This is a genomic window from Variovorax sp. HJSM1_2 (genome assembly GCF_049316285.1).
Taxonomy (GTDB): Bacteria; Pseudomonadota; Gammaproteobacteria; order Burkholderiales; family Burkholderiaceae_C; genus Rhodoferax_B.
In genome coordinates, this window is sequence record NZ_JBMOXA010000014.1 from 1 (window position 1) to 115175 (window position 115175).

98 protein-coding genes, 8 pseudogenes and 1 other annotated feature are annotated in these 115175 nt (G+C 58.3%); of the genes and pseudogenes, 56 read left to right on the forward strand and 50 right to left on the reverse strand.

Annotation, left to right across the window (positions count from 1 at the left end; all coding sequences use genetic code 11):
- The 3 genes from ACFQ95_RS16145 to ACFQ95_RS16155 all read left to right on the forward strand — a co-directional run.
- On the forward strand, positions 1–831 hold an 831-nt coding region (locus ACFQ95_RS16145), incomplete at its 5' end, for a vitamin B12 dependent-methionine synthase activation domain-containing protein (RefSeq protein WP_422832604.1).
- A gap of 322 nt (positions 832–1153) precedes the next feature.
- Positions 1154–1342, forward strand: a complete 189-nt coding sequence (locus ACFQ95_RS16150) for a hypothetical protein (protein WP_422832605.1) — start codon at positions 1154–1156, stop codon at positions 1340–1342.
- 175 nt (positions 1343–1517) lie between these two features.
- Entirely contained in the window at positions 1518–2450 is a 933-nt protein-coding gene (locus tag ACFQ95_RS16155) for a YihY/virulence factor BrkB family protein (RefSeq protein ID WP_422832606.1), read from the forward strand.
- Here the strand turns inward: ACFQ95_RS16155 and ACFQ95_RS16160 are convergent.
- Positions 2407–3663: an MFS transporter gene (locus tag ACFQ95_RS16160; protein WP_422832607.1), complete on the reverse strand. Its 1257-nt coding sequence runs from the start codon at positions 3661–3663 to the stop codon at positions 2407–2409. The genes ACFQ95_RS16155 and ACFQ95_RS16160 overlap by 44 nt on opposite strands.
- Positions 3664–4069: 406 nt before the next feature.
- Between ACFQ95_RS16160 and ACFQ95_RS16165 the strand changes: the two genes are divergently transcribed.
- Positions 4070–4891, forward strand: coding sequence for a PEP-CTERM/exosortase system-associated acyltransferase (locus ACFQ95_RS16165; RefSeq protein ID WP_422832608.1), 822 nt, complete (start codon positions 4070–4072; stop codon positions 4889–4891).
- A 43-nt stretch (positions 4892–4934) separates the two neighbouring features.
- Here ACFQ95_RS16165 and ACFQ95_RS16170 read toward each other — a convergent pair.
- Positions 4935–5585, reverse strand: a pseudogene (locus tag ACFQ95_RS16170) (ATP-binding protein); the annotation flags it as partial.
- Positions 5586–5736: 151 nt separating this feature from the next.
- Here ACFQ95_RS16170 and ACFQ95_RS16175 point away from each other — a divergent pair.
- From ACFQ95_RS16175 to qatD, 9 genes are all read left to right on the forward strand, one after another.
- Entirely contained in the window at positions 5737–6084 is a 348-nt protein-coding gene (locus ACFQ95_RS16175) for a hypothetical protein (protein WP_422832609.1), read from the forward strand.
- A gap of 145 nt (positions 6085–6229) precedes the next feature.
- A complete protein-coding gene (locus ACFQ95_RS16180; protein ID WP_422832611.1) occupies positions 6230–6601 on the forward strand; it encodes a hypothetical protein in 372 nt (123 codons plus the stop codon).
- 17 nt (positions 6602–6618) lie between these two features.
- Positions 6619–8994 (forward strand): type I restriction-modification system subunit M, encoded by a 2376-nt coding sequence (locus ACFQ95_RS16185; protein WP_422832612.1) that lies wholly within the window; start codon positions 6619–6621, stop codon positions 8992–8994.
- A complete protein-coding gene (locus ACFQ95_RS16190) occupies positions 8991–10343 on the forward strand; it encodes a hypothetical protein (RefSeq protein ID WP_422832613.1) in 1353 nt (450 codons plus the stop codon). The genes ACFQ95_RS16185 and ACFQ95_RS16190 overlap by 4 nt, the downstream gene beginning before the upstream one ends.
- 17 nt (positions 10344–10360) lie before the next feature.
- Positions 10361–13489: a type I restriction endonuclease subunit R gene (locus tag ACFQ95_RS16195; RefSeq protein WP_422832615.1), complete on the forward strand. Its 3129-nt coding sequence runs from the start codon at positions 10361–10363 to the stop codon at positions 13487–13489.
- Between the two features lie 195 nt (positions 13490–13684).
- Positions 13685–15634 carry a Qat anti-phage system ATPase QatA gene (gene qatA / locus ACFQ95_RS16200; protein ID WP_422832617.1) on the forward strand — a complete coding sequence of 650 codons (1950 nt, stop codon included), beginning with the start codon at positions 13685–13687 and terminating at the stop codon, positions 15632–15634.
- On the forward strand, positions 15635–16531 hold the full coding sequence (qatB, locus tag ACFQ95_RS16205) for a Qat anti-phage system associated protein QatB (protein WP_422832619.1): 897 nt from the start codon (positions 15635–15637) through the stop codon (positions 16529–16531).
- Complete coding sequence (gene qatC / locus ACFQ95_RS16210) at positions 16528–17904, forward strand: Qat anti-phage system QueC-like protein QatC (protein ID WP_422832621.1); 1377 nt, start codon at positions 16528–16530, stop codon at positions 17902–17904. The genes qatB and qatC overlap by 4 nt, the downstream gene beginning before the upstream one ends.
- Positions 17905–17916: 12 nt before the next feature.
- Positions 17917–18675, forward strand: coding sequence for a Qat anti-phage system TatD family nuclease QatD (gene qatD, locus ACFQ95_RS16215; RefSeq protein WP_422832622.1), 759 nt, complete (start codon positions 17917–17919; stop codon positions 18673–18675).
- Positions 18676–18811: 136 nt separating this feature from the next.
- Here qatD and ACFQ95_RS16220 read toward each other — a convergent pair whose 3' ends face one another.
- The 5 genes from ACFQ95_RS16220 to ACFQ95_RS16240 form a co-directional block, all read right to left on the reverse strand.
- Positions 18812–19942, reverse strand: coding sequence for a hypothetical protein (locus ACFQ95_RS16220; protein ID WP_422832623.1), 1131 nt, complete (start codon positions 19940–19942; stop codon positions 18812–18814).
- Between the two features lie 175 nt (positions 19943–20117).
- Complete coding sequence (locus tag ACFQ95_RS16225; protein WP_422832625.1) at positions 20118–21236, reverse strand: SAVED domain-containing protein; 1119 nt, start codon at positions 21234–21236, stop codon at positions 20118–20120.
- A complete protein-coding gene (locus ACFQ95_RS16230; protein ID WP_422832626.1) occupies positions 21229–21711 on the reverse strand; it encodes a Mov34/MPN/PAD-1 family protein in 483 nt (160 codons plus the stop codon). Before ACFQ95_RS16230 ends, ACFQ95_RS16225 begins: the two co-directional genes overlap by 8 nt.
- Positions 21708–23408 (reverse strand): ThiF family adenylyltransferase, encoded by a 1701-nt coding sequence (locus ACFQ95_RS16235; protein ID WP_422832628.1) that lies wholly within the window; start codon positions 23406–23408, stop codon positions 21708–21710. Before ACFQ95_RS16235 ends, ACFQ95_RS16230 begins: the two co-directional genes overlap by 4 nt.
- Entirely contained in the window at positions 23405–24475 is a 1071-nt protein-coding gene (locus ACFQ95_RS16240) for a nucleotidyltransferase domain-containing protein (RefSeq protein ID WP_422832629.1), read from the reverse strand. Before ACFQ95_RS16240 ends, ACFQ95_RS16235 begins: the two co-directional genes overlap by 4 nt.
- A 100-nt stretch (positions 24476–24575) precedes the next feature.
- Here ACFQ95_RS16240 and ACFQ95_RS16245 point away from each other — a divergent pair, with 100 nt between their 5' ends.
- Positions 24576–25517, forward strand: coding sequence for a WYL domain-containing protein (locus ACFQ95_RS16245; protein WP_422832630.1), 942 nt, complete (start codon positions 24576–24578; stop codon positions 25515–25517).
- A gap of 70 nt (positions 25518–25587) precedes the next feature.
- Here the strand turns inward: ACFQ95_RS16245 and ACFQ95_RS16250 are convergent, their stop codons facing one another.
- Entirely contained in the window at positions 25588–27201 is a 1614-nt protein-coding gene (locus ACFQ95_RS16250) for a hypothetical protein (protein ID WP_422832632.1), read from the reverse strand.
- Positions 27202–27596: 395 nt separating this feature from the next.
- Between ACFQ95_RS16250 and ACFQ95_RS16255 the strand changes: the two genes are divergently transcribed.
- The 10 genes and pseudogenes from ACFQ95_RS16255 (at position 27597) to ACFQ95_RS16300 (ending at position 41345) form a co-directional block, all read left to right on the forward strand.
- Positions 27597–28208, forward strand: coding sequence for a hypothetical protein (locus tag ACFQ95_RS16255; protein WP_422832634.1), 612 nt, complete (start codon positions 27597–27599; stop codon positions 28206–28208).
- Positions 28209–28258: 50 nt separating this feature from the next.
- Entirely contained in the window at positions 28259–30367 is a 2109-nt protein-coding gene (locus ACFQ95_RS16260; protein WP_422832636.1) for a hypothetical protein, read from the forward strand.
- A gap of 94 nt (positions 30368–30461) precedes the next feature.
- A complete protein-coding gene (locus ACFQ95_RS16265; protein WP_422832638.1) occupies positions 30462–31505 on the forward strand; it encodes a TniB family NTP-binding protein in 1044 nt (347 codons plus the stop codon).
- 62 nt (positions 31506–31567) lie between these two features.
- The gene (locus ACFQ95_RS16270; protein WP_422832639.1) at positions 31568–33031 is read left to right on the forward strand and encodes a TniQ family protein; all 1464 of its coding nucleotides are present in this window, start codon (positions 31568–31570) and stop codon (positions 33029–33031) included.
- A gap of 6 nt (positions 33032–33037) precedes the next feature.
- Positions 33038–33439, forward strand: a pseudogene (locus tag ACFQ95_RS16275) (TniQ family protein); the annotation flags it as partial.
- A 147-nt stretch (positions 33440–33586) separates the two neighbouring features.
- The gene (locus ACFQ95_RS16280) at positions 33587–34657 is read left to right on the forward strand and encodes a hypothetical protein (protein WP_422832748.1); all 1071 of its coding nucleotides are present in this window, start codon (positions 33587–33589) and stop codon (positions 34655–34657) included.
- Between the two features lie 41 nt (positions 34658–34698).
- Positions 34699–35109 carry a hypothetical protein gene (locus tag ACFQ95_RS16285; protein ID WP_422832641.1) on the forward strand — a complete coding sequence of 137 codons (411 nt, stop codon included), beginning with the start codon at positions 34699–34701 and terminating at the stop codon, positions 35107–35109.
- A 442-nt stretch (positions 35110–35551) separates the two neighbouring features.
- Entirely contained in the window at positions 35552–36697 is a 1146-nt protein-coding gene (locus ACFQ95_RS16290; RefSeq protein WP_422832642.1) for a dsDNA nuclease domain-containing protein, read from the forward strand.
- A complete protein-coding gene (locus ACFQ95_RS16295; RefSeq protein WP_422832644.1) occupies positions 36694–38418 on the forward strand; it encodes a hypothetical protein in 1725 nt (574 codons plus the stop codon). The genes ACFQ95_RS16290 and ACFQ95_RS16295 overlap by 4 nt, the downstream gene beginning before the upstream one ends.
- A 170-nt stretch (positions 38419–38588) precedes the next feature.
- The gene (locus tag ACFQ95_RS16300; RefSeq protein ID WP_422832646.1) at positions 38589–41345 is read left to right on the forward strand and encodes a UvrD-helicase domain-containing protein; all 2757 of its coding nucleotides are present in this window, start codon (positions 38589–38591) and stop codon (positions 41343–41345) included.
- A 64-nt stretch (positions 41346–41409) separates the two neighbouring features.
- Here ACFQ95_RS16300 and ACFQ95_RS16305 read toward each other — a convergent pair whose 3' ends face one another.
- The gene (locus ACFQ95_RS16305; protein ID WP_422832647.1) at positions 41410–42753 is read right to left on the reverse strand and encodes a hypothetical protein; all 1344 of its coding nucleotides are present in this window, start codon (positions 42751–42753) and stop codon (positions 41410–41412) included.
- Positions 42754–43334: 581 nt separating this feature from the next.
- On the opposite strand from ACFQ95_RS16305, the gene ACFQ95_RS16310 reads away from it, so the two are divergent.
- The gene (locus ACFQ95_RS16310) at positions 43335–43733 is read left to right on the forward strand and encodes a hypothetical protein (protein ID WP_422832648.1); all 399 of its coding nucleotides are present in this window, start codon (positions 43335–43337) and stop codon (positions 43731–43733) included.
- 327 nt (positions 43734–44060) lie between these two features.
- On the opposite strand, the gene ACFQ95_RS16315 is transcribed toward ACFQ95_RS16310, so the two are convergent.
- Together ACFQ95_RS16315 and ACFQ95_RS16320 are read right to left on the reverse strand one after the other, a co-directional pair.
- Positions 44061–44240: a hypothetical protein gene (locus ACFQ95_RS16315; protein ID WP_422832650.1), complete on the reverse strand. Its 180-nt coding sequence runs from the start codon at positions 44238–44240 to the stop codon at positions 44061–44063.
- Positions 44241–44489: 249 nt separating this feature from the next.
- Positions 44490–45269 (reverse strand): annotated as a pseudogene (locus ACFQ95_RS16320) (ATP-binding protein); the annotation flags it as partial.
- Positions 45270–45490: 221 nt separating this feature from the next.
- Here ACFQ95_RS16320 and ACFQ95_RS16325 point away from each other — a divergent pair.
- Both ACFQ95_RS16325 and ACFQ95_RS16330 read left to right on the forward strand, forming a co-directional pair.
- A complete protein-coding gene (locus ACFQ95_RS16325) occupies positions 45491–48415 on the forward strand; it encodes a bifunctional diguanylate cyclase/phosphodiesterase (protein ID WP_422832652.1) in 2925 nt (974 codons plus the stop codon).
- A gap of 217 nt (positions 48416–48632) precedes the next feature.
- Positions 48633–49202: a PA domain-containing protein gene (locus tag ACFQ95_RS16330; protein WP_422832654.1), complete on the forward strand. Its 570-nt coding sequence runs from the start codon at positions 48633–48635 to the stop codon at positions 49200–49202.
- 136 nt (positions 49203–49338) lie between these two features.
- Here the strand turns inward: ACFQ95_RS16330 and ACFQ95_RS16335 are convergent, their stop codons facing one another.
- Positions 49339–49614, reverse strand: a complete 276-nt coding sequence (locus ACFQ95_RS16335) for a hypothetical protein (RefSeq protein ID WP_422832655.1) — start codon at positions 49612–49614, stop codon at positions 49339–49341.
- A gap of 149 nt (positions 49615–49763) precedes the next feature.
- Here ACFQ95_RS16335 and ACFQ95_RS16340 point away from each other — a divergent pair, with 149 nt between their 5' ends.
- Both ACFQ95_RS16340 and ACFQ95_RS16345 read left to right on the forward strand, forming a co-directional pair.
- Positions 49764–50135: a response regulator gene (locus ACFQ95_RS16340; RefSeq protein WP_422832656.1), complete on the forward strand. Its 372-nt coding sequence runs from the start codon at positions 49764–49766 to the stop codon at positions 50133–50135.
- Positions 50136–50440: 305 nt separating this feature from the next.
- Positions 50441–50980, forward strand: coding sequence for a hypothetical protein (locus tag ACFQ95_RS16345; protein WP_422832658.1), 540 nt, complete (start codon positions 50441–50443; stop codon positions 50978–50980).
- Positions 50981–51333: 353 nt separating this feature from the next.
- On the opposite strand, the gene ACFQ95_RS16350 is transcribed toward ACFQ95_RS16345, so the two are convergent.
- Positions 51334–51639, reverse strand: coding sequence for a helix-turn-helix domain-containing protein (locus ACFQ95_RS16350; RefSeq protein ID WP_422832659.1), 306 nt, complete (start codon positions 51637–51639; stop codon positions 51334–51336).
- Positions 51640–51969: 330 nt separating this feature from the next.
- On the opposite strand from ACFQ95_RS16350, the gene ACFQ95_RS16355 reads away from it, so the two are divergent.
- Positions 51970–52896: an HAD family hydrolase gene (locus tag ACFQ95_RS16355; protein ID WP_422832661.1), complete on the forward strand. Its 927-nt coding sequence runs from the start codon at positions 51970–51972 to the stop codon at positions 52894–52896.
- Between the two features lie 328 nt (positions 52897–53224).
- On the opposite strand, the gene ACFQ95_RS16360 is transcribed toward ACFQ95_RS16355, so the two are convergent.
- On the reverse strand, positions 53225–54268 hold the full coding sequence (locus tag ACFQ95_RS16360) for a PEP-CTERM sorting domain-containing protein (protein WP_422832662.1): 1044 nt from the start codon (positions 54266–54268) through the stop codon (positions 53225–53227).
- Positions 54269–54641: 373 nt separating this feature from the next.
- Between ACFQ95_RS16360 and ACFQ95_RS16365 the strand changes: the two genes are divergently transcribed.
- A complete protein-coding gene (locus tag ACFQ95_RS16365) occupies positions 54642–55025 on the forward strand; it encodes a DUF2502 domain-containing protein (RefSeq protein WP_422832664.1) in 384 nt (127 codons plus the stop codon).
- A 272-nt stretch (positions 55026–55297) separates the two neighbouring features.
- Here the strand turns inward: ACFQ95_RS16365 and ACFQ95_RS16370 are convergent, their stop codons facing one another.
- From ACFQ95_RS16370 to ACFQ95_RS16395, 6 genes are all read right to left on the reverse strand, one after another.
- Entirely contained in the window at positions 55298–55591 is a 294-nt protein-coding gene (locus ACFQ95_RS16370; RefSeq protein WP_422832745.1) for a cyclic-phosphate processing receiver domain-containing protein, read from the reverse strand.
- Between the two features lie 285 nt (positions 55592–55876).
- A complete protein-coding gene (gene chrA / locus ACFQ95_RS16375; protein WP_422832665.1) occupies positions 55877–57250 on the reverse strand; it encodes a chromate efflux transporter in 1374 nt (457 codons plus the stop codon).
- A 558-nt stretch (positions 57251–57808) separates the two neighbouring features.
- Positions 57809–58477, reverse strand: a complete 669-nt coding sequence (locus ACFQ95_RS16380; RefSeq protein ID WP_422832667.1) for a hypothetical protein — start codon at positions 58475–58477, stop codon at positions 57809–57811.
- A gap of 283 nt (positions 58478–58760) precedes the next feature.
- Positions 58761–59141, reverse strand: coding sequence for a response regulator (locus tag ACFQ95_RS16385; RefSeq protein WP_422832669.1), 381 nt, complete (start codon positions 59139–59141; stop codon positions 58761–58763).
- Between the two features lie 42 nt (positions 59142–59183).
- Positions 59184–59777 carry a spore coat protein U domain-containing protein gene (locus ACFQ95_RS16390; protein ID WP_422832670.1) on the reverse strand — a complete coding sequence of 198 codons (594 nt, stop codon included), beginning with the start codon at positions 59775–59777 and terminating at the stop codon, positions 59184–59186.
- A gap of 413 nt (positions 59778–60190) precedes the next feature.
- Positions 60191–60487, reverse strand: coding sequence for a hypothetical protein (locus tag ACFQ95_RS16395; RefSeq protein WP_422832672.1), 297 nt, complete (start codon positions 60485–60487; stop codon positions 60191–60193).
- 265 nt (positions 60488–60752) lie between these two features.
- Between ACFQ95_RS16395 and ACFQ95_RS16400 the strand changes: the two genes are divergently transcribed.
- Together ACFQ95_RS16400 and ACFQ95_RS16405 are read left to right on the forward strand one after the other, a co-directional pair.
- The gene (locus ACFQ95_RS16400) at positions 60753–61166 is read left to right on the forward strand and encodes a response regulator (RefSeq protein ID WP_422832673.1); all 414 of its coding nucleotides are present in this window, start codon (positions 60753–60755) and stop codon (positions 61164–61166) included.
- A 352-nt stretch (positions 61167–61518) separates the two neighbouring features.
- A complete protein-coding gene (locus tag ACFQ95_RS16405) occupies positions 61519–62190 on the forward strand; it encodes a glycoside hydrolase family 16 protein (RefSeq protein ID WP_422832674.1) in 672 nt (223 codons plus the stop codon).
- Positions 62191–62579: 389 nt separating this feature from the next.
- Here the strand turns inward: ACFQ95_RS16405 and ACFQ95_RS16410 are convergent, their stop codons facing one another.
- The 5 genes from ACFQ95_RS16410 to ACFQ95_RS16430 all read right to left on the reverse strand — a co-directional run bounded on the left by ACFQ95_RS16410 (position 62580) and on the right by ACFQ95_RS16430 (position 71199).
- Entirely contained in the window at positions 62580–65171 is a 2592-nt protein-coding gene (locus ACFQ95_RS16410) for an AAA family ATPase (RefSeq protein WP_422832676.1), read from the reverse strand.
- Positions 65172–65450: 279 nt separating this feature from the next.
- Complete coding sequence (locus ACFQ95_RS16415; RefSeq protein ID WP_422832677.1) at positions 65451–66257, reverse strand: oxidoreductase; 807 nt, start codon at positions 66255–66257, stop codon at positions 65451–65453.
- Positions 66258–66270: 13 nt separating this feature from the next.
- On the reverse strand, positions 66271–69387 hold the full coding sequence (locus ACFQ95_RS16420; protein WP_422832678.1) for an efflux RND transporter permease subunit: 3117 nt from the start codon (positions 69385–69387) through the stop codon (positions 66271–66273).
- The gene (locus ACFQ95_RS16425) at positions 69384–70493 is read right to left on the reverse strand and encodes an efflux RND transporter periplasmic adaptor subunit (protein ID WP_422832680.1); all 1110 of its coding nucleotides are present in this window, start codon (positions 70491–70493) and stop codon (positions 69384–69386) included. Before ACFQ95_RS16425 ends, ACFQ95_RS16420 begins: the two co-directional genes overlap by 4 nt.
- A gap of 88 nt (positions 70494–70581) precedes the next feature.
- Entirely contained in the window at positions 70582–71199 is a 618-nt protein-coding gene (locus ACFQ95_RS16430) for a TetR/AcrR family transcriptional regulator (RefSeq protein WP_422832681.1), read from the reverse strand.
- Between the two features lie 91 nt (positions 71200–71290).
- On the opposite strand from ACFQ95_RS16430, the gene ACFQ95_RS16435 reads away from it, so the two are divergent.
- The gene (locus ACFQ95_RS16435; protein ID WP_422832682.1) at positions 71291–72751 is read left to right on the forward strand and encodes an efflux transporter outer membrane subunit; all 1461 of its coding nucleotides are present in this window, start codon (positions 71291–71293) and stop codon (positions 72749–72751) included.
- 393 nt (positions 72752–73144) lie between these two features.
- On the opposite strand, the gene ACFQ95_RS16440 is transcribed toward ACFQ95_RS16435, so the two are convergent.
- The 12 genes and pseudogenes from ACFQ95_RS16440 to ACFQ95_RS16495 all read right to left on the reverse strand — a co-directional run bounded on the left by ACFQ95_RS16440 (position 73145) and on the right by ACFQ95_RS16495 (position 81278).
- Positions 73145–73594 carry a helix-turn-helix domain-containing protein gene (locus tag ACFQ95_RS16440; protein ID WP_422832684.1) on the reverse strand — a complete coding sequence of 150 codons (450 nt, stop codon included), beginning with the start codon at positions 73592–73594 and terminating at the stop codon, positions 73145–73147.
- Positions 73595–73701: 107 nt separating this feature from the next.
- The gene (locus tag ACFQ95_RS16445) at positions 73702–74013 is read right to left on the reverse strand and encodes an HU family DNA-binding protein (RefSeq protein WP_422832686.1); all 312 of its coding nucleotides are present in this window, start codon (positions 74011–74013) and stop codon (positions 73702–73704) included.
- 278 nt (positions 74014–74291) lie between these two features.
- Complete coding sequence (locus ACFQ95_RS16450; RefSeq protein ID WP_422832749.1) at positions 74292–74651, reverse strand: hypothetical protein; 360 nt, start codon at positions 74649–74651, stop codon at positions 74292–74294.
- A 33-nt stretch (positions 74652–74684) separates the two neighbouring features.
- Positions 74685–74801: pseudogene (locus tag ACFQ95_RS16455) on the reverse strand (hypothetical protein); the annotation flags it as partial.
- 35 nt (positions 74802–74836) lie between these two features.
- Positions 74837–75124, reverse strand: a complete 288-nt coding sequence (locus ACFQ95_RS16460; RefSeq protein ID WP_422832687.1) for an XRE family transcriptional regulator — start codon at positions 75122–75124, stop codon at positions 74837–74839.
- A 353-nt stretch (positions 75125–75477) separates the two neighbouring features.
- Positions 75478–75681, reverse strand: a pseudogene (locus ACFQ95_RS16465) (transposase domain-containing protein); the annotation flags it as partial.
- A gap of 114 nt (positions 75682–75795) precedes the next feature.
- On the reverse strand, positions 75796–76800 hold the full coding sequence (locus ACFQ95_RS16470) for a tyrosine-type recombinase/integrase (RefSeq protein WP_422832689.1): 1005 nt from the start codon (positions 76798–76800) through the stop codon (positions 75796–75798).
- A complete protein-coding gene (locus ACFQ95_RS16475; protein ID WP_422832690.1) occupies positions 76797–77732 on the reverse strand; it encodes a tyrosine-type recombinase/integrase in 936 nt (311 codons plus the stop codon). Before ACFQ95_RS16475 ends, ACFQ95_RS16470 begins: the two co-directional genes overlap by 4 nt.
- 14 nt (positions 77733–77746) lie before the next feature.
- Positions 77747–78976, reverse strand: coding sequence for a tyrosine-type recombinase/integrase (locus ACFQ95_RS16480; RefSeq protein WP_422832692.1), 1230 nt, complete (start codon positions 78974–78976; stop codon positions 77747–77749).
- A 96-nt stretch (positions 78977–79072) separates the two neighbouring features.
- Positions 79073–80446 (reverse strand): annotated as a pseudogene (gene tnpC, locus ACFQ95_RS16485) (IS66 family transposase); the annotation flags it as partial.
- A gap of 77 nt (positions 80447–80523) precedes the next feature.
- On the reverse strand, positions 80524–80868 hold the full coding sequence (tnpB, locus tag ACFQ95_RS16490; protein ID WP_422832694.1) for an IS66 family insertion sequence element accessory protein TnpB: 345 nt from the start codon (positions 80866–80868) through the stop codon (positions 80524–80526).
- Positions 80865–81278 (reverse strand): transposase, encoded by a 414-nt coding sequence (locus tag ACFQ95_RS16495; RefSeq protein ID WP_422832695.1) that lies wholly within the window; start codon positions 81276–81278, stop codon positions 80865–80867. The genes tnpB and ACFQ95_RS16495 overlap by 4 nt, the downstream gene beginning before the upstream one ends.
- 172 nt (positions 81279–81450) lie before the next feature.
- On the opposite strand from ACFQ95_RS16495, the gene ACFQ95_RS16500 reads away from it, so the two are divergent.
- Positions 81451–81954 carry a hypothetical protein gene (locus ACFQ95_RS16500; protein WP_422832696.1) on the forward strand — a complete coding sequence of 168 codons (504 nt, stop codon included), beginning with the start codon at positions 81451–81453 and terminating at the stop codon, positions 81952–81954.
- 24 nt (positions 81955–81978) lie between these two features.
- On the opposite strand, the gene ACFQ95_RS16505 is transcribed toward ACFQ95_RS16500, so the two are convergent.
- Together ACFQ95_RS16505 and ACFQ95_RS16510 are read right to left on the reverse strand one after the other, a co-directional pair.
- On the reverse strand, positions 81979–82353 hold the full coding sequence (locus ACFQ95_RS16505) for a helix-turn-helix domain-containing protein (RefSeq protein WP_422832698.1): 375 nt from the start codon (positions 82351–82353) through the stop codon (positions 81979–81981).
- A gap of 116 nt (positions 82354–82469) precedes the next feature.
- A complete protein-coding gene (locus ACFQ95_RS16510; protein ID WP_422832746.1) occupies positions 82470–82979 on the reverse strand; it encodes a helix-turn-helix transcriptional regulator in 510 nt (169 codons plus the stop codon).
- A gap of 188 nt (positions 82980–83167) precedes the next feature.
- Between ACFQ95_RS16510 and ACFQ95_RS16515 the strand changes: the two genes are divergently transcribed.
- The 9 genes and pseudogenes from ACFQ95_RS16515 to ACFQ95_RS16555 all read left to right on the forward strand — a co-directional run bounded on the left by ACFQ95_RS16515 (position 83168) and on the right by ACFQ95_RS16555 (position 93974).
- Positions 83168–83509, forward strand: a complete 342-nt coding sequence (locus tag ACFQ95_RS16515) for a hypothetical protein (protein WP_422832700.1) — start codon at positions 83168–83170, stop codon at positions 83507–83509.
- A gap of 152 nt (positions 83510–83661) precedes the next feature.
- Positions 83662–83988, forward strand: a complete 327-nt coding sequence (locus tag ACFQ95_RS16520; RefSeq protein WP_422832702.1) for a helix-turn-helix domain-containing protein — start codon at positions 83662–83664, stop codon at positions 83986–83988.
- A 314-nt stretch (positions 83989–84302) separates the two neighbouring features.
- Positions 84303–84725 carry a helix-turn-helix transcriptional regulator gene (locus ACFQ95_RS16525; protein WP_422832703.1) on the forward strand — a complete coding sequence of 141 codons (423 nt, stop codon included), beginning with the start codon at positions 84303–84305 and terminating at the stop codon, positions 84723–84725.
- A gap of 448 nt (positions 84726–85173) precedes the next feature.
- Positions 85174–86565, forward strand: a complete 1392-nt coding sequence (locus ACFQ95_RS16530) for a TniQ family protein (protein WP_422832704.1) — start codon at positions 85174–85176, stop codon at positions 86563–86565.
- On the forward strand, positions 86562–87473 hold the full coding sequence (locus ACFQ95_RS16535) for a hypothetical protein (RefSeq protein WP_422832705.1): 912 nt from the start codon (positions 86562–86564) through the stop codon (positions 87471–87473). Before ACFQ95_RS16530 ends, ACFQ95_RS16535 begins: the two co-directional genes overlap by 4 nt.
- Positions 87473–89827, forward strand: a complete 2355-nt coding sequence (locus ACFQ95_RS16540) for a hypothetical protein (RefSeq protein ID WP_422832707.1) — start codon at positions 87473–87475, stop codon at positions 89825–89827. The genes ACFQ95_RS16535 and ACFQ95_RS16540 overlap by 1 nt, the downstream gene beginning before the upstream one ends.
- An 18-nt stretch (positions 89828–89845) precedes the next feature.
- Complete coding sequence (locus tag ACFQ95_RS16545; RefSeq protein ID WP_422832708.1) at positions 89846–91159, forward strand: ATP-binding protein; 1314 nt, start codon at positions 89846–89848, stop codon at positions 91157–91159.
- Positions 91156–92559, forward strand: coding sequence for a hypothetical protein (locus ACFQ95_RS16550; protein ID WP_422832710.1), 1404 nt, complete (start codon positions 91156–91158; stop codon positions 92557–92559). Before ACFQ95_RS16545 ends, ACFQ95_RS16550 begins: the two co-directional genes overlap by 4 nt.
- Positions 92560–92743: 184 nt before the next feature.
- Positions 92744–93974, forward strand: a pseudogene (locus ACFQ95_RS16555) (IS3 family transposase).
- Positions 93022–93138 (forward strand) — a sequence feature (AL1L pseudoknot). (Overlaps the previous pseudogene by 117 nt.)
- 93 nt (positions 93975–94067) lie before the next feature.
- On the opposite strand, the gene ACFQ95_RS16560 reads toward ACFQ95_RS16555, so the two are convergent.
- The 7 genes and pseudogenes from ACFQ95_RS16560 to ACFQ95_RS16590 form a co-directional block, all read right to left on the reverse strand.
- On the reverse strand, positions 94068–94604 hold the full coding sequence (locus tag ACFQ95_RS16560; protein WP_422832711.1) for an NYN domain-containing protein: 537 nt from the start codon (positions 94602–94604) through the stop codon (positions 94068–94070).
- A 568-nt stretch (positions 94605–95172) separates the two neighbouring features.
- Positions 95173–95670, reverse strand: coding sequence for a hypothetical protein (locus tag ACFQ95_RS16565; protein WP_422832712.1), 498 nt, complete (start codon positions 95668–95670; stop codon positions 95173–95175).
- 10 nt (positions 95671–95680) lie between these two features.
- Positions 95681–96586 carry a DUF5677 domain-containing protein gene (locus ACFQ95_RS16570; RefSeq protein WP_422832713.1) on the reverse strand — a complete coding sequence of 302 codons (906 nt, stop codon included), beginning with the start codon at positions 96584–96586 and terminating at the stop codon, positions 95681–95683.
- A 60-nt stretch (positions 96587–96646) separates the two neighbouring features.
- Positions 96647–96949, reverse strand: a complete 303-nt coding sequence (locus ACFQ95_RS16575; protein ID WP_422832714.1) for a hypothetical protein — start codon at positions 96947–96949, stop codon at positions 96647–96649.
- Between the two features lie 92 nt (positions 96950–97041).
- Complete coding sequence (locus ACFQ95_RS16580) at positions 97042–97911, reverse strand: DNA adenine methylase (RefSeq protein ID WP_422832716.1); 870 nt, start codon at positions 97909–97911, stop codon at positions 97042–97044.
- Positions 97912–97957: 46 nt separating this feature from the next.
- Complete coding sequence (locus tag ACFQ95_RS16585; RefSeq protein WP_422832717.1) at positions 97958–99712, reverse strand: AAA family ATPase; 1755 nt, start codon at positions 99710–99712, stop codon at positions 97958–97960.
- A gap of 173 nt (positions 99713–99885) precedes the next feature.
- A pseudogene (locus ACFQ95_RS16590) lies at positions 99886–100029 on the reverse strand (ATP-binding protein); the annotation flags it as partial.
- A gap of 207 nt (positions 100030–100236) precedes the next feature.
- Between ACFQ95_RS16590 and ACFQ95_RS16595 the strand changes: the two are divergent.
- The 12 genes from ACFQ95_RS16595 to ACFQ95_RS16650 all read left to right on the forward strand — a co-directional run bounded on the left by ACFQ95_RS16595 (position 100237) and on the right by ACFQ95_RS16650 (position 110949).
- The gene (locus tag ACFQ95_RS16595) at positions 100237–100986 is read left to right on the forward strand and encodes a TorF family putative porin (RefSeq protein WP_422832719.1); all 750 of its coding nucleotides are present in this window, start codon (positions 100237–100239) and stop codon (positions 100984–100986) included.
- Positions 100987–101006: 20 nt separating this feature from the next.
- Positions 101007–101345 carry a P-II family nitrogen regulator gene (glnK, locus tag ACFQ95_RS16600; RefSeq protein WP_422832721.1) on the forward strand — a complete coding sequence of 113 codons (339 nt, stop codon included), beginning with the start codon at positions 101007–101009 and terminating at the stop codon, positions 101343–101345.
- Between the two features lie 31 nt (positions 101346–101376).
- A complete protein-coding gene (gene amt, locus ACFQ95_RS16605; protein ID WP_422832722.1) occupies positions 101377–102804 on the forward strand; it encodes an ammonium transporter in 1428 nt (475 codons plus the stop codon).
- A 171-nt stretch (positions 102805–102975) separates the two neighbouring features.
- Positions 102976–103842 (forward strand): aldose 1-epimerase, encoded by an 867-nt coding sequence (locus ACFQ95_RS16610; RefSeq protein WP_422832723.1) that lies wholly within the window; start codon positions 102976–102978, stop codon positions 103840–103842.
- An 18-nt stretch (positions 103843–103860) separates the two neighbouring features.
- On the forward strand, positions 103861–104781 hold the full coding sequence (locus ACFQ95_RS16615) for an SMP-30/gluconolactonase/LRE family protein (protein WP_422832725.1): 921 nt from the start codon (positions 103861–103863) through the stop codon (positions 104779–104781).
- Between the two features lie 93 nt (positions 104782–104874).
- The gene (glcE, locus tag ACFQ95_RS16620) at positions 104875–105966 is read left to right on the forward strand and encodes a glycolate oxidase subunit GlcE (protein WP_422832727.1); all 1092 of its coding nucleotides are present in this window, start codon (positions 104875–104877) and stop codon (positions 105964–105966) included.
- Between the two features lie 22 nt (positions 105967–105988).
- Entirely contained in the window at positions 105989–106804 is an 816-nt protein-coding gene (locus tag ACFQ95_RS16625) for a YoaK family protein (RefSeq protein WP_422832729.1), read from the forward strand.
- 13 nt (positions 106805–106817) lie between these two features.
- Complete coding sequence (gene glcF, locus ACFQ95_RS16630) at positions 106818–108074, forward strand: glycolate oxidase subunit GlcF (RefSeq protein ID WP_422832731.1); 1257 nt, start codon at positions 106818–106820, stop codon at positions 108072–108074.
- 87 nt (positions 108075–108161) lie between these two features.
- Positions 108162–109076, forward strand: coding sequence for a ProQ/FINO family protein (locus ACFQ95_RS16635; protein WP_422832733.1), 915 nt, complete (start codon positions 108162–108164; stop codon positions 109074–109076).
- A 158-nt stretch (positions 109077–109234) separates the two neighbouring features.
- A complete protein-coding gene (locus ACFQ95_RS16640) occupies positions 109235–109618 on the forward strand; it encodes a VOC family protein (protein ID WP_422832735.1) in 384 nt (127 codons plus the stop codon).
- A gap of 11 nt (positions 109619–109629) precedes the next feature.
- The gene (locus ACFQ95_RS16645; protein ID WP_422832737.1) at positions 109630–110139 is read left to right on the forward strand and encodes an EVE domain-containing protein; all 510 of its coding nucleotides are present in this window, start codon (positions 109630–109632) and stop codon (positions 110137–110139) included.
- Between the two features lie 84 nt (positions 110140–110223).
- Positions 110224–110949, forward strand: a complete 726-nt coding sequence (locus tag ACFQ95_RS16650; RefSeq protein WP_422832738.1) for a helix-turn-helix transcriptional regulator — start codon at positions 110224–110226, stop codon at positions 110947–110949.
- On the opposite strand, the gene ACFQ95_RS16655 is transcribed toward ACFQ95_RS16650, so the two are convergent.
- The 4 genes from ACFQ95_RS16655 to ACFQ95_RS16670 all read right to left on the reverse strand — a co-directional run bounded on the left by ACFQ95_RS16655 (position 110927) and on the right by ACFQ95_RS16670 (position 114971).
- Entirely contained in the window at positions 110927–111247 is a 321-nt protein-coding gene (locus tag ACFQ95_RS16655) for a YnfA family protein (RefSeq protein WP_422832740.1), read from the reverse strand. The genes ACFQ95_RS16650 and ACFQ95_RS16655 overlap by 23 nt on opposite strands.
- A 44-nt stretch (positions 111248–111291) precedes the next feature.
- Positions 111292–112119 (reverse strand): DMT family transporter, encoded by an 828-nt coding sequence (locus tag ACFQ95_RS16660; protein ID WP_422832747.1) that lies wholly within the window; start codon positions 112117–112119, stop codon positions 111292–111294.
- A 115-nt stretch (positions 112120–112234) separates the two neighbouring features.
- Positions 112235–114535 carry a xanthine dehydrogenase family protein molybdopterin-binding subunit gene (locus tag ACFQ95_RS16665; RefSeq protein WP_422832741.1) on the reverse strand — a complete coding sequence of 767 codons (2301 nt, stop codon included), beginning with the start codon at positions 114533–114535 and terminating at the stop codon, positions 112235–112237.
- 142 nt (positions 114536–114677) lie between these two features.
- Entirely contained in the window at positions 114678–114971 is a 294-nt protein-coding gene (locus tag ACFQ95_RS16670; protein WP_422832743.1) for a hypothetical protein, read from the reverse strand.
- Positions 114972–115175 lie beyond the last annotated feature (204 nt).

Below are 115175 nucleotides of genomic sequence, written 5' to 3' on the forward strand. Positions count from 1 at the left end.
CAGACCTGGGATTTGGCCGGCCCGTTCCCGGCCATCTTGAAAGACGAGATCGTCGGCGCCGAGGCTGTGCGTGTGTTCAGCGACGGCCAGCGCATGCTCAAGCGTGCGATCGAAGGCCGCTGGCTCACGGCCAACGCGGTAGTGGCGCTTTATCCCGCCAACAGCGTGAACGACGACGACATTGCGTTCTACACCGACGAGAGCCGCAACGAAGTGGCCATGACCTGGCACGGCCTGCGTCAGCAGACCGAAAAGCAGGCGGTGGACGGTGTGATGCGCCCGAGCCGCTGCCTGGCCGACTTTGTCGCGCCTAAAGACAGCGGTATTGCCGACTATGCGGGCATGTTTGCGGTAACAGCGGGCATCGGCGCCGAGAAAAAAGAGAAGGCCTTCCAGGACGACCTGGACGACTACTCCTCCATCATGCTCAAGGCCATTGCCGACCGCCTGGCCGAGGCCTTTGCCGAGTGCCTGCACCACCGCGTGCGCACCGACCTGTGGGGCTACGCGCCACAGGAAGCACTGAGCAACGAAGAGATGATTGCCGAGAAGTACCGCGGCATCCGCCCGGCACCCGGCTATCCTGCCTGCCCGGACCACAGCGTGAAGCAGGACATGTTTGCGTTGTTACAGTGCAACGAAATTGGCATGTCGCTGACCGAAAGCCTGGCGATGTTGCCCGCCGCCAGTGTCAGCGGTTTTTACCTGGGCCACCCCGATAGCGCCTATTTCAACGTCGGCAAGATCGGTGAAGACCAGGTGCAGGATCTGGCGCAACGGCGTGGCGTGACCGCACAGGAACTGCAGCGTTTGCTGGCACCCAACCTGTAAACGCAAGGCTTTTTGGCGTGACGCATACGCTAGTGCCTTGATTCACAAGGCACTAGCGCTGGGTTCTGCACGGATATACAGGCCTACAGTCCCAGCTGTCCCCGCGGGTATTTTGGATTTTTGGGCAAAAAATGAGCGTTTAGATCGGCCATATCGCTCACTTTTCGGACAAATTCGTAACAGATTTTGAGCGCACTGGACGATTTGCCCCAGCGCTTCACAAAGTTGTTACAAAAATGGTGCATTGCTGGTGAATTTGTCATAACCTCGACGTTTGTATCGGGTAAACACCGACAAGCATGAAGAGCCGAAGAGCCAAACGATGATTCCCACGCCTAGCCATTCCACTCCCAAGCCGCCCAAAACATCACGCTGGGCGGTGATTGCCACCATCGCCGCCGCGGTGCTCACCACTGGTTGTTCATTTGCCTATATGTGGACGCAAGAGCGCCCGCCAGGCCTGTCGAACACCACCGCCAGCCACGCCGCAGCGGCCACACCATCACACTGAGCCGGGCGACCTGTCCAGTTGTGAGCATCCAGCGCCTCAGGGCGCTTTTTTTGCGCCCTTCGTCCGTGTGCTTTGCTGCTGGTCACTGGTTGGGGAGCTTGCGCATGCGGCACGGCTCAGGTCAAACGCGTCCGAGGCTGACACAACAGCCAGCCGTGCTGACTATGATGAAAGCATGAAAACGCTAGATCCGTTCCCCGACAACATCCGCTGGAAGTCCCTGTTTGGCACCGCCCAACGTGCGGTCAACATGTGGCTCGACGCCGACGGCCTGCGCATGAGTGCGGCCATGTCGTTCTACGGCATCCTGAGCCTGGCGCCGTTGCTGGTGGTCATTGTGGCGCTGGTGGGCTGGTGGGTTGACCGTGCCATCATAGAGAACAACCTGATCACGCAAATTCAGGATCTGATCGGTGCGCGCGGTGCCGAAGTGGTCCAGCAGGCCTTGGCCAGCGCCAAACAGCCGGTGCAGGGCCTGGTGGCTTCGGTGGTGGCCTTTGTATTGTTGTTGTCGGGCGCCACCGGCGTCTTTGCCGAACTGCAAAACTCCTTTGAGCGCATCTGGCGCCATGGCCGCACCGCCCCCGTTGCCGCTCCACCGGCTTGGTGGCGCACCGCCTCCTTGCGTCTGCGCGGCATTGCCTACATCCTGGCTTTTGGTTTTCTGTTGCTGGTCTCGATGGTGGTTTCGACCGCCCTGAGCATGGTGGGCAGCTGGGCCAGCCAGTATCTGCCGGTAGCGCCGCTGCTGCAGGGGCTCAATGAAATACTGTCATTTGGCTTTTGCGCCGCCTTGTTCGTCGCACTCATGCGCATCAGCACCGGCCCCAAGCCGCGCATGCGTTACCTGGTGGCGGGCGCGATGATAGGCGCGGTGTTGTTCAATGCAGGCAAACACGGTCTGGCCGCGTATTTGTCGGGCGCAGCGGCCGTATCGGCTTACGGGGCGGCAGGCTCGTTGGTGGTCATGCTGATGTGGATCTACTTTTCATCGGGCGTGCTGCTGTTTGCGGCGGCCTGTGCACGTTGCCTGTCGGACGCCGCAGCCGCCGCATTAAGCGCCGCTAGCGCAGAATCGCACGTCGCTGCGCCATCCACAAACCGATGACCGCCGCCACACTGGCCGCCAGCAAGGCCCACAAGCCGAGCGCATAACCCCAGGCCTCGCTCCACCAAAGGCCCAGCAACAACGGCGCCGCCGCGCGCGCCAGCGCCGAGGGCAGGCCCAGCGCTCCGTTCAAGGCCGCCACATGCGTGCGGCTCACGTACTGCGCCATGGCCGTGCCCTTGACGATGGTCATCATGCCGTTACCCATGCCGTATAGCAGCACAAACAGGCCGACAGAAATGCCTGCCACCAGCGCGTGGGCACCGGCATGCAGGCCGGCGATCAGGCCCAGCAGCCCTAGAGGGATCAGGCAGGGGATCACCCGGTTCGCCAGATGCACATCAAAACGACGCTCAAAAAAATACAGCAGCATCCGCCCCGCCACCTGCACCAAACCAATCGAGGCTGGAATGACCACCGCCCAGGCCGAGCCCAACCCGGCCTCGCGCAACAAGCTCACCATGTGGGCCGGGATGGCCGTGGTCACCCCCATCATGAGCACCACAAACAAGCCAATCCACAGAAACGCCGGATGACGCAGCAGCGGACCTAGCGGTTCCGGCAGGCTGGCCGGTGCCGCCGAAGCGGCCTCGGCCGCCGCCAAGCGCGACGCGGGCTGCCGCGGGGCGTGGCGCAAAACAGTCCAGTGGATAGGAGCGCAGACCAGGAGTTGCGCCAGGCCCAGCACCCCCACGGCCCAGCGCCAGCCATAAGCACGGACCAGCCAGTCGCACAGCGGAATGAAGATAGTGCTGGCCAGCCCGCCGAGGAACGTCAGCGTGATGATGGCGCGCCGGAAATCCTGCGGGAAGCGGCGAGTCACCACCGCAAACGCCGGGTTGTAGAGTGTTGCCGAGAGCGCGGCGCCGAGCAGCATCCATACCCCGTAGAACCCTGCCTGGCTTTGGACCAAGGCATGCAGGCCCATGCCCAGCGCCAGCAGGATGGAGCCACCCGTCATCACCACACGCTCGTGCCCGCGGTCTATCCAGCGGCCCACCGGATAGGCCAGCAAGCCCTCGGCCAGCAGTCCCAGGCTGAACGCCAGCGAGGTTTGCGCGCGTGTCAAACCCAGCTCCTGCTCCAGCGGCTGGAGCAACACAGAAAATGCGTAGAACACCCCGCCCCAGGTGATCAGCTGCGCCAGCGACAGCCAGGCGACCAGGACCTTGTCGTAAGTAGGTGCAGAAACAGCAGTGTTCACAGATGACACGGACAGGAAGTTGTAACGACGTTAAGAGATAAGAGCTTCTCGTGGCCCCGGAATCACAGCATATCCGGGCAGTAAAACCTTCCCTGATGCGAATTGCGATTCAGATTATTGACATTAAAACCAGCATTCAAGCTTTTCTTATAAGCGTTAATAGCTACTTAATCGATAGCAAATTGAATTTAAAATTGGCAATAATCTAAACCATATCGTGGAAATACATGGCACAGCTGATGCTGTAATTCGATAAACTGTCTAGCAAATGTCCTACGCCATGTCGCGTGAATTTGTCACGTTTACTGACAATTTGGTCACAGAAACTGGGAAATTTGCCGATAGCATTGGCTCAACTATGGCAATAGATTGAGGGGTTTGCCATGGATTTACACCATTTTGGGCCTGTCGTGGCATGTTAGAAGTCGAGAAAAAAATCACAGGGGGGGATCGTTTCAGCCGGTATTTCACGGTTGGTCCTGCCCTGAGCGACACACTGCGCCACGAAGTCTTTCGTATCCGCCACGAAGTCTATGCCCGCGAATTCGGCTTTGAACCACTTCGCGCCAATGGTGAAGAAACCGACCGCTACGATGCCCATTCGCTGCAATGCATAGTCCGCACCGCCGGCCGGATCAGCAAATCTGTAGGCTGCGCCCGCCTCATCCTGACGAATCCACAGAATCCGGGCGATCCGCTGCCATTCGAATTGGCTTGCCGCGATTCCCTGAACCGCGACCTGCTCGACCCGGCCAAATTACCCCGCGGGCGTATTGCCGAGGTATCCCGCCTGGCCATCATGGCGGATTTCCGCCGCCGCAAAGGTGAAACCGGCTCGGCCTTGACGCTGCAAGAGCAAGACTTTGGTGGCGCTCCGGTGGAGCGTGTGCCTAACATTCCTCTGAGCCTCTACATGGCCTCGGTGATCATGGCAGAGCGCCACGGCATAGACTATTTGTTTGTGCTGACCGAGCCCCGTCTGTCCAAACACTTTGCCAAGCTCGGCGTGCAAATCACCGCCATTGGCGAGCCCATAGACCACCGCGGCATTCGTGTGCCTTCGGTGATGCGCGTGGCGGATGTGTATGCGGGCCTGCGCAGTCTGATCAAGCCGGTCTGGAATGAGATCCTGGCGCAGGTAGAAGCCGCCTACAGCATGGCGGAGGTGTATGCCGCCGCAGAAGCCTCCGTTCGCAGCGGCGAACGCGATAGCGATTCCGACTTCGTCTACTTGTAGCCGTTTCTAGCCATTCTTTGGCGATGCGCTGCAGGCGCCTGCCTCAGCCGCTCACCCCACCCACCAACACACGTCGGTACTGCACGGCTTCGGCAACATGGCTGACCTCGGTATGGCTTGCGCCCGCCAGATCGGCGATGGTGCGCGCAATCTTCAAGGTACGGTGGATGCCACGCGCCGACCAACCCAGTTTGTGCGCCGCCGTCTGCACAAACTTGGCCGCTGCGGGCTCCAGCAGCACATGGCGGTCGATTTGCTGTCCCTGCAAAGCCTGGTTGGGCAAACCTTGGCGCTGCACCGCCAGGACACGCGCCGCCACACAGCGAGCCTGTATCGCAGCGGTGGATTCACCCGCTGGGGCCTGCAGAAGTTCTTCTGCAGGCATGGCCGGCACTTCCACATGCAAGTCGATGCGGTCGAGCAGCGGACCGCTGAGACGCCCTTGGTAACGGGCCACCTGGTCTGGCGTGCAGCGGCAACTGCGGTGTGTGGCGCCACGGTAGCCGCAAGGGCAGGGATTCATGGCCGCAATCAGCTGGAACGCCGCCGGAAACGTGGCACGCCGCGCCGCCCTGGAGATGGAGATCTGGCCAGTCTCCAAAGGTTCGCGCAAGGCCTCCAGCGCGGGCCTGGAAAACTCTGGCATTTCATCCAAAAACAGCACCCCATGGTGCGCCATGGAGATTTCACCGGGTGGGCAAACACATAGTTAGGACCAAATCCTAAACAGGTTGGGTGCAACTCTGATCAAAGTCGACAAGCGGTCGGACGCGGGCCAGTCCAAGGCGCGACCGGTGTCTAGGTGGGTTGGGTGCAAATGGGCCTAGATATGGACTGGCACCCTCGTGCGCACTATCGCCGCCACAGGGTTCATGCAGTTTTCGCATGGAGACCCGACGATGACCCGACCCTGCGCCTGTTGCGGCGAACCCTTTGAGCCTCGCCTGCAAGTTCCCGATCAAACCTTCTGCACCTCACCTGACTGCCAACGCGGCCGTAAACGCGAATGGCAACGGGCCAAACTCCAGTCCGACCCTGGCTACCGGATCAACCAGCACGCCGTGCAGCAGGCGTGGTCGCAGCGCAATCCAGATTACTGGCGCAGATATCGTGAAGCTCAACCCGACTACTCCGATCTGTCCCAACAGCCCATGACAACAACTGCGGGGGCCATCGCCTGGTTGATCTTGTGATGCAGCACGCACAGATATGCCGAAATAAACGCACTGCTTGCGGCATGTCATGGATGTTTTGGCAGTGCATTTCATATAAAGTGCTTTATGACCTGGCTGCCTATGGCATCAAAATGCTGTGAACGCACGTGAGGTGAATAGAACCATGGAAGCATCAGAGCCAAAACCCAACGACCACGCTGTAGCCCTCCTGCAAGAGGCGCCCCTGCGCGAGCTGATCGCAGCTCGTGTGATCTCGCACGTAGTCGCGTTAGGCCAGGCCGGAGGCTACGCCCTCGAGATTCACTTCGGTGAACGGAAGGCGGTGCTGGCAAGTTCCCGTGGTGGTCCTAGAACTTTTGCATCTCTATCGACAGTGGCAGTCTTGCTGCAGCGCCTCGGCTTCCCGAAATTTGAGGTCGACGCCAGTGGTTACCGGCCAGGACGGATACGCCCGGCACAACCAGAACGCTCTGCCGCCATGAAGGCAGGCAAGCTGCCCAAGGCTCCGGGGAAGTCCGCGAAGTCTTCGAAATGAACAAGGAACAGAACTGAATGGCACGCAAACTCTCAGCCCAAGACGCCTTCGACGAAGTCATGGACCTCGTCGGAACGCTCACTCAGCCTTCCACCGACGATCAAGAGACGGAAGCGGTCAAACGCCTCGAAGCGCTGTCGCAGGAGTTGGCTGCATTGGGCGCACCGGTCCGGGCGCAAGAGATCGTCGCAGAGATCGCCGCATTCCGAGGAATGCAGCCATCGTGGAAGACCAACGGCAAGCACAACTTTGCTGTGTACGTACGGGAGATGCTGCCGTCGTTGCGCGAGGCGCTTGCTCTTGCCAAGACGAACACGGCGGATGTGATCTGGCGCACTGCAGAAATCCTTCGCGGTGCATTTCGCGAGCCCGAGTACCGGCGCGTCATTCTTCCCTTCACGGTCCTGCGTCGACTGGACTGCCTGCTGCAGCCCACGAAAGCGGCGGTGCTCGCGAAGCACAAAGAGATCTCCGCCAAGGGCTACGACCTGCGTATGTTCCTGACGCCCATCACGGGCGTCCAGTTTTGGAATCACTCGAACTTCACCATCAAGGGGCTCCTGGAAGCGCCCGACGATCTGCGCGACAACATCGAGGACCTGATCAACGGCTTCTCGCCGAACGTCCGCCGCATCTTCGAGAAGTTCAGCTTCATGGCAACGGTCGACAAGCTGCGCGAGAAGGGGCGACTCTTCCATGTGGTGCAGGCATTCAGCCGCGTGCCCATGGACATGTACTCCGTCTCGTCCCACGACATGGGCAAGGCGTTCGAAGAACTGCTTCGCAAGTTCAACGATGCATCGCCAGCAGGTGAGCAGTACACGCCGCGGGACGCCATTCACCTCATGGTCGACATCCTCTTTGACGGCGACGACGACGCGCTGTCAGTGGCTGGCGCCATTCGCACGATGTACGACCAGACGGCGGGCACTGGCGGCATGCTGTCCGAGGCTGAAGAGAAGGTTCGACAACTCAACCCGAACGCCAAGCTGCGGCTCTTCGGACAGGAACTCGAAGACGAAACGTACGCGATCTGCATGGCTGACATGCTGATCCGCGGACAGGATCCCGCGGACATCGCATTGGGGGACACGCTCGAGAGCGACAAGCATCCGGATGAGCGCTTCGACTACCAGCTCTCGAACCCGCCCTACGGCGTGGAATGGAAGCCAGCCCAGGAGGCTGTCGAGCGTGAACATGCCAAGGGCGCAGCGGGCCGTTTTGGCCCTGGTTTGCCGCGCATCTCAGACGGTCAGATGCTGTTCCAGCTGAACGCCATCTCGAAGATGCGTCCGTTCATCAACGGCGAGGGTGGTGGGCGCGTCGGCCTGGTCCATAACGGGTCGCCTCTGTTCACCGGCGATGCCGGCAGCGGTGAGTCCGAGATCCGACGCTACATCCTCGAGCACGACTACCTGGATGCGATCGTGGCCCTGCCCACGGACATGTTCTACAACACGAACATCGCAACCTACCTGTGGTTCATGTCGAACCGCAAGCCTGCGGAGCGCAAGGACAAGGTCCTTCTCATCGACGCCACAAACATGGGTGTGTTGATGAAGAAGAACCTTGGCAAGAAGCGCTTCGAGCTGAGCGACGACTGTCAGAGGCGCATCGTGGAGGCTTACCACGAGTTCAGTGCGCTCGATTGGAAAGACCAGGCTCCCATCGGCGGCCGCGTGCGCCAGCTCAAGGCGAAGGTACTGCCGACTTCGCATTTCTTCTATCGCAAGGTCACTATCGAGCGTCCGCTGCGCCTGCGTTACGAGCTGACCGCGGAACGAAAGCAAGCGTGGGTCGCGAGCCTGACGAACAAGAAGGGCTCTACGCCGATCGAAGCTCAGAACCTCCTCGCCCTGGCGGACCGTTTGATCGAGCGTCTGGGGGAGAAGACCTACCTGAGCACCGAAGCCGTCCTGACCGACTTGAAGGCCATGGACGCCACCTTCGTGTCCGAAGAGAAGGCGGCTGGACGCTCTCTCAAAGCAACGGCCTTCAAGGGCAAGATCCTCGATGCCTTGCGCAAGGGCTTCGGTGTGCGCGACAAGAAGGCCGAGATCGTCAACGACGATAAGGGGAATCCGATGTCGGATTCGGACCTCCGCGACTCCGAGTACATCCCGTTCTCATTTGTCGCCAAGCACAGCAATGACGTGGCTGCTGGTGTCGACGCCTACTTCGGCGCTGAGGTGAAGCCGCACTGGCCCGATGCCTGGGTCAACACTGGTGCGGTTGACGAGTCGGACGGCCAGATCGGCATCGTGGGATGCGAGATCAACTTTAACCGCGAGTTCTACGTCTACGAGGCCCCGCGAAGCCGTGAGGCAATCAAGCACGAAATCGAGGCCATGGAGAAGCGATTCATGGAGATGCTGAAGGGGGTGGCGGGATGACTTATTCCGTCGAAGCGGACCTCATTGCCAGTTTGCCCCCTGGCTGGCATCACCGACGCTTGAAAGAAGTGTGTGATGTCATCCCCAGCAATGTTGACAAGCTCAGCGTTGATGGGCAAGCGGCAGTGCGTCTGTGCAACTACGTCGATACCTACAAGAACGAGAGGATCACGGCGTCGATTGACTTCATGTCTGCGACTGCCACACAGGCTCAGATCGAACGATTGAGCCTGAAGAAGGGCGACATCACCATCACAAAGGACTCGGAATCCCCGTGGGATATCGCTGTACCTGCCTTCATTTCAGAAGATGTTGAGGGGCTGGTTTGCGGCTACCACCTATCCAAAATCGCACCGGAGGCAGGTGTAATGGATGGTGGCTACCTTAGCTGGGCACTCCGCAGTAAGCCTGTCAATCTTCAATTCGCGCTTGCTGCACAGGGCATCACGCGCTACGGACTTAGCTCTTCGGCGCTGGCGGATGGGGTCGTTCCTTGCCCGCCGTATAACCAGCAACTTGCTATCGCTTCCTACCTCGATGCCGAGACGAAGCGCATTGACGGGTTGATCGAAGCGAAGTCTGAGCTGGCGAACTTGATCGAGGAGTCACGTTGGTCCGCGCTTGGGCATGTTCTTGGCGGACTGGATCACGCCAGTGATCTGCTTCCCACAGCATCGTTGTTTTGGGCGCAGCGCCCAGCGCACTGGAGCGAGATGAGGGTCAAGTTTCTGATTGATCGCATTGAGCAGGGGTGGAGCCCTCAGGCTGAGTCGGGATCTGCAGGCTCCGATGAATGGGGTGTTCTGAAGGCTGGCGCATGCAATGGAGGCGTATTCAGGGAAGTCGAGAACAAAGCACTTCCCCCTGATGTCATCCCAGATCCAACGTTGGAAATCCGACCGCACGACGTACTCATGTCTCGAGGTAGTGGGTCCGTCGACCTCGTCGGTTCAGTGGCACTAGTGCCTGACGATGTCCGATCCAAGCTGATGTTGTGTGATCTGATGTATCGAATCTCTGTTGACCAAGAAATTGCTCTGCCTGAGTGGTATGTACTCACCATGAACTCTGCGCCAATCCGAAGACAGATTCGGTTAGCTCTTCGTGGTGCAGAAGGGTTGACGCGAAAGATATCGATCGGAGAGATCAAGGATTTGGTTGTGCTCGTGCCACCTCTCGCCGAGCAGAGATCGCATATTGCGAAGTGTCGAACTATCAATCAGCGTGCCAATGAAGCGATCGAGTACATAAACTCTGAAATCGCTCTGCTGCATGAGCTTCGCTCTGCGACCATCACCGATGCAGTCCTTGGCCGCATTGACGTCCGTAAGTACATGAAAACTGAATAGGCCAGGGAGTCCACCGCATGTCCGCAGCTATCCATCAAGAAATCGTCTTTGAAGACGAAATTTGCAGCCACCTGAAGGCTAACGGCTGGTCGTTCGACGGACCGCTTCCATACGTGAAGAGCTTCGTTTATGACCAGGGTTATGACAAGCGGATGGCGATCTATCCTGCGGATGCGGTGGCATATGTGAAGGCGACGCAGGCGGAAGCGTGGAAGAGGTTCACTGCACATCACAAGGACGATGCGGAGGCCCAGCGCGAGTTCGCTCGGGCCCTGACCGTTGAGCTTGACCGTGAACGAAAGACGATCAAAAAAGACGACCCGCAGCTTTGGGGATCTCTGCATCTTCTGCGTCGCGGTTTCAAGCACATCAACGCGACGTTCAAGATGGCGCAATTCGCGCCGGCCAACAGTCTGAACCCCAAGCTCTGGGACGACTACAGCGCCAACATCCTGCGCGTCGTCCGCCAGGTGCATTACTCCATGCACGGAGGAAGCAGCATCGACCTGGTGCTGTTTATCAATGGCATTCCCGTTGTGACCATTGAGCTGAAGACGGAGACAACACAGCCCATCGAGGCTGCCGTCAAGCAGTACCGTCAGGATCGTCTGCCAATCGACGCTGCAACGAACACGCCTGAGCCTCTGCTGTCGTTCGGCAAGCGTGCGCTTGTTCACTTCGCGCTTTCCAGCGATGAGGTGCGGATGACCACCAAGCTTGACGGCGCGAAGACCCGATTCCTCCCGTTCAACCAAGGCATTGACGATGGAAAGGGCGGCGCTTCCGCGGGCAATGCTGCCGACATCAAGCGTGGGCACGCCACTGCGTACTTCTGGCATGAGGTGCTCAGCCGTCCGACGTTCTTGGACGTGATCGGCAAGTTCGTCTCCGTCGAGGTCAAGGAATCGGTCAACCTCAAGACGGGCAAGCGTGCGCTAACGCCGTCTCTGCTGTTCCCTCGGTATCACCAGCTGGACTGCGTCAATTCGCTGTTGTCCGCCACGCTCGAAGAAGGGGTCGGCCAGGCTTATCTTGTTCAGCACTCGGCAGGGTCCGGCAAGTCGAACACCATCGGCTGGACCGCGCACCGCCTGTCCAGCCTCTTCGACGACAAGAACCAGAAGGTCTTTACCAGCGTCATCGTGGTCACCGATCGCCGCGTGCTCGACCAGCAGCTGAAGGACACGCTGAAGCAGTTCGAGTCCACGCCTGGCGTTGTGGCGGCCATATCCGAAGGCTCAAAGCAACTGGCCGCAGCTCTCGACGGCGACGCCAAGATCATCGTCACGACTCTGCAGACCTTCCCATTCGTCCTCGACAGAATCGGCAAGGCAGGCAAGAAGACCTTCGCTATCATCATCGACGAGGCGCACTCGTCACAGTCCGGGCGTTCTGCCCTGAAGCTTCGCCAAGCTCTGGCTGACGAAGGTCTCAAGGCAGAGGCCGACGCGCTCAAGGAGGATGCCGAAGGCGACGAAGACAAGGAGATCTCGAGCGAGGACATCGTTGCGAAAGCTGTGGCTGCGCGTAAGCGGCCACCCAACCTGTCGTATTACGCCTTCACGGCGACGCCAAAGGCGAAGACGATGGAGATCTTCGGACGCAAGGGCGACGATGGCTTGCCGCATCCGTTCCACGTCTACTCCATGCGCCAGGCGATCGAGGAAGGCTTCATCCTCGACGTTCTCAAGGGCTACATCACCTACGACCTGGCCTTCAAGCTCGAACAGGCCGGTGCGGACATCGAAGTGAAGTCAGGCAAGGCGCGGAAGAAGATCTTCCAGTACGCGAACCTGCACCCGACCAGCATCGGTCAGAAGATCGCCATCATCGTCGAACACTTTCGCAAGCACGTGATGCACCTGCTCAATGGCCAAGCCAAGGCTATGGTGGTAACCGATAGCCGCAAGGCTGCCGTCCGCTATAAGAAGGAATTCGACAAGTACATGGCCAAGATGGGCTACCACGACTTCAAGGCGTTGGTGGCCTACTCGGGAACCATCACCGACAACGAGTACGCGGTGGTCGACGCCGACGAGGGCGACATCAACGGCGGTGCTCCGAAGATCAAGGACGACCTGATCAAGGAGACGTTCCGCACTGATGAGTACCGGCTGCTGTTGGTGGCCAACAAGTTCCAGGTGGGCTTCGATGAGCCACTGCTGAGCGCCATGTACGTGGACAAGCGGCTTGACGATGTGATGGCCGTGCAGACCCTGTCACGGCTGAACCGCATCTTTCCTGGGAAGATCTTCACCTTCGTCCTCGACTTCCGCAACAAGGCGGAAGACATCCTCAAGGCTTTCGAGCCCTACTACAGAACCGCACAACTCGTCGCCGTTGCCGACCGGAACATGCCGCATCAGCTCCGCGAGAAGCTGGATGGCGCCGGCGTGTACGAGTGGGCTGAAGTCGAAGCATTCTCCAAGCTGTATTTCAGCACGCGCAACGACCAGGCATTCCAGGCGCACCTGAAGCAGGCTCATGAGCGCTTCAAGGGCTTGAAGGCCGAAGAGCAAGAGCTCTTCCGCCGTGATGCCATCACGTTCGTGGCGGCCTACGACTTTCTCTCACAGGTGGTCGACTATGACGACGCTGAGCTGGAGAAGCTGCATGCCTTCCTGAAGATGCTCCTGCCGCGGCTGCGTGGTCAGGAAGACGACCCGGTCACGATCGACGGTACCGTGCGCCTGGCCAACTACAAGGTAGTCAACAAGCGTGAGCACATCCTCGATCTCGCCAAGGGCGAGGCCAGTGCGCTTCATCCGTTTGGCCCTGGCGGCGGTGACCCTCAAGAGGATCCACACGCCAAGCTCAGCGAGATCATCAAGAAGATCCACAGCTTGTTTGCTGGGAAGTTCAGCGACGCCGAAATTGCAGGCTGGTTCACTGCGGTGATCGGCAACACTGCAGCCGATGCGCGGATTCAGGTTCAGGCCAAGGCCAACCCTACTGCCCAGCAGTTTGCGAACGGAGATTTCAGGACAGTGTTGGCTGAGGCCGTCATCAAGGCGCTGGCCAGCCATCACTCGATGTCGGATCAGATGCTGCAGAACCCCAAGGTATTTGATGATGTTGCGGAAGCCCTTTTGCCGGAAATTTACGAACGGGCTCGTACGCAAACTTCTCCGGTCAATCTCGCCTGACGACTTGTAGTTAACTACGAACGCTATATCGTCGATATTAGAGCTACCGCTGCAACAGGTTATTACTAATCTTTCTCGAGACCACAATGGTGATGAGTTCGAGTTATTCCCGCTACTCGTGGATTCACTTTCCGAGTATGGCAAGGGGCTACGCAAGCCCAGGCTGTTAAGTTCATAAATTAGGAGGGAAAGGCAATGATTTTGCCGGACAACGAGACAAAAGTTGACCTACTTAACAATGAGGCCATCGCTAAAACGATCATTGCCCTACTGAGGGAGCGCCCCGAGAGTCCAGTGACGATTGGCGTGCACGGTGACTGGGGTGCAGGCAAGTCGAGCGTTCTGGAGATGGTCGAGGCGCAACTCGAGAAGGACGAGAAGGTCCTCTGTCTCAAGTTCAATGGCTGGCGGTTTCAAGGCTTCGAAGACGCCAAGATCGCCCTTATCGAAGGAATCGTTGATGGCCTGTTGGAGCGGCGGCCCGCACTAAGAAAGGCCACTGGGGCCCTCAAAGAAGTCGCAAAGAGTATCGACATTCTCAAGGTCGCCAAGAAGGCCGGCGGGCTGGCATGGACAGCATTCACAGGTATTCCGACACCAGACCAAGTCGCGGGCATAGTTTCGACTTTACAAAGCTGGCTTTCCGACCCCGCGGCCTTGGCGACCAAAGAGAACATCGACGGTGCGATCGAAGGCGTGAAGTCTGTGATGACGTCTCGAGAATCCAAGAGCGTTCCTCGCGAGGTCGAAGCGTTCCGTGCAGCATTTGACAAGCTGCTGGTCGAAGCAGAAGTCGACCAATTGATCGTCCTGATCGATGACTTAGACCGCTGTCTTCCTGACGTGGCGATTGAAACCCTCGAAGCAATACGACTGCTCGTTTTCACATCGCGCACCGCCTTCGTTGTGGCAGCGGATGAAGCGATGGTTGAATATGCCGTTCGCAAGCATTTCCCTGACCTTCCTGAAACGACAGGACCACGCGACTACGCGCGGAACTACCTTGAAAAGCTCATTCAGGTCCCATTCCGGATTCCCGCGCTGGGTGAGACGGAAACCCGCATCTATGTCGCACTGCTGCTGGCCGGCGCGGAGTTGGGTGAAGACGACGCCAGTTTTGGGCAACTGATCGAAGTCGCCAGAGAGCGCCTGAAGCGGCCGTGGGAAAGTACGGCCCTCGACTCTGACACAGTGAAAAAGGCCTTGGGTGACAAGGCGGAGAAGACGCACAACGCATTGATGCTCAGCGACCAGATTGGCCCCATCCTCGCAAGCGGTGCAAAGGGCAATCCCCGTCAGATCAAGCGGTTCCTGAACACGCTGCTGCTCAGAGAGAAGACCGCTGCGGCGCGCGGCTTTGGATCAGACATCAAGCTGCCGGTGCTGGCCAAGCTCATGCTCTTGGAGCGCTTCACCCCTCGACTTTTCGACCAGATCGCGTCGGTCGCTGCGGTCCATCCGAAGGGGTATTGCCAAGACCTTGCCAGCCTCGAAGCCTTCGCCAGCGCGGAGCAGGCGCCTCCCGCGCCTGCGACCGATGCAAAGACGAGCAAAACAGCAGATGCCGGAAAGGCGGTCAAGGAAGATTCGGTCGCACTCCAGGAGTGGAAGGCCACTGAGGCGATGTGCTCTTGGGCCCGGGTGCAGCCGGCGATCGGCAGTCTTGACCTGCGACCTTACCTTTTCGTGACCCGCGACAAGAAGGACTTCTTCGGACCCATCTCGACACTCGGACACCTCTCTGCCGTGGCCGACAAGTTGTTCGGCCCCAGGCTGGTTGTTCAGGGGTACCTCGAAGAACTCAAGCAGTTGAAGCCTCCAGAAGCAGACAAGGTGTTCGAAGCGTTACGTAGCAGAATCGTGGGTGCGGACACGTTCGACGTTGCGCCCGAAGGTATCGCCGGGCTCAAGGTGCTAGTCCAAGCGCAACCGCTGCTGCAGGCACGCCTCGTCGACTTCCTAGAGGGATTGCCGCGGTCACGCTGTGGCGTCTGGGTCGTCAGTGGATGGCAAGGCGTCATCACCGACGGTACGTGCATCGCGCGCTTTGAAGCACTTCTGGAGTCCTGGAGCAAAGCTCCGAGCAGCCAGGAGTTGAGAGCCGCTGCTCAAGCGGTTGCCAAACAGCCGAAAGGCAAAAACTAAATGGGAACCTCAACAGCTTACGGCGGCCCAGGCGGCGACACGCCTCTCGTACCTTCTTGGCTTGGCGATGACGGGGGCGGGAGTCCGCCTGGGCCTCCTTCTCCAACGCCAGGCCCCACTCCTCCGAACAACCCACCCCCGCAGAACCCGCCTGCCACGCCGCCAGGGGCGCCACCGAGGCAGCCGATCCCACCTGTGGCCGATCCGCATCGTTACACAACACCGCGCGGAAATTTCACCCGGTTCGCGCGATCAGGCGGCAGCGATCGGGCGAGTCTGGGCAGAGCCGTCTCTCAGTACGTCTCCTCTGCTTCGGGCGGCTCTCGCCAAGCAGCTCAGCGTATGGGCGCGTCGCGCGTCGCTGGCGCTCGGCTGGTCAGCTTCCTTGCCGACGCACAGGTGCGCGGTCCTCAAGCGGCACTGCGCACGCTGAACCTGGAGTCACTCGCTGGAAGGCCGTTGCCAGAGATTCTGGTTGGCTTGGCGGACCACGTTTGCCCGGGCGCGGGAACTGTCGATGAGGGCATCGCACGTGAGGCCTACGTGGAAACGATAGTCGAGCTGACCTCCGCAGGCATCACGGATCTCAACGCACTCACAGCCGACCAGATGTTGACGGTCTTCGAGATCTACGCGACGCACGCAATCGAAGCTCGCATCTGCAACGACATTGGCACCAAAGCCATCACGATGCCGGCCGACGCACAAGCAGCGATCCGCGTGGAGGCGCAGTTGCGCGATTTCATTCGCAATGGGGTCAGCGACGCTTTGGTAGATGCCCGCGGGCCCAGTGCTTCCCCTCTGAGCTCGAACCGCGTCCAGAGCTTTGTCGATCAGGTTTACGAAGATGCCTTCAGGTTCTTGCATGCCCGGGGCGAAGCGGAGAGCGATCAATGAAGAGACACGTAATTGCCGGCCGCTACGGCCCAGAGGACCGTACGCCCATCCAAGTCAACGGCGACGAACAACTGACCGACCTACAGCTGATCGTCGGCGATCGGACGCTTGATCACGGCATCGGCGCAGCTTTGACCAGCCTCAAGGCGCTAGGCGTGCACCCTTCAGAGATGGGGATCGACCTTGCGGTCGTTGCTGCCCACGTCCATGCAGCAGACACTCGCATCTCAAGGGCCCACGAATCTCAAGATTCATGGACTCGAGAGATTCGCTTGGTGATCCCGGTTCGCGACCCTGACACGTGGTCTGCAGCGACTGGGACGCTGACCACGCTACTGAACTTCTTAACCGGGGACCGCTGGGCGCTCCAATTCCGTGAGCGCTCCGAACGATTCGCCACGCTTGTTCCGGCGAACGTCGCCTCTCTGCTTCCGCCTCCATTCACGGCGCTCAGCTTGTTTTCTGGTGGTCTGGACAGCCTCATCGGCGCGATTGACCTGCTCGAGCGCCAAGCCGAACCTCTGCTGGTCAGCCATTTCGGCGAGAGCGCCACAAGCGACGCTCAGAACAAACTGTTCAATTTCCTGAAGAAGCGCTACCCAAACCGGCCGTTTGACCGCCTACGGGTCGACATGGTGTTTCCAGTTGGACTAGTGAAAGATGTCGAGTCCGAAAACAGCACGAGAGGACGCTCTTTCCTCTTCATTGCGCTCGGAGCTTTGGCCGGTACTGGGCTCGCCGAAGGCTTTACGCTCAGGGTTCCAGAGAACGGCCTCATCGCGCTGAACGTGCCCCTTGACCCGTTGCGTCTGGGATCCAACAGCACAAGGACGACCCACCCCTTCTACTTGGCACGGTGGAATGACCTCCTTGTCCAACTAGGTGTTGCAGGCCGCGTCGAGAACCCCTACTGGAGCATGACGAAAGGAGAGATGGTTCGCGAATGTGAGAGCGAAGCTGCCTTGCGCGAGATCGCGTCATCGTCTCTTTCTTGCGCGCACCCCGCCAGCGCGCGATGGCAGGGGCTGCAGGGTAGAGGCATTGAGCATTGTGGCTACTGCCTTCCTTGCCTGATCCGGCGCGCTGCGTTGGAGCATGCGTGGGGACGAGGCGGCGACAATACGAGCTATACCGAGGCTGACCTGCACGCACACGTTCTCGACACCAGTCAGTCGATCGGACAGCAAATTCGCTCGTTCCAATACGCAATCGCGCGGATTCAGGCTAACCCCGACATCGCTCGACTGCTGGTGCACAAGCCAGGATCGCTGGCTGATGTGATGGGAGATGAAGAGCGATGGGCAGCGGTGTATTGCCGGGGCCTCAGCGAAGTCGGTGATCTCATTGCCGGTGTTCGTACCGCTCCTACCTAGAAGGCGTCAGCCATGCTTCCGACCCAAGGTCTCATCGACTTTCACTGTCATCTCGATCTCTATCCCGACCATGTCGCCGCTGTTCAGGAAGCAGAGGCCGCTGGCGTGTTTACTCTCGCGGTGACGACCACCCCAAAAGCATGGCCACGCAATCACGAGCTGACACGAGGGACCAAGCACGTTCGGGCGGCCTTGGGATTGCACCCCCAGTTGGTGAGCAACCGGGCGGCTGAGATAGCTTTGTGGGAGTCGTTGTTGCCACAGACCCGGTACGTCGGAGAGGTCGGCCTCGACGCTGGCCCTCGGTTCTACAAGTCGTTGGATGCCCAAAAAGCTGTCTTCACTCAAGTGCTGAAAGCGTGTGCGGCAGCAGGAGGCAAGATCATCACCGTGCATAGCGTGCGCACCGCTACCGCGGTGCTCGATCACATCGAAGAACACCTGCCGCCAGGGTCCAATCGAGTCATCCTGCACTGGTTCACCGGCTCCAAGTCAGAGGCGGCCCGAGCTCTGGACATGGGGTGCTACTTCTCGGTCAACAGCACGATGCTGAAGAGCGAGAGGGCTGCAGCCCTTGTACAGACGCTGCCATCCAACCGGCTACTCACGGAAACTGATGGGCCTTTCACCGAAACTGCTGGTCGGCCATCAAAACCCACGGATGTTGAAGGCACAGTCCAGAGGCTCGCAGAACTTCGCATGACTACGACCTCCACCTTGATTACGGAGATGAAGCAAAACCTCCGGAAATTGCTTGAGCAGACCGAATAGACAGCATCGAGGCGTTCGGAGGCGATTTCATTGAGTCATTTGACACTCGGATGGATATGTTTTGCTTACCGTACGCCGCTTTGCGTTTATGGCTGCCGAATGAATCTTGGCACGTTTGACCGGTCGCTGGTGCGTCTCAGTTGGTGAAAGGTCCAGGGCCGGCTCGGGCGCCCGGCGAATCAAGCGCGAATGCGCAATCGAAGTATTTCTCCGCCTCGCTCCAGGGTGCGTTCTCCTTCCACAAAGTCAGGAAGGCACGGCTGGCGTCGACGACGCTGGGACTGATCTGCAGCGTCTGCAGGCCCAGCGCATTGAACGTGTCTTCATGGTCGTGCAAACTGCCCACTTGGCCTGCATAACTGTAGAACTGGCTGATCTTGCCCGGTTGCGCGAATCTCGGGATCGCCTCGCAGAAGGCTCCGCTTTCCGGATTGCGTCCTGCATGGGCTTGCGAGAAGCTGTCCTGGAGCATGTGCAGCAATGCCCCGATGGCGACTTTGTCCAGATCCTTGCGCACTTCGATGATGCCGGTTGCGAACAAGTTCGTAGCTGTCATGTCGCCCGGAAAATAGTGTGCCAGTTGGTCGTCGCCCACGGTGCGGATGAAGCGATCGGTCGGGGTGGTCCTGGTCGCCACGCCCCAAAGGAACTGCGCCCACATCCTCATCCGCTGCTGGGTCTCAGCGGCAGTTTCACCGTCGTACGCAGCCATGGAATGAAAGAACTGCAGGTCGCCAAAATGCGAGCGATAGAGCAGGTAGTCACCAGGTCCGAAGGCCGGCTGGCCAGGCTTGCTGGCCATGCGTTGCTTGGCAGTCTTGTCGGCGTCGGAGAACAGTCCCTTCCAGCATTTCGGCTGTGCCGTCGAACGCAGCGTGACCTTGGGGTCACAGTCTGCAATGCGCGGTGGCGATGCACGATTGAGTGCGAACGGTGGATCGTCGGGCCAACGCACACCATACAGAAGCACTTGGTTCTCGCGAACGGCAGCAGTTGTCAGGCACTGCGCCTCAGAGCCTGCCGGAACCACACAGTCGAGCGCGTTCAGGGTAATGGCCTCATGGACTGGACTCTTGATCATGGGAAGTGCGTTCCCGACAAACCATTGACCGATGCCATCAATGAACTGGTTGCCCCCAAGACCTGTGAGTTTGCGGTCCACGTCAGTGATCCGCGGAAGAACTTGAAATGCTGCCGCAACAGACGGCAGCAGCGCTGTCGTAATCAAGGCTGCAGCCAAGCAGCGTTTCAACCTGCCATTTTTCATGACCAGAATCCTTCACAACTCTCTGTTGGCACCTTTTTATGGGAAAGGTGATGTGAAACCAATCGTAAACAAAAGACGGTGACTATTGCGGGGTTGAGGATGTACTCAAGTCGGGAAAAACTTGACGTCGCGTTCTGCACGATTGCTCATGACCTCGAAAGCTGTCGCTGCTCGCTCACTTGAGCCGCAGTGCAGTTCTCCAGTTAGGAGCCTGCCATTCATGGACGTGAATCTCTTCAAAGATTTTCGGAAGCAACAATCGCCCGACTTCGACGCTCGCACTCAAGGGGGTTGCCGGGTGGATATGAAGGACTCGCGCACCTGCCCGAGCGAGAGCAATCAAGAATGCATTGAAGTCGCGGCGAAACGCGAGCAGATGTGATTCGGTGCGGATGATGCCGCGATTTGGAGATCGAGCTTGAAATTCGACGACTTCCATTCCCTGTGGGTGTACGGCCCGGTTGGAGATGCTGATGACCGCGCTCACTTCTCTAGGCAGGGCATCCGGAACTTGATAGATGAATTCCGGTGCTGGGCCACTGGAGGTGCGGTCCCATAGCCATCGCTCGGTTGGAAGGTCAAGCACGCTCGCCTCCGTTTTGTCACCGAGGAGCGCCCCAAGCTTCATCAGCATGGGGATGGGCGCGAACCCGGCCACGGTCAGGTGGCTTGGTCCATCTCGGGCTGTCAGCTCGGGATGAATGAGGCGGTCGTACAAGGACGTGAGGGCTCTCTCGGCCTGTGGCCAGAAGTCGGGTGAGCTGTCTTGCACATCAAAGGCGCTGCGATTGATGTTGATGGACCTACCGAGCGGGAATCGCGTGTAAGCGCTGTTCTCCAACATGGCGTGATGGACTTGGTCCAGGTCAATGACGGGCACCAGGGAGCCAATGGGAAACGTCATGAGGATGGGCAGGCTCTCTTTGACACCAGTTGCCGAGTAGATGAGTTGAATGCGGGCTTCATGCTCCCGCTTCATCGCACGCAACTGTTCAGCGGTGTAGGGGTTGTCTTGCCCCTTGCGGTCGATGCGACTGTGGCAGTCGTAGCAGAGCAGCATGAGGTTGCTCGGATCGGCGGCAAGACGCTCGGACTCCCCGGCAACACCGCGGGCACCTGCCGGACTGTCGGCGATGATGTGGGCGTACTCCGAGACGTTGCAACGTTGCTTCGTAAGAAAGTCCCGGTCAATCGGCTTGCAACAGCCGCGGAATTCGCACCGGCCACCGGCATCGACCCAGAGATCGCGACGGACGGTGGGACTGAGGTACGCCCGTTCTTGTGTTCTAGCCATTTTTGTTCTCTTCTCGTAGTTGCTTGAGGGTGCCGCGTCGGCTCAGAGTCCAAACGCGAATGCTGTCGGTTCCGACAATGGGGAAGAAGAGTCGGTCACCCTCAAACGCATCTCCGGCCACGGCTTTCTGCCAGTCCTTGTGGTCGACCGAACTGGGGGTGGGATCAGGCTCTGGATGCGTGTGCCACAAGCCGAGATACGCACTTGTCGCGGCTTGCTGCCGCCAGCGTTCCTGAGCCAGTGCTTCGTGCTGGCGGGAGCGGAAAAAGGCTAAGCGACTTCGACGGTCGGTTGATTGCGGGGTGGTCACCTCATCGACAACGATGTCGTGGCTGTCGAGCAGATGCCGTCCAAGCAGAACGCCTCCGGCCTCGGCTTGCCACCAGCGACGCTGGGCGAAAGACAGCAACTGGCTGGCCGCGTGCTCGGCAATGATGAGGCGCTGTCGAGGTGTGACCCGGTAAACAAGTTTCATGAGTCACCTCTGCAACGCTTGCAGGGACGCCCGAATGCCCGTTCGGTCGCGACGGCTGCACTGGTTGTCGGGGCACGCGACCACCAAGGAGTTGTTCGCAGCCCTTGGGCTCGCGCTTGTGTGCCGTCACCTGCCCAGTATCTATACGCGCGCTCAGGAGATGAACCGACCAAAGCGCCCAGCATCTGTTCGGCAGCCATGTGGCCTGTTTTACGTGCCTGCAGTGCGCCGTACGGCACAAACACGCCAGCGCATCCCGTGAGATTCCGGGTGACGTGTTGGTTGGGTTCAAGAAATGACGTACGCGGGTGCAAGCAGGAAGCGCCCTCGTCATCCCGGTATAGGCAGTCCAGACATCCCGGGCTGTGCGCCCACATCAAGACAGAATGCCCCCCGAGGTCGAGCGCTTCTAGCCAAGTGAAAACGAGCGGGAGTTCGTGTTCTTGTGAACGGAACGCGCGACCGAATGATCGCTCTACTGACGGTGCTCCAAAGGCCACCACCACGCCATCAATCCCGTTGAGAGGAGTGCTGGCGAGCCAACGCTGTGCGGAAACGTTGAAAGCCTCAACGGCCAAGCCGGGGTAGCGTTGCTCCAGCTGATGCTTCAGTGCGATGGTCTTTGGAATGCCAATATAGGTTGGCTGAAGCACATGCCGGAAAACGTTGTCTTCTGAATACTCTTCCGCATCGATCAAGGTCAGCTTGCCGACGCCCGCTGCAGCCAACGTGTCGGCCACAACCGAGCCGACAGCGCCGCAACCGAGTATGGCGACACGCTTGGCCATGAGTTCGAGAGAAGCGCCACCTCGCTCGCGCATGTGCGATGCCGTTCGGCGACGTGCGGTGAGCGGGAATACCGACACTCGTCGATCAATCTCCCGATTATGAGCCGCAAACGCGACGCCGATGAGCGACCGGCCTCCGGCCTGGCGCGGAACCGACAGCAACAGCGCGTTCGTCTTGCGCGCATTTTTCGACGGGCCAAGGAGTTCGTTCCATAGGCTCAGTTGAGTAGGCGATAACGCTGCGCGGACTTCATCCAGGAAGTCATGCGTGAGTTGGTCGGGGTGTGCAGGGATGCCTGGCAGTTGGTCAAGGTGGATATACAGCGCCCGCAGTGGCTGCAGTTTCGTCAGATCGAACTCTCGGGGTCGAACCCCTCGATCAGCGAAGTACCAGGCCGATTGCTTGCGTTTACTGTCTCCGTAAGCGCTGATGAGGCGGTCGTTGCCGTCGATCTCGAAGGCGGCTTGGCCTCGTACAGAACTAGGCAGTCCGTTCCAGTAGCCCTCAAGCTCGTTCATGAACTCAGCGCGGGCGGCATATTCGTCAGTGGACCACTTCTCCAGAAGGTCATAGGCAGCGAGCAAGGTGTGCGCCGCAATGTCCTCTCGGCGATCGGGATCAATGGAAAGACCTTGTCCATCGTTTACGCAGACGCTGCCGTGGTAGCTCACGTGCGGAAGAAAGCCACGTGGTGGCCTGAGACCTACGGCAGGAAGTGATAGGCATTCTTCCTGGCAGTCAACGAGCAATTCCCACTCTCGGGTCGAGCCCTTGAGCTTGGTTGCGAGGATCCCGGGTTTGCCAGAATCACACCGTGCGATATGGATGCCGCGTTCGCCGCACAGCAAGCGAGCAGCGTTGAAGACGATGTCGGTTCTGTCCGGAGGAGTCGGTGCCTTGCCCGTCAAGCCGAGTTCCCGGTGCTGATGTAGGGAGCGCGGGCCGCCTTCGCCGTCTCGGCCTTCTCGGGAACCTTGAAGTCGTCGCCGAACTGCTTGTTCAGCAACTTGCAGGCGTCTTCAGGTAGCTCTTCGTCGTAAGCGTCGCTCAGCGTATCGCGCAGTGATTCCAGGCGTTGCTTCAGGGTGGCCATCTGCGACTTCGTCATCCATGCCATAAGGTCGCTGCTCGGCGAGACAGGCAAGACGACTTTCAGCCGCTCGTGGAGGCCTTCGTCGGTGAGGTCCCACGCGAACTGCGAGAGCATGGCCTTGACCCAGGCCAGCATGGCGAGCAGATCGCCCGCTTTGCCCGAGGTTTCAAAGTGAGGCTTGAACCACCGGTAGGCAGCCACCGTCAAGGCGATGCTGAGGGGCGCGCCGCTGTAGAACTGGACGTTGCGCCATCGCTTCAGGTAGCGGATGCATCGGCGGTACTGCGCGAGTTCGTCGGCATCCGTGTATGCGCCGCAGATGAGGGTCGTGAGCGTCTTGGGGTCGGCGCCTTCCCAGACGCGCTTGTCGTCGGCCGAGTTCTCCTTTCCCTTGGCCAGGTCCAGGAGGTTGTCGTCGCGCTTCACGTAGATGGCCAAGTCAACGTGGTAGTCGATGCTGCCATCGCGCATGTAGTTGACGGTGACACACGGGCGGCGGATGGAGATGGAGCGGCCGTGGGTGTCGAGCGCATCACGCACCTTTTTCTTCAGTGCCACCGGATCGGGATACTTGTCCTTCTTGCAGTCAAAGATGACGCCGACGTCGATGTCGTAGTTGCGGTCCGGCGGCAGCACGCCGGTGAACATGGAATAACTACCCTGGTTGAAGGTCTCAAAGTTCGGCACGTCGTCGGGCAGGTTCGCTTTGAGCGCGCGGATGAGGGTGTCGCGCTTCTCGCGCAGCTTCGCGTTTTCGTCGTCGCCATCGAGCTTGATAGCGGCATGAAAGTCTTCAAACTGTTTCTGCACAGCGGGCATCTTGGAATCCTTGTCTTTGAAGAAGAGCCATGCCAGGGCGAAGCCCAATCCGAAGCTCAGCAAGGGTTGATGAATCATTGGGGATGACTTTACATCATCAAAATGATGATGTCAATGCATCTTCGTGATTCGAACTTCTGGGCGATGTTGGTATCATGGCCATATGGATCCAAAAAATGCAGATCGACGGCGTAAGGAGCTCGAGCAACTGCCCCGCGTACAGCGCGAGCGCCTGTCGCATATCGACTTCAAGCTCTACTTCCTCGGTGAACTGCGCCGAGCTGACGTCGTAGAGCGGTTTGAAGTGGGGCCGGCCGGAGCTACCCGCGACATCGCCCAGTACCGTGAGATCGCACCTGAAAACCTAGAGCTTGACCCGGCGACAAAGGCCTATCGGCCGACGTCGGAGTTCGTGCCTCTTTTCGAGCACCAGCCGCAGCGTGTGCTGACCGCTCTGTCGCAAGGCTTCGGCGGAGGTATCGGTGATGAGCTCCGCTCAATGGTTCGATGCGAGTTCCCACCCTCGCTCAGCTTGCCCGCGATGGAGGTGCTCGCGCCCATCACCCGCGCTATCAACCGAGGCAAGGCCGTCCGGCTCGGCTACACGTCTGTTGGCAGTGGCAAGACCGAGCGGGAGTTGGTGCCGCTCGCCTTGGTCGACACCGGCATCCGCTGGCATTTGCGAGCCTTTTGTCGAAAGCACCTGGAGTTCAGGGACTTCGTGTTCACTCGAATGGAGAGCCCGACAGTGCTTGAAGACAGCCCGGTTGTGCCGGAGGAGACGGTGGAGCACGATGTCCAATGGAGTCGCATCATCGAACTCGTACTGGTTCCGCACCCGGAGCACGCTCGGCCTGAAATTGTTCGAATGGACTTCGATATGCCGGACGGGGTGCGCATCGTGAAGGCTCGTGCGGCGAATGCTGGCTACATGCTGCGGCGCTGGAGCGTGGACTGCTCGCCAGACCACAGCCTTCGTGGACCGGAATACGCGCTGTGGCTTTCGGACCCACTTGCGCTGTACGGTGCCAGCAGCGCACCACTCGCTCCTGGTTATCAAGATCCTCGGCCTGACGGGGCTTACCGAATCATCAAGGCTTTGTAGCTGTGTCAGTGGCTGTTCGACTCTATATCGAAAGCAAAGGCCTTTGATGGAAATGAGAAGAATAAGAAGTTCAATGCGTAAAGTTCCTCAACACCATGCGTCGGAGTTCCTCGCGCCCTTTGTCCAGCACCCGAAACCTGCGTCGAGTAGAAGACCTTTTTGACATCGCTTGTTCGATTGCTTGCGGCGTTGTGTGATGGGCTTGTGCGAGTTCCTGGTACGTCGGACGCACCCCGTTTTCCTCTAGGGCCAGTTGAATATCGCGCCGAATCGCGTTGACATTCAGATAACTCAGGGCGTCGAACGCCATGTCGACGGAAATCCAGGTGCTCAGATGTAGCAGGTCCAAGGCAAGTTTTTGCACCGGAATCGTTTGCGTTGTCGACGTCAGCGGATGGTCGACATCGATGGGCTTGCCGGTACCGAAGCGGGTCGTTTCGGCGGGTGACATCGCTGAACCGAAGAAATCGGCGAAGAAGCGCTCCCAACCAAGGGCCCTTAAAGCACGTCCAGGTGGGGTCAACGGTATCGCCGAAGTGTCCGCAATGCGACCTTGGCGCGCCATGACCAGCCGATTGGCTTGCGCCACGCACGCGTCGAATTGCCGCTTCAGCAGGTCCTGCAAACTTGGTTCCAATACAGGGAGCAGCGTATGGATCAATGCTCCCAAAGCCGCCGCAGCGGTAGCTACCTCCGGTGCGAGGCCCTCGCCTTCCGCGGCATGCTGCATCTGGCGGCGCACCTGAGAGGTTGGGGTCACGTCATTCAAGAGCACATGGATACGTGGATGCTTCTTGGCTGCTTGCTTCCATGCGTCCTGGTAGATGCCGGAGACGTGCAGTTCTCGAGAAGGCACACGGACCTTGGCACTTCGGTGGTGCAGCCAACAGTTCTTTTTCATACCCTCGCCGACATGTCGGAAGCAGACACGACATCGCTTGTACTCCCCAGTGCTTCCGAGGCAGCGTAGCCAGGCGGACACCATCGAGAGGTTCTCCGCAGCCTCCTCGCAAACCTGCCAAAGCTCGAGCCACCTCCCGAGGACTTCTAGATCGGCTCCAGGATCGAGTGGGAAGGGCATGATGAGGCAGTCCGAGATCAAGTCGAGGCTCTCTGAGGCCTGAAGCAGTTGCTCTGGATCGAAGCGTGTTGAGCCCAGGATAGGAAGCGTCAGGTTCGACCAACCCAGCAGATTGAACGTGTCGCGATTGTTCGCCAGCCAAACCAGCCCTGCAGGCGAGATCGAAGCCAAAGTTCGGTTGAGTGAGGCTTGGGCCGATGCCAGCTTGAGCGACCGTTGCACCTGACCCGCGCGGGTTCCGTCTGCTTGTTCGAGCTGTAGGCGAACCTCGAGATGTCGAACCGCCTTTTCTTCTTCCAGCAGCTGAACCAGCTTGGCCTGCTGAGCTTGTGGCAGCTCTGCAAGCGATGTGATCAAAGGGAGTGCGGTGCGTGCGTTATCGAGATAGGGGATTTGGTCAAGAGACAAGTGGATCCAGTGCCGCTCACCGCCTGCGCTTTCCTGCTCGTACTCGAATCGACAGCCCATTTCCATGAGCTCTCGCAGAGCTTGCGACGCCGCACGCATTTGAACGAGGGAAATCGTCCGAAGTTCTGCGACGACTTTTCGAAGATCGGCTGGGTTGAGCCGGTACCTGTTACTCCGGCGCTCGCGAGTATCCATCGAGGCGAGGAGCCGAGTATGCGATTGCCGCGCAGAGGATTGGCCTCCTGGTATGGCTCGTTGACGCCAACTGATGGTTGCGGCCTGTAGGCGGGCACGTAGATCGTCGAGATCCACTGTTACTCCTGAAAAAAGAAGAAGGTCCAGATACCCGGGCTCCGCTCCCACGGAGTAAACGTCTATCAATTTATTGTCACTATACACATTCTCGAATTCTGACTTGGGAATCACGATTGCACCTAACTTTGACGAAAGGGGCGTGCATCGTGAACAGAAACCATCCACTGGGAAGTCGGAACTGGCTGGAGCAAGTATTTCAATCTGCTCCTGCCCGTGATCCGCAGGGGCGGAGCCGGCCGACGCAAAGGTATCTGGTGCAAGGCGGTGATAACTCCGTGACGGTCGCGGAAGGTGGGAACACCGCGACAGCCCGGTCCTTGCTGGTGACCATGAGGAACGCCGGTTACGTGAAGCGCTGGAAGCTCGAGCCTTTCTCGTTGAACAACGCCGACCATGGCATCGAGGCAACGCCCGACATCCTGTTCGAGACCCATGATGGTCGCGCCTTCGTGGTCGAGACCAAGGCGAGCAAGTTCCTCACTGAGGAAAAGCTGGAAAAGCAGCGCCGTGTCGAAAGTGTCATCACGCAAAGCGGCATGACGTTCCTGTTCTGGACCGATAGATGGCCTTTGTCCGCAGCCCTTTGGCGACAGCTCCGCGAGATGCGCCGACTCGGGAGCTGCGACATCCCCTATGACCGGATCTTTGCGGTCGCGCAATTGGTGGCTGAAGCCCCGAAGACGCTAGAGGAGCTTCGGAAGGCGGGGGTATACCGACACCACGTTCTTGCTGCCGTGTGGGTAGGGCAGGCCCACTTCAACCCGTTCGCGCCGTTGTGTGATCGGACGCTGATTACGTCGAATCCCAAAGACCGACGCTTTGAGACGGTGCTGTATGCACCCGTCGAATCCTATGGATGGTGGTCCTCCCTCGCGGAAATCGTCTAGGCCGCGATCAGCGTAGGACGCACCTCAACCAACACGTCACCAGGATCCCCATGAATGCCATTGCCGAAACCGCCGAAATCTCGATGCCCCCGCTCAAAACGCTGCTGCGCGTTGGAGGCGTTGTGTGTCGCGTCGATGCCATCACCGAAGGCGACAAGCTGTACCTCACGGACATCGCTTCGACGGAGAGTCGCACCTGCCGTTGGCCTGTTCTGCGTTCCGCAATGAGCAGGGGCATCGTATCGCTCGCTGAAGATTCGGCTGTCGATCAGGCCCTCATGGTTCCCGTTCATCTTCGCGCGGGAGAGCAGAGCCTGATCGAGGGAATCCCTGTGGCCTTCCGCACCGAGAAGGCGCTGGGCGTGATGCTGACGAAGCGACGCTGGATCCATGCGCTGCAACGTCATGGCGTTGTGAACTTCAATCCCTCCGATTTCCTGAGGGCCGCGATCAAGGACGTCGAACACGAGTTCCGAGAAATCTGTCCTTACGGCGTGGATGCCTTGTATGAAGCCGCGCGCACATTGCGCCGCAATCAGGGGGATCACCGCTCTTTGCTTCCTCAGTTCCATTTGCGTGGTGGTCCCGGAGGCCGGCGCCTCGATCCTGCGCTCGAGCGCATCATCGATCGAGCTCTGGAGCAGGCGGCAAATCCCGTCAGTGGGAAGCTGCGTGCCGTGAAAGTCCACAACGCAGTCAACGCGATGGTCCAACAGCACAACGGTGCGATCGCGACCATCCAGCGGACAGGCCTTGTCATCGAGATGCTCCAACATCCCAATGACGATACGCAAAAGCGCGCTCTGGACGTGCCTTCCCTTCCTACAGTCACGAGACGCTTCAATGACCGGTTTACGCCCTACGCGATCTGCGTCCGAAATGAAGGGAAAAAGCGGGCTGACCAGAGATTCCGTGAAGCGGGTGCGCGGATCCGGGTGGATCATGCCCTCGATATCGTCCACTACGACGACACCGACACGGCCGTCTTCCTCATCGACCCGCGTACGGATCTGCCATGGGGACGTTGCTGGCTGACGGCTGGCGTCGATGAGCACACATCGGCCGTGCTGGGCTACTCGCTGAGCGAACGTCCCCGCTCGTCCGAGAGCGCCTTCGAGGCGGTGGTGCATGGAATTTACCCGAAAGATCCCGGTTCGCCCGACTTCTCGCTGTGTCGCGGGAAGTGGGAGTGGTATGGACAACATGGGATCGTCAACCTTGACAACGCTTCGTACAACGCGACGCTGCAACTACAGGCGAGCGTGCTTGAGTTCGATGCTGAAATCGCGTTTTCACGCCCTCACCATCCCACGGACAAGCCCGATATCGAACACTTCAACCATCGAGTGAAGTTCGAGTTCATCCAGGACCTGCCTGGGTGGGTGGGGCCGAAGGAGGATCGCGAGCTGCTCAACGTTGGATTGGGCAGTGCCGTGATGTCAATTGACGAGTTCCGAAAGCGGCTGATGGCCTGGATCGTGGACGAGTATTCGAACAAACCCTGCGGCAAGGACGGAAAAACACCCCGAGAGGCCTGGAGGGAACAGTTCCTCGACACTGAGCCACTGCTTCCGCGACGTCGCCCTTCGCAGGAACTCATGGGAACGATCTACCAGAAGCTCACGTTCCGTGACTCGGGTGGGCTCTTGCGCATGAGGCTGCGGTACCAGTCGCCCCAGCTTGAGGAACTGCGCAAAAGACTCGGGGCCCGTGCCGAGGTCTGGGTGAGGTACCTGCCGTCGAATCTGTCCTACCTGTACGTGCTGGACCCGCTGTCGAAGAACTACCTCAAGGTGCCCTGCATCGAGGACATCCGGTATGTGCGGGGTCTGACCAACTACCAGCAGTCCTTGATTCTCAAGAAGGCGCGGTTGATGAAGCTCCGCTCACCTGGCCTGGTCCAAATGCACGAAGCACGTCAGGCGCTGGTCGCGGACACCAAGGATCTGATGAAGTCCAAGAAGCTCCGTCAGCGCAAGCTCGGCTACCAAGTGCACAAGTCCGGCCTCGACGTTCCGCCGGAAGACCTCTCCGAACTTGTTGACGCTCCGGTTCGGACGCCACTCGTCATCGAAACGATGGTGTCGGCCGTCGAGGACATGGTCGCCGACGTGGACGAAGTCGAGTTCGAACTGGACGAAGAAATGGAGCTGGAATGACCTTCATAGGCCGTTGCCATCGGCTTTGACCTCCGACCTCTGCGGTGTTGCACCGAAATGCCGCTCAACCCTTCGATTCCATTGAAAGTCTCCTATGAACGCAGACGCAGTTCTCATCCCCGCAAACGATCGTTCCCACTGGGCAAACGCTTCCTTATCCCAGCGACTTGAAAAATTCCAAGGGATCTTCGTCAAGCACAAGGCCATCAAGAAGGTCGCTGATTTCGTCGAAGCCGAACTGGTGTTGCGTAAGGTCGAGATGAAGGCCAACGGTGTCCTGGTGATCGCAGGTTCTGGCTCCGGTAAGACCAGCTTCGTGAACTTCCTGAAAAGGCAGTACCCAGATGTCGACACGCCCACGCGGAGCACCCGGCCTGTGGTGTGCTTCAAGGTGCCGGCCGTCCCCTCGCCATCCTCCATGGGCTCGGCGCTCCTGAAGGCGCTGGGGGACCCCTTGTACGACCGTGGTTCCTGGGAGGACAAGAAGGATCGCGCTGAGAACCTGCTTCTCAAGGCCGGCACCATCATCATCGCCATCGACGACTTCCAAGATGTCCCGTCCAGGCGAAAAGCACGAGGGGTCGAGCACATCGCGAACTGGATCCGCGATTTGTGCGACTTCAAGTTTCCTGGATTGGTCTTTGCCTTGGGCACCGAACAGGCTGCAGTTGTGCGGGATGCACACGACCAACTCCGGCGCCGCATGCAAGCTCGTTTCGAACTTCCAGTCTTTTCGATGGCGTCTGAAACGGACATCAAGAACTATCTCAGCCTGCTGGAGCTGGTGGATCGGGGATTGCCGCTGGCCGAGCATTCAGAATTGAAAAGCATGAGACTGGCGCGACCATTGCTCGCGGCGACCAATGGAATTCTGGACTACCTGATGAAGCTGATGGCCAGGGCCTTGGTGCGAGCGGTGCAGCGCGGATCCGAACGTATCGAGAAGGTCGATCTCGAGCTGGGATTCGAGGATCTGCACCAGGTCGCCGCTGTGGCCGGGAACCCATTTGCGGCAGACTGGAATGGCGAGGCCTTAACTGGCCCTGGGCAAATCTTCGAACTGCGCCAGGATGGGCCTGACGATGCCGACGTGAAGAAGGCATCTCGTCGAGGTCAACGGGCAACGAAGGCGGGGTGAGGGTGTTCCGAGAATCAGTTCCCGAGTTCGAACAGCCACACCTCATCGACCGGTGCGAGCCCTTGGCTGGTGAGTCTTGGTCCGACTACCTGATCCGTCTGGCCGAAGCGAACTACATCCCGGGCGGCGTGGGTGCCATGGCGCGACTTGCCGGAATGACTATGCAACAGCTTGTCGTCGCATCTCCCGCGGAGGTCCTGTGGCGGTTCGGTATCGTGTATCCCAGCGCTCCCTGTGAGCATCCCCTGGACGCAAAAGTTGATCGTGAGCGCGTCTTCTTCGCGACCTTCGGCCGCACGCTGAAGACCCGCATCTGTCCACGTTGCCTGGCATCGGACAAGATCCCGTTCGTCCGGGCCGAGTGGGGCATGCCTATGAGTGTGGCATGTAGTCACCATGGGACATTGCTGGTCGACACCTGTCAGTCATGCCACAAGCCTTTGGATGTCCTGCGTCCTCAGTTGCTCCAGTGTCGGTGCGGTGCGGACCTTCGGCAGCAAAAGTCCGATGTGGCAGAGCGCTGGACGGAGAAGTTGCGGGAAATTTTTTCCGAGGCGTACGCCGCTCAAACGTTCGGCACATTCGCGCGGGCTCATGAGCTGAGCCAAGAGGCGGCGAGAACCTGCAAATGGCTGGCGGCGCCGGTGGAGCCGAAGACGCGGCGCAGGTCCTATGTCGTGCTGGACCGCGATGGATTTCTGACGATCTCCGACGCGCTTTCGATCCGGCATCTGCTGATGGATGCACCCAGAAGCATCGTGGCTTCGGTGATTGCGGAGGCCGATCCGGGAAAGAAGGACGGGTTCATGCGCCTGAACTATCGCCTCGGGAGCAAATTCTTCAGTTGCATGCAGTCCGTCGCGGAAGAAGTAAAGCGCCGACACCAGCCGGAACTCAACCCCGATCGAATCCGTGCGCAGCGGCGCTCCTTGCCTCCAGCTAAGGAGACCTATGGCATCAAGGACCTGATGAAGGTGACGGGGAACAGCTACGGCACCTTGCTGCGGTGCATCGATGAGGGCGGCATCCCAGGGGCGAGCTACACCGTTGATCTCGCAAAAGGGAAAAAGACATTCAACATTCCGCCGGCGGTCTACCGTTCCATCGTGCAGGCCATGCAGCAGACCGACACCATCGAAGCGGGGGCTGCACAACTCGGGTGCAGCGTCGATGCCATGCGTGGGCTTGTCGCCTCAGGATGCGTCACTGCGCGCAAATTGGCGTTGACCCGTCATGGCCGGAACGGTGATCGCGTGTGCCCTGCGGAGCTTCGTTCGTTCGCCGAGTTCCTCTTCCGAGCGGCGAAAACGGAGGACGGCCCGCATCTGGAGCGCCTGTACTTCTCATGGTGGGTGCCGGGCGCCTACAACGCATACAGGTGCAAGTGGTGGCGAAAGATCCTGGGCGCTGTCAAAGAAAAGCGCATCGCCCTGTTCAAGGCGGCTCTTGCACCGATTGCGCTGAACGACCTGTACGTCCTGCGCAGTGATCTCCGGAACTTGCTCGGGGCACGGTGCGTGCCGTGAGATGCCATGTTTCTAGTCCGACCGCACCCATTGCCAGGTGAGTCGCTGACCAGCTGGCGTCAGAGATCCGGCCTCGAGAACGGCTTCAGACTGTTCCCTCGGGCGCCAGGGGAACTGCAGCGGACTGATTCAGACCTGAAGCCCGCTGCTACTACTGTCGGGTGGCTCGCGCAGGAAAACCTTCTCACGGAGGGCGAAGTCATGCAGATGACTCTCGCTGGGCTAGACGGCACGTTGCTTCGGTTCCGGGGTGGAGCGAGCGTCCCGCGATGGGTTTTGCCGCTGAGATACAGCAGGCGTGATCGTCCCTTCGGTATTCCTTTCTGTCCGCAATGCCTTCGAGAGGATGAAGTTCCGCATTTCCGGCTGCGATGGCGACTGTGCCTGCATTCGGTCTGCGAACGGCATGGGATTCGGCTCATCGACGGCTGCAACCGTTGTGGGCATCCGTCGTGGCCGGCGACCAGTGCTTTGGGAAATTTGTACGAAGGTGCCTGGATACCTGTGCACGAATGCCCCGTCTGTAGATACGATCTGAGATCCAGTCCTTCTGTGATGGATACGTCCGAATTGCTCCCCGTCTCGGGACAATTATTTGAACGAGATGTCTCGTTGTCGAACGGGGCGATCGTTCCGGCGGTCGAATTCGCTGCTGCGGCTTGGTGTGTCGCCCAACTATTTATTAGAAACCGATCCGCGCGAAAGATCCACGCCGAAGTCCCTGCCGCTAGGGAGGTAGTAGAGGTGGCTTCTCGAGCTGACCAGCGATCGATTGAATGGCTACCCCTTGAAATGCGACTGCAGCTGACTTCCCGGGTCGCAGGTCTTTTCCAAGGTTGGCCTGGAACCTTGCTCACTTTCAGCGAACGCTGCGGACTTTCTGCGGAGCACTTCAGTGTGGATCGGCAAGAGCTTCCGCACTGGTTCGAGGCGGCGATTCGGAGCCAGCTGCGCAAGCAAATTCGTGATGTCTCACATATCGAGGTTCAGACCGCCATGGACCAGTTGACCGCCTCAGGCATCGTGCTGACGAAGCAAGCGGTCTCCAAGCTGCTTGGATCGAGCGGGGGAAAGTCGCTTCAAGAAATCCTGGGCCGTAGGATGCGGGCGTCGAGTGCCGAACTGCAGCAAATGCTTACCGCGTTGGCAGATGCTGCGAGCACCGATCAGAAACGTAGAAGTTCGACGGAGGTCCTTGTGCGCGACGCGGTTGCCATCCTTTTGGCAGTCACGCTTGGAAAACAACTGGATGTGGTTGTCGAAATGTCACTCGATGAAGCACTGAGGGCAATATCCGCGGGCCGAGACTGCGTGGCGAATGAACATGATTTGGAAAGAGCGTACGCGCTGCTTGCCCGGCTTTCAGCGCAATACCTCCAACACCGAGCCGATCTTGGTCGAAAGAGGAAGCCCGCCGCCGATCTGTTCTTCGTGTGCTTTCGTGGCGGACGCGTTCAGAGCCGTGGGGCGAAGAGACTATTGCAGCAGTGCATGAAGAACATGGATGCCAGACTGGCAAGGTCAATCAGCGTTTTCTGGCAGGGGCAGCGAATCGATGAACGTGGCGGCAACGGCGCTACGAACGAGCGGCAGATGGCATCGACATATGTCCGGGAACGACGATGATGGCGAGTCGAAGCAACTGGGACACCTCGGTCGAGTGGGCCATGAGCCAACAAAGGCTTCCCGGAAATCTGCGCCTGTTCACTTCACCATGTGGCGTAAGGGTGGCCGTGAAAGGTTTGGGAGTGGAAACAGCGCTCCTGCTGATGCACTGGAACGGCATGACAGGGGCTCTGATGCATGTCTTGACAATTGGTGAAGGCCTCGATCACGCTGATCCGCGCTGCTTGGCGGACTTCTATGCCTGGTACGGTGTCATGGACCGTCTCGCCCAGCATCTGCAGGAGAGCCCAGAAGCCTGTCGCTACCTGAGCGACAGGTATCGTCCTGGTGACCAAGTGCTTGACGTCGACGTGGGGCGAACGGAGAGAGGCGATCGACTGGCGATTTGTGGGGATCTGGCCCGTTCTGCTTTGGCAGCACATGCGGCCCAACTCGCCCTCAAAGAGCTGTGATGCCTTCGGCCACGGGTTCGTCCTCCAGCGTGCTTCTCCGAACCACAGGAGTTGGCACTGGGTAAGTGCTTGACCGGAAAAGACTTTCCCCGTTGGCGCGCAAATTCGTGTGTCGATGGGGAAATTTGGTCATAAGCCACAGCTCTTCGCCAATGGAGATCCGACGCGTCTTCGGTGCTTGAGCAGGCACTTTGGACCTGATTCGGAACGAGCTGTATCGAAGGCGGCTCACCACGGCATTTGCTGGCAGCTCAAGGGTCAGAGGCGAACCATGTATCCTGTATCAAAATGTCATGGACGATCAGGCCGCTCAAAACGGACTGCACGCCGGAGATGGCTAAGACGTGACTGCTGAAGAAAGCAGGGAAAATTAAAGAACCGATTGATGTCACAAAGGACCTCAGCGAGGAGACCGGATGATGTTCAGGATAGCCTGGATCTCGTGCTCCGTGACCGCCCAATAGACGAGAAGAATGGCGTCAACGCCAGCTTGGGCTTCACCTTTCAACAATGGTGGGCCGCGTTGTCTATCGCCGAACTTCTGGGAAGCGGGAATGACTTCGCCGTCGGCGTTGAGGTCAAGGAGGACATCGCGATTCTCGATTCCGCGCAATCGCCAACGAAGGTGGAGTTCTGCCAGGTCAAGAAGCATGAGCGCGATGGCGTCTGGGTCTTGAAGGATCTCCATAAGAAGGGCAGCAAGCGCAAGGATGGCACGCATGAGAATTCCATCCTCGCCAAGCTGTATGCCCGTCGGCACGAGTTCGGTGCCTCGCGTGCCAACCTGAGATTCGTCTCCAACATCGGCGTGAAGCTGCCCGATGAAGCCGGCGTGGACTCGCTTGCAACGAACACAGATCTGTCCACGCTGACGACCGAGCAGCAGACGCTCGTGAAGGCGGCCGTCAGTGCCCAATTGGGCATCCCCGAAGGTGATATCGATCTGACTGGTGTGATGGTGCACAAGACCAATCTCCCATTGGGCGAGCCAGAGATCTTTGTCAGTGGGAAGCTCGAGCAGCTATCGTCAACGGGACAGCTGCCGTTTCAACTCAGTCATACGTCGGTAGCGGCACGGGTTTTGGCAAGCGAAGTACAAAGCCGGGCGTCGAGCACTACCTACGCGCGGAGCTTCGAAGATCTCAAGCTGCGCATCATTTCCAAGTCGCAGGCCCTGAACATTCTGGCCAGCGTTGCGCAGTCCCGGGCGCCATTGAGCCAAATCCTGGAAGAAGCTACTGCCGAGTTGGATCGAGAGGGGCACCCTTTCATCGAACGCAAGGACATCAAGGCTCAGAGGGTCCGGGTGTGTGCGGATGCGTCCGACCGGACCAATATGATTTTCAGTGGGGTAGCGAGCGCGCTTCAACGAGCCCGCATTCCCATTGAGGCTGCCATTGGTGCAAAAGCAACCCTGGGTGAGCTGATGAACGAGGTTGTTGAGGAGGCTCGGGCGTCAAGCCCTGCTGAATTCAATGGTCTTCCCCTGGCCTACATACGCGCTGTTGCGCTACTGGTGCTATCCGATGCAATCGACCTCACCGTATTCACTGCTCCGGCTCGTCCGGAATCTAAGGAAGAAGAATGAACCGGCGCGTGACATACAAGACGCTCTGGCTCGTGTCCGCGAGAGACGAGAGCGCCAGAAAGCAGCTGTTCAGTCAGAAGACGCTGCTTCTGGGACCGAACGGAACGGGTAAATCCCGCGTCATCAAGAATCTCTATTGGGTCTTCGGGTGCAAGACGCGCAAGCGTGACGCTGGAACCTGGGACCCTGATGCGGTTGCTGCCTTGGAGTTCACCTATCGGGACAGCGACTACATGGTTGTTCGCGACGGTAAGAGGCTGGGGATGTTTGGGGCCAATGACCAGTTGCTCTTTTCTGCAGAGAACATGGGTGCGTGGTCGAAGGCACTCGGCGCGTTCTTTGGATTCGAACTCAGGCTCAAGCGTCCTCAGACAGTAACTTTCTCGCAAGCCGGGCCTGATTACATGCTCATGCCGTTTTACATGGATCAGGACGGTAGCTGGGGAGCCGGTTGGGATACCTTTGAACAGCTGACGCAGTTCTCGGACTGGAAGGGCGCGACGTTCGAGTCCTTCATTGGCATGCGGCCAAACGCATACTTCCAGGCGAAGCATCTTTCGACAGAGATCGGTGAGCGAGTCACAGATAGGCGCAAGGAACTTGAAGCGCAGCGAGCGGCTTTCAAGCGGGTGCAAGATGTTCTGCCCAAGAATCTGCCGTCTCTCAACTTCGCTGCGTTTCGCAGTGAACTGGCGGAGCTTGGCCGCAAAGCGACCAAGCTCCAGCAGGAACAGGTTCGCATCCGTGGCCAACTTCTCGGGCTGGTCAACACGCGTGAGAAAGTCCAGTCGGAATTGAAGGTCGCACTTGCTGCCTACAACGAACTGAAAGGTGACTTTGCGTACCTGACGGACCGTGCTGGAGAGGCCATCGAGTGCCCCACGTGCGGCACGGTTCATGAGAACTCCTTCCATGCTCGAATTCTTCTTTCGAGCGACGCCGAGTCCTTGGGTGGACTCATCATGGAGCTTCGGACACAAGCAGATGACATCGGCAGCAAAGAGGCCAACATCCGTGCGAGCTTGCGAGGGGTGGAGCGCAACATCGCCGAACTCGACAAACTCCAGCAGGAACGGCGAGCCAAGCTGAAGCTTGAAGAAGTCCTGGCCTCGCAGAGCAAGAGAACCCTCGACTCAGCTTTTCAGCGGGTCAGCGGCGATCTGTCCACCGCTTTGAAGAAGCTGGAAATAGAAAAGGCTAAGGCAGATGAGGAGGTCAAAAAGTTCGAAGACCCTGATCGATTGGCTCAAGTTCGCAAGTATTTTTCGTCGCAGGTCTCGAGTTTGTCCAACTTGGTCGATGTTCCTATCGACGAGCAGATCGGCGATCCCAAACCGGGGGCGCGTGCTCAGTCTGGAGGAAGTTCCGCGCCTCGCTCCATGTTGGCTGTTCATCTGGCCATGCTTGCGACGAATGCTGAGTGGGGTGACTCCCCGCTGTTTCCCTTCGTCGTTGATACCCCTCAACAGTCGGGTCAGGACGATCCGAATCTGACAAAGATGGTCGAGGTTTTGGGAAGGGCAGCCGGGGTTCATCATCAAGTCATATTGGCTGCGGAACGCTTGCCCGAGAGTGCACAGCTGGGGGACTTCGACACTGTCCGACTTACACAGAAGAAGGCGAGCCTCTCGAACGAGTCCTTTGAGGAGGCGGTGGCACGCCTCCAAGGGCCCCTGGTCGCATTGCGAGAGAGCCTAAAGCCTGTAGTCGAAGCTGCGTGAAGAAGGGTGCTGGCACAGTTTGTCGGGCCATGTGCCCCTACCAAAAACGAGGCCTGCTACCACCTAATGCAGGTATGTTTGAAGCGCACTGAGCTTGCGGGTCTTCTGCTTGTCCGGCGGCCAGATGCTGCTGGTGCCCCCTGCGTGTTTCCCCGAGGGACGGCGATCTGATGCCCAGTTGGCAACCATCCAGGATTGGTGCGTCGCTGACAGGGTCTCCAGCTTGGTCGCTGGAGCTCGAATCTCGGCATTTCACCCTCCAGATCGGCGACAAGGCCAGGCGCTTCGACATCTCTGATGCCGATCACCTTACCGTTGAGCCCGGAATCATCTGGTCAGCGGTTCGGTTTCGGATTCCCGACGTCGTGAACGCGCGTCTGGATGGTCTTCCAAACAGCGAAGGCAAGGAACTACGCGCCTCACTTCAAAAGGCTCTTGAGGAGCATCGAGCGGAACTGCACGCACGAGCTCTTGTTGATCGGTTTGAGCGCGAGTCTCAGCCAGCCCTGCAGTGGGCCAAAGCCTTCACCATCGCTTGCGCAGAACAGTTTCAAAAAAAGGGATGGCTCACCTCCGAGTTCGTCCGGCATTGGCGTGACAAGCGTCCGGCGGATGGACTGGCGGACTTGGTCGGCCATAAGGCCGTAGCCCAACATATCCAGACGCTGGATCAGGATCGGCAACGACTGCTGGGCATATGGAGAAGTCAACCCAAGGATCTGGCCAAACAGCTCAATGAGCGTCACCTGACACGTGAGCTCCAACTTCATGAGGAGTTTTTGCGTACCGTCGAGAAGTCGCCGCTCACCCAAGATCAAGCCACCTCCGTGGTGTGCTTCGACAGTCGCATGCTGGTTGTCGCGGCCGCCGGCTCAGGGAAGACCTCGACCATGGTTGCGAAGGCTGGGTTTGCTCTCAGGCGCAATCTCATGGAGCCTGACCGCATCTTGCTGATGGCCTTCAACGCCGATGCGGCCAAGGAACTTCAGCAACGGGTCAAGGAGCGCCTCACGCCTCTGGGCCTACCTGCAGATCGCGTCAAAGCCAGAACTTTCCACGCTTTCGGCTTGGATGTCATCGGTGCAGCCACTGGCAAGAAGCCCTCCTTGGCGCCGTGGGTCGAGCAAGGTCGAGATCATCAGCAGTTGATGGCCATCGTCGATGAACTGAAGGATCGCGATCCCACGTTTCGTACCAACTGGGATCTGTTCCGCATCGTCCTGGGGCGTGACTTGCCGAAGTTTGGCAACGAACAGGAGGAGCCCGAAGACTGGGACCGTGAAACCCGCAGTCGGGGTTTTCGGACTCTGCAGGGGGAGGTCGTGAAGAGCCGCGGGGAGCGGCTCATCGCCGATTGGCTGTTCTACAACGGGGTGCCCTATCGATATGAAGGGCCATATGAAGTCGACACCGCGGACGAACGGTATCGCCAGTACCGGCCGGACTTCTACTATCCGTCCATCGATATTTACCACGAGCACTGGGCGGTGGACGGCAAGGGCAACCCGCCCGAGGAATTTGTCGGTTACCGCGAGGGGATGGCGTGGAAGCGGCAATGCCACCGAACCCATGGGACCACCTTGCTGGAGACGACCATGGCGGAGTTGTGGGGCGGTCAGATCTTCAGCAAGTTGGCTGCGGAGCTCCAGGCCCACGGCGTTGTTCTCGATCCAAACCCTGATCGACCTTCGCAGGGTGCTCCAGCCATCGAGAACGATGCGCTCATCAGGACGTTCCGAACTTTTCTGACGCATGCCAAAAGCAATAGGCTCGGCCGCGACGAACTTCAAGCGCGGTTGGATCGCGCAAACACCAGTCCTTTCCGATTCCGGCATGAAATCTTCCTTCGACTTTTCGATGCAATCCGGGACGCTTGGGAAGCGAAGCTCACAGAGGCCAAAGCGATTGATTTCGATGACATGCTGAACCTGGCATCAGACCATATCGAGAGCGGGCGATGGAAGAGTACCTACGAGCTGATCATGGTGGATGAGTTTCAAGATGCCAGCTACGCCAGAGCGCGTCTCATACGGGCTTTGGTATCCGTTCCTGGGTGCTGCCTCTTTGCGGTAGGGGATGACTGGCAGAGCATCAACCGATTCGCCGGCGCCGACCTTTCGGTCATGACTGGCTTCGACAAATGGTTTGGCGAGGCCACGACCTTGCGTCTAGAGCAGACCTTCCGATGCCCGCAACCCATCTGCGATGTGTCGAGCCGCTTTGTCCTGAAGAACACTGCTCAGATCAAAAAATCGGTGCTTTCCAAAGCGCCAGTGCCGGAGCGAACGTTTTCCGTCGTGGAGGTTGGAGAGCGCGCGCGGCTGCGGTTCGGTGTCCGAGCGATCTTGGAAGGGCTCGCTCAGGCGCCTGCCGGCGCAAGCAGGAAAATCACAGTCTTCGTGCTGGGGCGCTATCGGCGCGATGAGGAACTGCTGCCTTCGTGGTCTGACCTTCAAGGCTCTCTTGAAGTTCGGTTCATGACCGTGCACGGGTCCAAGGGCTTGGAGGCGGATCACGTGATCTTGCCCCGGATGGTGAGCGGCGCGTCGAGTTTCCCCAGTGGAGTCGTAGATGATCCGGTGCTGCAGTTGGCAATGCCGGAGCCGGAGGCGTATCCGATGGCGGAAGAGCGGCGGCTTTTCTATGTCGCATTGACTCGCGCTCGGCAGCAGGTGCACATGCTCACCGTTGCTCACAGCCGCTCCAGCTTCGTTCTGGAACTGGTCAAAGAGCATGGCTTGGAGATCAAGTCCCTCGATGGGGATGAGGTGGATGCCCGGATCTGTCCTCGGTGTCAGAAAGGGAGCTTGGTACCGCGGTCAGGCCCTTACGGCACGTTCAGCGCGTGCAATCGCTTCCCGGCATGTGACTACAAAGAAAGTTCTGGGCGCAGGTCGGGAAAGTGGCAGCCAGGTCGGCGTCGATGAACGTCCTTGGGTCGATTGTGCGTTTGCTGAAGCCCAGGTTCTGTTCTAGAGACGCTGTCATTCACTACATCTCCGGAGGTGCTTTCCAGTGAAGCAGGAGTTTCAGCGGATCCAAAGGACCAACCAGCTTTCGGGCATCCGATAGCCGTTCCAACAATTGACGTCGCTCCTCGTCGTTCAGGCTTGCCGCGGAACGTTCAACTTCCGCGAAATAGGCCTCAATTCTTTGCGCTTCGTCCCAGGCCGAGATGGCGGTAAGCAATTCCTGGCGTGACTGTTGTCGCTGCTTTGCGCGAAGCGCTTGGCTTTCGGCTTCGCGGCGGAGGCGCTGTTCTTCCTCCCGGCGCCTATGGTCCTCTTCGGCTTGAATTCTGGCCGTCTCAAGCTTCATCGCCAGTTCCGGTCCTGCTGATTCCAGCTCGGACACGATGGTCGATACGAGTGATGACAGCTGACCTGGCTTGACCTCGGTCCATCGTTTGACCCAGTTGACCCGCCATGACGTGCAATATGCCTGTAAGCAGAAACGGCCTGAAGCGAGGTCTTTCTTGGTTGTCCAATATCGGGGGTCAGAGATCTTGCGTTGTTGGTTCGGTGCAAGATCCCGAACAGGAATGTATTTGCTATCCCCGACGTAAAGCATCTCGATCTGTTCCGTCATCTCGAACAGTGTCAGACCGATAGGCACCTCGCTGATGTACACGACTGTGGGGCGCTCAGGATTCCAGGAGGCCTGCTGATAATGGTTCTTTCTGGGGACTTCGCGTAGATCGACGTCTGTGCGTCGCATTTGAACGCTTGTTGGCGCTATGGCCACACGGTGCCCTTGCTTCGTGAGCGCCCGGAATAGCCGATCGGCGAAGGCGATCGCGGTATCCAATGCTTCCTTGGAGGAAAGAATGTCTGGCATGAGCCGCTTGTATGGCCGGAGCACGCCTGAGTCACTGTTTCGTGTCTTCAGGAATAAGGGTTTGATGCCTACCAGCAGGGGGTGAATCTTCTCGATCTCAGGCGCGCTAGCACTTCGTGCTTTTCGTGTGACAGCGCCTTTTTCGTCCGGCTGCTCACGAGAAATCTCAGTCGCTCGGACTTGCTTCTGGGCCGAGCGCTCCGTTGTACCAATGAAGTCACCGGGACTCCACTCAGTGATGTCGCCCACGCGTGAGGCCGGCAAGGACGGTCGGGCAGGCGCCTTTCCAAACTCAAGTTGAGCCCAGTAGCCACGCGGAGGCCGCGGGATGCGGAGTTCGGTGCATACCCTGGCCATATAGCTGGAGGAAACACCCAGTTGTTCTGCGACACGCAGCATGGGCTCCTCCCAAACCAGATCGTAGATGTGTTCGCGCGAAAGCGGACCCTGTGGCGTCTCTGATTGGGATTTGATTTTTTGACTTTTGTCGTAGTCCATGTCTTGATTGAATCAAATCAACGACTCAGGTCAACTGTGTTTCGCATCCTGCTCTACTTTCAAAGCAGTCGCGGCTGAGCGCGGTGTCTGGTGATCTGCGCTCCATGCCTCGAGGAACGAGAGACCTTTAGACTCAGCAAGAACTCCCGCAAAGGGTGATGCCGAGCGCAACGCGTTTCCCCGTTCGGAAGGATCCAGTGCGGCGATCAGACTGCATCGATGCCGAGGTCTATCGCTTGAGATTTTCAGTACGACAAGACGATGCAGGGCGCAAGCTGCGCTCATCGCGTTCTGCCGCCGATCTCATGTCCTCGATGGTAGATGTGCTCTCTACGAGTGAGAAGTAGCCCCATGAATGAGCACGCGGCGAGCCGGGCACTTGGCGTGCGTCTCTGCGAGGTCAGGTGGAACGGCTCCCTGCAGACACTGAGCTACTCAATAGAATCAATGACTTGCGCGATCCGCAATTGCGGGAAACTACCGCAATTTACCGCAAAATGCTCCCTTGCAAGGGCCGCGAGGGCCGTAGCCGCGGGGAGAGGATGATCCGGGTTCTACTGACCATCTAGGCTCACACACCTATGTCAAAGCCAAGCCCCGCACTACTTCACAAGATCGCTAAGGCACGTGCTGCCGCACCTTCTGAACTGCCTCTTGTGCGGCAATGCGCGCAAGTGGTGCTCGCATGGGCGACAGAAAGTGGTGAACAGGAGGCGGCGATCGCTGGATTGAAGGCCGCGCACGGATCAAACTGGTCGCTGGTGACGGCTCTGCAGCTGCTTTCCGGTCGGCGCGGCCTGTTCGCGGCAGAGTGCGGTGCTCCTCATGAGCGAGCCACGCTCTTTCACGCGCATCTGCTGGCCAAGGTGTGCTGCAACCAGGGTGATCTGGGCGCGGTGGGTATGCCGACGTTGAAAGAGGTTGAGGAGCTTCGCAGACTCGCGGCCGAGCAAGCGCTGTCTGGCGACACGACGAACTGATGGATTTGAAAGGGAGAGGCGACAACGGGCTCAACCGTTGCTGACCTTCGAGATTCGAGACGGCGCTGCGTTAGGAGCCCGCCGCTCCGCGTTGTTCGCGAACCCGTTGAAGAGCCTTCATCGCGCTCTCGTAGGTGGAGGGGCGAGCGCTACCAGTCTTGGCGATGCGAGCGTGTAGCTCGGTGTTCAACTGAGTGGGCCGAAGATTTTCATCCGATGGGGTGCGCTCGCTCGGGATCGATCGCTCATCAGGAGGCGAAGGGAATTTGGAGGGGCTGGGCATGGTCAGCGAACGATCAAACCACAAGCTCAATGAAGGCGGCAGCATCAAAAGACAGCATCGTCTTCCTCAATGCTCTGAATTCTTGCCCTTCGATCCTGTTCCCTCTTGTCCACGTCCGAGGGCATTCCTCCGGTACGCGCCACAAATTCTTCCAGAGAGAGGGAGAACGTTGCCAGCTCGGAATCAGCTGGGTCGAAGAGTTCAGAGAGCCAGAAGCGCGGCATGGATTCATTCTGCGCCTTTTTCGCTCCTGAAGCTGGCAGCCAAACTCGTCCCAGAAGTGGCGACGATCATCCCGGTTTTTGGGATGACCGGTAGTCTGCTCTTTCGCCAGCAAGCCAGCCTGCTGTTGATGCTCCACGGGCTCTTCCAAACATTTTGGTCTTTAACTTCGATTGGTCTTTGGGCCCAACTGTGATTGGAGGAATCGCAAGTCATTGATTCATATAGCCGGTCCGTTGTACGCAACTTTGATGATGCCCACCGGGGCGCGGGGGCGAACCACCGCCCACCAAGGCCACGGCGCTGGCCGTGTGGTGCGGGCTGCAAGTCGGCCGCACGGCCCATTGCGCCAGGCCAAACCGGCCACTGATGCTGGCCACTGCAGCGCTTTGCAAGGCCTCGCGTGTACTCATGGGTGGCAGCAGCCCGGCAAAACGCTGCGCCAGCATTGACTTGCCCGAACCCGGCGGTCCCACCAGCAGAAGGCTGTGGCCACCCGCAGCCGCAATTTCCAAGGCACGTTTGCCAGCGGCATGGCCTTTGACATCGGACAGGCAGGCGTATCGCACGCCGGCCGCGACGGGCCGGGCAAGGGCTTGTCTCCAGCCCGGGTTGTCGGCGTCCTCTGCCCCATCGGACGCGCCCGCAGGACGGAACTGCCGTACCACGTCCAACAAATGCTCCGCGCGGAACACTTCGGCACCGGGCACCAGCGCAGCTTCCTCGGCGCTGTCCGGCGGCAACACCATCTTGGTGGCAATACCCTGGGTCTCCAGCGCCAGGGCCATGGCCAGCGCGCCCCGCACCGGCCGCAAGTGGCCGGACAATGACAACTCGCCCGCAAACTCGTAACCCGCCCATTGGGCGCCGTCCACCTGCCCGCTGGCAGCCAGGATGCCCAACGCAATCGGCAAGTCAAAACGGCCGGATTCTTTGGGCAGATCGGCCGGCGCCAAATTGACGGTGATGCGTTTGTTGCTGGGAAACTCCAGCCCGGCGTTCAGGATGGCCGATCGCACACGCTCACGCGCTGGTTCTTCTTAACTTATTGCTAAATTTTCAACATATTGCTGAATTTCGACTCGCTTCTATAACTTATTGCTCAAAGTAATAGGTTGCTACGCATCGATCCGTTCAATCTTCGGGAGGATGGTTCGTCACACCCGTTGACCGCGTCCCACTGTCAGCCTAGGATTTCGTTGTCTGACAAATTCGAAGTGTCTGATAAGCGCTCTTATGACGGAGGATGCCTTTGAAGCCAGAAGCGCGACACCGGCTTGAAGCCCCCATAGATCTAGCGAAGGCCCAGCACAGCGCGGTGGCGCTTGCCGTTCTTGCGATCATCGCTGCCTACCTCGTGTTGCACCTTCCAGACATGGAGCTAGCTAGACATGACGTGGTCGCCATGGCACATCTTTTGCTGGAGTTGGCCGCGGTGGCGCTCGCGATACATGTCATCTTCATGGCCTGGAGTGGGCTCAGCCACGGCACGTCTGTAGCGGCCAACGCGCTCATCTTCTGCTTTGGAGTGGTTGCCGGGGGCGACTTGCTTCACTCCTTGACGCATGAAGCCATTCAGGAACCCCTTCTGGAATCCAGCGGGGAGGCCGGGACTTGGTTCTGGCTTTCCGGGCGTGCTTTTCAACTGGTCGTCATGTTGCTTTTACTCTTACGGGTCAACCTACCCGGACCTCGCGCCGTTTGGCTAGAGGCGGCAATTTTGAGCATTTGCGCCGTCGCATTTTGGGGGCGAGATATTGCGGCGCTCATCAGCTCAGCAAGCGTCGCCGATGAGCTGACCATGCTCTTTACTTTCGCCAGTTGGTTGGTCGCAGTGGGTCTGTTTAGTCGGTTCAAACAGACACAAGAACTTTCTGAGCTTTGGCTGGCACTGGGTTGCTTTCTTTCCGGCTTATCCAGCTATGTCTACAGTCTTCATGGTGTTCCCTTGGTGCGCCAGGAACTGCTGAGCGACTTCATAAGGCTGGCCTCTTATGCCTGCGTGCACCGCGCGATCTTCCTCAACGGTTTTCAAGGGCCATTGCGTCGACTGGTTCACTCTGAGCGCGCCTTGCGCGAACGTGAGAGCGAGTTGAAAAACATTCTGGAGAACTTGCCGGTTGGTCTTTGTCGGCTCAACGAAAATTTGCAGATCCGCTATGTGAACGGGAACTTCCGCCACAACATGGGTATGGATGAACGCGACATTGCAGGCGAATTCTTCGATGCGGTCGTTCCCGCACCTCATGCTGCAGCGTTAGAGGCGCACTTGCAGCGCGCGTTGAGGGGCGAAAAAATCGACTTTGATTGGTGTTCGGAAGTCGATACGACCAAGCCAACGCTCCACCGTCATGTCGTGTTGGCGCCTGCCCGACAGGATGACGGCGCAATCCGAGGTGTGTTGGCGATTGTCAGCGACGTGTCGGATCGCGAGAACGCCTTACGCCAGGCGGCTGAATCCACCCAAGAAACCTTGGAGCTGAAAGCGGCTTTGGATGCACACGCCATCGTCGCCGTCACCAACGCAAAAGGCGTCATTACGCGGGTCAACGACAAGTTTTGCTCTATCTCTCAATATCCCCGTCACGAACTGATCGGTAAGACGCACAAAGTGATCAACTCCGGCTACCACCCCAAGGGCTTTTTCGCCGAAATGTGGAAAGTGATTTCGCGCGGCGACGTTTGGAACGGGGAGGTTTGCAACAAGGCCAAGGACGGCTCACTGTATTGGGTCCACACCACCATCGTTCCGCTTTTGGGCCCAGATGGCAAGCCAATGCAATACATCGCCATTCGTGCGGACATTACCCAGCGCAAAGAAGCTGAAGCCGAGGCCCAGCGCATGGCTTTACACGATTTTCTAACCGGCCTACCCAATCGCCGGCTCATGGGGGACCGCCTGACCCATGCGTTGGCTACGGCGCAGCGCGAGCGCCACTATGGAGCTCTCCTTGTGTTGGACATGGACAATTTCAAAGATGTCAATGACACGCTGGGACATGGGGCTGGAGACCAGTTGTTGCGGCAAATTGCCACACGCATTTCTGAATGCGTACGCAAAAACGACACGGTCGCTCGGCTGGGGGGCGATGAATTTGTAGTGATCCTAGAGAAGCTAGGTACTACACAGAGCGATGCAACGGTTAAGGCATTGGACATTGGCGGCAAGATCCGGGAGGAACTATGCAAGCCGTTCCAGTACACATCCCACGTCATCAACACCAGCCCGAGCATTGGTGTTGTGCTCTTTAGCGAGAATGATGACCACCCGGATGAATTGGTCAAACAAGCCGACATGGCTTTATACAAAGCGAAGGCAGAAGGTCGGAATAGGCTAGCCTTTTTCGATCCCCAACTGCAATCCGAAATCAACGCGAGGGCGGTGCTACTCCGAGAACTCCGCAACGCCATCCCGCGCGGTGAACTCCGCTTGTTTTACCAGCCAGTGGTTGACGCCAGCATGCAAATCATCGGGGTGGAAGCATTGATTCGCTGGCAGCAGGACCGGCTTGGTCTTGTTGCGCCAGGCGAATTCATTCCCTTGGCAGAACAAAGCAACCTCATCATTCCCATCGGTGAGTGGGTTTTGATGGAAGCCTGCAAACAGTTGAAGGCATGGGAAACAGATGAGGTGCGCAAGAATTGGACCGTTGCTGTCAACGTCAGTGCGAAACAGTTCCATGAAGAGGAGTTTGTCATTCGAGTGCAACGCATTTTGAGAGTCAGTGGTGCGCCTGCATCTAAGCTGCGGATCGAAATCACGGAGAGCATGATGCATGTCAATCTCGGCCAGACGATTGTGAAGATGCAAATGCTGAAGACCCTTGGCGTACTGTTCTCACTCGACGATTTTGGGACAGGCTACTCTTCACTGAGTTACCTCAAATCGCTTCCGCTTGACCAGTTGAAAATCGACCGTTCTTTTGTGGCCGATGTCCTGATCGACGAGAACGACGCGGCGATTGTGCGAACCGTGATCGCGTTGGCGGAACACCTGGGACTGAATGTAGTCGCAGAAGGTGTAGAGACCATTGAGCAAATGCAGTTGCTCGTCATCTACGGTTGCAAGGCGTTCCAGGGCTATCTCTTGGGTCGGCCTGTTCCGGAGCAGGACCTTGGTCAGCAAATCGATTGTGTCTCCGCTGCGGTTAAGGCACTGGAGAAAGCCCGAAACTAGTTTTTTGTGAAGGCTTGTCTGATGAGAACGATTTCGGGGCGCGCTCAAGTAGAAGAAAAAGAGCTAGACAAACCCGAAGAGGGTGGGCGCCAGTGACGGAATTCATTACAGATCTGACCGCACCTCCGAAAATATCGTTGATTTGTTTTAGTTTTATCCAGGGCATGCTTTCTACATGTAGCCCGTCGTTCAAATTCAAACTGCTTACGGAGGTTCCTTGAAAAAGTTTGTAGCCGCTGCCTTCTTGGCCCTGACCATTGTCGGAGTCAAGGCCACCCCCGTCTTGCAGAGCATTTCCCCTTTGGCCACCAACTACACCTACGGAGCCGGAAATGATTTTTATTCGCCAGTCGGCAGCGGCGACGCTGACGTCACCGCCCAACTCTGGACGACTGGCCCAGTTTCCGGGCTTAGCGGGTGTAATGCCAGTGATTTCACCGGATTTGTGAACGGGTCCATTGCACTGATCGAACGAGGGGCTTGTACGTTTGCCACCAAGGCGAGCTACGCGTTTGCTGCGGGTGCTATTGGGGTCCTCATCTACAACAATGTGTCAGGTGGTGTGATGACATCCCCTCTCCCTTCAGACATGTATTCAGGTCCCATCTTTTACCTTTCGAACAACTTGGGAGAGGACTTTAGAAACGGTGCATCGCTTGGACTTACAGGCTATACCGTTCGCATGGCGCTTACCGAGGAAGTTACGGTGATTCCTGAACCTGGATCCCTTGCGCTGGTTGGACTTGCCATCGTTGCCCTCGTAGCGTCCCGCCGGCGCCGCACCTGAGCTAACGTTGAGGGTGAGGCATTTGTCTATCGTGACTCGCCATTGGCCAACGACTATTCCGTAACGGCAGCGGCACTGCCACGACTAACCTTGGTGGGTAGGATGTCACGAGTTTCCTATCCGCATTAGCGTTAGCTTACTTGGCGGCCCTTTTTTCCAAGTCGACCTGCACCGATGTAAGCTCCTTGACGGACTTCCGCAGTCGCTTTTTCACCTGTTTTGTGGCCTCCACGGCTTGACGAACCTCAGGCTCCTTGGAATTCAGTGGCAAGTTTTTGTCCAACACTGCATGGGCAACCGTCAACTCTTCCTCTGCGGTCACGATCTCATCGGTGACTAGCTTTGTTTTCTCCGCAACCTGTTTAAGCGACAACTCCTCAGATGGATTTTGGTCTCGGGGCTTGCTAGACATTTCTCTTCTCCGAAAACTTTTGGTGAATTAAGCCGCTGTTTGAATAAGGGATCGTCCTACGCAAAAGAGGTAGCACACCAAGTCAAATACTTTACGCCTGAATTCGTCGAGCTAGCTTTCTGACTTGCCTTAGCGACGTAGCGTACACCATGCCTATTGCGACCATCCTCATTGAGGACAGCCCGAAGATTCGGGAAGCGCTTATTCCGAGCATGCTTGAACTTGCAAATTTGGAAGTAGTGGCTATCGCGGAAACTGCGGAAGAAGGCCTACGCGTATTGAAAGCAAATACTTGGCGACTTGCTGTAGTCGATCTGTTTTTAGCGGAAGGTTCGGGAATGGAGGTTCTTCGACGCCTTTCGCCAAAGTCACATGGCCAATTCGTCGTTGTACTCACCAACTATCCTACAGGTGAAATTCGGAACAGGTGCTTAGCGTTAGGTGCTACAGCCATCTTTGACAAATCTACAGAGCTGGACGAATTTTTTGTTTTTTGTGAAAAATTATTTTCGGATTATTAAGATTTTGACTCTTTGTGGGTAAAGACTCGCGCGTTTCCGTCCCGACAATATTGGGCTACTAGCTGCCGCATGTTAGTGCCAACCCAAAACTGACCATCCTATTGCCATAGTGATGATTCCGCGCTGGCCGACGTTTAGCCGCTTTGGAACAGCCGCTTTGGGCCATTTTTGGCCGACCACGCTTCAGGCAGAATTCCCCAAATCCGGCCCTTCTCTGACGCTTCTCAGTTCGGTCAGAAAAGACGTTCACGATGTGGGAACGGAATAATCGACGGCCAGGGCTATCACGACGACTGGAGAGTCTCATGGCAGATGCAATTAGTCGAATAAAAAGCTTTATCCGTCGCCCCACCGCCAAGGGGCACTATTTGGTGCCCCAACACCTGATTGACGAAGCTTTCAATCGAGACAAGGAGGCTGCGGAGCAGTGGTTCAAGGAGGCTGGACTGGATTTAAATGTCAGCCTTTCAAACAGTGCGTACCCAATATCCAATGTGGGTCGGACTGCTGTCGTAAGCCGTCTTCGCCCAAGCCCCTCTCCATCCCGTACAGCCGGGTTTAGCGAAACTGACGACCAGCCAGTGGTCGACGCGATGGCGCAAATCAGAATCCTCTTAGCCAGATGCGAGGCCAATCAAAGTGTGCTGGTTCCCCAAAAACTCGTTGACGATGCTTTTGAGAACGATGAACAGGCCGAAAAATGGCTAGGTGTTTTTGGCTACACGCTAATCATTGGGCGTTTGCGGGGAACGCCGAGCCAGGCCACGGTTTTTTATCGACCGCCTCCCAGCGACGTGCCTGCGATAAAGAAACCGGCACGGAACAGTAAGCGAAAAGATGTGTAGGCACGATAGTCCGTCGGCCACACGCCGGCCCTCCAGGTTAAGTTCAGGCAGAAACAGTCTTACGCCCGCTTGATAGCGTCACAACCGGAGCTTCGGTAAGCAAGCTGCCCCCTGCTGCAGTTGAAACTTTCAGCAAAGTTTTTCGGTACGGCACAGCGATATCACGCATTCCGTGACAGCCAGGGCCTAGGCGTCCTTTAAGGATTCTTCCCCACTGATTTCAGATGAATCCGCTGTCAGAAGCCTCGCAATCAAAGCCATCGATTGGCAACCATTTGACTAAACCGGATACTCCTTTTAAAGACCCAACCGCCAGCCTAACTTTGTAATCTCAAGAGAGCTCTTGAGTCTGATTAGGTATTGAAGTCTTTCAAGACCGTGATTTGCGAATGCACCTGACTCAATAGCTTCTCCGTAGCATCATCCAATCCAGTACCCGCATACGTCAAGACGAGTAAGGTGAGAGGATGAACCTGCATCGCCTCCGCCAGTTTTTCCACCATGTTCAAGGTGGGAGACTTCACGCCTTGCTCCAGGCTACCTATATATTGCTTACTGGCCGCCCCTGCCAAATCGTATCGCTGTAGTTGAAGAGTGGTTCGAGTGAATCTCAACGCTCGCCCAAAGGGGCTGGAGCGGCGGGTGTAGGCACGCGTCATGGGATGCAGCAGCGGTAGTTTGACAACAAAGCAGAATTGACTGGGAACACAGCATTATTTGCCACCAAACGACAGCACAGAGGGGAAACTTTCGGTCGGCTATAGGATTTTGCGGACAGACCACGACCGCGTCATGCTTTCTGTCGTACCAATAGTCTTTTCCCTCGAATACGCTCAAAAATAGGAAAAATCCGCAAAAGACTTTGACAATCCACCAAGATACAGCACCTCAACAGTTCAGCCCATTCTTTTGGAAATTTTCCACTTAGGAGTTTTGAGATGAAGAAGTATGTGATTGCATTGGCCACGACGTTGTGAGCGGTCACTGCCTTGGCCAGCGACCCCTTGCCCTCCTGGAACGACACCGGGCCGAAAAAGGCCATCGTCGAGTTTGTCGAGAAAGTCACCAAACAAGGCTCGGCCGACTTTGTGCCAGTGCCCGAGCGTATTGCTACCTTCGACAACGACGGCACGCTATGGGCCGAGCAGCCTATCTACTTTCAACTGGCTTTTGTGCTCGACCGCATCAAAGTAATTGCGCCCCAGCATCCCGAGTGGAAAACCAAAGAGCCTTTTGCGTCTGTGCTGAAGGGCAACCTGAAGGGCGTGATGGCGTCAGGGGAAAAAGGGGTTGTGGCACTGTTGGCGGCCACCCATGCCGGCATGACCACCGACGAATTCGAGCAAGCCGTCAACGACTGGGCCGTCAACGCCAAGCATCCCAAGACCGGAAAACCCTATACCGAGATGGTTTACCAACCCATGTTGGAACTACTAGCCTATCTGCGTGACAACGGTTTCAAGACTTTCATTGTTTCCGGTGGTGGCATTGAATTCATGCGGCCCTGGGTTGAACGTGTGTATGGCATTCCGCCCGAGCAAGTGGTGGGCTCATCGGGTGGTTTGAAGTTTGAGTTGCGTGGCAATGTGCCAGTGCTCGTCAAACTGCCAAGCCTGGTATTAAACGACGACAAGGAAGGCAAACCTGTGGGCATCCAACGTCACATCGGCCGCCGCCCCATCGCCGCCTTTGGCAATTCGGACGGTGACCTGCAGATGCTGCAGTGGACCACCGCAGGCAGTGGCGCACGTTTTGCACTTTACGTGCACCACACCGACGCCGGCCGTGAATGGGCCTACGATCGCAAGTCGCACATCGGCAAGCTCGACAAAGGCTTGGATGAAGCCACCGCCAAGGGCTGGACCGTAGTTGACATGAAAAACGACTGGAAGAAAGTCTTTCCTGTGGAACCTTGAATGAAGTGGGATGTCGTTGGCAAAGTGAGGCGGTGAGGCACAAAGAATCGGCTTCAAGCTTGCTGTCACCCTGACGCTCTTTTTCGTGACCAATGATTGCTATGGCGATAGGCGTAAGGCAGTATGGGCGGCAATTCATCTGTGCCGTAAGCAGATGCTAGGGAAGCACCACGCTATGAGCTGATATCTCCAATTTATATTTTTCAGCTCCAACCCGACATTGAAGGATGCGCACGCAAATACTGCTGTCAATCTAGCCTCCAGCTTCAGAGAAAGCGGAATAAAAAAGCCCGCAGTTTGCGGGCTTTTTTTGTCTGGCACTGACAGGTTAGATTTTGCGTTTCCGTGCCGCAGCCATACCCACCAAGCCAAGTGCAATCAACATCAGCGAATTGGGTTCAGGCACTTCTGTGACCTGAATGCCAACCGGGTCGCGAGCCCACACCGAGATGTGAGAGAAGTCCTGCGCCTTGCCGTTCTTGTTCAGGAAATCGTCGGTATTCCAAGTGCCCGTGAAGGAATAGGGTGTTGTGTAATTAAAGCCAGCAATGCTGCCGGCCAGCGTATTGAAGTCAAAGTCATAGACGGCAAATCGGTCACTGGCCTTGATGACAAACGCCAGATGGTCAAACGAGTTTCTACCCAGAACAGACTGAACTTGGTCGATGATGTCGAGGGAGGTTTCGAGCGACCAAGTCCCTTGCGTACAGTCGCCGACACAATTCATTTTGACATCCAGAATGCTAGCGAGGTCAAGGGGCTTGTCATAGGCATCCATGACAAATGAGCTACCACTGCCGTTCGTGGTTTTGCCCAAGTAAATCCAGCCTGGGTCGGTATAGGTACCGTTTTTGTCCAAGTCCAGCATCGGTGAAGGGTTCGCTGGGTTGTTGAACCACGTGGGGCTCAAAACACCGGCCTGCCCATTCAGCAAGCCATCGTTTAGCTGCCCAATGTTGGGATTCGGGTTGTTAAATGGGTTGCCGGAATCGTTGCCGGTGTACAGGCCAACGCAGCTGGTCGCATTTTGACTGCCGGAGAAAATCGTACCTGCACCATTCAGCGGGCTGATTTCAACCGAATTAATCGTAAATGAATTGACGCTACACGGGGCCTTCGGTAGCAGTGTCGGAAGTGTCGGTGCCGCCGAAGCGGTGGACGGAAGAAGGCACACCAGAGCAGCAGCGGGGACAGCGCAACGGAGTGCTTTGAGGACGTTCATCTTGGTAGCCTTTTTTGGAATGCTTGTAATGCACCAAGATGCAAAATTCGCACCAGCTTGGTGGTGACGATGTAACCAATTGATTTCAAATGTAATTTTTACTTTCAATTCGCACCAAAAAATGTCTATGTTAAAAATATCGACATGCAAAGAATTGTGCGTAACGCTAATTGCGAAGCGTTCTTATTGCTATTAATTTATGTTCAAGCATAAGAGTAAATGTTACGCACCAAGTTGAGGCGTAGCCGAGGCAGACATTGGTGCCATTGCATTGCCAAGTTGCTTGCTCGTACGAAAACCCGTTGTAGCCCTCCGTCCTTTTTGTCGGACGCACGCCAGTGTCTACAACCAAGGTGCCCGGTCAGTCACCCTTCATCAATGGATGGTGCCTTGCGCTGGTCTTGACCCGATGTCGGCCCATGCCGCGCCTTGCCGTGAGTGCTCAAACCTCCTATTCTTCCGCGTAGGGTGCCTAGTAAGGTGATCACGACCACCGCCCTTCTGGAAGTCCCGGAAAGCATGCATGACGATGGGCACTCGCCACTGTGTTTTCAAACTGGTCGTTTTGGCCGGGGTTTATGCAGCGCAGCCGGAAACGCACCCTAAAGGAGATTTCGTGATGAGACACTTGATTACCGCAGCCCTGCTCGCGGCTACGACGTTGGGCAGCTTGGCCGCTGACGTCGATGTCAATATCGGCTCCGGCCGAATCCAGGCCCCTGGCGTCTCCATAACCTTTGGCAGCCGTGACAACCGGGGCTACTACTGGGATGGCTACGAGTACCGGGACCCAACTTACTGGAAGCAACACAACGGCAATAAGGGCCAGAAGTACTACACCGGGCAGGGTAATGGCAAGGGCAACGGGGGTTGTCCACCGGGTCAGGCCAAAAAGGGTAATTGCTGAACGCCGCGCAAATCGGGGCGCCTCATGCGCCCGGCGTCCGCCTAGTCTTAATTGGCTGGACCCAGCCAAAGTGTGTGATGACCGTTAAGTTCCTGTTCAAGATCCGCATGCGAAGAACTCCAACTAGCCTGAAACGGCCACCATTGAGTGGTGGCTCGCCGCCAAATGCTGTGATTCAACGCATTCACGGTGACGAGAATCAATGTCAAGCAGGCATCTGTGTGCTGCGGTGGTGCTGCGCGGCCCTTCAGTAGATTGAGCAGACTCTGACTTCAGCGCCTGGCAAGGCGTTGGATGGTTTGTACGCCGGCTCGCATTTTGTCGGCAGCAGACGAGTTGGCTGAATGAACGCAGATATGAGGTGGTTTGAATCCGCGGACCACAACCGCCTCTTCTATCCACAGAATCACGTCGTAGCCAGTGCCATGTGTATCGTCCCCAAGGTCATGATCAAGACTGATTTCCTCGACGGCCCCGGTTTCAAGTAGCTGGATGGCTTCTTCAGGCCAATAGACTCTGTGCCACCCCTCTGGGGTGGGGCGCTCATCATCGAGGAATACCCTCATCTTTTGGGGTCGCTCATTCATCCAATCTCGTGAGTAACTTAACACGGCGTCATTGCTCCATCTTGGGGCACGGTGGGAAAAGTCCGGTTTTGGCAGATAGTACCTATTCATCAGTTACCTGCCAACAACTGCAACCAGCCGGAAGCAGTCGGCTTCGGGGACAGCTTTGCAGCGAAAGCCGCCACTTAGCCGTCGCCCTCGAGTGCGTACTTAGGGCCCTGAGCAGTCCCCCGACTATGCGCAAAGCGGCCTTTCCCAGCTCGCGTATTAGCGGGCCTCGAGCTCTTAAACCATCCGAACCAATAGACCTAACAGCCCTGCGGCTGCAATAACAGGGACGACCCCAATTTTGTAACGGATGAGCGCGACGGCTGCGGCCAGTCCCAGTAGCAACGAAGTCCAATCAAAACGTCCAGCGACACCGTTGGGCCACAACACGTGATAGGCGAAGAACACCGCGAGGTTAGCAATGACGCCGACCACCGCAGCTGTAATGGCGGTCAACGGTGCGGTGAACTTCAAATTTCCATGGGTCGATTCGATGAACGGCCCTCCCAGCAGAATGAAGAAGAAGGACGGCAGGAAGGTGAAGAAGGTCACCACAGTGGCAGCCACCGCGCCACCCAACGCCAGCGAGTCCTCGCCAAAGATGGCTTTTGTCCAGCCACCGACGTAGGCCACGAAGGACACCACCATGATGAGCGGGCCAGGCGTCGTTTCACCCAAGGCCAGTCCATCCATCGATTGAGGGGCGGTGAGCCATTGGAACTGGTCCACAGCGCCTTGGTAGACATAGGGCAACACGGCATAGGCGCCACCAAACGTCATGAGTGCGGCCTTGGTGAAGAACCAGCCCATCTGAACCAACACTGCGTCGAAGCCGTACACCGCTGCCAACAAACCTAATGCGACCGTCCAGATGGCGACAAACGTCACGCAGACCTTCACTAAATGGCCCCACGAAAACCTGGCGTGTGGCGGTGTGGGTGTGTTGTCGTCAATCACGGCCGACGAGGCCGGGGCCGAGGCATTCAATTTTCCGTGGGCACCGGCGCCGCTGAACGCCTCGGGCTTGAGTCGTCCACCCGCGTATCCGGCCATGGCCGCCACTGCCACGATGAGCGGGAACGGAACACTCAGCGCAAAGATGGCGACGAAGGCGGCGATGGCGATGCCCCACAGCCAGCCGTTGCGCAAGGTTCTGGAGCCAACCCGGTAGGCCGCCTGGACCACCAGCGCTGTGACCGCAGGCTTGATGCCGTAGAAGATGCCAGCGACCACCGGCACGTCACCGTGCGCCATGTACAACCACGACAAGCCCATGATGATGAACAGCGACGGCAGTACAAACAGGCCCCCGGCAAGGATGCCGCCCCACGTGCGGTGCATAAGCCAACCAATGTAGGTCGCCAACTGTTGCGCCTCCGGTCCGGGCAGCAGCATGCAGTAGTTCAGTGCATGGAGGAAGCGCCGCTCGGAAATCCAGCGGCGGCGCTCCACCAGTTCTTCGTGCATGAGCGCGATTTGGCCCGCTGGGCCACCAAAGCTGATGAAGCCCAGCTTTAGCCAGAAACGCAGGGCTTCAGAAAGAGATATAGAGGCAGGAGTCGTCGGCTCGGCGACAGGCAAAGAGGTGTCCACAGAAGCTCCATAGGGCATTTCCAGCACTTGGACGGGACACCGTCTACTCCTAGAACAGGTTCTAGAAGCCGGGAGGCTGCTTTCCCGATGGACAGATATTAGCGTAAGTCAGGAGCTGCAACGAGGGTGACGCACTCATGAGGCAAATCTGCCATTGTTAAAAGGCCGCTTTCGGTAGCGAAAGGTGAATGACCGGTCATGGCCGAGGTGAGGCATCGTACCCGCAGCTCCAGTTGGGCCCTAAACGGCACTTGGAATTCTCCCAAGTCGATATTGAATGAGGGCATAAAGTTGCTCCAGGACGTCGGTCGTGGGCAGAGCAACTTCGTCCTCCCCAAGTTACGTTCGGTGTCTTCGAAAAGGGCTTACTTAGCTCGTCAAGGATTTTCTCGAGTCTGACTATCGAAAGTGCGCCGTGCCTCTCGGAAGTCTTCGGCGTTTTCGACGACCCAAGTCCAAATGGGGACATGCGTGTCAACAACGCCATCCCTAGGGGAGTTAGCTCGTACTCCACACGGAGCGGCTTTTCATCGAACTCTCGCCGAAGCAGAAGGCTTAGCAGTGCCGGCGGCACTGTTAGCTAAACGTTTTGAGATTCTTTTGCAGAAAGAAGCTGAATGGCTTATCGGTCGCAACCTGAACCGCAGTTCGCAAAGCTTCAAGGTGACCTAACTCGCTGTGAATTAGGTAGGCCAGGGCAGCCATTTCCGACATGTTCTTTATAACCCGTGCGTCCTCCGCATCGAAACTCTTCTTCCCTTGTGAGGTGACCCACACGGTCCCCACGGGAAGGCTCTGCACGTGGAAAGGTGCTATTAAGATTTCCCGAATAGGTGGAGATATGCGCGCGGCTGATTTGTAAGCCTTACCAGGTGCCACCATCAACATTATCGAGTCAGCGCTGAGGACTGGACCGGAGGGACTTTCGTCGTATCGAACCGTGCTGCCCAGGTACTGGCTGCACGAGCCTGCCGCCGCTTCCCACAAGAGCACATGATGGCCCGCAAGGCGCCCCAGCAAACTCACACCGGCAGAGTCTGCCTCCGTCAGCTGAAGCATCGAAAATGCCAACACGTCAAGCGCTATTTCAGGGGTTTCCCTCAACGCTTTGACGACGGAGGTGGTCATTTCCATTTCTGTCGCAAGGTCGGGTTGCTTACGGGGTCGCTTATTCAGCCGGTCATTGGCGATGACATCTTGAAATGCCAAAGGAAATTCGGGAAAGTGAGTTACGAACTGCTGCATCTTCACCTTTCAAGAAGGGCACTCCACAGTTTCCACTTGCATCAGTGCCATGACGCACCGGAGGGCCAAGACGGCCAAGAGACTGACTAACATACCGCAGAGTTTGGCGAGTGGGTAAGAGGATATCTACCAAACAATTGGGCAGATGCCAGCTCCCTTACGGCTCCTCAGGCAAGTCCGTATGGCTAAACGTCAGCTCTCTTGCCTTGACCACACTGTGCCATCGCACGATGTCCTCAGAGTGGCTAGTAAACAAGTGCCCCACGTTCTCCAGCGCTTCGATTTATGAAATCGTTCGCTTAGATACGAGCAATTCTGAAAGCGCTGACACGTCCAACGGCTTATGTAGAAAGTGGTCGAATGCCCGTTCACGCCTCGCGTTGGCCAGCGCCATAATCTTTTCCGATACCGCGATGAGTACCGGGAACGAGCGCTGGGGAAACGCACGACGCACGGCCCGGGCAAACTCGTTTCCGCTCATGCCAGGCATCTCGAGGCTCACAATAATCACGTCAGGGGGTTGGCTTAATGCCGCCGACAACGCTTCCTGGCCACTATAAAAAGGCTGACACCTTGCTTGCGGGGCTCTTTGACTCAGCGTCATGGCCAATGCGTCAACGGCCCCACGGTCGTCGTCGAGCAGCAGAATGTTCAGTGATGTCATATCGGATTTTGGATTTCTGGTTTCCCCGGGACAGAAGCCCTATCACCACGTGAAGGTCACCTGTAGGACATCCACATAGCTGCCAGGGGACAGATTGCCCGGGTTCGTCTTGTTGATACGGCCATGCACCGGAAGTGCCATCGGCATTCCGTTGCTCGGCAACGTAAAACCGACTGGGGCAGCATTCGCGGGGTAGGCCGTTTTGAGAGCCGCATCGCTATAGACCTCGTAGGGAAGGAAGTTTTCGCCCTGCTTCACAGCACGCGACCCGGTCCCAATGGAGGTCCCTTGCCCCGCGTTGTTCCCCGGGCTCACGGAGACCGAAAGGGATGTGATTTCTGGAGAGCAGATGATTTCAGTATTGTCGCCGCTGCCCGCGGAACCTGCAGTGACGACGCCAGTGAAGCCACGTGGTTGAACGCCAAAGTCCAAGGTCTCTAGTCCTGGGGAACGTCCCGCCGGAGCCGCGGCGCTCTTGATAAAGCACCCACCGTAAAGCACCATCTTGGCGAGCAGCTGGCCGGAAGTATTGCCAGCGGGTTGTGCGTGAAGACTGACCAGGACCGCGCCCAGGGTCACAACGGCAACTGTTGCAGCCGCATAATTTCTACAATTCATATGAACACCGTCAATCACATGACGATGCGTCCCTCAGTGTCGCCAACCCACCTTGGATGTGGGGGCTTGGGCTATAGGCCGGCAGGGGAACCTTCATCCATCCGGAGTCGTCGGTCTTCTTCAACCCGATAGCCCAAATTATGTGGGCAAGGAGCTGACAACTGTGTCCCAATTGTTAAATCACAACCGACATACGGCGCAGCGCCTGACAAGTTCACATCAAATCCGGTTCGTCCCCTGAAGCCAACAAGCTGCTTGCGGAACTTCCGGTCTCGCACTGGGCGTCAAGCCAGCACCAGCCATCGACTAACACCGCATGATTAAGAGTCATTCGCGGTGTCCAAGTTGCAAGCCCGTAAGCTATCGTTTGAGCAGGTCCGCATCGGGTGAGCTCCGCAAGGTTTAGCTTTATGACAGCCTCGAAGCTTTTCTTAGCGTTTACCCACTTGCTCGCTCAACTCCTTCTGGGCACTCTCAAGCGCAGCATTTGCATCCTCTAACTGCTGACTTGATTCTTCCAACTTTTTTTCTAGCACCTCGGTACGCTCGATGGCAGCATTAACGTCGGCCGAACGAACAGAATCGGCCACCTGAGTGTCAAGAACGGCATGGACTACCTTCAACTCAAGGGCTGCGTCCTGGATGTCACCAGAAACCTTGCGGTTCGTCTTTAACACGCTGGCGACCACTGGCTGTGCCTTGGATGGGCGTACGATTCTTTTGGGCATAAGGCAATTTTACGCCGATGTAATTTGTAGATGCCGCGTCTGCTGCACTTGGACGAGTCACTTCGTCGGCTCAATATTAAGGAGGAAACCCGCGGTCCTTCGTAAAACCAGTCGTCTGTTGACGTCACTTGAGAGTAGTCGAAGGTGAGGAGCCGCTGCTTCAAGGATAGGATTTTTTCCTACAAAGAAGGTTTTGGAGCACCGTCAAAATCCAGCACCCGATGAGCCGCAGCCGCCAGCAAACATTAACCTTCCGGTTCAGCCCATGCATCTTAAAGCCATCATTGTGGAGGACAGCTCGACTATCCTCGAGACGCTCATCCCTGCCATGTCGGAATTGGCCAACCTCGAGGTGGTTGCGATAGCCGGAACGGCGGCCTCCGCCATCAATGCCCTCGCCCAGTACGCAAACGACTGGGACGTGGTGGTTGTAGACCTGTTTCTAAAGCAAGGTTCTGGTCTTGAAGTGCTGAGAGCATGCAAAGTGCGAAAGATGAACCAAAAAGCCATCGTCTTGACGAACTACGCCACGGCGGACATTCGACGAAGTTGCCTGGTACTGGGGGCAGACGCTGTTTTCGACAAGTCCACAGAGCTGGACAGATTTTTTGACTTTTGCAATTCGCTCGGGAGTTCCAGGCAAAAGAATGGTTCTGGCCTTGGAGATATAGCCTCGTAACCCAAATCCGTTTATAGACTCGGCCCTGTTGAATGGCGACGAGGAGGCTTCCGACTATTCGAGCGTTTTAGGGCATCCCTATTTCATGGGAGAGGCAAGCGAACGGCAGCAGGCGTAACCGCCGCATTTAGGCCTCACCGGTTTTGCTCTTGGGTCTGGCGGCCGAACGTTGAGTATTGTCAGAGGCCCGTCATCTAAAGTTGCTTGAGCTTTGCCTCTTGCCAATATTCGCTGAGTGCTCGACCCGCCACGCGAAACCGCTCGACCAAAATAACCTCATCGCTTGATAGCACGCGAAGCGGCGACGTTATCGGTTGGCCGGTAATCAGATAAGTGACATCGACGCCATGGGATGCCAGGGCTTCAAGATAGTCCGTATTCGGCTTTCGTGCGCCGGCTTCATAGTGACTCTGCGAGATTCTTCCCACGCCACCCATTGCTCCAAACTTGGCTTGGGTTAGACACCAATCTCTGCGAACCGCTGTTAAACGCTCTGGATCTTCCGCGCCAGGAGATCGATGTGGAAATCACCGGTAACCGTCCAGACCAGATGCTGACCAATGTCTTCTTCAACCCAGGCTGCGATGGCGCAAAGTTTGACTACGGTTATCGGGGGACGCCGTTTGCCGTCCAGCTCGGGTTCGACGCCTCTGAGGCGTTCCACACATACTCAATTGAGTGGTCACCTGACGAGATCAGATGGTTCGTCGACGATCTCCTTGTGCATCGGAGAGTGATCTGGGACCCTACGCCGATTCCAGATCTGCCCATGACTCTGCATTTCAATACCTGGCCGACACGTTCCGAGGAGCTTGCGGGACGACTTGTGCGCGAGTCTTTGCCGGCCGTCGCTGCTATTCGGCGAATCGCGGTGGATGCAAACAGCGCTGACGGTCAGGGCGATGCCACCTCGGTTAGGGAAGACTTGGGGCGGCTGGTCGATAACGCGCCAGAAGGTTTGCCGCCATCAAAGCGCGATGTACCTGCTCATTGGGATGCCCATGTGAGAGATGAAACCTATTGATCAAGCAAGGTCGGTGACGCAAACGCACTGATGATTTGCTCCATGTGAAGGCATCACGGACTGAGGGAGGCCCCTCGGCACTCTCTGACTTTCCAGGGACGCTTTCAGCGACGGGTGTTCGGTGAGGTCAGCGGTATGGTTCTTCACCCGAGCCTCACTGAGTCAAATTCAATTTCAGACCGCATATCGACTTTGCAGCGATTGCAGTCGATCACGGTCGAGACTCGGACGGCAGGTTTGGGGCCTAAAGCAGAGACTTCCTTTACCAAGAACAAGGACGGCAAGCGGGATACAGTTTGCATTCAGGGCGCAAATGGCGGCTGGCGCACCCACCTATGGTTGGGCATTCTTCATCTCCCTTATTTATGAATGGGGATGAAGGATGTCCGTTATCGCTTGTTCTTCGCTAGTACCACCTTGCGCCAAGTCTCAAGGTCGTTCAAATCGGAGGTCATGTCGGCCGGCTCGGGGATGGGAATGTTTGCCTCAGGCGCTCCGTCGTGCCCGGTGTAGTTCGAGCACTTCGTCATGCCCGCCGTCACGGGAGCCACGTCGTCGGGAGCCACTGAGACTTTACCCAGCCCCATGGTCGATACGCCTCGCTGGAAGCGCTGCACTACCTTGTTGAACAACACTTCCTCAACGCCTCGCTCCCAGGCCATGCGTAGGTCGCTGTAAAAGTCGCGAGCATGCAAGTTGTAGCTTGGGTCATTCGCCTTCCTTAGCCGCTCACAATTGACCTGTTTGTTCCGCAGCAGTCCGACGCGGTCTTTGGTGGCCGATCCAGCGAATGGAAGGCTTACATCAGCCACGCCGAAGCCCTCTGCTGTTTTCGTGAGCGTCAACGCCATCGGATCTCCCCCTGCGACCACGGTATCAGCCATCAGCGTGCTCAGGAAGAAGATGTCGTGTGTGAAGACGACTACCTGGCGCTCCTGAGCCTCTAAGGCAAGCCGCTTGGCGACTCGCTCGCGCCGCACGTGGTCCAGGGATGAGACCGGGTCGTCGAAAACGATGCCGCCAGAACCCTTTCCAAGTCGAACCTCTGCTAAGAAAGACGCCAGCGCAATAGCGCGCTGCTCGCCCTCGCTGAGCACGTCCGCCGGGGAGCCTCCTCCGTCGGTTTCGAGGACTAGCTTGAAGGTTGTCTTGGCCCTGGCAGAACTGGGTCGCATCGCGACCTTGATGTCTTGGACGCCCAGCGTCCGGAGCTCCGCCGTGAGGGCGTCAGCTACCTCCTGACTCGCCATCGTATTTGTCAGGTCGGTCGATTTGCGCGAGATCGCAGCGGTGGCTGTGGCGGCCGCGCACTGGCCCAGAGTCGCGGCCAGCTCGAATGCTTGGACCGCGTGGAGCGCCGTATCCTTGAGCGCGGCCAGTTCCTGGCGGGCACGCAACTCCCCGTACTCTTTTTCCATCTTCGCCCGCTCTTTCACGTCCACCGACTCGTCGAGCGCGACTGCTTGCTCCCGTAAATGTCCAGCAAGGGTTCTCAAGCCAGCCGTCGGGCTGTCGGAGAGCGCGGGAAGGGCATCCCACGGCTGACCCGTGTTTTGGGTCGCCGCCCTGATGATCGCGTCACGTCTTGCGACCACAGCGGGCTGCAGATTGCCACACGCCTGGATAAGGTTGGGAAGATCTCCCAGATCGTGTCGGAGGGCTTCGTCGAACAGTAGATCCGTGGGCGCGTCCCTGGCCGCCCGGAAGGCCTCCTCCGCCGCCGCGCGTGCGGCGGCGGCCAGGCTCGCGGCTTCTCCCTTAATGAAATCATCGAACGCGGCGAAGCGTGCGGAGCCGGCCACGCCTAGAGTGTTTTGGCAGAGCGGGCAGCGGTCCTCTGCGTCAAGATGGGGAAAATCGCATACGGGAAGCGAGGTAGTACAGAAATCGCGGGCCGCTTGGAACATCGCGCCCCATGGCTCGCCAAATGTTCCCTCCAAGGCGTCGAGGGCCTGGAACTTCTTCGCGGCCGCTTCTGCCATCCCCTTGGCAATGCTGGATTTCTCGATCAAGCCGCGTAGCGCGAAGGCTTTGTGATCGGATAGTGCATCTTCCATCTTGGCCGCGCGATTCGCGAGGCCCTCCACTCGCGACGCCCTCGCGCGCAACTCGGTCGCCCGCTTCTTCGGGTCAGCCTCGGCGAGCGTCTTTGCGAGGAGCTCCGAACGCTCCGCCTCGGCTTGCGACATATCGGCGAGACGATTGATATCCTGCTTGCTAGTCTTGGCCGAGAGCCCGGCGACAAGCCTCCCAGCCTCGGTAGGACTTTGAGCGAGACGCTGGAACGGTAGCAAGTTGGGTTGGTTGGCCTGTTGTTCTTTCGCTGCTCGTTCCTTGAGCGCGATGCAAATCTGTGCAAGGCTGGCTAGGATATCGAGGCCATAGGGCGCATAGGCGAAGTCGCCGTGGTTGTCTACGTAGGCCCGGGCGCAGGCCGAGTCGAATATGGCGATGCAGGATAGTTCGACCGGCGCTGCAACGCCTTCGGCCCAGGCGAACTCGGTGGCCGCTCCGCTCACGAGGGCATCGAACTTGGCCGAGGGCACCTCGCGCTTGGCCTTAGGGAGGTAGACGTTGCCGTGTATCTTCTCGGACTGGTCCCTAGCCCGGCACGCCTGCTTTAACACTCGCGAGTAGCCCGACTTGCCAGCGCCGTTGTCGCCGTAGATGACCGTGAGGCCTGCAGGGGCGATTGGGAGAGACTTACCTGCCGCGAGCGCGTTAACGCCGCGGAGATCTCTAATGGCGGTGAGCTGCACGGCGCCCGCTTCTACGTGCGGTGCGGCGACCTGCTCTGGAGTGAGGACCCGGGCCTGTGTGCTTTTGGGATCAGCGATTCCCTTGCTAGCCTTAAGCAGGGCGTAGATATCGTCTAAGTCGGCGGCGGTCGGAGTTGGCCGCTCGTATAGGACCGCGATGGCATGGCGCTGCCATGCCGGTAGGCTTTCGGACCACTTTTGAATCGCCGCTAGGATCGTCATCGAGAATCTCCTCCGCTCATTAGTTTGGATGAGATGCTACGACACACTGCGGGATTGAGGTGGAAGCAGCCTCATTCCAGTAAGCCGCCATGAGCGTAGGTCCGCCAATGGTCGCTATGGGCGCACTACAGTCGCCGGAGTTCTTCCGCTAACCGTCTGCAACCAGCCTGAAGCGGCCGAAGTGCCAGTCGGCTCTGCAGCGATAGCAGTCCGTCGTGGACGTGTCGCGACAGCAAAATGACAAGCCAACAGCAGTCTTTCGCGGAACGAGCAATTCAGTCACGCCAGGCCAAGCTGTTTTCTCAGACTGGCGTCTACAGGGCCAGCGGGGAGATAGCGGCGCAACTTGCTCAAGATGGACGCTTGCCCGCCTGGTGTACGGCGCATGCGCCAAGGGCCCAGTGCCGCCTCGACAATGGTGTTGGCCACTACGGAAGGCGCGGGCGCGTTGTTCACATTCGCAGAGAACACGCGTGCCACCAAATCACGTTCACCGTCATAGGCTGCAATCGTGGTGCTTGCGTGGGGCGAGTTGGCATCCAATTGGGTCTTGGTGTAGGACGGTTCCACCAGCGTCACGCGAATGCCAAACTGGCGCACCTCATGGTCCAGCGTTTCTGAGAGCCCTTCTACGGCATGTTTGGAGGCGGAATACACGCCCATGTAGGGCGCGGGCAGAAAGCCCAGCACCGAGCTGACGTTGACGATGCGGCCTTCACGTTGCCGCCGCATGTGCGGCAGCACCGCCTGGGTCATGCGCAAGATACCGAAGACATTGGTGTCAAAAACCGAAGCGGCTTCAAGGGGCGTGGTTTCCTCCACCGCCCCGATCAAGTTCGTCCCCGCATTGTTGACCAGCACGTCGATACGCTTGACCTGATCGAAGATCTTTTGAACCCCATGCCCGACGGACAACGGCTCCCGAACGTCCATCTCGATGAGCTCCACACCCGGCACTTGTTCCGCCCTGCGCAGGCAACGCACAGTACCAAACACCCGGCACCCCTTGGCGGCGAACTGCAGTGCGGCTTCCCGGCCAATACCCGAGGACACCCCCGTGATGAGAACAACTTTCGCATTTGTCATGCCGATTCCTTTTTCAGTGTGAAGGGGTGGACAAGGCGTGGTGCGGTGGCGCAACCGCAACCGCTGAAGTTCCGCTGCCGGGTTTGATGCGAAACCAGATGGCGTACATTGCCGGCAAGAAGACCAGCGTGAGCACCGTTCCGGCCAGGGTGCCGCCAATCAGGGTGTAAGCCAGCGTTCCCCAGAACACCGAATGGGTGAGCGGGATGAAGGCGAGGATCGCAGCCAAAGCGGTCAAGATCACCGGGCGGGCACGCTGCACCGTGGCTTCGACCACCGCATGGAACGTGTCCAACCCCTCTTGCTCGTTCTGGTGGATCTGCCCAATCAAGATCAAGGTGTTGCGCATCAGGATGCCGGAGAGCGCCACCAATCCGACGAGCGCATTGATGCCAAAGGGCTGCTGAAACAGGATCAAGGTGGGCACCACACCGATGAGCCCGAGTGGGCTGGTGAGAAACACCATCACCATGGCGGAGATCGACCGTACCTGGAAGATCAGAATGATCAGGGTGATGGCGAGCATGATGGGGAACAGCGGCAACATCGCGGCCGTGGCTTTTCCGGACTCTTCAATGGAGCCGGCCTCCTGGATACGGTAGCCGCTCGGCAGCTTGTCCATGATCGGTTGCAGCTGCTTCGTGATGGCGGCCGACACATCCGGCGGCTGCAAGCCATCGGCGATGTCGCCACGTACCGTGATCGTGGGCATCCGGTCGCGGCGGCGCATGATGGGCTCTTCCATGCGCACTTCAACCTTGCCCAATTGCGACAGCGGAATGCGCTGCCCGTTGGCGCCGGCCAAGGTGAAGTCGGCGATCTTGGCGGGGTCGAGCCTGTTTTGGCCCGCCGAACGCGCCACCACCTGCACCGTACGAATGTCTTCACGCACGGTGGTGACCGGGGCACCGCCCAACAGGAATTGCAGTTGCTGGGCCACGCTGCTGGAAGTCAGCCCAAAGGACTGCAACCGGTCCTGTTGCAAGCTGAGATGCAACATGGGGGTACGCGTGCCCCAGTCGGAGTTGACCGTGCGCATCATTGGGCTGGCGTTGAGCACCTGCTGGACTTCGGCCGCAATGCGGCGCAGTTGGTCTGGATCAGGTCCGCTCACCCGGTAGGCCACCGGGAAAGGCGAATACGGGCCGAACACCAGTTGTGTGACACGCACCTGCGCCTCAGGCGCTAGGCCAGCTGCAATGGCCTCGCGCAGCCGCATTTTCAAGGTCTCACGTTCGTCCTGGCTGTCGGTGCGGACGACGATTTTGGCAAACGAGGGGTCTGGCAGTTCCGGGCCCATGGCCAGGTAAAACCGGGGCGCACCTTGGCCGATATAGGCGGTCACGATCTTCGACTCGTTCTGCTGGGCCAGCCAAGCCTCAACCTTGGCGGTCGCCGCGCTGGTTTGGGCGATCGCCGTGCCATACGGCATCTGCACTTCGACCAACACCTCAGGCCGATCCGATACCGGAAAGAACTGCTTCTTGACCACGGCCATGCCCAGCACAGACAACACAAAAAGCGAGATCACCGAAACGGCCACCAGCCACTTGCGGGCAATCACGCGCGCGAGCACCCGACGGAAGCGGTTGTAGCGCGGCGTGTCATACATGGCACCGTGGCCGCCTTCGACCTTCTTCAGATCGGGCAAGAGTTTGACGCCCAGATAAGGTGTAAAAACCACCGCGACCACCCACGACGCGATCAGCGCAATGCCGACGATCCAGAACATGTTGCCGGTGTATTCCCCCGCAGTGGAGGCCGCAAAACCATTGGGCATGAAACCCACCGCTGTGACCAGCGTGCCGGACAACATGGGTGCAGCGGTATGGCTCCACGCATAAGCAGACGCATCGACGCGGCTGTAGCCCTCCTCCATTTTCACGACCATCATTTCGATGGCGATGATGGCGTCATCGACCAACAGGCCGAGGGCCAGGATCAGCGAACCCAAGGTGATGCGGTCGAAGTTCTTGCCGGTGGCCGCCATCACCACAAAGACAGCCGCCAGCGTGAGCGGAACGGCAGCGGCCACCACAATGCCCACGCGCCAGCCCATGCTGACGAAGCACACCACCATCACCACCAACAGCGCCGCGAAGAACTTGACCATGAACTCATCGACGGCGGAGCCGATGTTGACGGCCTGGTCGGTGACTTTCGACAAACTCATGCCCAAGGGTAGCTCGGCGTTGACGCGGCCAATCTCGCCATCCAACGCAGCCCCCAGTTCGCGCCCGTTCCAGCCTTCGCGCATCACGATGCCCAGCAACAACGCGGGCTCGCCCCCGTTGCGCACCATGAAGGATGATGGGTCTTCATAACCGCGCTCAACGCTGGCAATGTCCGAGAGCTTCAGCGTGCGCCCTTGCGCGACAACCGGTGTGTCGCGGATCTTCTTCAGCTCGTCAAATGCCCCGTCCAGGCGAACGAACACCTGAGGCCCCTTGGTCTCAATAGAGCCCGCCGGGGTCAACGCATTCTGGCTGTGCAATGCGGCAAACACATCCTGCGGGCTGAGCCCCAGTGTCGCCAAACGCTCGTGCGAAAACTCAATGAAGATGCGCTCCGGCTGCTCGCCGATGATGTTGACCTTCTTGACGCCGGGCACATGCAGCAGCCGTTGCCGCAAAGTCTCTGCCTCGCGTACCAGCAAGCGCTGCGGCTCACCCTTGGCTTTGAGAGCAAACAGACCAAAGGTGACGTCCGCAAATTCGTCGTTGACCATAGGCCCGATCACGCCAGGCGGCAGGTTGCCCACCTCGTCCCCTACCTTCTTGCGAGCCTGGTAGAACTGCTCCTGCACCTGGTCCGGCGGTGTGCTGTCGAGCAAAGTCAACGTGGTGAACGCCAAGCCGGGACGGGTGTAAGTCTCGGTGCGGTCGTACCAGCGCAACTCCTGCATGCGCTTCTCGATCTTCTCGGCGACTTGGTCTTGCATCTCTTGCGCCGTAGCCCCAGGCCAGGCGGTCACGATGGTCATCACCTTGACGGTAAAGGCCGGATCCTCGGCACGCCCCAGTTTGAAGAACGAAACCAAGCCCGCCAGCGAGATCATGCAAATCAAGAAGAGGGTCACGGCGCGCTCACGTACCGCGAGCGCCGACAGGTTGAAGCGCCCCTGGCTCACGGACGGCCTCCGGCAGCAGCGGTGCTTTGGTTGGCCACGCGCACCAGTTCGCCTTCACGCAGCAGATGTGCACCCAAGGCAACGATTCGGTCGCCTTGCTTTAAGGCGCCAGAGACGCGTGCGACATCGTCGCCCAGGTTCTGTACCGCAATGGGCCGCCAACTGACTTTCGTCGGCTCTCCCTCGATGACCCATACGCCAGGGCCCTTGCCGGCGTCGAACAATGCACCAATCGGCACCTGCAAACCATTTGGCGCGGAAGGTCGACCATCTGAAATCTGCACCATGACCGTCGTCCCCAAAGGTGCGTTGGCCAAATCTCCTTCCAGCACAAAACGCGCGTCGAACGTGCGGGTCAGCCGGTCGGCCGCATCCGAGAGTTGCCGCAGCTTGGTGGGCGCGGTCACGTCCTCTTTACCGAATAGCGTGGCCTGCCCAAGCGACCCCAGCGCGGGACGCAATGTTTCGGGCAACTGCACCACAGCCTCACGCCGCCCGGCGTGGGCTACACGCACCACCACTTGTCCGGTGGCGACCACTTGGCCCGGTTCGGCCAAGGTTTCGACGACAACCCCGTCGGCATCGGCCACCAGCTCCGCGTAACGGTTGGCATTGAACGCCACTTCGGCCTGGGCTTCAGCAGCACCAAGCTGGGCTTTGGCGCTGTCCGCAGCCGCCTTGACTTGATCGTAGGCAGAGGTGGAGATCGCCCCGGTTCCGCGCAGGTCACGGTAGCGGGCTTCTTCGGCTGCCGCTTGCAGGGCTCGCGCACGCGCGGCGGTGACGGCTTCGCGTTGCGCATCAGCCGCGAGCCTCAGATCGATGGGGTCTATGCGCATGAGCAGCTCGCCGCGCTTGACGGCTTGCCCGGTGTCCACAAGCCGCTCCAGCACCTTGCCGGCCACACGAAAGCCCAAGTCGCTTTGCACCCGCGCGGCAACCGTTCCTGTGAAAGTTCGCGATGCGGAGCTGGCGCCCTGGACAACGGCGCTACGCACCAAGGGTGCTTCGGTACGCGGGTCAGCGTGGGGTTTTTCGCTGCAGGCGCTCAGCGCGAACGGCAGCGTGCAGACGAGGGTAAGAGTAAAAAAAGGGCGCCGCAGCATGAAAGTCCCATCGACAAATGATCAGGACGTTCATTTTGGTACTTGTGACCAATTTAGTCAATGGTCACAGATTGATTTCTTTCTGCAGTTACGGCGACAGACTGCGCAGAATCAGCCCGGACAACTGCGCGGGGGCCTCCTCGGCGTGGTCGAAGTTATGGCGCAAAAGCAAAGGATTGAGATAGGGGCGCATCACCAGGTGGATGGCCCGGGTGGTCTCATCCAGCGGTGTTTTACGTTCAAAGTCGCCGTTCTGCCGGCCCTCCTGCAAGATGTCCTGAATCATCTTGTAGATCTGCTGTTCATAGGCCTGCGCCGACTGCCACTGCTCACTGGCCGCAGAACTGGCGATCTCATAGAGCTTTCGGTCTCGAAAGAACAGACGCATGCTCGCCTCGACGAGGGCTTTGAACATGCGCCGCAGCTTTTCTGGTGGGCGCTCCGCCTCGCTAACGGCCGCCCTGACTTCGGTCTCAATCTCACGTAGGCAGTTCGCGCAGATCATCTCGCCGATGGCTTGCTTGGACGTGAAGAATTTGTAGATGTAGGCCTTGGAAAAACCAATGGCCTTGGCGAGGTCTGAGACCGTGGTTTTTTCGTAGCCGTATTGGCTGAAATGTTCGGTGGCGGCGGTGACGATCTGGTCCCGCACATCATGGTCGAGCGGCCCGCGCGCCGAGACCGGATAACTGGTGGCTTGGTTCATGGCCCAAGCTTACCTCGCTGGTCAGGAATGCACAAATAGTGACCATATAGTATATTAGTCACAACAAATTTCACTCCTTCTGGAAACCACCATGCTGCCTCCACGTGCCCACTCCGTCCTCTTTGTTGCGAGCCTCACCGCCGGGTGCGCAGTCGGGCCCGACTACGTCAAACCCGACACGCCCATGCCGCAGCAATTCCTCGGGCAATCTGCGGTAGACCAGAGGCCCGCCTCGGCTACCGCCGATCTGGGGATTTGGTGGGCAGGCTTTGGCGATGCGCAACTCACGCGATTCGTCACGCTGGCTCTCGCACAAAACCTTGATCTGGCCCAAGCATCGGCCCGCGTGACGCAGGCCCGTGCTGGGCTCGGCGCAGCCAGTGCCGCGTTGCTACCGTCTGGTTCAGTCAGCGGCCAAGCCGCCAGGGCTTACCAGTCGATAGAAACACCTATCGGGCAGATCTTGAATGCATCGCCAAATTTCGACCGGCTGGGCAGCTCTTATGAGTCCAATCTAAGTGCGAGCTGGGAACTCGATATTTTCGGTGGCTTGCGTCGGGGCAGGGAAGCGACGCTTGCCGACTACCAGGCGTCAGAAGCTGGAGCGGCTGCCGCCCGACTGGCTGTCGCAGCGCAGACCGCCGACACTTACGTCACCATTCGCGGCTTGCAAACTCGCCTGCAGGTCGCCCACGAACAAGTGCAAACCCAAGAGAAACTGCTATCCACGGTGCAGCTCCTCTATGGCAAGGGACTGGCGCCTGAACTGCAAGTGCGACAGGTTGAAGGTGCGCTCTACCAAGTGCGGGCGAGCGTGCCAGCACTGGAAGCGGGGCTAGATGCCGCGTTGAACGCATTGGACGTGATGCTCGGCTCGCCGCCAGGAACGTATCGACGCGAACTGGCCAGCGCTGGGGCGATTCCGGTAGCGCCCAAAATCACAGCCAGCGGATCACCAGGGGATCTGCTTAGGCGTCGGCCAGACCTGATCGCAGCCGAGCGCCGCTTGGCCGCATCGCATGCGCGCATCGGTGTTGCGGTGTCTGAGTATTTCCCCAAGATCTCTCTCGGGGGAATGCTTGGCAGTGCGACATCCGTATCGGCGGGAAATTTGTTCAGTGGCGATGCCAGTCAGGCCGCTGGCGTGTTGGGCCTGCGTTGGCGGCTGTTCGACTTTGGCCGCATCAATGCGCAGATCGATCAGGCCAAAGGCCAGGAGGCCGAGCAACTCGCGGCCTATCGGCTCGCGGTGTTGAGGGCGACCGAGGATGTGGAGAACGCATTTTCTGCCCTGGTCAAACGCGAGGAGCAAACCGTTGCGCTGAGCTTGGGCGTGGATGCATTGGCACAGGCGCGAGGCGCTTCGTTTACGGCCTACCAAAAGGGCGTGAACTCGCTGATCGAGGTGCTGCTGGCTGATGACAACTTGCTCCGGGCGTCTGACGCGAAAGCACAGGCGCAAACGGAATCCGCGCGCGCGGCGGTCGCATCGTTTCGATCTCTTGGTGGTGGATGGCAACCTGAAAAATCGGCCATAACGGCGATGAAATAAAAATAGCTGAACGGGCGTGATCTCAGCCGTGCGTCGATGCGGTAGTGCCAGGCGGGAGACACCTCGTCGATCTACGCTCTCCACATTCTTTTTCGACGCAAGCCTTCACTCTTTCCAGCTCTGTTTTCGTAAATGCCTAGCCTGGCTTGCTTTTAGGAAATTTGAGTGCCTGCAATTGGCTTGATTGAACGTATTCGGGCGTTGCGTGCGAAAGGCTGCTCACAGCCTGAAGCCGCCGACTGCCACGCCAACGGAACTTCACTCCGACTGGTCGTGTACTGTGCCGTACGTCGTTGCTGACGCATGGTCACACTCCCCAGCTACCCCAAGGCTTACAACAGATCCATTGGGGGCCTGGAGATCCGATTGTCAAAAAATGAATTGAGTTAGACGTCATCCCTGGAGCTGGGCCAAGGCTTTGCGCTTGCCCAACTTCAACACGGCTTGGATGCGTTCGAGCTGCGCGGCCCGTGGCTGCACTTTGCCACCCTCCCATTTCCAAACCGAAAGGGCAGAGGCTTGCAGCAGAGTGGCCATGTCTTGCTGCGAGATGCCGAACTCCTGCCGCTTGGCGGCGAGCACGGCGGCATCGAACTTGAACTTACGCCCACCACGTCTTGGCGCCTCGACGTCCTGCGTCGGCTGTTCCGTCGGCGCACGCTGGCTGGTGGATTTGTGCAGGGCCTTCACTTGCGAAGTGAGTTGCTTGACGTCGCGTTTGAGGGCCGCGATATCCGAGCGCTGGCTACTGACCGTCTTGCGCAAAGATGCTAATTCCGTCTTGAGTTCTTTGCGTGCGACACGCAGGATTTCGTTGCGGAAGGCGGAGGAGAAGTTGGTCATGGATGAAACCTAGACGATGCAGAGAGACTACGCAGCTTAGCAGCCCGATAAACAAAGCCCTTCGAGGCAAAACCGTCGAAGGGCTGAGAACGTGCAAAGGTGGCGATTTACTTGCCGGCCTTTTCTGCTTTGCGCTTGGCGGCCTTGGGGTCGACCACGGCCTTGAACTTGGCACCGGCCACAAACTTAGGGACCGTGGCCGCAGGGATCTTTAACGCTGCGCCAGTCGCAGGGTTCTTGCCGGTGCGTGCAGCGCGCTTGGCCGACTTGAACGTACCAAAGCCCACCAGTTGCACCGCGTCGCCTTTCTTCACGGCCACTTGGATGGTCTCGATCAATGTTTCGAGCACTGCATTGGCAGCGGTCTTGGAGAGGTCGTTCTTGGAGGCGAGGATTTCAACGAGTTCAGCGCGATTCATGTCGAGATAGAAAGGTATGAGTGGAAGACGCAGTTTACCTGGGCGCGATCACCCAGTTTGATGCACTTGGATACGCGGTTCATCTCATGTAAAAAGCAGGGCATGAAGGCACTCGCTGGACTTGCCGGGTAGCGCAGCGTAAGCGGCTGGCTATCCCATCTTGACCGGACGACCGCGTTCCGGCATCTGGGCTCGACTTAAGTTGTGGGCCAGTAGCCGTTCGAGGCTCCAACCGAAGTGTCATAACGAGGCAGGTTTGTTGACGCGATATGGCGACATTACGCGTTGCGTGAGAGGGAGGGCCTGGATTCATCACGCCAGGCAACGCCATGACAGACCTTCATCGCTGCTTCGGCGCTTACATTCAGCGCGGTCGCAATGGCTTTGAAACTTTTACCAGAAAGCCGCATGGCATAGGCTTTCTCTGCAAGTGACGCGGTTAACCGCTTGGCGCGGGTTGGGGAGACCAACGCATCCAAGCGCCCACCTTCGGTTGCCAGCGCTATATTATCAGGATGCTCACACCACTCTAAATTAGAGGCTGCGTTGTTACTCCGGCAGAAATCCTTGTGTCTCACCATGGAAAGCTGCTCAGGGTTGGGAACAAAGCAAGACGCCACCAAGCGGCTGACAAGCATATCCTTCGTCTCACCGTCTCTGCGAAGACAGACCCGTAAGTGGCCGCGCCTGTTAGGGCGCCCTTTGAGAATCTTTCCCCACCGGTTTCGGATAAATCCGCTGTCGGAAGCCTCGTAATCAAAACCATCGATTGGCAACCATTCAACCAAATTACACGCTCCTTTTTAGGTAGAAAGGCGGCGCACTATGTCTCATTTTCAGGCACTCTGCTGTCACTGAAATCGGACTGATGATTGAAGTCTTTCAAGGCCAGGATTTGCGAATGAACCTGTACCAAAAGCTTTTCTGTGGCGTCGTCATCCGAAGACCCTCCATAGGTCAAGACAAGTAGCGTGAGGGGATGAACTTGCATGACGTATGCCAATTTCTCCACCATATTCAGGGTCGGTGACTTCAATCCTATTTGCAGGCTGCCTACATACTGGTCGTTTGCAACTGCCGCCAAATCAACTCGTTTAAGCCGGAGAGTCATTCGGATGAATCTAAGGGCTCCCCCAAAGGGACTTCAACGGCAGGTGTAGGCACCGTCGTTTGATAATGTGGCAAAGGTTTAAGCATGCGAACACCAGACGGATTTTTACCTATTATTCTCATGAAAGGCAATTGTGATGTGAGCTGTCCGTTCACGTTCAGATTTCGATATTGAGCAGACCATCAGTAGAAATCCTGTGGTGGTGCTGTTTGAACGGAATGACTGCACAGGAGATGCGTTAGATTCCGGTTTGGGCCACTTGCTGCGGGTCGCGATGGTCATAACGCGGTCATAACGCATCTGCACAAAAGAGACGTGGGGGGAGTTAGCGCTACCGCAGTGACTTGCTGCTGCTAGCCTGCTGGCTGCCAGCGATGCGGCAACAGTTCATGTACCAAGCTGGCCCGTTGGGTTGGCAGGCGCGTCAGCACATCCTTGAGGTATGCGTACGGGTCATGTCCATTGAGCCGAGCGCTTTGAATTAGGCTCATCACCGCGGCACCGCGTTGGCCCGCACGAAGCGAGCCGGCGAACAGCCAGTTATTGCGGTTATGCGCAGCTACGCATAACCGCAATAAGGCGAACTCAGGTTTTATGTGCATTCGATACTGCTCTGCGACGTCAGCGGCCAGGGCCAGACCGGCCCAAGGCACCGACACCGCTTCGCATAATCACAACCCTTGCAGGAACGTTAACAGTGCTTTCGGCGCCTGGTACCGAGCCTGCTTGACCTCAGGCTGCTTCAGACGCGCCAACGCGCGCTCCTTCATGGCCAGGTCAGCCTCGACGTACATGTGAGTTGTTGACGGACTCTCGTGCCCCAGCCAGAGCGCGATCTCGCAAGGGTCTACTCCCGATTGCAGCAGGCTCATCGCAGTGGAGTGCCGTACGACATGCGGCGACACGTTCATCGTCTTGAGCTGAGCGTGTTTGACTGATGCCGCTTCGACGGCCAGCTTCAGTCGCTGGGCGACGTTGGCCCTGGTCATCGCCCGTCCGTCTCGTGTGGGCAGCAGCGGCGAATCCTCATGCAACTGCGGATTCAAATGCAGCCACTCGCGCACGGCCCGCGCCGAACTCTTCCACAACGGCAGAGATCTTTGCTTGCGCCCCTTGCCATGCAATCGAATGCTGTTGCTTGGCCCCAGAATGACGTCGACCACGCGCACCCCGATGATCTCGGAGACCCTAGCTCCCGTGTTGAACATGAGAGTCAGCATCAGCCCGTCACGTTGCCCGATCCAGGTGTCGCTCATCACATTGATAACTGACAGCATCTGCTCATGTGGCACGAAGCCAACCATCTTGCGCTCGAAGCGCTTCATTGGGACAGCCAAAGCGTTCTCGATCACACCCAGATTGGCTGGGTCCCGCCGGGCGGCGAACTTCAAGAACGCACGCACCGCTGCCAATCGAACATTGCGACTTCGGACGCAGTTGTGTCGATGGATCTCTAGGTGATCCAGGAAGTCGGCCAAGAAGCGGGCATCCAGAGCTGGCATCGTCATCCCGTGCGCAGGCAGATGCCGCTCCTCTTCGGCAAAGCGCAGCAACAGCACGAAGGTGTCCCGGTATGAAGCCACTGTGCGCGAGCTCAAGCCGCGCTGCTGCACCATGTAGTCGGTAAAGAATTCCTGCACAAGACCGGCGAAGGTCGGTGTGTTCTGACTGTTCATTGTTCGCCCCCCTGCGCGAGGAAGCGCTCGAATCTCTCGCTGATGGTGTCCATCAGCTCTGGGATGCCGGTCAGGTACCAGTAGGTGTCGGATATCTTGGCGTGGCCCAGGTAGGTGCACAGCCAGAACAACGCATGATCGATGGACTGACCAGACTCACGCCAGCTCTGCAACCGCCGCACCGCCATCGTGTGCCTTAGATCATGGATCCTTGGGTAAAGATGATCGCCCCGTGCGCGCCAGCCGAGTCCTGGCTGCAGGCGCAGGAACACGTTCTCTACTGTACGTTTGGGAAGGTGCCCGCCGTCGTACGAGGCGAAGAACGGAGCGCTGTCGTCGGTGCTCTGGCATCGGTCACGCGCTTGTCGGTACTTCTCGAGTTCGCGCACTGTGCTCGGGTGAAGGGGCAGGCAGCGGGACTTGTGGAACTTGGTCTGGCGCACTGTGAGCGCTGCTACCTGCAAGTCAACGTCGCCCCTCGTGAGCATCAGCGCTTCGGACAGTCTGAGGCCGGCGGCTGCGATCAGCCCAAACAGGCTGCGGTAGGTCAGCGCTCGAAGCGACCATGTCAAAGTCAGTCCGCCGGCAGCGTCGAGGAGTTGGGTGATCTCCTGGTCCGTGTAGATGTGCGGAGCCAAGCGCCGATGACCTCGTCCAAGGATTCCGCGCGGGGGAAGCTCCGTATCCGGTTCGAACTGCCGGTAGTGCGCTGCGAATGGAAGCACGACTTCTAGCCGGCGTGCTGCAGTCACATCGCTGGTTCGATGCACATGCTCGCGGGCCCAACCCAGCAGCAACTCCTGCGTGAGCGGGCCACGGTGCGCCCGTGCATCAGCGTACCGGGCGAATCGCTTGAGCTCAGTGCCCGGCGCCGCCAGCACAAAGCCCAGGCGTCGACGATCCTCGAGATACAGCGCTACTGCGGCTTGCATTGTGGAGGCCGCTCTCATGGTCGGCTCCCCGGCCAGGGCATGGCCACCGCGCTCAGCCGAGCGAAGTCGACCTTGGCATAGATGAGGGAGGTGTCGAGTTCGCGATGACGAAGCACATCAGCGACTTCTTTGAGCGTACCGCCTGTGTTCAGGAGCCGGGCGGCCAACGTATGCCGAAGAATGTGCACCCGGGTGTATTGCAAGCCGGCGCGCCGATATGCCTGGCGCACGGCACGCCTGACGACGTCGGCAGCCACTGGTTCATCGACAGGCGCAACGTGGCGGACGAAGACTCGGCGACTTGTTGTCTGAGGTCGTTCCGATCGAATGTAGTCGGCAATGGCAGCTCCGGTGACTTGCGGGAGCGGTAGCACATCAGCGCGTCGCGACTTGCTTGCACCGATGCGAACGGTACCTGCCTCCCAGTCGATGTCGTCCAATTCGAGAGCGATGGCCTCGCTGCTACGCAGTCCGAGGTCAACGAGGCAGCGCACGAGGGCATAGCAGCGCAGGCGCGACGGTAGATCCACTGGGAAGGCGACCAATAGCCGCCTGACCTCGTCTGGAGCGAGCGTCTGCGGCAACGGTGCAAGACGCCAGTGCGCCGGCGCGGCAACCACAGGCAGTAGGTGCTTGACGTCATCGCCTTCGAAGGCGCGGAAGTGCAGATAGCTGCGCACTGCGGTCGCGGTGACGCCACCGCTGGCGGCGCTCATCCGCGAGAGCTCTTGGGCGAGGAATTGGCGCAACTCATCGGCAGACGGTGTCATCGAGTCCGATGTCGTGGACAGCAAACCGCGAATGATGCTCGTACGCCGAAGGCGCGTGCTTCCAGCAAGTCCCTTCGCGTGCAATAGGTGCTCATCAAAGCGCTGTAGTTGCTCGTCGATCTGGCTACCCTTCCTGGAGTCTTGCTGGATTCCCGATGCGCCAACGACAGCCATCAGGACCTGCAAAGCCGCGCGGACCTGGTTGCGGCTGCGCTGCACCGGAGTTGCGCAAGTGCAGCGCGGCAAGTGTTCTTCGACGAAGACAACGATATGTTGATCGAGAGTTCCAAGGGAGAAGTGCCGCCGTCTTGACCAATGGGCGAAGTGGGCAAGGCAGTTCATGTACTGGCGGGCCGTGCCCGGAGAGTAACGCTGCTCGTTCAGCCGATCCCAGTAGGGCTGAACAAAAGGAGACAGAGTGCTCTCCCGAAGTCGAGCGGCGGCAAGTTCCGTGAGGGTATCGAAGACATCCATCGCGATCTCCTTAAGGGGTTTGGCCCCTCAGGAGACGCCACTTCTTATGCGAAGTCCAGCAAGTGATCAGACCGGCAAGGCAAAGGCTGGGAGCGGCATCGACACCACAGCGCCGTAACGACTGCGCATAAAACCTGAGTTCGCCTTATTGCGGCCAATAGCTATCGGTCGAATTTGGTTTTCGATATGGTTGTTGTCGACGGGCAATTGCCCGTCATCCATAAAGCGGGTTAACGCCTGCCATCGCCGCAAGCTGTAGTCCAGCGCTTTGGCAGTGGCCGTGCCATCGGTGACCTTCTGCCGGGTCAACAGCAGCCACGCGTGCAACGCGTCGAGCAGTGGTTTTGAGCGTTCCTGACGTCCCCGTTGACGCTCGTCGGTGCTGCAGACTTTGAGCTCTCGTTCAATCTCATAGACCTGCGTGATGTGCTCCAACGCCTGTCGCGCTACCGGGCTCTTGGTCGCCGTGTGCAGGTCAAAGAATTTGCGCCGGGCATGGGCCAGGCAACCGACTTCGGTGACGCCCTGCACCATGAGTTGTTTGTAGCCACTGAAGTCGTCACATACAAGGCTCCCACGCCAAGTGCCCAAGAAGGCTTTGGCGTTCTCCCCGGCGCGTGATGCGCAGAAGTCATAGACGACCGCTTTGGTATCTTCGAACGCGCCGGCGGCGTAAGCCCATAGGTAGGCGCGATGGGTCTTGCCCTGTCCTGGTTGGAGCATCTGCACCGGTGTCTCATCGGCGTGTACCACCCGGTGCGTCAGGATGTCTGCTTTCAAGGCGTCCACCAGCGGCTGAAGCTGTACCCCGCAACTGCCCACCCAGGCGCCCAGGGTGGAGCGCGGGATGGCCAACCCGGCACGGCCAAAGATGGCCTCCTGGCGGTACAGCGGCAAGTGGTCGGCGAACTTGGCCACCAGCACCTGCGCCAATAGCCCGGTGGTCGGGATGCCTTTGTCGATGACGTGCGCCGCCACGGGCGCCTGCACCAAGGTCTCGCACTGGACGCAAGCCCATTTGCCACGCACGTGGCGCTCGACACTGAAGACACCCGGCTGGTAGTCCAGCTTCTCGGCCACGTCCTCCCCAATGCGTTGCATCTGGCAGCCGCAACGGCAGGTGGTGGCGTCTGGCTCGTGGCGGATGTCGATGCGCGGCAAGTTTGCCGGCAAAGGTTGGCGCTTCGGTTGGTCTTTGACGCGCGCCGGGATAGGTTCGGCGTTGAGTTCAGCCATCTCGTCATGAACGGCCTGCGTGTCCTCATCCAGCGTTTCTTCCAGCAGGCTGCGTTGCTCGGCGCTGAAGCGCTCGGACTGCGCCGCGAACTTCAGTCGCTTGAGCAGCGCGTTCTCATGCGTGAGCTTGTCGATGGTGGCTTGTTTGAAGGAGACCGTTTGGCGCAGCGACTGCACCATCTCACGCAGTTCTTCTGCGTTCAGATGGGAGAGCGTGTCGGTGGCAACGTCCATGAGGCAGAGTCTGCCCAACCAAGCCCTGCCCAGCTATCGGCACATCTCCCGATTGATGGCCACCGGCGCGTCACGTGTCAGATGAGGGTGATGACCCCGGCCTCACCGAGACGCTGCCACGGCAGGCCCAGCACGAGCGCGTCGAGCTGCTCACGCTGCAGGCGTTGCTGCGCAGTGCCGCCTGGTAAGCCTGATGAAGGCCAATGGAAGCGGCCTTGGTGCAAGCGGCGTGCGGCCAGCCAGATGCCCATGCCGTCGTGCACCAACACCTTCAAACGCGTGCCGCGCTTGTTGGCAAACAGGTAGGCCGTGTGCGGGTGTGCCGCACCGAACACCGCCACCACCCGCGCCAAAGCCGTCTCAGTGCCCGCACGCATGTCCATGGGCGTGATGGCCAGCCACACGGCATCGATGCGAATCACTTGAGCACCGCCGCCGCCCATTGCGCAAAGTGCGCAAAATCGGCCGCTGCGTGCATGGGCCACGTGATGCTCATCGACAGCGGCCCCTTGCGCAGCTCGACCTTGAGCTCGGCCGCAACGCTTTCGGCTGTGGCGTTGGGCAGACGCAGAGGGATGAACTCTGGCATAGAAGGTGATGGTGCTGGTGTGCTGGGCGGCTGCGGCGCGATGGGCTGGTGGCGGCCTGTGCGTGCATGCTCTTTGAGCCAGCGGTGCAGCACGTTGGCGTTCATGCCATGGCTGCTGGCCAAGGCCGCGATAGAAGTTCCTGGTTGTTGGCAGGCCGCAACCAGTTCTGCCTTGAAGGCTGGCGTGTAGGTCCGGTGGGTGCGTCGAGCCGTGTATCTCGCAATGTCTGAGTCTTTGAGCATGGTGTGCACGATGGGTTGCGTGCACGCGATGTTGCGAGACGGAGAGAGTTACTTCAAGATGGGTTCACCGGCCGCTTACAGCGCAGCCAACGTTCTGATGTCTTGATGGGCGGCCTAGAAGCAAGTCAGTGTGGATGCCGTTGAAATCCGCGCGAGAAGATGGAGCCTCAATATGGATACGAATACGCCAACCCCACCGACTGGCTTTCAATCTTGGCTTGACTACGCCATCGCAACGATGGATGTCAGAGGAGCATTCTTGGATCGAGTATTCAGCGAGGGTGAAATTCCGTTCACGGACACCATCCGCGTTGCCGCCCAAGAGGAGCTTGATCACCTCAAGCAAAGAATAGCCTTGCCCGGGCTCAGAATGCTGGAGGACTGGCAGGCTGCACTTGCAACACGGCTGGGCCGTCCCGCCGCAAGCATTGTCGAAGACAGCCTGTTGGCCGCCGATTTTGCCAATTCCGGTGTTCACGTTCAATTCGAGGATGGATCTGATCTAAAGTTCAGTCAAGCATTCCATGTAGGCGAAACACCGGCCGATGGGAAAATTCATCGAGTCGCCGTGTTCTCCGACCATTGTGGATACCACGAGTTCTGGATCGGACCCGGTGATCAGATTTCGACAATACCGATGTCTGCGGATGGAAATTGGGGCTCTGGCGAAGATTAGACCTAAGTGCAAATATGAGCTCCTCTAACCTTGGGTAGCGCCCGCGTTGCCAATCAGCACTTCCGCTGAGATGCCAAGAGTACTCAAACGTCGAATCATTGCCAATGAAAGCGGGCGAGTCCCATTGAGAACTTCGTACACGTGGTTTGGCGGACCAATGTACGGCCTCATATCCGCAACGGTCATGCCTCCTTGCTCCATCCGGCACTTGATGGCCTGGATGGGAGATGGGGCGGCGATAGCGTAACGTTTGACTTCATAGGCCTCGACCAGTAGGCCCAAGACCTCCAAGCACTCACCCTCAGGTGAATTCGGATCAGGATCCATGTCGATCAATCGAGAAACCGTCGCCAGCATGGCCTTGTAGTCTTTTTCGGTGCGGATGGGACGAACGTCCATAACGGTTCCTTTCATTTGCCCGGGTCCACAATCGTCGCATCCATTGCGCCGCACAGAGGACACGTGCCGATGAGTTTGACATAGGACCACAACACACAGGCCATTTGATATCCCATTTACGCCTGCCAGAAGTATCTGGTGGTCATGAGCTGCCTGGCTAGGCGCCGCAGGTTACTCCAGCATGTAGTTCTAGGCACGGCCGACTCTGCGTAGACCTGTTCAACAACTCTGGCCAACAAGGGCAATGACACCTCGTCTAAAAGTGTCGCAATGTGAGAGACATACTTCGGCGGCGCTTCGCCTGTGCGTACGGCCATGGCAAGAACGTCCGCCGGCAAACAGCGTGCATAACTGGTGCTCGCGGTGCGCGCCGCCAATTCCAGAGCAGAAGATGGCCCCTCATGTTTCCGCACTCGCGGGTGCGCGGGAGAAATCGTCAGCGACAGGCCCAGGGAAGTCAAAAGTGTGTTGATTCGCGAGATGCTGAGGTCCTTTATGGTTCCTCGTTCCACCTGGTTGATCGTCGTCCTCGACAGCCCCGACATCCTGGCCAACGTTGCCTGAGACCAACCGACGTCTAGCCGCCGGGTCCTCACTGCTTGACTCAGTTCATGAACAGAAAACATAACTGCAGAATCGCACCTAAGGGAGGTGATGTCAAATATATTGAACACGAGGTTTGTGTCTGGTCGTCGCACCTCCACACACGTGGACACTTACGACACGACGCTGACTGGACTTGAAAGTTGGGCGCGACTTCCGTTAGGCTCTCCACAAGTCGCGTATGGATGGGCCTCAGTACAGGGTGGCAAAGATGATTTATTTTCAGAACGAACGAGACGCACCGCCCGTGGAGCAGCAGCCCCGCGTCGGTCTGACAAGCTGGCGGATCTTTGAGCTGGCTGACGATACGAAACGCATCCTGACGTGCCTACCCACGGGGGTTGCACGCTTCACGACGAGAATCGTGGGTATCAATCCCAAAGCCCGCATTGCGGTCACATCCTCTGGTCGCGTGTATGAGTTCTTAGCGGCGCCTGAGGTGGATCCCACAAACTACTCGGTGCTCGTTCTGAATGCACTTCGGATCGGAGCTGCTCCTGCAATTGATATCAGCGACGACGTCTGGGCGCTATTTCAATCGCACGAGCATTAGCGCGGCATGCCCTGATCACACCGCGTTTTACGGTTTAGTCACGACGTACATATCCGAGACCAAGCGCCCTCATCGAATGCGGTTGACTAAAGAGCCCTGTCAACCAACCCTTGCACTCTCGGTGAGAGTCACGATTCTTTTGGAGAAACGATATGGCCACCCGACTTAAAGTCAAAAGTCCAGCCTTCGATTCGATCTATCACGCGGCCGCCGATTTGCATAGCGTCCAAGCGATCGATGATGCTTCGATGAAGCGTTTCGAGGCATCCTGCCTGGTATCCGCTTCAGGCCTCCCCCCCGCGCAGATCAAAGATCTGCGCACCAGGTTCAAACTTAGCCAATCCATGTTCGCGGCATTTCTGAACACCGATCACTCGACGATCCGAAGATGGGAGTCCGGGCAACAGCGGCCCAGTGCTATGGCTCAGAAGCTACTGAGCGTCGTCGACAAACATGGGTTAAAAGTATTGATGGCGTGAGAGCTTTAAGTGAGACGCTCGTGGCATTCACACGATTAGTCGGCACGGCTTCACCTTTACGCCCAACCCAGCGTCTAAGTACGAGCCGACTGACAGGTGATAACGGAGTACTCAGTGCAGCGGGTATTCGACTCTTCGCTTGCCGCCTTGACGTGCACTACTTTTGCGGCAAAACCTACCGTGCGTTCCACTTGAGGTGATGCTCAATTGGTTATTGTGCATTATTTAATGTATACAATATATGCACACAAAACACTGTGGTTGGCATAAAATCCATCCCTGCAACTACAAATAGCATCTTTCTGCTTTCCCCCGTGTCCACGCCTGTCTCGATCTTTCTGCGTGACCTCCGTCTCCAACTTGGATTGACGCAGGTCGAACTCGCCAACTTGATTGGGTATGAACAGGCCTACGTTTCGTCTATCGAGCTAGGGACCAGAGGGCCAAGCAAGGAGTTCTTGCAAAAACTTACCCACGCAGCGGAGTTGGGGATCGAAGAGCAGCGCAGACTGGAGCAAGCGCTGCATTCATCCAACAGGCGCTTTGCGCTCTCGCCCGAAGCTTCGACAAAAACCTATCTTTTCTGCAACGACCTGTGGGATCGGCTGGAAACACTTCACCCAGCACTGCTCGATGCTTTACACGCACTGCTGATCATCCAAGACCAAGTAGCGGTTGAGCCGCGTATTCAGCGCACGCGCCTAAAACGTCGAAGCGCATCGGAGACTCCAATGTAAAACGGGACAAACCCAAAGGGCCTGTCCCGTCTACATGACCGCAAAGCGATCTAACACCAGAGATGTTCAGTATCGTGCAACGCGATCACTCGGTCAAGGAACGCCCTCTCCATTTTCTGCTGCTGCTCACCCGAAACATCACGGGTGATGGGTGTACCTACGCCCTAAATCTGCATTTATCGAAGACTTCAACCGAATGGGGCGAACCCAGGTCGCTGCGCGCCCTGCACCTCCCCAAAACGTGGCAACTCACATGAGAGATCAAAACGTTTCGGCCTTAAACGGCCGACTTTCTTCTGGCCGTTTCGCTTGTCCGCCGCCCACAACTCAACGACATCGCCGGTCGTGCAGGCATCGACGCGCCGAATCAACTTGCCTCTATAGGCAAGGCATTTCTTGGACGAGTCATGGCCACAGAAAAGTTCTATTGGTTGAGGAGCAACCTGACATGCCAGTCGCTTTTTTCCCGCACCTCTACTCCTGTGAAACCGTGTATAGCGTATGCAGCCGGTTCCACTTCGTAACTCAGTGCGGGTCACCGCGAGAAACAGCGCTACTGCTGTTTGGTGATGCCAACGCACGCCTATACACCGATGTTCCGTCATGCCTGCAGCACCTGCAAATTGCATCTGCTGGAGCGATCCAAGCCACAGAACAATTCCTTCGACAACACTCGGGACTAGCAGCCTATCTAGCGCTGATGCTCCCCGCCAGCAGGATCGCTCTGGTCCAAGCATGTCAAAAGGGGCCCCCTTCCATCGCCAGAGCACGGTCAGGCCTTAACCGCTACGTGGGCCCGCAGAGTGTGCTGAAACTTTGCTTGGTGTGTGCACACCACCAACTGGATGCCGACGGCGTCACGTTCTGGGCTGCCCACCATCAAGTGCCAGGGGTTTGGATGTGTGACGAGCACGACGTTGCCCTTTCTTTTGCTGAAGTCCCGCAGCTCGAAAGCAAGCGTTGGATACTTCCTCAGCACGTCTTGGTGTCAGCAGTACAGCCACAGTTTTCCGACTTAGAGCGGAGCAAGATGCGACGGCTGAAAGCCGTCGTGCAGTGGATGTCTCTCAACCATCATCTCGATACGGCAATTCTCCAGGTCTTGCTCAAAGATCGCTTGAGAGAGGCCGGGCAATGCGACAGTGAGTTGAAGTGGCGTACTGGAGAGAAAAAGCATCTGGTGAAACAGTTGCATCAGTACGCATGTGATTTACATACCCCTGACGTGCAGCGCTTGCACTCAGCAACGTGGCCAGAGAAATTGCTGTCCAGTGATAGCCGTCACTATGACCCGCTCACTTGGTCCATTGCGCTCTCCTGGTTCGGCGATGTCACGCAAGACGGGTTAGCCAATGCGTACTTCAATGCTCGTGCACGCAAACCAGCAAGAGATATGTTCGACGCGCTCCCGCACCGCGAACGCCGGGTGTCGGCCCCCGCTCGCATTTACCGAGCGTTGGAGCAATGCGATCTCAAAAAAAGCGCGCTCGGAAACGGTCATATCACCGCGTATGAGATCGATCGATGGCTGCGGCACGACCCCGACCTAAAAAAAGCATGGCAGCGCGCCATGCGTCAACGCACGAAAGCCAATCGTGTCCTTGAAATCAAAACCTTCTTGGCCTCGCATCCGGAAGCTTTGCGAGTCGACATCCTAAAAGCTTGTCATTGTGCCTACCGGTGGCTTGAGACCAACGATCCGGATCAATTGCAACGACTGCTCCCGTGGATCACGCCTCGGCACAGTCGCCAGTTGCGTCTACCTTTGGACCATGAAACCCCTGGCACACCAGAGACACGTGAATTGAGTGCGCTTTCGGACATGAAGGACGCATCGTGAGCAAGGTCATGACGCTCGACAAACTCGCTGCCCAGATGGCGCTTGGCTACGGGACAGGACGACATGACTTGTACAAGCCTTGGATTCGAATCCGTCGAAAACTGTCGTCGCCTGTTTCAAACATCAAAGTCTTGCGAGTCCCGCGATATACACGCGGACTTCATTTGTTATCTGGTTTGGAAACTGCCACGGCGAATGTTCTGGCCTGGCTTGGATGTGGTGAGATCCGCGAACAGTTTCCACTGTGGCCATATCCGCATTTCCACCCCTTGAATGGGACCAACCGCGAGATCGATCGGCAACGTCGTCTCGGGCGAGGAATGCTGTCCATCTGCCGCGAAGCTGACATCGATCATGGTGTGTACCCGGGCAGCAAGATTCCTTTTGTAGCCACCATCGATTTTGCCGTCACCCTGGGTGAATGGCACTCGGAACGGCTCGTCCTTTTGAGCTGTAAGCCCTATGAATTGCTTCAAAGTGCACCCAATCGGCATCGCATGCAAGAACGCATTCAGATGGAGCGCCTCTATGCCCAAGCGGTCGAGGCAGTCCATGTGCTGGTCGACGGTCGCTTGTTCTCAGAGGTCCTCATCAGTCAGTTGGATTGGATACGACCATTGAAAGAAGAGTTCGACAGCCAAATTCAAAACAGCGTGCTTCAGAAGTATGCCGAAGCATTGATGCGCGTTGCCTCTGACCTCTCGCTGTCAGATGCCAAAACATATGCAGCAAACCAGGTCGCGATTCGGGACCATGAATTTCAAGAGGCGTACTTTCGTGCCAGCGCTTGGCTGGGACTGATCGATATCGATCTCAGTAGGGAAATACGTTTTGGGCGCCCGTTAGAGCGCGACCAAACCCACTTCAAGAAACGAATGCAGCAACAACTTCTAGGAGGAAACCTGTAATGACCGAACTGATTGGAAAAGTGATTCGCTGTCACACGGATGATGGTTACACCGACGTGGGCCGAGTGGTGCATATCGACGGCAATCGAGAAATCGCATATTTCATTCCCTGTCCTGCGTCCAGACGCTCATCCAAAAGCCATAGGTCATGGCATGTGCCATCTGCAAGACGAATGCGGATCACGGACCTGACGAGTACCGACCACAATCGTGAACTCAACGGCGCCTTGACCCTGGTCGACTTTGTTCCTCCACCGCAGTGGCGGCTGACCGACGCTCAGTTAGAGGACGGAGTTTGTCTCAACGGCTTGGTCGGTAAGCGTTCCCAGATGAAGAAATGGCTAGTTGATAAACAGGAGATGCTGCGCTGGATCACCCCCATCATCGACAACTACAGTGTCGCTGACCTCCTTGAGTTTGACGCTTTCTTAGCCGCCGTGAATCAACGCGCCAAAGAACTCGAACACAAAGATGCAAGCCGAGTCCGCAGGGCTCTCCTTCTTTGGCTATTCGGCTGTGGAGACCCGAACGCATTGCTTCCATGCAAATTCCGCCGAGGCGGTACCGGAGTGCTCAGAGAGTTCAAGAGTAAACCTGGCAGGCCTCCGAAGGACTACTTAGCTGGAAGAAAGGACACCAAAGGTTACATCACCACTCAGGCTGACCGCGCCAATTTGGCAAAAGGATGGCGGCGATATATGAAGAAGGGTGGCTCGGTTTATCAAGCCTATCTATTCACATGTGCCGAGTACTGGCCTGGGCCAGAAGCTGTCACAGGGGAGAATGGAGAGCAACTCTGGCTTGCCCATCCCGATAACCGCCCCACGGAAAACGAGTTCCGCAACGCGGCCGAGAAACGTGGCGCGACCCGAGCTAGACGCTTAAACATTGACGACCAACTGCACGATCTAACCGAACGGGCGCTTCGGGGTAGTTCAAAAAACGGTGTGAGAGCAATAGGGCAATTGGGCTTGATCGACAGTACATCGGAAGACCAAACTCCGGTGTCGAGCGTTTCGCCATTGCTTGTCCTTCCGTCGAGCTTTCGAACTGTCGTCATGGATGTCCGCTCCGAATACATCCTCGGAATCTACTCAGGCTTCGAGAACCCGAGCACATTGACCTCTTTGCTTGCGATCCTGAATGCAGCGTCTTCAAAGGTCGAGTTCTGCGCCAAGTACGGAATCACGATCACGGAAGAAGAATGGTTTGCGCGCATGCCGAAAAGCATTCGCGGTGATAACGGTGAGCTCAAGAGCGAACTCGGCATAGAGACCCTCACCGTCATCGGCACATCCATGGAATTCACGGCCTCATATGCCGCAGTTCTAAAGAACCTTATCGAGGCCTCCCATCGCAGTATCCACGCACAAGCGGATCACCAATCTGCAGCCTCCACGAAAGGTCGTCGGCGCGTTCGGGGTGAGCCTGACAGAAAAAAGGAGGCCTGCCGCACTTTTGAGCAAAACATGTACTTTGTTATCAAAGCCATCCTGCGTCACAACAACATTGTTCCCGTTCCTCACCTTATCACTCCTGCAATGCAACGAGATGGCGTCAAACCCACGAGAGCGGCCATCTACGAGTGGTACGTCAAGAATGGATTTGTGGCTAGCGCGCCGTCCGATTTAGACAGCCTCCGCACTCGTTGTCTGCCGTCACTGAATGGCGTCATTCACCGAGAAGGGATCCGGCTATACAACCCTGCTAACCCAACCGAGCTCATCGACGGCCTAATCTTCAACAGCACCTGGCTGCGGCAATCAGGCCTATGCAACAAGTCTAGTAAACGCGCTGAAGAGCGTCGGGTAGAAATCAAAATCTCCCCCGACGAACTTGGCCACTGCTACTTCGAGTGGGGAGGTGAACTTCGACGCCTTGAGAACCAGTCTTTGGACGCAGACACTCGAGGGCTCAACTTACTGGAATATCTTCAATTCGCAGACGAGCGCAAAAGCGCGGGCCGCGCCCTTCGTTCGAGCGTCGAAGAATTCGACTACGTCCGGTTCAAGGAGAACGATGAACTGAACAAATCTGCAAAGCGGGCGAAGGCCAAAGAAGCTCGCAAGGTGATAGATCAAGGTGGCGAGATCGTTCCTCCACGAGCGCAGAGCTTGCGTACCAACGTGGCTCAGGAAAAGCAGATACACCACTTGCAACGGTTGGGCCTGAGCAAGGCTCCACAAGCTCCCTCCATACCAGATGTTGAAGCGGCGGCAATTGACTCCGCCGCCGGTAGTTCTTGCGAGACGCTGAAGCCCGTCTCTGTAGAGGTTGAACACATATTTGAGGTCGAGGATGCAACAGCAAAGTTGATGGCGCGATGCCGCAGCAATCGTGTCTTGATCGACTAAAAGTTGGAGAAGGCAGACATGAACATTAGGGACTACAAAAATCTCTCCGAACTCGACGAGGGTAATCCACTTTTGAAGAAGATTCCCCCCGAGATGTCCTTCGAAGAATGGGACAAAAAGCTGTTCGATGACCCTCGTAAAAAATGGGCAAAACCATATTCAATGCCCCCGTTGGAAAGTAACGTCGACGCAATTTTCGACCTATTCATCCCAACGCAGACTTCGATTTCCGTTGTATTAGCGCTGCACAACATGATTCGCGTATCGCTGCGACGACGTGATCCCCGATTACATGAAAATCGACGACGGATCTACCAACGCTCAGAACATCTTGACCGCCAAACCATCGAGATGGATCTGGGACAGCTGGCGAACTTCTCAATCAAAGCAATGGGCATGATGCTGCTTGGCCCCACGGGTGTCAGCAAAACACACACCATTGATAACTATTTAGCCCATCTACCGCAATTCGTCCCCCACGGGAAAAACGAAGAATGTGGATGGGACTACTTGATGCAACTCGTCTACCTGCGAGTGCAGTTGCCTAATGACGCCCGTGAATCGAGTCTCTACCACAACATTGCCGACGCAATCGACAAGGTGCTTGGCACTTCTTATGGCGTCGAAATTCGGCGACCAAGAACGAAAGTGCCCGACAAGCTAAACAAAATTCTCGCTTGGCTCAATCTGCACAGATGCGGCGTTTTGATTCTCGAAGAACTGCAAGAAAAGCAGACCAGCTCAGAGGTCCTAGGCAAGGAATTCGCAGGGGCATTCTTGCAGTTTACGAACGAGGGCATTCCATTGGTCGTTATTGGCAATCCTCTGGCGTTCGAGCATATCCTGGACTTCACGCAAGACGTTGGACGACTGTCGTCCTCAGGGAAATTTGAAATGGCTCCAGCTTATGACCACACTGACGACACTTGGTGCCACGAACTCGTCCCAGGCATCTGGGGCTGGAAATGTTTTAACGAGAAAGATGAACCGATTGCTGACCTCGAACAGATCTTGTACGAACGAACAGGAGGCATCCCAAAATTTCTGTCAATCTACCGAAGCGCCACATTAAAGGAAGCGATTCGCGCCGGAGCCACACGTGTCAGGCGCGAGCACGTGGACAACGCGTACTTCTCTGCCGAAATGATTGGCCTCCACCACATCATCGAAGCCTACGTTAGCAAAGACCCACACTTGTTTGCGAAGATGCGCGATCAGCCACTCGTGTTTTTGCAAAGGGTCTGGGCACGCGAGAAGACCAAAAGAGACTGGCTTTCTCGGCAGAAGAATGTAGCTCGGCGGAATGCTGGCGCAGGCAAGGAAGGCAATTGATTCCACTGTATCCAGAGGGAACCACATTAGCCTCGATCATTCGGATCACCATGCAGGTTCAAAAGCGCGAACTCAACCTCCGCATATCGAAGCGAATATTTCATGGCTGGGGTGTGAGGGAAATCGCAGAGCAATGCCTGTCTCCACTACAGGATCCAGGTAACGCAATCAAGCAACACAGTGCCGCCCCCATTTTGCTTGCGTTGCGGTATGACACCTATGCGACGGGACTAGAAGATGCATTGCTACAAGGCATGCGTCCAAAAATCTCTGCCCATGAATTGCTTCCCGTCTCGTCCGCAGTACGTCGATGTCCTTTGTGTGTCGCGAACGATATCAAGCAGGTTGGCGCCGCCTGTGCACGGGTTCTGCATCAGGTCATCGGTGTTGCGCATTGCCCGATACACAAAGTTCCTCTGCAGCAAGCTTGTGGCGCATGTGGAAAAGAGTTTGAAGAACTGCTCGTCACAGAGCGCAACAAAATCGCTAGGACCATAGGGGATCTCTTACATTGCGGTGCGTGCGGTTGCTCCACGGGCCTTGATCTGCCCCAGCCTCGCGGGAATGCTTATCTGTACTACGTCGCTCTTCTCACAGAGGCACTTGCCGGTCGTGCATGGATGCTCAAGCCGACGAAGCGCAAGCATCTAGTGGATTCGGTCGCGAAACTTGCCGTCGAAGAAAACATCGATATAGCATTGGCGTTCACCAAGGAATGGGGAGTGGCCTCATTTGAAGAGGTTGCTGCCTCCTACGGCACTCGCACAGCTCACCTGGAATCCGCGCTATCAGGAAAGAACTTCGGCCATTACACCGTGGCATCCTTGATGGCAGTTGCGTTTGCCCTCAGCTTTCTTGCCTCTAGGAAGATTGACTACGCAGGGCAGTTTTGCGAGCTGGAAGACGCAACTAAGGGCATCGGAACGGAGAATGAAACGTTCGACGAGCGTTTCATGCGCGTGGGCAAAAAGAATGCCATCCCAACCGCCATTCTTGAGATGCTTGCGCGTGGATCGTGTTGGGACCGCTACTCCAAGACATTTAACGTCATCGCAGCTTTGCGACACTCGCTGTCCGACGAAGATAACCAACAATTAGAACAACGTGAAGCCGCCTACCAGGCAACTAAGAGTGCTAGGCTTTCATCTTTCGGTCGACAAAGAACTCTAAATAGGTACGAAGTTCGACGTTTAGTTCGGAGTGTTCTACATGGGAAAGATCCAAGTAAAACTCGTCCACATGTTCTCGATTCCCGACGTGATTTGTGCAGATGGATGCGACTCCATGATTACGATTGGTTAAATGAAACGACACCAGGGATCTACGAACTTTTCTTGGATGAAAGCCACAGTGTTAACACCACACGCGAAAACTTACTAAGTCGGTCCAGGGACTTGTAGAACACGGCGTTCGTAATGAGAAGGTCGGGTGTTCGATTCATCTCTCCGGCGCCAAATGAAAAGCCCCTCGCAATCATGGATGGTGAGGGGTATTTTTCATGTAGCTGATATGTAGATCGTCAGCGATTATGGGCTGAATCGCCCCGGTTTTTGAGGAGGCTCAAATCTCTGAGAGGATTGAGCCATGAAGAAGTCGAACAAGTTCTCACCCGAGGTGCGCGAGCGTGCCGTACGCATGGTGCAAGAGCACCGAGGCGAGTACCCATCGCTGTGGGCCGCCATCGAGTCCATCGCCCCCAAGATTGGCTGCGTGCCGCAAACGCTGAACGAATGGGTCAGGCGCGCTGAGGTGAATGCAGGCGTACGCGAGGGCGTCACGACCAGCGAAGCGCAGCGAATGAAGGAGCTGGAGCGCGAGGTCAAGGAACTGCGCCGGGCCAACGAGATACTGAAACTGGCCAGCGCGTTTTTCGCCCAGGCGGAGCTCGACCGCCGCCTGAAGTCTTGAGGCGATTCATCAACCAGCATCGCAATGCCTATGGGGTCGAGCCGCTCTGCAAAGTTTTGCAAGTTGCCCCGTCGGCTTATCGAAGACATGTCGCGCTGCAGCGAGAGCCTCATAAGCGCTGCGCACGGGCTTTGCGGGATGCTGTCCTGCGCCCGGAGATTGAGCGTGTCTGGCAGGCCAACCTGCAGGTCTACGGTGCCGACAAAGTGTGGCGGCAACTGGCCCGTGAAGGCGTGACTGTGGCCCGCTGCACGGTCGAGCGGCTGATGCGCAAGCTGGGACTGCGCGGTGTGATGCGGGGCAAGGTCTGCGAACCACCGTCAGTGATGCCAAAGCCCCCTGTCCGATGGACCGGGTCAACCGGCAGTTCCGGGCCGAGCGGCCGAACCAGCTGTGGGTCAGCGACTTCACGTACGTCTCGACCTGGCAGGGCTGGCTGTATGTGGCCTTCGTCATCGACGTGTACGCGCGGCGTATCGTGGGCTGGCGGGTGAGCAGTTCGATGCGCACCGACTTCGTGCTCGATGCGCTGGAGCAGGCGCTGTATGCCCGACAACCCGAGCGTGATGGCAGCCTGGTGTGTCACTCCGACAGGGGCTCGCAATACGTCAGCATCCGCTACACCGAGCGGTTGACGGAGGCGGGCATCGAGCCATCGGTGGGCAGCAAGGGCGACAGCTATGACAACGCCCTGGCCGAGACCATCAACGGACTCTACAAGGCTGAACTTATCCACCGCCGGGCGCCCTGGAAGACCAGGGAGGCGGTGGAGTTTGCAACGCTCGAATGGGTGTCATGGTTCAACCACCATCGCCTGCTCGAACCCATCGGGTACATCCCGCCTGCGGAAGCTGAGGCAAACTACTATCGGCAACTCGCCAATCAGACCACCGCGGTGGTGGCCTGACTTAAACCAAACAGCCTCCGCGAAACCCGGGGCGATTCAGGCTGGTTTTCAACGCCAAACAACAGGCTGGCGGATTCAAACAGCCACCGAAACTCATCGCGACAAGTGATTTAAGTACGGATCTAGACTGATGAATCTCGTCGCTACGTCCCTCAGCTCTTTTGATGCATGCCCCCAAAAAACGACATGTACAGGAATTCCTCGTTTTTTGAGCTTCTCAATCGCAGGCACGTAATCAGCGTCCCCTGAAACTAGCGTTACTTCATCCTCGCCAATTTTTAAGAGTTCGTATGAATCACTGATCATGGTTGCAACTATGTCGGTATCGATTTTTTTCTCATGATTAGCGACATTTCGATCGTACACAATCACTTCAAAGCCTTGTCTTTCCGCAGCGATCCACACGGAGTCATTTTTTGGCGGTCGTGAACCAAACAATGCTGCGCGCTTCACATCACCTTTACCGCCAGCGAATTCGAATAATTTCCCGAAATCCAGCTTCCAATCGTAGTCACAGATTTTGTTCTTGGCTGCTGCCCAAACATCTGGCGCATGACCCTTGCTCGCCGCAGAAACGTGCATCCCTTCAATCCAAACATTTGAGTTATCAACGTACAGAAGATTTGCCATAAATGGTCCAAGAAGTACGCACTGACCAAGCCCCAAAAAACTAAGGCCTGAAGCCAAAACGTAAATTATTTTAGACAGCAAGATACACATCCAGGCGACTTGCTGCAGTTTGCAATCCGTCTGGTGCCACACGCGCGTATCGCTCAACCATTGATTGAGTGTTCCAACCGCCAAGCTCCATCACGCAACTTGCCGACCTTCGGTGTTCGATCGATCCACTCTCATTCTTTGCACGCGCGACGAAGAATTGCACGCACCTAAGCCATGTATCGATTACATGTTCCCGGCGTCACATCCTTGGCGCGTATCGCTCTAAATTGGTCAAGCAAAGCGCGGTTAATGTCGACCAGAGCTTTCCCCCCTAGATGGAGGTGGAATCATCTCAGCATAGAGATATTCCATGCGTGCGCTTATCAGGCTTTGATCCATGTCGTTCACGCGCTGAGCGCACTCCAGTGGTTCCTATGCCGTCTAACGGCGCTTCCAAATTTGGATTTGGGCTGCTCGAATATGCGCAGCCATAAAGGCTTCCTTTGATATATCGCGGTCGCGGCGGTAGCCCCAACCCCTAACCAACCGCACTGTCGTCAAGCGGCTTGTCGCTGAAAAGCATGTGCCCTTCGTCCAGCCTCCTGATCAGTTTTCGTAGCCCCTTCTTGTCGAGTCGCACAGATCGAAAAACAGTTCGACCATCACGCCCCATCACCCTGTCCAGACCGTTGATGAACGAACCATGCTTGACGTCCTTTGGCTCAATCTTTTCCCGCAATTTCGATGGTGCGCAGACTCCAGTCCACTCTATCTCACCGGAGGTCAGTGCATGGGCGCAGTAAATTAATTTCTCCTGCTCCGTTCGTTTCTCTTGCGTGCCATCAGCAGCTACAGCCCAGTAAGAATCCTTGTACCGTGCGACTTGATAGAACTGCTGGGCGGCGTCTTCAAGTGAGATTGTTCTGGACAACCGCTTTGTGATTGCAGTTAGTCCACCCGACTTGTGGATTTCTCGAACCAACACAATGGTTGACAACACCGCCGCATACCAAGCGGCCCACGCCGATGCATCCATTCAATCTCCCTTACCCTAACCCGTCAGGGTGATTTTTACCCCAACGTTCTCTTAAGAAACGGTTCGCGGTCTTATTTCTGAGCTGTAGGATCATTTCGACCCGATCATTAGACTTCACATCGCTTGCGATCATAAAGTATCGCCTAAGGTCCTCAATTAACATCGCCGAAACCATCGTCGCAATCTCCATCACCGTGTGCGAAATTCGCCTCTGAAGGTTTACATCTGGTAGTGCCACCTGAATTTGCTTTACGGCCTCATAAGAGGAATGGGCAAAACCAGAAAGATACTGGTAGATGTCGCGAAAGTACTTTTCGTCCATCCCTGCACTTTTCGCCAAAGCGAGAAACGAAGTCTCTTCTTTTTTTACGTCCCAATTTCCCTGAAGTAGCTGAGCCTGCTGCTTGGCTGAGTATTTTTGAAATTCGGGATGCGTCTTGATCACCGCACGCACTGCATCCAACTCAGGCTTTTCCCGCTCGACTTGTTCGCGAGTCTTTTTTGTGTTTGCCGCGTAACTTTGCCTAGTCATCAATCCACAGCAACCCCAACACGCATGACGAAATCTGTTTACCTCTTCGTCGGCACTACCGAAGAGGTAATGGAACATAAGGTAAGTCTCAAGCGCCCCCCTCACGAGTACCGCCACAGAACTGCAATCAACAATCGCAGTTTCACTCCCATCGTCAAAGAGATACCTAGCCCCCTCTGATAGCAAGCGGATGGAGTGAAGGTGATTGCAGAGCTTGATCGCAATCAGTTGGGCATCATTCTTGTAGCGTTGGTTCCGTGGAACACTTGAGCGCCCCCTCGCTTTGACTAGTTCAAAGAGGTAGTCCAGCAAAACGGCGTAGTCGGGGTCGAGTTCGGAAACCTCGCCACGGTCAACACTATCCTCATATTCTTCCGCCTTCATTCCGGAACTCGTCCCATCATACGCATCCGACGAATCAGTAGGGTGGGACAAAGCTGAACGTCAACCCGTTCTGGACAACGTACGCTGCATCAATTTGGCGATCAGAATCATCGCCCTTCCAAGGCTCTGCGCCAATCCGGCAAACAGTCTTTCACCAGCGGTGTAGTTGACGACAGCGACAACGTTGTAACCTTTTCGAAAAGCCTTGAACAACGTGCCGCATTTCCAGACGCCAGCTTCGTCACGCTCGGGCTGATTGCCGTCAACGACTATGAAGTCCTTGTCGGAAATCTCGTGCTCTTCTTCGCTGCCGTCCTTGTATGTGACGAGCACGCTGATAAATCCAAACGTGACGATGGCCATGCGATGCTTGTACTGGTTTTGAATGGCGCGATTCTGGGCGTACCGATCAGTCTTTTCTCAGCTTAATCTTCTAACACTCACCCTGCGCTGAATCAGGCGACTTTGGGTTCCTGAGTTTGACAAGGAGGCGTGAGGCGCTTGCTGAAAAACATTACTTCCGAGCCCACGTAGCGCTGTTGGGCGGTGTAGTTCAGCCCATACGTAAACGAACGTGCGTAACCATACATCTCTTGGATTTCCTCAGTGTTGTCATAAGACACAACCCAAGGCCGCCGAAATCTGACGCTACCAAGAAGTCGAGCAATCTGAACATGGTCGTCATGCTTGTAGGAGTTGCGATATAACCCCGCCCCCTTCACGTAGTACGGCGGATCTAAATAGATCATCGAATTGGTCGGCAGGAATTGATGGCACCGGAGGAGCAACCTGTAAGCATCTTCCTCATAGACGCTGATCGCATTGGCATACCTACCGATTCGCTCCAGGCGAACACATAATTCGTCGCGCATGAATCGAGCGTCGAGCTGGTAAGTGCCACTTTGGGCTTTGCCGCCGATGACGCCAGCCTTGAGGATTCCCGAACGATTCGTGCGATTCATAAAAAGCGTTGCGAATCCGCGCTCAAGCTGAGTGCCTTCAACCTCCCCCAGCATCATTGCTCGCCAGTGATGCCATGCATCCATCGTCACTGGTTCACTGACAATCATGTCTATCAATTCACTTGTTTGTTGGACAGCAGCGCGCCAGAAGACCGCAACAGCCGCATCAACATCATTGATGTGGATGTGTTGGACAATCCCATCCATCAAAAGCGCAAGAGCCACGCCTGCGCCTCCAGCAAATGGTTCCAGATAATGACCGCCTGTCAACTCATTCTTGGAGATGACCTCCGCAATAAGCGGAGCGAAGCGTGCCTTTCCACCAGGGTAGCGGAGTGGGGTGTAAAGCTTTTTCGAATACATGAGTTACCGCACTTTAGCGGAGTGCTTCGACCTTGGCCAGGGTCGATCAGACGATTCGCCGAGCAGTCTTAGTAACGGCATCTTCAAACGAATTTATGAACGCTGCAGCTTCAGCCTGATGGCAGATTGCCCATTCTCGAATCACACCCCAACGCTGCATTTTGTCCCAATGGGAAACCCACCAGCTTTTGCTGGATTCGCGCTGAGCACTTGTGCTTGAATCATCGGCGAAGAACGTATTTGACACTTTGTCCGTGGTCGGGTTGGTGACACTGAACCGGAGAAGCGCAGCATGCATCGGGCCGCTTGGTGCGGCAATTACATTCCTTAAAAAGTTCTTCATTACGTTCTCTGGCGATCTGGCTGTGCCCTGTGCGCCGTTTTGACAAGGTAACTTGATGGTATTTCCTCGGGCCGCCGCCTTCTTCGGGATTGAGGTGTCGGCGTCTACGATAAGGACGCGATCCCTAAATAACGGATCTTTGTCTGGAAGAGCGATCAGGTTGGATCCTCCAACCCCGAGCGGAATTAGTTTGATCTGTACGCCCAGTTTCCGCGCTAACGCGGCTCGTTTTGGGGCAGGGAGCAACGCCTCGCAAAACTGAGCACCTTCTGGATCTTCAAAGTAAACGCCTAGTACCGGCTTCTTGGCCTTCGTCAGGACGGTATCGTCTTGACGGAGGGCCATGTCGTCAAGAATTGCTGCCAGAGACTGGTCATCTGCAAGACGTGGATGTTTTGTGTCAAGAAGATAGACCACCTTATCAGGGGCTCTATGGTTACCCCCTCCTTCCGGATGGACCGCTTCGATGAGACGGGGTGAATGCGTCGTGGCGATGATCTGAAGACTTAATCGATTAGCATGGGTTTTCAATGCTTTGACTAATCGGTCTATGGCGTGAGGGTGAAACCCAACATCCAATTCATCGATCACTAGAAGACCACCACAGTACTCGTCCCCTTGTTCGCGCAGCAGGCGATTAAACGATGCTAATGCCGTGGCGATACTTGCCAAGCTATCTTGCCCCATCGAGATCGCAAACGCATCATGGGTCGTATACCCGGGCTGCACTGTCTTCTTTTTAGATCCCTTAATGCTCTGATGGGTGACCTCGGTAGTCACTTCAGTACCAACGATCACGGCGCCAATGAAGTCGGCCATAAGTTGCCGATCCTCCTGGTGCATCGCGATTTTTCTGCTTGCAACTTCCGCCTCGTCGGCCTCACCTATTGACGCAAGGCGCTTAATACCCAGAAAAATGGTCGGCAAAGGCACCTTAGCATCTTGCCCGACGGGATCGTCATCAGCTCTGTCGACGGTTCTTGGAACTACACGAGCCCGCTTCCATTCGGTTCTTTGGGTCATCGCACAGCGCTTGCGAACCGAAATGCCACCGACATCCGCAACAACTGTTGGTGCGGCGGAGGGGTCTTGCTGCGCAGTCACGACTTCTTCCAGAGCAAGATAGACGATTCGCTCAATGTTGGCGTAGAAGGGCTCCCCAAAGTAACTCTTTGGTCCACCTTTAGATACGCCAAAGGTGTTGGCTACTAAGCCCTGGATGGTGGACTTTCCGATGCCGTTGTGGCCTGCAATCAGGGTCAGACGGTCGGCGAATTCAATTTTTAGGTTGCCTAACTTACGAAATGGAGGGGTCCCAAACTCCAGCGAGCAAACCTTTGTCCTATTTCTAGTCGTTGCCATGCTTTTCTTGGCGCGTTTTTGATAGGCGCGTTTCTTTTGAAACCAGCAGTATGCAGCATGGAAAAAGTCCTCTCGCCATATGTATGCGTACACCATCACGGCTGTTCAATACACGACTCAACAGCAATTTCGCTATATGAAAATCCAAGCAATAAGTTAGTACCTTGCAATCCGCCACTGGCAATTAAGCAATATGTATCAAAGCATCAAAAACCTTCGGCTCGGAAAGGCGCGTCAGCGTTGCAGCCAGTCTGAGCAATAAGTTACGGACGACCACGCGCCTCTTTGACCTCGAGGTCGGCCAGGCCCACCAGCGTAAAGCTGGGCAAGCCGTTGACCAAATGCACCTCAACGGTGACCGCTGGCGCCTCCAGCCCCAATAACGAACGACTTTGCACCAAAGAAAGGCTCATTTGATCCTGCTCGCTCAAATCGGTGCATCCCGCGGAGTGAGATACAAACCGTTTTACTTGCGCACTCAAGTGGTGCACAGTCACTTGTTCTTATTTCAGAACACCGTACGGGCGGTTGGTGCGCATGGCGTCTCACAAGTGGTAACCGATGGCACGCTACATGCTTAGGCACTGCGTCACCACTCTTTTACCCATCCGGAGCCAAACATGAAATTGTCAGCCGCCAAAACCCTGGTCCTCGCAACGCTCGCAGTATCGAGTGGCGCTTTTGCGCAGACCGCGGCGCCCGAGCCAGATTACACACTGGCTTTCAACGTTGGAGTTGTCTCAGACTACCGTTTCCGTGGCATTTCGCAATCGCGCCTGAAACCAGCATTGCAAGGTGGCATCGATTTCTCGCACAAAAGCGGCATTTACCTGGGTACCTGGGCTTCGACCATCAAGATTCTGAAAGACATTCCCGGCGGTGACGGCCCGGTTGAACTGGATTTCTACGGCGGCTACAAGGGCACGATCAACGAGTTGTTCTCCTATGACCTGGGCATCTTGCGTTACCAGTACCCAAGCGAAAACTTCGCCACCACGCCAAACACCACCGAGCTCTACGCCGCGTTGACGGTGGGCCCGGCCACCGTGAAGTACTCGCAATCGGTGACCAACGAAACCTTCGGCATCGCCGACAGCAAGGGCTCCAGCTACATCGAGGCGGCTGCCACCTTTGACCTGGGCAGCGGCTGGGGCATCACCCCACACGTGGGCTACCAACGTATCGACGGCACGGCTGCAGCGTCTTACACCGACTACTCGCTCAGCCTGAGCAAAGACTTCGCCAACGGCTTCGTCGTCACCCTGACGGCCGTGGGCACCAACGCCGACAAGACCTTTTACGCCAGCCCTGCCAACGGCAAGTTCCTCGGCAAAGACAGCGCGCTGATCGGCGTCAAGTACAGCTTCTGATAGCACAAGAGGATAAACATATGAAACTCGTAACGGCCATCATCAAACCGTTCAAGCTCGACGAGGTGCGTGAAGCCCTGTCCGGCATTGGCGTCCAAGGCATCACCGTCACCGAAGTCAAAGGCTTCGGCCGCCAGAAGGGCCACACCGAGCTCTACCGTGGCGCGGAATACGTGGTCGACTTTTTGCCCAAAGTGAAGATCGAAGCCGCTGTGGCCGACGAACTCGTCGACCGCGTGATCGAAGCCGTCGAAGGTGCCGCCCGCACCGGCAAGATCGGCGACGGCAAGATCTTCGTGTTCAACCTCGAACAAGTCGTACGCATCCGTACGGGTGAGACCGGTAAAGAAGCGCTGTAAGTCGCTCTGCCTTTCTGAAAGAACTTATCTCATGAAAAAACTTCTCGCTTCTCTGGCCCTGGGCCTGAGCTTGTTGGCCGCAGGTCCAAGCTTGATGGCGCAGACCCCTGCCGCTGATGCCTCCGCTCCTGCTGCAGCCGTCGCGGCACCAGCCTCCGATGCAGCGCCTGCCGCCGCGGCAGCGCCCGCAGCAGCCGATGCATCGGCTCCCGCCGCAGCCGCAGCCCCCGCACCCAAGATCGACTCCGGCGACACCGCCTGGATGCTGACCTCCACCCTGTTGGTGATCCTGATGACGATCCCCGGCCTGGCTTTGTTCTACGGCGGTTTGGGTCGCTCGAAGAACATGTTGTCGGTGCTGATGCAAGTCTTTGTGATCTTCTCGTTGATCAGCATCCTGTGGGCCATTTACGGCTACAGCCTGGCGTTCTCGGGTGAAGGCAAGTTCTTCGGCGGCCTGGACAAAATCTTCTTGAAGGGTGTGAATCTGGAGACCTTCGGGGCTCTGACCACCATTCCTGAATATGTGTTCTTCGCCTTCCAGGGCACGTTCGCTGCCATCACCGTGGCGCTGATCGTCGGTGCCTTCGCTGAACGCGCACGTTTCTCCGCTGTGCTGCTGTTCTCGGTGCTGTGGTTCACCTTCAGCTACGTGCCCATGGCCCACATCGTCTGGGGCGGCGGTTTCCTGGGCGCCGATGGCGCACTCGACTTCGCCGGCGGCACCGTGGTGCACATCAACGCCGGTGTGGCTGGCTTGGTCGGTGCCTACCTGGTGGGCAAGCGCATCGGCTTCGGCAAGGAAGCCTTCACGCCTCACTCGCTGACGCTGACCATGGTCGGTGCCTCGCTGCTGTGGGTCGGCTGGTTCGGTTTCAACGCCGGCTCGGCTGGTGCGGCCAACGCCGCTGCTGGCCTGGCTTTTGTCAACACCGTGTTGGCTACCGCTGCTGCCACCCTGTCCTGGATTGCCGGTGAAAGCCTGCACAAGGGCAAGGCCTCGATGCTGGGTGCCGCTTCTGGTGCCGTCGCCGGCCTGGTGGCCGTGACGCCTGCTGCCGGCTTTGTCGGCCCCATGGGTTCCATCGTGCTGGGCCTGCTGGCCGGTATCGTCTGCCTGTGGGGTGTGAGCGGCCTCAAGCGCATGTTGAACGCCGATGACGCGTTTGACGTGTTTGGTGTGCACGGCGTCGGCGGCATCCTGGGTGCCATCCTGACCGGTGTGTTCGCCTCGCAAAGCCTGGGCGGCACCGGTGGTCTGACCCCTGACACCTTCACCATGGGTGGCCAGGTCTGGATCCAAGTGAAGAGCGTGCTGTTCACCATCGTCTGGTCGGGCGTGGTTGCCTTCATCGCCTTCAAGATTGCAGACGTGGCCATCGGCCTGCGCGTCAGCGAAGAAGAAGAGCGCGAAGGCCTGGACATCACCTCCCACGGCGAAACCGCTTACAACCGTTAAACGCATCCTTCAGGGGACTCACCTGGCGGCGCCACTGCTGCCAGGTGGCCAAGATTCATCTCCTCAGGAAGTTTGGCCCGCACGAACCGCAAGGTTCCGGCGGGCCATTTTTTTGCCTGGCCCCGGCCTATCATTGGACAAAACATTCCCCAATGCATAGGAGACCCGGCCATGACATCCCCCCTGGTTTTACACAACGGCGCGCTGCGCTGCGAGTTGCGGCCCGAACTCGGCGGCTGCATCACCGGCCTGTGGCTGGGCGAGGATGCGGTACTGCGCTCGGCCCCTGCAGCCAGCGTGACCTCGTCGCGGGTCAGCGGCAGTTATGCGCTGGTGCCGTTTTCCAACCGCATAGGCCACGCCACCCTGCAATGGCAAGGCACCAGCCACCCGCTGGTGCAAAACAACATGCCCGAGCCACACGCCATCCACGGCCACGGCTGGCAGCGCCCCTGGGAAGTGCTTGAAGCGGATGGTCAATCGGCCCTGTTGGCCTTTGAACACCAGCCCGACGCCTCCTGGCCGTTTGCGTTTGACACCTCGCAAAGCCTGCGCCTCGGCGCCGACAGCCTGGAGATGACACTCAGCGCCACCAACCAATCATCCATACCCGCGCCCATAGGACTGGGCTGGCACCCGTTCTTCGTGAAGCGCCCGGGCAGCCGCATCAGCTTTGCCGCCACCGGCCGCTGGGAAAACGGCCCCGACATGCTGCCCGTGGCGCACAGCGCCAGCAGCGGCCTGGACGTGGATTGCGCCAGCCTCACGGTAGACAACTGCTTCGATGGCTGGAGCGGCCAGGTCGACCTGGTCGACCCGGTGCTGCACACCCGCATCACGTCCAAGCTGCGCCATTTGGTGGTGTTCACCAACACACAGAAAGATTTTGTGGCCATTGAACCCGTGAGCCACGTCAACAATGCCTTGAACCAGGCCGCAGCAAACGGCGCCAGCCCCGATGCCCTGGGCGTATGTGTATTGCAGCCTGGCGAAACCCTGTCCGTTCACATGACCATTGCGGTCCAACGCAACACCTAGATACCTAGACCTCGCCACATGATGCCTTCCTGGAACCCCGTCACCAGCCAAGCCAACGCGCTAGGCGAATCGCCCTTTTGGCATCCACACGAGCAATGCCTTTATTGGGTCGACCTGCCCGCCAAACGCATCCACCGCACACAGCCCGGCAGCGCTGTGGTCGATTCCTGGGACGTGCCCCAGGAACCTGGCTGCATGGCCCCGGCTGCGCGCGGTGGCCTGGTGATCGCCATGCGCGACGGCATTTACCGCGCGCGCGAATGGGGCGGCACGCTGGAGCTGCTGGTGCCGGCGGCACACGACCCGGCTACCACCCGCTTCAACGACGGCAAGTGCGACGTGCTGGGCCGCTTCTGGGCCGGCACCATCTACGAGCCACGCACGGCCCACGCGGCCAAGCTGTATTCGCTCGATTGCCGCCAGGGCCGCACGCCCGAACTGCGCGCACAAGCCGACGACGCCATCACCGCCAATGGCCTGGCCTGGTCGCCCGACAACCACACGCTTTATTGGGCCAACACACCGGACCACGTGGTGCGCGCCTGGGATTGGCAGGCCGAAACCAACACGCTCAGCGGCCAGCGCGTTTTCCAGCAATTGAACGGCAAACCCATGGGTTGGGTCTCGGGCCAAGCTGGCTACGGCGGCCGACCCGATGGCGCGGCGGTCGACGTCGAGGGCAACTACTACTCGGCGATGTTCGAAGGTGCGCGCATCTGCAAGTTCGCACCCGACGGCCGTTTGCTGGCCGAATACCCCACACCCGCCCAATGCCCCACCATGCCGTGTTTTGGCGGCCCGGAACTGCGCACGCTGTTCATCACCACCGCCAGCCAAGGCCGCCCCGCCGCAGAGCTGGCCAACATGCCAGGCTCGGGCTGTGTGTTCAGTTTGCCCATGGATGTGGCAGGCTTGCCGGTGAACTTCTTCCAGGAGTGATACGCCGCTGGCAAAAAAACTGAACGCACACGGTTCAAAAAAATCACGCCACCATCTTTTCCACAGTGCAGGGCCAACCATTACCATGGCCACATGGACCAAGCCCTGCAAAGCCTTCTAGACCGCGTCGCCCACGCGGCCGCCCATGCCACCCCGCTGCGCATCCGTGGCAGCGGCAGCAAGGACTTTTACGCACAAGCGCTGCACGGCGAAGTGCTGGACACCAGCACACTCAGCGGCATCGTGAGCTACGAGCCCAGCGAGCTGGTGGTCACCGTGCGTGCGGGCACACCGCTGGCCGAACTCGAAGCGCTGCTGGCCACACAAAACCAATGTCTGCCGTTCGAGCCACCGCGCTTCCAGGGCGAGGGCCAGGCTGGCGGAACCGTGGGCGGCATGGTCGCCACCGGACTCAGCGGCCCGGCCCGCGCCAGCGCGGGTGCTGTGCGTGATTTCATGCTGGGCGCGACCCTCATCAACGGCCGCGCCGAACTGCTGAGTTTTGGCGGCACGGTGATGAAAAACGTCGCCGGTTATGACGTCTCGCGGCTGATGTGCGGCGCCCTGGGCACGCTGGGCCTGCTCACCGAAGTCAACCTCAAGGTGCTGCCGTTTGCCCCGGCCGAGGCGACGCTGCGTTTTGCCATGCCGCAGGCCGAGGCGCTGCGCCAGCTCAACCTCTGGGGCGGCCAGCCGCTGCCGCTGAACGCCAGTTGCTGGCTGGACGGCACGCTGTGGCTGCGCCTGCGTGGTGCCGTCGCCGCCGTGCAGGCCGCCTGCGCCAGCATGGGCGGCACACGCGTAGCACCCGATGACTTCGACTGGCACACTTGCCGCGACCAGCGCCATCCGTGGTTTGCACCACGCGCAGGGCTGGATTTGTGGCGCCTGTCGGTGCCACAAACCGCACCCGTGCTAGACCTGCCTTATGCACAACTGATCGAATGGCATGGCGGCCAACGTTGGCTCTGGGCACCGCCGGAAGCGGCCTCAGGCTTGCGCCAGGCGGCCCAAGCCGTGGCTGGAAACGCTACGCTATTCATAGCTTCTTGCGCACGCACACCAGGCGCCAGAGCCCTTTTTGATGCCTTAAAACCACCGCTGGATCGTTTACATGCCAACTTGAAGCAGCAGTTCGATCCGGCTGGCATCTTCAACCCTGGCCGGCTGTCAGCCGACTTCTGAGAACCCGCCCTTAGAGACCGACTTGCGCCGCCTGCTCCACATCGCCGACCGCCACCGCACGCCGTCCACCACGCGGCTGCTGGGCTTTGTGTTGGCGTTCAACGCGGGCGCCATCAATGCCGGCGGGCTGCTGGTGGTGCACAGCTACACCTCGCATATGTCGGGTTTTGCCTCGCAGGTGGCCGATGGCCTGGTGCTGGGCGACGCCACACTGCTGCTGAGTGCGCTGGGCGCGCTGCTGGCATTCACGGCCGGGGCAGCGTGCACCGCCCTGATCGTCAACTGGGGGCGGCAACACCATCTGCGCAGCGCCTATGCCTTGCCGATGTTGCTCGAGGCCGGCCTGCTGCTGCCGTTTGGCTTGATGGGCGCGATCACGCTCACCTGGGAAACGCCGTTCACCGTGCCGCTCACGGTGCTGCTGCTGTCATTCATCATGGGTCTGCAAAACGCCGTGAGTAGCAAACTCTCTGGCGGCCGCATGCGCACCACCCACATGACCGGCAACCTCACCGACCTCGGCATAGAACTCGGCAAGCTGCTGTACTGGAACCGCCACGGCACGCCGCCCGAGGCCCAGGTGCGTTCCAACTTTTCACGCATGCAACTCTACGGCGGGCTGCTGGCGATGTTCATCGCCGGGGGCTTGTTTGGCGCCGCCGGGTTCAAGTACGTGGGCTTCCTGTGGGTCATGCCGCTGGCCGCGCTGCTGCTCACCGTGGCGCTGACGCCGCTGCGCCACGACCTGCGCCGCTCGGTCTATCTGCGCTCCCTGCTCACGGCCATCTGGGCACGGCTGCGGCGTCGCCCTGGCGCCAGGCCCACACAAAGCCCCTAAAAAACGAGACACGATGCAAACCAACCTCGCCCCCGAGTTCAAGAACACACCCGACGGCCAAGCCGCCGAGGCCATTCTGCGCAAGTGTGTGCACTGCGGCTTTTGCACCGCCACCTGCCCCACCTACCAGTTGCTGGGCGACGAACTCGACGGACCGCGCGGCCGCATCTACTTGATGAAGCAGGTACTCGAGGGCGCCGAGCCCACTCGCAGCACCCAACAACACCTGGACCGCTGCCTCACCTGCCGCAACTGCGAAACCACCTGCCCCAGCGGCGTGGACTACGGCCACCTGGTGGACATTGGCCGCAAGATCGTCGACGCCAAGGTGCCGCGCCCCGCGGCTGAACGCGCCATGCGCTGGGCGCTGAAAGAAGGCCTGTCGTCACCGCTGTTTGGCCCGGCCATGCGCCTGGGCCAACAGGTGCGCGGCCTGCTGCCACCAGCCTTGAAAGCCAAGGTGCCCGCCAAACAGGACGCCGGCCGCTGGCCCACGCAAACCCATACGCGCCAGGTGCTGATGCTGGCGGGCTGTGTGCAGCCTGCGATGATGCCCAACATCAACAGCGCCACGGCACGTGTGCTTGATGCCGCTGGCATTCAAACCGTGCTGGCGCCCTCGGCTGGCTGCTGCGGCGCGGTGAAGTTTCACCTGAACGACCAGACCGGCGGGCTGGCGCAGATGCGCGCCAACATCGACGCCTGGTGGCCCTATGTTGAGGGCGGGCAAGGTGTAGGTGGCGCCGCGCCGGTGGAGGCGATTGTGATGAATGCCTCCGGCTGCGGCGTCACCGTCAAAGACTATGGCCACCTGCTGCAGGACGACCCCGCCTACGCGGCACGCGCGGCGCGTATCAGTGGGCTGACACGCGACCTGAGCGAATGGCTGCCCGAGCTGGCCAGCAGCTTGCGTACACGCGTCAAGGCGCCCAGCGGCCCCATTGCCTACCATCCACCCTGTACCCTGCAGCACGGCCAGAAGCTGCGTGGCGGTGTGGAGCAGCACCTGCGCGCGCTGGGCTTCAACCTGCGTGTGGCGGTAAACGAATCGCACCTGTGCTGCGGCTCGGCCGGCACGTATTCGGTGCTCAACCCCGATATCTCCAAACAGCTGCGCGACCGCAAACTCGGCGCACTGAGCACGGCGCATGGCGACACCCCGCCGGAGGCCATTTTGTCGGCCAACATCGGCTGCATCACACACTTGCAAAGCGGCACCGAGGTGCCGGTGCGCCATTGGGTCGAGTTATTGGACCAGGCGCTGACGTAACACCGGCGACCCCAGGTTTTGCCTATTTAGACAGCACCCGCGCCAAGCTGGCATGATCGCGGGTTCGACTGATCATTTTCCGCTCCCATGACCGACCCCCAATTGACGCCCGCCCCACAAGTCACAGACGCTGCTGCTGCACCCGCCGCCGCGGTCGCCGCACCTGGGGAGGCCACGGCCGCCCCGGCAGAAGCAGCCGACGCGCCGCGCGCCGAGCGTGGCCGCCGCGGCGGCCGAGGCGGTCGCAACCGGCGCAAGCCGGGTGCCGAAGCTGGCACCCCGAATGCTGCCGCCGGGCCGCGTGAACCACGCCCGCCCCGACAGCCCCGTGAATCCCGTGAGCCCCGGCAGAACGACGGCAAGGGCGCACAGGCCCCCCAAACCCCACGCCGCACCCACCCGCTGCTGGAACAACTGGCGGCCCTCTACCCCCACCTGTTTGGCGCGGTGTTTCTGCCGCTCAAGCGCGGCATCTTCCAGGACCTGCAGGAAGCCCACCCCGAGGTATTTGAGCGCGAAGCGCTGAAGGTGGCGCTGGGCATCCACACACGCAGCACACGTTATCTGCAAAGCGTGGCCGAAGGCCGCCAGCGCCACGACCTGCTGGGCAACGCCGTGGAAGCCATGGCACCCGAGCACGTGCACCACGCGCTGCTGGAGGTGTTTCGCCGCCGCAAGCCACGCGACGGTGAAGACACGTCCGAGAAGCTGCGCCGCCGCCTGCGCCAGGCGTTCGAGTCGTCCGGCCTGAGCCGCGAAGCCTATGCCGAGCTGGTGCGCAGCCGCGACGAAGCCGCCAACCAGTTGCTGAACGAGGTGTTTGCCGAGATCACCGCCGAAGACGCCAAGGCCGAAGCCCTGCTGCGCGCCTTTGACGCCAGCGGCCGCAGCAGCGTGGAAGAGTTTGCCGACATGTACGGCCTGGACCCACGCCAGACCGGCCGCCAGTTGGAGCGTGCACGCAGCCTGCGGCCAGCCGTTGCGACCGCTGTTGCCGCATAAAGACAGCGCTTTCTAGCAAACGCCCCTGGCTCAACACCAGGGGCGTTTTGCATGGGTGGGTGGCAGCACATGCAGGCCTCGACAAGCTACTGACACCACGCTGTCAGCAGCCCCCGCGCACCATAGCGGCTTCTTCAACACAACACGAGAGGCTAGCCATGACCACCACCCCCAACGCCATCAACTGGTTCGAGATTCCTTGCGCCAACCTCGACCGCGCGCAAACCTTCTACGAACAGGTGCTGGGCCGCCCCATGCGCCGCGAAAACTTTGGCGGCGCGCCCATGGCCCTTTTCGCCCACGACGAACCCGCCACCGGCGGCTGCCTGGTCTCGGGCCACGAATACAAACCGGCCGCCGATGCGGGCGTGCGCATCTACCTCGATTGCAGCCCCGGCCTGGACGCCGCAGCCTACCGTGTGCCACTGGCCGGCGGCCAGTTGCTTGATGCCTGCATCACCCTGCCCGACGGCATGGGCTACATCGCCCATTTGCGCGACACCGAGGGCAACACCATAGGCCTGCATTCGGTCTCGCGCTGAGCGTTCGAACCATGGCCAGGAACTGGATCGCCGTCGCCTGCGCAGAGCACGCCTTGCGCGGACGCGATGCACAGCCCGTGGGCTTCATGCAGGTGTGTCATGGCAAAGTGGCGCCGCTACGGCGGGTATCGCCTGGTGATCGCGTGGTCTACTACGCGCCCGCCCAGACCATGCAAGGCGCAGATCGCTTGCAAAGCTTCGTCAGCCTGGGTGTGGTGCAGGCCGGCGAGCCCTATGCGTTCGACATGGGCGGCGGCTTTGTGCCGTTTAGGCGCGACGTGGCCTATGTGGCGGCTCGGCCCGCGCCCATAGCGCCACTGCTAGCCGCATTGGATTTTGTAGAGAATCGCGAACGCTGGGGTTATCCGTTTCGGCGTGGTTTGTTTGAGATCAGTGCGGTCGACATGCAGCGTATTGCCCGGGCCATGCAGGTGCCTTGGGGGTTGTGTGATGAGGGCCCGGAAGCGCCTTCCAGCCATTCCAGCGGTAGCATGCAGAGGTCGATTTTCGAAACCCGCTAGCCATCTAAATTGATAGCTGCTTGCGCTACATCCGTAAGCGCAAATCGCCTAAAAAACTCAAGACATTTAACCATCTCAAACACCATGCGCCGCGCCGACCGCTTGTTCCAAATCGTCCAGCTCGTGCGTGGCCGGCGTTTGTCTACCGCAGCCTTCTTGGCCACGCGGCTAGAGGTGTCGGAACGCACCATTTACCGCGACGTGGCGGCGCTGCAGGCGCAGGGTGTGCCCATAGAAGGTGAAGCCGGTGTGGGCTACCGTTTGGGCCGCGGTTTTGACCTGCCGCCGCTGATGTTCAGCCCGGTGGAGGCCACGGCCTTGGTGGCCGCCGCACGTTTGGCGCAGCGTTGGCTGGACGCGGGTTTGTCGCGTGAAGTCGAAACCGCGCTGGGCAAAATCCTCTCGGTGCTGCCGCCTGCCGCGCGCGTGGCGGCCGAGTCGGTGGCCATGTTTGCGCCTTCGTTCGGCGGCCTCACACCCGTCACACAACAACATTTGCAAGCCCTGCGCGAGGCCACACAGGCGCGGCGCAAGGTGCACCTGGATTACCTGGATCTGGCCGACAAGACCTCGCAGCGCATCGTGCGTCCGCTCGGCTGTTTTTACTGGGGCAAGGTGTGGACGCTGTCCGCCTGGTGCGAGGTGCGCAACGATTTCCGCGGCTTTCGCGTCGATCGCATCCGGCAACTCCGCCTGCTGCCCGATCAGTTTGCCGACGAACCCGGCAAGACGCTGGCCGACATGCTGCGAGCAGTGGAGGCAGCCGAGGCCGCCAAGCCGCATTGCCCTAACGCGCCGGCTGGAACATGATCACCGCCATGCCCACCAGCGCAATGCCTGCACCCACGCCGTCCCATAAGGTCGGGCGCACCTGGTCAACCAGCCACAGCCACAACAGCGCCACCGCCACGTAGACGCCGCCATAGGCGGCATAAACACGCCCTGAGGCCGTAGCATGCAAGGTGAGCAGCCAGACAAACAAGCTCAGGCTCAGCGCCGCCGGCAGCAACAGCCAGATGCTGCGTCCCTGGCGCAGCCAGAGATAGGGCAGATAACAGCCCAGGATCTCGGCCAACGCGGTGGCCACAAACAACAACAAGGTTTTCATGCGGCGATTTTGCCCGGCCAGTTTCGGCGGTTCAGTGTGGCCGTTCAGTGTTCGCGCCGCAGCAGCACCAGGCCGCTGCCTATGATGATGGCGCCGCCCAGCAGCGTGAAGTGGTCGGGCACCGTGCGCCACAACAGCCAATCTAACGCCACACCCCAGGCCAGGGCGGTGTACTCCAGCGGTGCCACCACCGAGGCCTGGCCGCCGCGAAAGGCTTCGGTGATGGCCAGCAAGCCAATGAAGCCGGTAACCGCCAGGGCCGCGATCAAGGGCCAATGTGCTGGCGCCACCGCGACCCAATCCGCCTGGGCCAGTAAGCCGGCACCCACGGCGATCAAGACCGTCGTCCAGAACACCAGACTCTCGCCGGTGTTGCGCCGAATCAGCACACGGCCAAGCACAGCCGAGGTGGCGTAACACGCGGCAGCGCCCAGTGCGGCCAAGGCATCCAGCGACAGGAAGGACTCACCATCGGGCCGCAAGGCCACCACCACGCCAAGCATGCCCACGGCAATTGCCAGCCAATGCGCGCGCCGCACACGTTCACCCAGCACCAGGGCTGAGAGCGCGGTGATGATCAACGGCGCCACAAAAAACAGCGTGTAGGCGTCGGCCAAGGCCAGGGCTTTGAGCGAATAGCTGAACAAAAACAAGGTACCGATATTGGCCATGCCACGCAGCAACTGCAATGGCCAGCGCACACGCCAAAGGCTGGCAACCTGGCGGCGCCACAACACATACAACACCACCAGCGGCATAGAGGCCATGCCGCGCATGGCGGCTACCTGCATGGCGGGGTAGTGCCCGGCCAGCAGTTTCAGCACCGCGTCCATCAGCGCAAAGCTGCCGACGGCGAGCAGCATCGCCCACATGGCGCGTGCGTGGCCGCCTCTTTTGGGGTGCTGGGTCAAAGCCTTGCTTGCTATCTTTTCGGTAGCTGGCTGCGCATTCAGGGCCTGCGTGGAGCTATTTTTTGACACTAAATCCCTAAGCTTGCTGCAACAAGGTCCACAAACGGTTGGGCGACAAGGGCATTTGCAGGCGAGGTGCTAGTGCCGCATAGCCGTGGCGCGCCAAGGCATCGGCCACGGCGTTCACCACCGAAGGTGCCGCGCCAATGGTGCCGAGTTCACCCACACCTTTGACACCCAGCGGGTTGTTTTTGCACGGCACACTGGCGTCCATTTCGGTTTTGAAATCGGGCGCCTGGTCGGCATGCGGCATTGCATAGTCCATCAGGCTCCCGCTCATGAGTTGGCCCGAAGTATTGTCGTAGACCAGGTGCTCACACAGCGCCTGGCCTATGCCCTGCACCGCGCCGCCATCGAGCTGGCCACGCACCACCATAGGGTTGATGACACGGCCTACATCGTTCATGGAGGCATAGGCCACCACCGCCACCTCGCCGGTCTGCGGGTCGATTTCCACCTCGCTGATGTGGCAGCCATTGGGCCAGGTCGGGCCATCGACCGTGCTGGTGGAGTCCATGAAGATGCTGCCCTCGGGCTGCGCTGCGGCGAGCTCGAACAGGTCCATCTGCACATCGGTTCCGGCCACGGTAAAGCGGCCTTCGGCGAACTGCAGATCGGCCGGCGCGGCCTCCAGCGCTTCTGCTGCCAGCAAGCGGGCCTTGTCTATGGTGCGGTCGGCGCCAATCCGCACGGCCGAGCCGCCAGTGAAGATGCTGCGTGAGCCGGCGCTGCCAAAACCGTTGCCACGGTCGGTGTCGCCTAGCACCACGCGCACCTGGTCTATGGGTACACCAAACGCATCCACCACCAGCTGCGCCAGGGTCGTGGCGATGCCCTGGCCCATGGCGTTGACGGCGGAGAAAACCTCGATCACACCCTCGGCCAGGACATTGATCGTCACACGTTCTTCAAACACATTGCCGCCCGTCCATTCCAGGAAAGTGGCAATGCCCAAGCCGCGCAGCCGTCCACGCTTTTCGGAGTCGGCAGCACGGGCGGCAAAGCCGTTCCAGTCGGCCAGCGCCAAGCCCTGGTCCATGATGGATTCGAAGTGCCCCGTGTCGTAGGTTTGCCCCATGGGATTTTTGTACGGCATTTGCGCGGGCTGGATGAAGTTGCGGCGGCGCAGTGCCACCCGGTCTATGCCGGTTTGGCGCGCGGCCTCATCCATCAGACGCTCCATCATGAAGATGGCTTCAGGTCGCCCCGCACCCCGGTAGGCGCTGGTCGGGCTGGTGTTGGTGAGCACGGCTTTGAAGTGAAAGTCTATGGTCTGGATGTCGTACACGCTGGTCTGCACCCACGGACCAATCAGCAACTGAATGGCGACACCTGCACCGGTGGCGTAGGCACCCACGTTGGCCAGAGAAGCCAGGCGCAGCGCGAGAATCTTGCCGCTGGCATCGAGCGCCAGTTCGGCGTGGCTGTGCAGATCACGCCCATGGTAGGCCGCGAGAAATTCTTCGCTGCGCTCGCTCACCCATTTCACCGGGCGTTTCAAGCGCCGGGCACAGTAGGCCACGGCGATGTCTTCGGGGTAGACCCCGGTTTTCATACCAAAGCCACCGCCTACATCGCCCACGATCACACGCACCTGTTCGGTCTCCAAGCCGAGTGCTGCACAAACCGACCCGCGCACCCCGGTGGGCATTTGTGTGCTCATACGAATGGTCAGGCGGCCAGTGTCTGGGTTGCAGTCGGCCAGTACCGTGCGGGGTTCCATGCTGACGGCCACAATGCGCTGGTTCACCACTTCCAGGCGCACAACATGGGCTGCCTGGGCAAAGGCAGCCGTGGTTGCATCGGCATTGCCATGGCGGATTTCGGCCGCAATATTGTCTGGGGCAGCCTCGGTGATGGCCGGCGCGCCTGCGGCGGTAGCGTCTTTCATGTCCACCACTACCGCAAGCTCGGCATAGTCGGCAACGATGGCTTCCAGCGCGTCACGTGCTTGTTGCAAACTCTCGGCCACGACCACGGCCACGGCCTCACCCACAAATCGCACCCGCTCATGCGCCAATACACGGTGCGGCGGTGTCACGCCGGGGCTTCCGTCGGCGCGGTGAAAGCCACCGCCGGGGATGGGGTTCACACCTTCCGCCGCCAGTTCGGCACCCGTGATGATCGCCAATACGCCGGGCATGGCCTGTGCGTCCGAAGTGTCGATCTTCAGAATACGCGCGTGTGGATAGGGTGAACGAAGGAATGCCGCGACGACCTGGCCCGCAGGCACTACATCGGCAGTGAACTGGCCGGAACCGGCCAGCAGCTGATCGTCTTCCAAGCGGCGCACTGATTGGCCGCTACCAAATCGCATGGGGTTATTGTTTTGCACAGAGTCTCCGCAGGGCTAGTGGATCCGGGCCGGCCTGCGCCGATTTGGCGGGCCTGCATCGCACTATAGGGCGACTCGTCGAAAGCTGCACACCTGTCAATGGTGTGAAACGTGGCAACGCCCTTTAGCCACCCTTTTGGCGCTGATAGGTACGCTCCATTTCTGGCGCCTTGCTGGTGTCTTGTAGACCACGGGCCAGATCTTTCGCAGCCTGCTGAACCTTGGGGCTTGGGATGCCATTGGTCATATGCGCGCTTTGGTCACGCTCATGCGGAAGCGGTGGTTTTCCATGCGGATGAGCGCCGTCTTCGGGGCCATCAGAAGGCAGCTGCTTGTCGTCGGGCAGCGACGGATCTTGGGGGTTTTTTGGGCTCGAAGGGAGCGTCGCAGATTTTGGCGGCGTCGACTGCTGTGACATGACTATCTCCTATAGAAAAAGTCATCCCAAGTTTGAGCTGTGTGCGGGCTTCGTGCTGTCAGCACCCAAGAATCATCGGCGTAGGTGATAACCGTGGATGAAGGTTTTTGATTCCCCAAAGCGAAAAGCCCCAGTCCTTTGGAGACTGGGGCGTTTCTAGATAATAGCCTGACGATGACCTACTTTCACACGGGAACCCGCACT

Coding starts and splice junctions, on each gene's coding strand:
- ACFQ95_RS16150 (WP_422832605.1), top strand. CDS start 1,154: ATGATTCCCACGCCTAGCCATTCCACTCCCAAGCCGCCCAAAACATCA.
- ACFQ95_RS16155 (WP_422832606.1), top strand. CDS start 1,518: ATGAAAACGCTAGATCCGTTCCCCGACAACATCCGCTGGAAGTCCCTG.
- ACFQ95_RS16165 (WP_422832608.1), top strand. CDS start 4,070: ATGTTAGAAGTCGAGAAAAAAATCACAGGGGGGGATCGTTTCAGCCGG.
- ACFQ95_RS16180 (WP_422832611.1), top strand. CDS start 6,230: ATGGAAGCATCAGAGCCAAAACCCAACGACCACGCTGTAGCCCTCCTG.
- ACFQ95_RS16185 (WP_422832612.1), top strand. CDS start 6,619: ATGGCACGCAAACTCTCAGCCCAAGACGCCTTCGACGAAGTCATGGAC.
- ACFQ95_RS16190 (WP_422832613.1), top strand. CDS start 8,991: ATGACTTATTCCGTCGAAGCGGACCTCATTGCCAGTTTGCCCCCTGGC.
- ACFQ95_RS16195 (WP_422832615.1), top strand. CDS start 10,361: ATGTCCGCAGCTATCCATCAAGAAATCGTCTTTGAAGACGAAATTTGC.
- qatA (WP_422832617.1), top strand. CDS start 13,685: ATGATTTTGCCGGACAACGAGACAAAAGTTGACCTACTTAACAATGAG.
- qatB (WP_422832619.1), top strand. CDS start 15,635: ATGGGAACCTCAACAGCTTACGGCGGCCCAGGCGGCGACACGCCTCTC.
- qatC (WP_422832621.1), top strand. CDS start 16,528: ATGAAGAGACACGTAATTGCCGGCCGCTACGGCCCAGAGGACCGTACG.
- qatD (WP_422832622.1), top strand. CDS start 17,917: ATGCTTCCGACCCAAGGTCTCATCGACTTTCACTGTCATCTCGATCTC.
- ACFQ95_RS16220 (WP_422832623.1), bottom strand. CDS start 19,942: ATGAAAAATGGCAGGTTGAAACGCTGCTTGGCTGCAGCCTTGATTACG.
- ACFQ95_RS16225 (WP_422832625.1), bottom strand. CDS start 21,236: ATGGCTAGAACACAAGAACGGGCGTACCTCAGTCCCACCGTCCGTCGC.
- ACFQ95_RS16230 (WP_422832626.1), bottom strand. CDS start 21,711: ATGAAACTTGTTTACCGGGTCACACCTCGACAGCGCCTCATCATTGCC.
- ACFQ95_RS16245 (WP_422832630.1), top strand. CDS start 24,576: ATGGATCCAAAAAATGCAGATCGACGGCGTAAGGAGCTCGAGCAACTG.
- ACFQ95_RS16250 (WP_422832632.1), bottom strand. CDS start 27,201: ATGGATACTCGCGAGCGCCGGAGTAACAGGTACCGGCTCAACCCAGCC.
- ACFQ95_RS16260 (WP_422832636.1), top strand. CDS start 28,259: ATGAATGCCATTGCCGAAACCGCCGAAATCTCGATGCCCCCGCTCAAA.
- ACFQ95_RS16265 (WP_422832638.1), top strand. CDS start 30,462: ATGAACGCAGACGCAGTTCTCATCCCCGCAAACGATCGTTCCCACTGG.
- ACFQ95_RS16280 (WP_422832748.1), top strand. CDS start 33,587: ATGGATACGTCCGAATTGCTCCCCGTCTCGGGACAATTATTTGAACGA.
- ACFQ95_RS16285 (WP_422832641.1), top strand. CDS start 34,699: ATGAGCCAACAAAGGCTTCCCGGAAATCTGCGCCTGTTCACTTCACCA.
- ACFQ95_RS16295 (WP_422832644.1), top strand. CDS start 36,694: ATGAACCGGCGCGTGACATACAAGACGCTCTGGCTCGTGTCCGCGAGA.
- ACFQ95_RS16300 (WP_422832646.1), top strand. CDS start 38,589: ATGCCCAGTTGGCAACCATCCAGGATTGGTGCGTCGCTGACAGGGTCT.
- ACFQ95_RS16305 (WP_422832647.1), bottom strand. CDS start 42,753: ATGGACTACGACAAAAGTCAAAAAATCAAATCCCAATCAGAGACGCCA.
- ACFQ95_RS16310 (WP_422832648.1), top strand. CDS start 43,335: ATGTCAAAGCCAAGCCCCGCACTACTTCACAAGATCGCTAAGGCACGT.
- ACFQ95_RS16315 (WP_422832650.1), bottom strand. CDS start 44,240: ATGCCGCGCTTCTGGCTCTCTGAACTCTTCGACCCAGCTGATTCCGAG.
- ACFQ95_RS16335 (WP_422832655.1), bottom strand. CDS start 49,614: ATGTCTAGCAAGCCCCGAGACCAAAATCCATCTGAGGAGTTGTCGCTT.
- ACFQ95_RS16340 (WP_422832656.1), top strand. CDS start 49,764: ATGCCTATTGCGACCATCCTCATTGAGGACAGCCCGAAGATTCGGGAA.
- ACFQ95_RS16345 (WP_422832658.1), top strand. CDS start 50,441: ATGGCAGATGCAATTAGTCGAATAAAAAGCTTTATCCGTCGCCCCACC.
- ACFQ95_RS16350 (WP_422832659.1), bottom strand. CDS start 51,639: ATGACGCGTGCCTACACCCGCCGCTCCAGCCCCTTTGGGCGAGCGTTG.
- ACFQ95_RS16365 (WP_422832664.1), top strand. CDS start 54,642: ATGACGATGGGCACTCGCCACTGTGTTTTCAAACTGGTCGTTTTGGCC.
- ACFQ95_RS16370 (WP_422832745.1), bottom strand. CDS start 55,591: ATGAGGGTATTCCTCGATGATGAGCGCCCCACCCCAGAGGGGTGGCAC.
- chrA (WP_422832665.1), bottom strand. CDS start 57,250: ATGCCCTATGGAGCTTCTGTGGACACCTCTTTGCCTGTCGCCGAGCCG.
- ACFQ95_RS16380 (WP_422832667.1), bottom strand. CDS start 58,477: ATGCAGCAGTTCGTAACTCACTTTCCCGAATTTCCTTTGGCATTTCAA.
- ACFQ95_RS16385 (WP_422832669.1), bottom strand. CDS start 59,141: ATGACATCACTGAACATTCTGCTGCTCGACGACGACCGTGGGGCCGTT.
- ACFQ95_RS16395 (WP_422832672.1), bottom strand. CDS start 60,487: ATGCCCAAAAGAATCGTACGCCCATCCAAGGCACAGCCAGTGGTCGCC.
- ACFQ95_RS16400 (WP_422832673.1), top strand. CDS start 60,753: ATGCATCTTAAAGCCATCATTGTGGAGGACAGCTCGACTATCCTCGAG.
- ACFQ95_RS16405 (WP_422832674.1), top strand. CDS start 61,519: ATGCCAGGGCTTCAAGATAGTCCGTATTCGGCTTTCGTGCGCCGGCTT.
- ACFQ95_RS16410 (WP_422832676.1), bottom strand. CDS start 65,171: ATGACGATCCTAGCGGCGATTCAAAAGTGGTCCGAAAGCCTACCGGCA.
- ACFQ95_RS16415 (WP_422832677.1), bottom strand. CDS start 66,257: ATGACAAATGCGAAAGTTGTTCTCATCACGGGGGTGTCCTCGGGTATT.
- ACFQ95_RS16425 (WP_422832680.1), bottom strand. CDS start 70,493: ATGCTGCGGCGCCCTTTTTTTACTCTTACCCTCGTCTGCACGCTGCCG.
- ACFQ95_RS16430 (WP_422832681.1), bottom strand. CDS start 71,199: ATGAACCAAGCCACCAGTTATCCGGTCTCGGCGCGCGGGCCGCTCGAC.
- ACFQ95_RS16435 (WP_422832682.1), top strand. CDS start 71,291: ATGCTGCCTCCACGTGCCCACTCCGTCCTCTTTGTTGCGAGCCTCACC.
- ACFQ95_RS16440 (WP_422832684.1), bottom strand. CDS start 73,594: ATGACCAACTTCTCCTCCGCCTTCCGCAACGAAATCCTGCGTGTCGCA.
- ACFQ95_RS16445 (WP_422832686.1), bottom strand. CDS start 74,013: ATGAATCGCGCTGAACTCGTTGAAATCCTCGCCTCCAAGAACGACCTC.
- ACFQ95_RS16450 (WP_422832749.1), bottom strand. CDS start 74,651: ATGCTTGTCAGCCGCTTGGTGGCGTCTTGCTTTGTTCCCAACCCTGAG.
- ACFQ95_RS16460 (WP_422832687.1), bottom strand. CDS start 75,124: ATGACTCTCCGGCTTAAACGAGTTGATTTGGCGGCAGTTGCAAACGAC.
- ACFQ95_RS16470 (WP_422832689.1), bottom strand. CDS start 76,800: ATGAACAGTCAGAACACACCGACCTTCGCCGGTCTTGTGCAGGAATTC.
- ACFQ95_RS16475 (WP_422832690.1), bottom strand. CDS start 77,732: ATGCAAGCCGCAGTAGCGCTGTATCTCGAGGATCGTCGACGCCTGGGC.
- ACFQ95_RS16480 (WP_422832692.1), bottom strand. CDS start 78,976: ATGGATGTCTTCGATACCCTCACGGAACTTGCCGCCGCTCGACTTCGG.
- ACFQ95_RS16495 (WP_422832695.1), bottom strand. CDS start 81,278: ATGCTCAAAGACTCAGACATTGCGAGATACACGGCTCGACGCACCCAC.
- ACFQ95_RS16500 (WP_422832696.1), top strand. CDS start 81,451: ATGGATACGAATACGCCAACCCCACCGACTGGCTTTCAATCTTGGCTT.
- ACFQ95_RS16505 (WP_422832698.1), bottom strand. CDS start 82,353: ATGGACGTTCGTCCCATCCGCACCGAAAAAGACTACAAGGCCATGCTG.
- ACFQ95_RS16510 (WP_422832746.1), bottom strand. CDS start 82,979: ATGTTTTCTGTTCATGAACTGAGTCAAGCAGTGAGGACCCGGCGGCTA.
- ACFQ95_RS16515 (WP_422832700.1), top strand. CDS start 83,168: ATGATTTATTTTCAGAACGAACGAGACGCACCGCCCGTGGAGCAGCAG.
- ACFQ95_RS16520 (WP_422832702.1), top strand. CDS start 83,662: ATGGCCACCCGACTTAAAGTCAAAAGTCCAGCCTTCGATTCGATCTAT.
- ACFQ95_RS16530 (WP_422832704.1), top strand. CDS start 85,174: ATGCCAGTCGCTTTTTTCCCGCACCTCTACTCCTGTGAAACCGTGTAT.
- ACFQ95_RS16540 (WP_422832707.1), top strand. CDS start 87,473: ATGACCGAACTGATTGGAAAAGTGATTCGCTGTCACACGGATGATGGT.
- ACFQ95_RS16545 (WP_422832708.1), top strand. CDS start 89,846: ATGAACATTAGGGACTACAAAAATCTCTCCGAACTCGACGAGGGTAAT.
- ACFQ95_RS16560 (WP_422832711.1), bottom strand. CDS start 94,604: ATGGCAAATCTTCTGTACGTTGATAACTCAAATGTTTGGATTGAAGGG.
- ACFQ95_RS16565 (WP_422832712.1), bottom strand. CDS start 95,670: ATGGATGCATCGGCGTGGGCCGCTTGGTATGCGGCGGTGTTGTCAACC.
- ACFQ95_RS16570 (WP_422832713.1), bottom strand. CDS start 96,586: ATGAAGGCGGAAGAATATGAGGATAGTGTTGACCGTGGCGAGGTTTCC.
- ACFQ95_RS16575 (WP_422832714.1), bottom strand. CDS start 96,949: ATGGCCATCGTCACGTTTGGATTTATCAGCGTGCTCGTCACATACAAG.
- ACFQ95_RS16580 (WP_422832716.1), bottom strand. CDS start 97,911: ATGTATTCGAAAAAGCTTTACACCCCACTCCGCTACCCTGGTGGAAAG.
- ACFQ95_RS16585 (WP_422832717.1), bottom strand. CDS start 99,712: ATGGTGTACGCATACATATGGCGAGAGGACTTTTTCCATGCTGCATAC.
- ACFQ95_RS16595 (WP_422832719.1), top strand. CDS start 100,237: ATGAAATTGTCAGCCGCCAAAACCCTGGTCCTCGCAACGCTCGCAGTA.
- glnK (WP_422832721.1), top strand. CDS start 101,007: ATGAAACTCGTAACGGCCATCATCAAACCGTTCAAGCTCGACGAGGTG.
- amt (WP_422832722.1), top strand. CDS start 101,377: ATGAAAAAACTTCTCGCTTCTCTGGCCCTGGGCCTGAGCTTGTTGGCC.
- ACFQ95_RS16610 (WP_422832723.1), top strand. CDS start 102,976: ATGACATCCCCCCTGGTTTTACACAACGGCGCGCTGCGCTGCGAGTTG.
- ACFQ95_RS16615 (WP_422832725.1), top strand. CDS start 103,861: ATGATGCCTTCCTGGAACCCCGTCACCAGCCAAGCCAACGCGCTAGGC.
- glcE (WP_422832727.1), top strand. CDS start 104,875: ATGGACCAAGCCCTGCAAAGCCTTCTAGACCGCGTCGCCCACGCGGCC.
- glcF (WP_422832731.1), top strand. CDS start 106,818: ATGCAAACCAACCTCGCCCCCGAGTTCAAGAACACACCCGACGGCCAA.
- ACFQ95_RS16635 (WP_422832733.1), top strand. CDS start 108,162: ATGACCGACCCCCAATTGACGCCCGCCCCACAAGTCACAGACGCTGCT.
- ACFQ95_RS16640 (WP_422832735.1), top strand. CDS start 109,235: ATGACCACCACCCCCAACGCCATCAACTGGTTCGAGATTCCTTGCGCC.
- ACFQ95_RS16645 (WP_422832737.1), top strand. CDS start 109,630: ATGGCCAGGAACTGGATCGCCGTCGCCTGCGCAGAGCACGCCTTGCGC.
- ACFQ95_RS16650 (WP_422832738.1), top strand. CDS start 110,224: ATGCGCCGCGCCGACCGCTTGTTCCAAATCGTCCAGCTCGTGCGTGGC.
- ACFQ95_RS16655 (WP_422832740.1), bottom strand. CDS start 111,247: ATGAAAACCTTGTTGTTGTTTGTGGCCACCGCGTTGGCCGAGATCCTG.
- ACFQ95_RS16660 (WP_422832747.1), bottom strand. CDS start 112,119: ATGTGGGCGATGCTGCTCGCCGTCGGCAGCTTTGCGCTGATGGACGCG.
- ACFQ95_RS16665 (WP_422832741.1), bottom strand. CDS start 114,535: ATGCGATTTGGTAGCGGCCAATCAGTGCGCCGCTTGGAAGACGATCAG.
- ACFQ95_RS16670 (WP_422832743.1), bottom strand. CDS start 114,971: ATGTCACAGCAGTCGACGCCGCCAAAATCTGCGACGCTCCCTTCGAGC.